Source organism: Oxalobacteraceae bacterium OTU3CINTB1, from assembly GCA_024123955.1.
GTDB lineage: Bacteria > Pseudomonadota > Gammaproteobacteria > Burkholderiales > Burkholderiaceae_D > Rugamonas.
On the sequence record CP099652.1, the window covers coordinates 6674168 to 6788409 of the forward strand.

Below are 114242 nucleotides of genomic sequence, written 5' to 3' on the forward strand. Positions count from 1 at the left end.
GAGGTCGAACGTGATCTTTCGCATACCATCCCGATTTATCGAATTTTTGGTCAAAATATTCCTGATTTTCAGTACTAATTTAATCTTGTATCTTGAAGCTGTCAATCAACAAACGGAGGACATCATGCCCATGATCCGCAACCGGAGGGATGTAATGGTGGTCATCACCACCACGCTCGGCGACGAGTGGTCGTTCGGCGGCGGAGCGCCGGCGGCGCCGCTGCTGCGGGGAGTCGCATCATGATCGCGATGCAGTACAGCTTCGCGCTGCCGGCCGATTACGATATGGCGATCGTACGCACGCGCATCGCCACCAAGGGGCCGCTGCTGGACGATTTGCCGGGCCTGGTCTTCAAAGCCTATCTGTACGCGGAGCACGGCGAATCGGCAGAGAACCTGTATGCGCCGTTCTATCTGTGGCGCGATGAAGAATCGATGCACGGCTTTCTCAACGGTCCGGGATTCGCCGGCGTGGCGCGGGCCTTCGGTTGGCCCTCGGTGCGCACCTGGACGCCGTGGCACGCCGATGTGGACGCCGACGTGCGCGCGGCGCGGCATGCGACCCGCAGCGTGCATCAAATCGCACTCTACAGCGACCTGGCGACGCTGCGCAAACAGGAGGAGCAATGGGCACGCGATGCGCGCGAGCGCGGCGCGCTGGCGGTGGTGATCGGTTTCGAACCGGCGGCGTGGACCATCGTGCGGTTTTGCCTGTGGCGCGATGCGCAACCAACCGACGTCACGCCGGCGGCGCAGCATTACCGGGTTGGCCACATGTCGGCGCCCCGGCGCTGATCTATACGCCGCAGCAGGCCTTGTACTTTTTCCCGCTACCGCAAGAGCAAGGCTCGTTGCGGCCGACCTTGTCATTGGCGATGCGTTGTTTGACGGCCGCCGGCTCGGCTGGACGCACCGCGCTTGTTTCCGCCTTGGCGTTGTTGCCTTCGATGCGAGACAACGATATGGCGTTCGTGACGAAATCGCGCATACGCGTTTCACGGTTCGGACACGGCCGTCCCTGTTCGTCGAACAACAGGCGCGTCAACGCAAAACTTTCAAGCTGCGCGGCGGACATCTTGCCGCGGGACGCCATCAGTCTGTTGATCAACGCAGGCGCCATCCGAAGCGCTTGATTGGCCGTCGCTTGGTCCTGGTCGCCCACCGCGATTTCGAAAGCCCGTTGTACCAGCGCGAGCGCTTCGATCCATTTCCCCGGTTCTTCCTGCGCCAGATACAGGTCGGCAAGGTCCAGGTGGGCCTGATTGACCTTGGGCATGGCGCGCTGCAGGAGCTCTTCCGCCTTGGAGAATCCTCCCGGCAATGAGCCATTGCGGATGAGGACGCCGACCGCGCGCTGGGCGATGTGGAGGCCCGCATCGCTCGCCAGCTGCAGCCAGGCGAGCGCTGCCGGCTCGTTCGCCGCCACCCCTTCACCGTGATACAACGCCTGGCCGGCTTGATATTGGCCGATGGGGTAGCCGGCTTCCGCAGCGCGCAAGGTCAAATCAAACGCGGTCTTGGCGTTGGCCGCCACGCCCAGCCCTTCGCGATAGATGTTTGACAGCAGAACCAGCGCAAGTGGATGGTCTTCGGCGGCCGCGCGCTCCAAATAATCCCTGGCCCGGGCATGATCGACCGCCTCCTCATGCAGGCCCAACAGCGCCGAGCGGCCGCACCATGCAAGCGCGTCGATGTCGCCGTCCTGGCAGGCCATCGCGATGAGATGGACGCCTCGCCCGATATGCTCTATGCCGTTTTTTCCCTCTGCCAAAGCGAGCCCGAACTGGTAGCGCGCCGGGGTGTAGCCGGCGTCGCTGGCGTAGCGCAGCAGGTCCAGCGCCCGTTCCGTCATCGAGAAGTCGGACGTCGACCGCTTCAGCAACAGCATCGCGGCCCGGTACTGGTCCGTGGGGCGGCTTTCAAATAGCGCCCGGTAGCACACCGCACTCAGTTCGTCCGGGCTTTCATCGACGATATGGTAGTCGGGTACCGCAGCTCCATGGTTTTTCTGACGAAATACCACTTCAATCAGCGCCATGACGTCGATGAGCGCCTGTTTGGCCAGGGCTTGCAGCTGTGCTTCGCTGCGCAGGCTTTCCTCCGGATGCGCCGCGGAGTTGCCCCACCGCCGTAACTTATGCAGCAGTTCTTGAATGTCCGGGTTGATCAGGTGCGACTTGACGAGCACATTGATCTTTCCCTCCAGGCCCAGCTTCCACTCGCTGTCGTAAGGATAGAGGATGTCGCAGCATAAACTGGCGAGCGCGCGCGTCTGAATGAGCGCGTGGGCGGGGAATTGATGCTGGCTGCGTTTGGCGACACCGTAGAGCGATGCGATGCGGGCGGAGGCTAGCTCGGCAAATTCTAGGTCGTTCATGGTCCTGATGATCAAAGTCCTGGCCGCCGCGCGCCAACATTCAGGCCAATATAGCACAGCCACCTGGCGTGCCCTGCAACCATTTCCATGCGAATTTACGCGAGGTGGGGCGCCTGCAGCCGCCGGCGCGCCTGCGCCAGCTGTTCGCCGTCCATGCGCGACGCAGCCGTTTTCAAATACCGCTCGGCGGCGCCGAAACCGCCGCGTTCCGCCATCGCCAGCCATAACCACGCCTGCGCGACGTCGGCCCGCACGCCCTGCCCAACCAGATACATCAGGCCGAGATTGAACTGCGCGCGCAAATGTCCCTGGCCGGCCGCCTGCGCATACCAGTGGTGGGCCTGCGCGTAATCCTGCGGCATGCCCTGGCCATTGTCGTAGCGCAGGCCGAGCGCGAACTGCGCCAGGGTATGCCCCTGCGCCGCCGCCTTCGCATACCAGCCGTTGGCCTGCGCGCAATCCGGCTGCGGCCCCTCGTCGTTGTCGAACAAGAGCGCGAGGTTGTACTGCGCCGCCGCGTAATCCTGTTCGGCCGCGCGCCGGTACCACAGCATCGCCTTGCGCAGGTCCTGCGGCACGCCGCGTCCCGTTTCGTAGCGCAGGCCCAGATCGAACTGCGCCCGCAGGTGGCCCTGGTCGGCCGCCTTGCGATACCAGAAAATCGCTTCCTGATGGTCCATCGGCACGCCGTGGCCGGCGTCGTACAACAGGCCCAGATGATACTGCGCGCCGGGATAACCCTGCTCGGCCGCCTTGCGGTACCAGGCCTGCGCCTGGTCGTAATCCTGCGGCACGCCCTGGCCGTGATCGTAGCGCAGCCCCAGATTGTTCTGCGCCCCGGCGTGGCCCTGCTCGGCCGCCTTGCGGTACCAGTCCAGCGCCTTCTGCTCGTCGCGCGGCACGCCCTGGCCGTTGTCGTAGATCAGACCCAGATTGAACTGCGAGCTGGCGTGGTCCTGTTCCGCCGCGCGACGGTACCACAGGATCGCCTTCTGGCTGTCCTGCGCGATGCCGTCGCCCTTGTCGAAGCGCAGCGCCAGATTGAATTGCGCCGGCGCGTAACCCTGGTCGGCCGCCTTGCGGTACCACGACATCGCCTGGCCGACATCCTGCGCCACGCCCTGGCCGTTGTCGTAGCGCAGACCAAGGTTGAACTGAGCGCGCGCATAGCCCTGCTCCGCCGCCTTGCGGTACCAGGCGATGGCCTGCCTGAAATCCTGCGGCACGCCCTTGCCGGTGTCGTACATCATGCCCAGATTGTTTTGCGCGCCGGCGTCGCCCTGCTCGGCGGCCTTGCTGAACCAGTGCATGGCTTGCTGCGTGTCCGCCTCCAGGCCCTGGCCCTTGGCGTACAGCCAACCCAGGTTGTACTGGGCGGCGGCGTAGCCCTGCTCGGCCGCCAGCTTGTACCACGCCGCCGCTTCCTCGTAATTCTGCTCGACGCCCTGGCCCTTCTGGAACATCACGCCCAGGTTGTACTGCGCGTGCTCCAGTCCCTGCATCGCCGCCTGGCGATACCAGACCACCGCCAGCTCGAAGCTTTGCGCCACGCCCTGGCCGTTGAAGTACATAAAGCCCAGGCTATGCTGGGCGTTGGCGATACCACGTTCGGCTTGCTGCTTCACGCGCAGGAATTCGGCTGTGTGGGTGCCGCCTTGATTGGCATCGGGTCCGTCAGGCGTGTATTTCGTCATACTGCTTCACTGATTGTTCAAGCCTGGATTGCGACCATGGCCGGTTGGGTGTCTGTGTTCGGCGCCTTGTTGGCGTTGGTGGCGCTGGACGGCAGCGAGGAAGCGGCCGACAAGCGGTTCTGGTCTTGCAGCACGTCGATGAAACTGAGCAGCGAGATCGGGCGATGGTAGAAATAGCCCTGCATCGTGGTGCAGCCGTTGGCCTGCAGGTAGCGCGATTGCACGTCGGTCTCCACGCCTTCGGCCACCAGGTGCAGGCCCAGGCCGCGCGCGATCGAGATGATCGCCAGGATCACCGGATAGTGGCCGTTCTCGTCGTGGATCTCCTTGACGAACGACTGGTCGATCTTGATGGTGTGGATCGGGAAGCGGTGCAGGTACGACAGCGACGAATAGCCGGTGCCGAAATCGTCGATCGCCACCGACACGCCCAGTTGGCAAAGCTTGTTCAACTGTTCGATCGCGTACTGCGGATTGCGGATGCAGATGTTCTCGGTGATCTCCACTTCGATCTGCGCCGGCGAAATGCCGTAGCGCGTCAGCGCGCCGCGCATCTTCTCGAAGAAGTCGCCCCGGTCCAGGTATTGCGGCGACAGGTTCAGCGACAAGCGGATCGACTCGCCGCCGGCGGCGTTCCACTGCAGCAGATCGCGGCACAAGGCGCCCAGCATCCAGTCGGAGATCGGCAGCATCAAGCCGTTTTCCTCGGCGAACGGCAGGAACTCGCCGGCCGACAGCAGCCCGCGCTGCGGATGATTCCAGCGCATCAAGCCCTCGGCGCCGATGATGCGGCCGGTGGCGACGTCGAGCTGCGGCTGGTAGTACATTTCCAGCTCGTTGAGCTCCAGCGCCTTGCGCAGGCTTTGCTCGAGCGCGATCTTCTGGTGCGACACGTCGAGCATCGAGTCGTGATAGAAGCTGTGGCCATTCTTGCCCAGCGCCTTGACCTGGTACATGGCGATGTCGGCATGGCGCAGCAGCTCGTCGATGGTCTCGCCGTCGTTCGGATAAATGGCGATGCCGATCGAGGCGGAGATGTGCACCTGGTGCCCATCGAGGTCGAACGGCTCGTGCAGGCTCTCAAGGAACTTGTCGGCGATGGCCTTGGCGTCCTGGCGGTCGCGCAGCTCCGGCAGCACGATGGTGAATTCGTCGCCGCCCTGGCGCGCCAGCGTGTCACCCCGGCGCAGGCAGGTTTTCAGGCGCTGCGACACCTGCTGCAGCAGCTCGTCGCCCTTGACGTGGCCCAGCGTATCGTTGACCAGCTTGAAGCGGTCAAGGTCGATGAACATCACCGCCAGCTCGGTCAGCTTACGTTTGGCCTGGATCACGGCGAGGCCCAGGCGGTCCTTGAACAGCATGCGGTTAGGCAGGTCGGTCAGGATGTCGTGGTAGGCCTGGTAGGAGATCACTTCCTCCGCGCGCTTGCGGTCCGTGATGTCGCGCGCGACGCCGTAGGTGCCGAAGAATTCGTGCTTCTTCACGCTGTGATCGGGGACATGCATGCCGATCGCGTTGAGCGAAATCGTCATCAAGGTGTTGTTGAAGGTGCGCTCGATGCCGCCGCCGGTATTGCACTTGAGGCGCAGTTCGACGTTGCGCGAGGCCCGCTCGTCGACGCGGCGCTCGTTGAAGGCGTAGCGGGCGCGCTCCTGGTCCTCGTCGTGCACCAGGATCGAGTAGTGCTTGCCGATCAGTTCTTCGCGGGTGAAGCCGAGCAGCTGCTGCACACGGTCGTTGATGAAGGTGAACTTGCCTTCGTGGTTCAGCGTATAGATGATGTCCGGCGAGCTGTCGACCAGGTAGCGGTACATCTTCTCCGAGTTTTCCAGCTTGGAGGCGATGCGCTCGTTGTCGACCGCCAGGCGGCGCTTTTGCAGCGCATTCTCCACGGTCTTGAGCAGCTCCTCGCGGCTATAGGGCTTGCGCAGGTAGTCGTAGGCGCCGCGTTTAAGCGCGCCGATGGCGGCGTCGATGCCGACCTCCCCGCTCATGACAATGACGTCGCCGTCGATGCCCTTGGCGTTGATGAAGTCCATGATCTCGTGGCCGCTCATGTCGGGCAGGCGCAGGTCGAGCAGGATCAGGTCGAATTTCAGTTTGGTCAGCTGGGCCAGCGCCTCGCTGCCGCAGGTCGCGGTCACCAGATGGTAGTCGCGGTCGCGCAGCAGCTCGTACAACGACGACAGCAGGCGCGGTTCGTCGTCCACCAGCAGGATGCGGGGCCAATTATCGGCGGCGTGGACGACGGGGGTGGGGTCGTCCGAACTCGTTTCTAGGGCGGCGTAGCCGGCGGGAGTCAGGTTCATCATGGCCTTAAACTGAATCCATCAACCGCGTTTGCACGCCGCCGACGGGACTGGAACTGCTACGCGCGGGCAGCAAAATTTCGAAAGTGGTTCCCGCTTTGCCGGAACGGCAGGTGATCAGACCCTGCATCTTCTTCACCAGGCCGTGGACGATGGACAGGCCCAGGCCATGGTGCGGGCCTTCCTTGGTGCTGCGCACCTGGGAGAACAGGTTGGCCAGCACGTCGGCCGACAGCCCCGGGCCGGTGTCGCCGATGACCAGCTCCAGATACAGCTTGCGCTCGCGGTTGACGTGGCCGCGGTTGGCGATTTCGATCTTGCCCCCGTCGGGCATGGCCTCGACCGCGTTTTTGATCAGGTTCACCAGGATCTGCTTGAGCAGGTCGGCGTCGCCCTCGATGTCGGCCGGCTCCTCCTGCATGCGCACGACGATCTGCACCGACGCCGGCACGAAGTCGGTGGCGCGGAACAGGCGCAGCACGTCGTCGACCACGCGCGCGACATCGGTGGCGTGGCTGGTTTCGGTCGGCTGCAGATCGGCCAGGCCGTTGATCAACTGTCCGACGCGGTCGATCTCCTCGTTCAGGATCGACATCTCGCCGACCACCGGCTCGCGCCTGGCCAGTTTACTGTCCAGGACCGACAGGTAGTTCTTGATGATCGACAGCGGGTTGTTCACCTCATGCACCACGCGGCGCGACGCTTCGCGGTACTCTTCGGCGACGTGGGCGATCTGACGCTTGGCGTGACCGCGCTCGCTGATGGCCGTCTCCAGTGCGGCAGCGGCCTGGGTGCCGAACGACTGCAGGAAGCGCGCGCGCTTCTGGTAACTGGCCATCTGCCAGGCCGGCGCGCCGCCGATCAGCACACCGAGACAGCGCTGGTTGGCCACCAGCGGCAGACATACCATGCTTTCGGTGCCGAGGATGCGGAACAACTGGTCCTCGGCCACGCTCAATGGCGGTTGCAACTGGCCGTCGCGGCTGATGATGGCCAGCTTGCGTTCCAGCGCGCACGCCGCCACCACGCCGCCCTTGTTGAGCGGGATGATGAATTCGGAAAAACGCTGCTGCTGGTCGCCGGTGGCGGTGCCGTGCAGCGCGTGGCCGGTCGGGTTCTCCAGCAGCACCAGCGCGTTCTCGAAATCGAACAGGATGCGCGCCGAACGCGTCATCGATTCGAGCAGTCCCGCCTCGCCGTTCTGGCGCGCGAAGGACTGGCCCATCTCGGACACCAGCACCATGTTGCGCACTTCCTCGGACAGTCGCTGCTGCACCGGATCGACCACCGGCGGCGCGTAGGCGGCCGGCACCGGCACGTCGTCGACGCCGGCCAGGTCGATGCCCAGGTAATCGGCCGACTTTTCCACCTGGCGGGCGGCGTTGTTGACGATCTGCTCGAGCAGTTCGCCATCGAGTCCGCACAGATAGGCGCCGTTTTCGATCGCCTCGTGCTGGTCGTCGTGGCAGCACAGCAGGTGCGCCAGGCGCACGATGCGGATCAGCGGATGCGACGACTCCAGGCGCGCCAGCGGCTCGTGGTGATACAGCACGCTGTCGGCCAGGAAGGAGTCCAGCTGCCAGCGCTCGATCAGCCAGGCGCCCGCTTCCGAGTGCGTGATCTGCAAGGTGCGCTGCTCGACGGCGCACAGGTCCTCGTCGTCGCGCGCCATGAAGTTAAAGCCGTATTCCTTGGGCGCTGCCGCCAGCAGCGCCAGGCGGCCGACGTTGTGCAGCAGGCCGGCCAGGTAGGCTTCCTCAACGTGCGGGTATTCCATCTTGCGGGCGATGTCGCGCGCGATGACGGCGGTCGTCAGCGAGCCTTTCCAGAAGCCGCGCAAATCGGTGCTGCCGGAATGGGGGAAGCTGTTAAAGGTCTGGAACACCGATTCGCTGATCACCAGGGTCTTGATCATGTCGGTGCCGAGCGACACCAGCGACTGCTCCAGGCCCACCGTGCGGGCGTTGCGGTGGAAGGCCGAGCTGTTGGCGACGGTGAGGATCTTGCTGGTCATCGCCGCGTCCTTGGCGATCAATGCGGCGAGCTCCGGCATGCCGGCGTCATCCGCCTGCAAGTGCTCGATCAACTTAATGAGTATCTGCGGCATGGCCGGCAGACGGGCAATCAGCAATCGATTGCGAATGTCATGGTCAGGTTGATGCATCGTATCCAGCTTTGCCGCCAGTGGTCGTCGAATAAGGAGAAGGTACTCAACGGCTCAGTACCGCAAAATAGTTATTTTTTCATCAGTATTTCAGGCAGGTTCGACGCTTGAAATTACGTTTGGAAAAGTTATATTAGCATAAAGTATCATGATAACTTGGCAGCTATCAAGCAGATATCGATCTTTCACTTTAAACTAATTCAATTTCCTACCGTAAACAAGTGTTAACCTGGATGGCGTAGAAGCATGCGCCGGTAATGGCGCGACGTCAACCATAAAACGAGAGCAGAGGCACTAAAAGCCAGCTGTCCTGCGGCTAACCACAGCACCGAGTGTGCTAGAAACGGCGCGATGACGCCCGCCACCAGCGCCCCGAGCATGGTCAGCGCGAACGATTGGCACGAGGCCACCGTGCCCCGGATGTGCGGGAACAGGTCCATCGCCAGCAGGGTGGCGGCGGGCGCCACGACCGACATGCCGAAGTTGTAAAAAAGCAGCGGAGCGACCGACCAGGGCAGCGCCGGCGGGAAAAAGAGGTGGTACAAAACGTTCAGCACCGGGGCCGCGATCAGGAAACAGAAGCCGATGCCGATCTGTCGCGAAAATGTCATTTTCCCGGCCATGCGGTTGGCCGCCAGCGCGCCCAGGAAGATCCCGGACACCGCCGGAATGAACAGCCAGCCGAATTGCGACGGCCCCAGGCCGAGGTGCTGGGGCAGGAATTCCGGCGCCGCCGCGATATACACAAACAGGCCGGCGAAGTTGAGCGCCACCACGCCGGACTTCATGAGGAACAGCGGCGAGCGCAGGATGTCGCCGTAATTGCGCGCCAGGTAGCGCGGGTTGAACGGCTGGCGCTTGTGCGGCGGCAGCGTCTCCGGCAGGCGCCGGTAGCAGTAGATGAACAGCAGGATGGTGTAGGCCAGCAGCGACAGGAAGATCGCCCGCCAGTCGAACAGGGTGACGATCCAGCCGCCGAGGATGGGCGCGACGGCCGGCGCGATCGAGAAGATCATCGTCACCAGCGACAGCAGGCGCGCGGCGGCGGCATCGTCATACAGGTCGCGGATGATGGCGCGCCCCACCACCACCCCGGCGCCGGCCGACACGCCCTGCATGACGCGGAACACCCACAGGTAATGCACCGTGTGCGCGGAGGCGCAGCCCAGCGTGCCGATGGCGAACATCACCAGCGACACCAGCACCACGTTGCGGCGCCCGAAGGCGTCCGCCAGCGCACCGTGCCACAGCACCATGGCGGCGAAGGCCAGCATGTAGAACGTCAGGCTTTGCTGCACTTCGAGCGGGGTGGCGCCCAGCGAGGCCTGGATGTTGGGGAAGGCCGGCAGGTAGGCGTCGATCGAGAAGGGTCCCAGCATCGACATCGCGGCCAGCATGGTCGCCAGTCCCGCCGCGCTGAGCACTTTCATGTGCGACGGCGGCGGCGGGGGGATGTCCTCGACAGGATCGGGCGGGAGATTGGCGGGAGGTGTCGGGAACATCGTTGGGGCCTTTTCTAGACTTTTTAGACTTCTTTGGGCTTTGCCGCTTCGCGGCGGTTGAAGCCCGCCACCATATCGAAGCGGAACAGGCGACATTCGAGCGCACCGTTGAAGAACGGCGTCTTGCGCGATTCCTTCAGGCGCAGCATCTTCGGCAGCCCCAGGTCGGCAGTGAACAGGAACACGGTCCAGCCGGCGAAACGCTGCTTGAGCGTGGTGCTTAGCGCCGAATAGAAACCGCTGGCCAGTTCGTCTTCCGGCAGCGAACTGTCGCCGCGCACGCCGATACGCTCGCCGTACGGAGGATTGGTCAGCAGGATGCCCGGGTGCTCGGTCGGCGCCTTCACTTCCTGCGCCTCGATCTGCTTGAGCGGCACGTCGAACATGATGCCGGCGCACTTCAGGTTATGGCGGGTCATGGCCACCATGTCGCCCGAAATGTCGGAGCCGAAGATGGTCGGCGATGCCGGCAGCGGATTGGCCTTGATGGAATTCTTCATGTCGTTCCACGGCGCCGGATCGAAGTCGTTGAAGGCCTCGAAGGCGAAACGGCGGCGCGCGCCCGGCGGAATGCCCTGCACCATCTGCGCCGCTTCGCACAGGATGGTGCCGGAGCCGCACATCGGGTCGAACAGCGGCATGCCCGGCTTCCAGCCCGACACGCGCAGCAGGCCGGCGGCCAGGTTCTCGCGCAGCGGCGCGTCGCCGGTTTCCTCGCGCCAGCCGCGCTTGAACAGCGCCTCGCCCGAGGTGTCCAGGTAGATGATGAACTGGCGCGCGTCGAGGAAGCCGACGATGCGCATGTCCGGTTCCTTGGTGTCGACCGAAGGACGTTTGTCGAACTGGTCGCGGAAGCGGTCGCAGATCGCGTCCTTGATCTTCAGGGTGGTGAACTCCAGGCTTTTCAGCGGCGATTTGACGGCGGTGACATCGACGCGGATCGTATGGTCGTAGGTGAACCAGTCTTCCCACTGCTGCGCCAGCACCAGGTCGTAGATGTCGTTTTCGTTCTGGTAGCCGGTGACGGCCATGCGCATCAGCACGCGCGAAGCGATGCGCGAGTGCAGGTTGATGCGGTAGGAGTCCAGCAGGTCGCCGGAGCAGTGCACGCCGCCCGGGACCTGATTGTGCACCTTCATGGTGGTGCTCAGGAGGGCGATTTCGCCCAGTTCTTCGGCCAGTGCCGCTTCCATGCCGCGCGGGCATGGGCAAAAATAGGATGCCATAGGTGTACCTTTTGTCCGTTGAAAAACCAAAAACCGGTGCTACTTTACTTCGTTACTGCTTTACTTCTGCATTGCCCGCTCGAGGAAGTCCAGGCGGTCCTGGCCCCAGAAGCTTTCTCCATCGAGCACATACCACGGCGAGCCGAATACATTGGCTGCGGTGGCGTCCTCGGTGTTGCGGTCGTACTCGGCCTGCACGCTGGCCGTCTCCGACGATTTGATCAGCGCGCGGCCATCGAGGTCGCAGCCGCCGGCGATCTGCGCCAAGGTGTCCTCGTCGCCGATGTTTTTCTCTTCGGCCCACAGTCCGCGCATGATGGCGCCGGCCAGTTCCAGCGCGACGTCGACGCCGTGCGTCAGGCGCGCGGCGATCACCATGCGGTTGGCCAGGTCGGGCGACACCGGGAAGAACTTCGGCTGCACGTTCATCGGCACGCCGAGGAACGCCGACCAGCGGGTCAGCTCGACCAGGCGGTAGGCCTGGCGCTGCGGCGCGCGCTTGGCCAGCGGCAGGCCGCCGGAGACGCCGAACACCTTACCCAGGTCGAAGGGGCGCACCTCGATCTGCACCGCGTGCTGGCGCGCCAGCGCGACAAAGCGCTCATGCCCCAGATAGGTCCACGGCGAATGAATGGCGAAAAAATACTGACAGACTTTGCTCATGACGCTCCAATCAGAACGGTTTGACGACAACCAGGATGACGATGGCCAACAACATGAACACCGGTACTTCATTAAACACGCGGAACCACTTGTGGCTGCGCGTGTTGACGCCTTTTTCGAACTTCTTCAGGATCGAACCGCAGGCGTGGTGATAGCCGACCACCAGCACCACCAGCAGCAGCTTGGCGTGCATCCAGCCCGGCATTTTTGCGCCGTACTGCATGTAGACCAGGATCGCGCCGAACACCACCGCGAACACCGACAACCACATCGAAAAACGGTACAACTTGCGCGCCATGAGCGTCAGGCGCTCGGTGGTGGCGGCGTTGGTCTCCATCGCCAGGTTGACGAAGATGCGCGGCAGGTAGAACACGCCGGCCATCCAGCAGATGACGAAGAAAATGTGCAGCGCCTTAATCCAGAGCATAACTATCCTTTATTGACGAACTTCACCGTGACCGAATACCACGTATTTCAACGACGTTAAACCTTCCAGCCCGACCGGGCCGCGCGCGTGCAGCTTGTCGTTCGAGATGCCGATTTCGGCGCCCAGGCCGTATTCGAAGCCGTCCGCAAAGCGCGTCGAGGCGTTGATCATCACCGACGCCGAATCGACTTCGCGCAGGAAGCGCATGGCGTCGCTGTGGTCCTCGGTGACGATCGATTCGGTGTGCTTGGACGAGTACTGGTTGATGTGCTCCATCGCCTGGTCGATGCCGTCGACGATTTTCACCGACAGGATCGCTGCAAGGTACTCGGTCGACCAGTCCTCCTCGGTGGCGGCCACCAGGTGCGGATAGCCGGCCGCAGACAGGATCGCCAGCGCTTCGGGATCGGCGCGCAGTTCGACTTCCCTGGTGGCGTACAGCGCCGCCAGTTGCGGCAGCACCGTCGGCGCGATCGCGCGCGCGACCAGCAGGGTTTCCATCGTGTTGCAGGTGCCGTAGCGGTGGCACTTGGCGTTGAAGCCGATGTCCACCGCCTTCTTCAAGTCGGCCTTGGCGTCGATGTAGACGTGGCAGATGCCGTCCAGGTGTTTGATCATCGGCACGGTCGCCTCTTCCATCAGGCGCGCGATCAGGCCCTTGCCGCCGCGCGGCACGATCACGTCCACATACTGCGGCATGGTGATCAGCGCGCCAACGGCGGCGCGGTCGGTGGTGTCGACCACCTGCACGCCGTCCTCGGGCAGGCCGGCGCCGGCCAGGCCTTCCTTGACCAGCTTTGCCAGCGCGCGGTTGCAGTGGATCGCTTCCGAGCCGCCGCGCAGGATGGTGGCGTTGCCGCTCTTGATGCACAGCCCCGCCGCGTCGACGGTGACGTTGGGCCGCGATTCGTAGATGATGCCGATCACGCCCAGCGGCACGCGCATCTGGCCGACCTGGATGCCCGACGGACGGAATTTCAAACCGGAGATCTCGCCGATCGGATCGGGCAACGCGACGATCTGGCGCAGGCCTTCGACCATCGTGGCGATGGCCTTGTCCGACAGCGCCAGGCGGTCCAGCATAGCCGGCGCCAGGCCGTTGGCGGCCGCCGCGTCCATATCCAGCTGATTGGCCGCGCGCAGCTGGTCGGCGTCGCGTTCGATGGCGTCGGCGATCAGCGTCAGCGCGCGGTTGCGCGTGGCGCTGTCGGCACGGGCCATCGCGCGCGATGCCTTGCGCGCCTGCTGGCCCAGTTGCTCCATGTAGTGCTTGATATCCATGTTCATCCCACGATGTTCACTGCGTTCTTAAACTTCAGCCGCGCGCCACTTTCAATGCCAGCTGCAGCATGGCGTCCCAGGCGTCGCCATTGTGCGCCTTGGCGCGCAAGCCCTTGATCATCTTGTCCACCTGCGCCGCGTCCTTCATCGCCGCCTCCAGCGTCGGCAGCGAAATGCGGCGCAGCGCCGGGTCCATCATGCGCTCTTTCGGCCCCCAGATGCGGTATTCCTTGAGCAGCGCGCCGAGCGGCCTGCCCTGCGCCATGCCCGACTTCAGTTTCAATAGCGTGCGGATCTCCTCCGACACCGCCCACAGCACCAGCGGCAGCGCCTCGCCCTCCCCTTTCAGCCCTTCGAGCATGCGCACCAGCCGCGCTGGGTCACCCGACAACATCGCCTCACTGAGCTTGAAGACGTCGTAGCGCGCCACGTTGAGCACCGCGTCGTGCACCTGCTCGTAGGTCAGCTTGCCCGGCTCGTGCAACAGGGCCAGCTTCTGGATCTCCTGGTGCGCCGCCAGCAGGTTGCCCTCGACGCGGTCGGCGATGAAGTCGACGCTTTGCCGGTCCGCGCTTTGCCCTTGCGCGGCGAGGCGCTGGCCGATCCAGTTGGGCAAATGCGCCCGTTCGATCTGCGCGATGTCGATATACACCGCCGCCTGCTGCAGCGCGGCCACCCAGGCCGCCTTCTGCGTCTGCCAATCCAGCTTGGGCAGGGTGATCAGGGTCAGGTTGTCCGGACTCAGATCCTTGACATAGTTCTGCAGCGCCGCGCCGCCATCCTTGCCGGGTTTTCCGGTCGGGATGCGCAGCTCGATCAGCTTCTTATCGCCGAACAGCGACAGCGCCTGATTGGCCGCCAGCAGCTCGCCCCACTTGAAGCTGCGCTCGACGGTCAGCACGTCGCGCTCCGAATAGCCCTGCGCGCGCGCTGCGCGGCGGATCTTGTCGGCCGCCTCCAGCGCCAGCAGATGCTCGTCGCTGGTGATGACGTACAGCTGGGACAACGACTTCGTCAAATGGCCGTCCAGCGCTTCCAACCGCAATTGCATAGAAGCGCCCTTACAGGATCGGCACGGCCGGTGCCGACTGGGTCGGCGCCGGGTTTGGCGTCGATGCGGGCACCGACATGCGCGTCGTTTTGATGGCGGCGATACGGCGCATCATCTGCTGCACCAGGTCGGTCTGCATGTCCTTGTACAGCAGGGCCTCTTCCTGCTCCTTGGCCAGCAACTGGGTTTCGTTGAAGTCGATCGGGCGGCTCAGCGCGATCGACGTCGGCGGCAGCAGCACGGCGCCCTGCTTGTCCAGCACGCGGAATACGATACTGTACTGAAGCAGGTACTGGCGCACGCGGCCATTGTTGTTCAGCGACAGGATGGTCTTGGTCTTGGTGTGCTCCGGATTGGAGAGCACCTCGACGATGCCGTCGGCCTCTTTCGCCGTCTTGACGACGATGGTGCTGCCGTTGGCGTTGATGTTGCGCTTCAAATCGACCGCCAGCGGCGACGACTCGGGCAGTCCCACATACATCGTCGGGAACGGCAGCGTGTAATGGCCGCCGTCGCCGCGCAGGTGGAAGCCGCACGCCGACACCGTCATCGACACCGCCAGCACTAGCCCACACAGGCGCGCGCGCTGGAACAACCGGGACCTGCTTGCCATGTTAGTCATCCGAGATCCGTCCGCTAATCTATTAAACAACGATGTTGATCAATTTGCCCGGCACGACGATGATCTTCTTCGGCGTGCCCTCGATGAACTTCTGTACCGCTTCGCTGGCCAGCGCCGCCGCCTCGATGCTGGCCTTGTCGGCGCCCTTGGCGACGACCACGCTGCCGCGCAGCTTGCCGTTCACCTGGATCATCATCTCGATCTCGGCCTGCTCCAGCGCGGCCGGGTCGACCTGCGGCCACTGCGCGTTAAGGATGTCGCCGTGCGCCTTGGCGTAGCCCAGTTCCTCCCACAGCACGTGGGTGATGTGCGGTGCGACGGGGTTCAGCAAGCGCAGGAAGATCGAGAAGCCCTCGGCCACCAGCGCGTTCGATTCGGCGCTGTCGTCCAGCTTTGCCGATTCGATCGTGTTGAGCATCTTCATGCACGCCGAAACGACGGTGTTGTACTGGATGCGCTTGAGGTCATAGTCGGCCTGCTGCAGGATCTTGTGCAGTTCGCGGCGCAGGGTTTTCTGCGGCTCGGTGGCCACCGGCGCCGGCGCGGCGTTCAATGCCGACTCAATGCGCGCGGCCTGCGCGTAGCCGAACGCCCACACGCGGCGCAGGAAGCGGTTGGCGCCTTCGACGCCGCTGCCCGACCATTCCAGCGTCTGTTCCGGCGGCGAGGCGAACATCGTGAACAGGCGCGCGGTGTCGGCGCCGTACTGGCCGATCTGCGCGGCCGGATCGATGCCGTTGTTCTTCGATTTCGACATCTTCTCGGTGCCGCCGATCTGCACCGGCTGGCCGTCGTCCTTCGACACGGCGCCTTGCGGACGACCCTTGTCGTCCAGCGTCACTTCGACGTCGCCCGGATTGAACCAGGTCTTCTTGCCCGCGTCGTCTTCGCGGAAGTAGGTCTCGTTCAGCACCATGCCCTGCGTGAGCAGGTTGGTGAACGGCTCGTCGAACTTGACGATGCCGAAGTCGCGCATCACCTTGGTCCAGAAGCGCGCATACAGCAAGTGCAGCACGGCGTGCTCGATGCCGCCGATGTACTGGTCCATCGGCATCCAGTAATCGTTGCGCTCATCGACCATGGATTCGTTCGCGCCCGGCGACGTATAGCGCATGTAGTACCACGACGAATCGACGAAGGTGTCCATCGTATCGGTCTCGCGGCGCGCGGGCTTGCCGCACTGCGGGCAGTCGCACTTGAGGAAGGCTTCGTATTTGTTCAGCGGATTGCCGCTGCCGTCCGGTACGCAGTCTTCCGGCAGCACCACCGGCAGGTCTTTTTCCGGCACCGGCACCGAGCCGCAATCGGCGCAGTTGATCATCGGGATCGGCGTGCCCCAGTAGCGCTGGCGCGAGATGCCCCAGTCGCGCAGGCGGAAGGTGATCTTCTTCTCGCCCAGGCCCTTGGCGGCCATGTCGGCGGCCACCGCCTCGACCGCGTCGGCGTAGGTCAGGCCGTCGTACTTGCCCGAGTTGGTGACCACGGAGACGGCCTTGTCGCCATACCATTCCTGCCACGCGTCGGTGGAGAACTCCTGGCCCTCGACCTGGATCACCTGCTTGATCGGCAGGTTGTATTTTTTGGCGAAGGCGAAATCGCGCTCGTCGTGCGCCGGCACGCCCATGACGGCGCCGTCGCCGTAGGTGATCAAGACGTAGTTGCCGACCCAGACCTCGACCTGCTCGCCGGTCAGCGGATGGGTGACGAACAGGCCGGTCGGCATGCCCTTCTTCTCCATCGTCGCCATGTCGGCCTCGATCACCGAGCCCAGTTTGCACTCGGCGTTGAACGCGGCCAGTTCAGGGTTGGTCTGCGCGGCGTGGATCGCCAGCGGATGCTCGGCCGCCACGGCGCAGAAGGTCACGCCCATGATGGTGTCCGGACGGGTGGTGAAGACGTACATCTTGCCGTCGCCGATCAGCGCGCCCGAGGCGTCCTTGATCTCGTGCGGGAAGGCGAAGCGCACGCCGGTCGATTTGCCGATCCAGTTGGCCTGCATGGTGCGCACGCGCTCCGGCCAGCCCGGCAGCTTGCTGTCGACGTGTTCGAGCAGCTCGTCGGCGTAGTCGGTGATGCGGGCGTAGTACATCGGGATCTCGCGCTTTTCGATCAGCGCGCCCGAACGCCAGCCGCGGCCGTCGATGACCTGCTCGTTGGCCAGCACGGTCTGGTCGATCGGGTCCCAGTTCACGGTGCCGGTCTTTTTGTAGATGATGCCTTTTTCGAGCATCTTCAGGAACATCCACTGGTTCCACTTGTAGTATTCCGGTTTGCAGGCGGTCATTTCGCGCGACCAGTCGATCGCCAGGCCCATGGACTCCATCTGCTCGCGCATGTGGGCGATATTCGAATAGGTCCATTGCGCCGGCGGCACGTTGTTGGCCATCGCCGCGTTCTCCGCCGGCATGCCGAACGCGTCCCAGCCCATCGGCATGAGCACGTTGTAGCCGTTCATGCGCAGGTAGCGGTACATCACGTCGTTGATCGTATAGTTGCGGACGTGGCCCATGTGCAGCTTGCCCGACGGGTAAGGCAGCATCGAGCAGGCGTAGTACTTCCCTTTCGGGAAACGCGGGTCGTGCTCGACGGCTTTATAGGCGTCGATGGCCTTCCAGTGGGATTGCGCGGCTGATTCTACGTCGGCGGGACTATATTTATCTTGCATGATGGTGTGCGGCCAAAAAGGAATATGAACCGGACATTATACTGGCTCAACCGCCTCCAGCGCACGAGAGTGGCCCCCGCGAGGCCCATTGAGAGGGTTTCGCTGACACTGCCGATGTGTCAATATGATGTTTTCGTCATCTTAGGGAGACTAGTACCATGATCAAAGGACTGCGCACGTTGGTTTATCCGGTGGCCGATCTGGCGGCCGCCAAGGATTGGTACGCGAAGGTGTTCGACACCGCGCCCTACTTCGACCAGCCCTTTTATGTCGGCTTTAGCGTCGGCGGCTTTGAATTGGGCCTGATCCCGAGCGACAAGTTCACCGCCGCCAAGGCCGGCGGCATGGTGTACTGGGGCGTCGACGACATCCAGGCGGAAGCCGACCGGATCGTGGCGCTGGGCGCGACCGTCGAAGGCGCCATTGAAGATGTCGGCGAAAACATCAAAACGGTCGAGTTGGCCGACCCGTTCGGCAATTTGTTGTGCCTGATTTACAACCCGCATTTCGACCTGAAAGAGGTACGCTAACCCATCGGGTTGGCGGTTTGTGGCAAACTACGCCCCTTCAAAAAGAAAGAGGTAGTCCATGTCCCGCCGTAACGCCAATATGATCAAGTCGCCCGAACAAATCGTCATGGCGCGCGTCGCCGCCCAGCTGGCGGCCGACGTGCTGACGATGATCGGCCCGCACATCAAGCCGGGCGTGACGACGGCCTACCTCGACCAGCTGTGCAACGACTACATCGTCAATGTGCAGAAGGTGATCCCGGCCAACGTCGGCTACGGCGGCTTCCCGGCCACCGTGTGTAGCTCGATCAACCACGTGGTCTGCCACGGCATCCCTTCGCCCGAGGAAGTGCTGAAGGACGGCGACATCATCAATATCGACGTCGCCGTCATCAAGGATGGCTGGCACGGCGACACCAGCCGCATGTACTACGTCGGCGAGCCGTCGAAGGCGGCGCGCAAGCTGGTCGAGACCACCTACGCGGCGATGTGGGCCGGCATCCGCGCCGTCAAGCCGCGCGCGACCTTGGGCGATGTCGGTTTCGCGATCCAGACGGTGGCCGAGAAGGCCGGCTTCAGCGTGGTGCTCGATTATTGCGGCCACGGTATCGGCCAGGTCTACCACGAGGAACCGCAGGTGACCCATTACGGCCGTCCGGGCCAGGGCGTGGTCCTTAAGCCGGGCATGCTGTTTACGATCGAACCGATGATCAACGCCGGCCGCGCGGCCACGAAGGAACTGGACGACGGCTGGACCGTCGAGACGCGCGACAAATCGCTGTCGGCGCAATGGGAGCATATGGTGCTGGTGACCGAGACCGGGTTCGAGGTGTTGACCCTGGCGCCCGGCGAGACCGGCGCCAAGGCGCAGATCCCGATCGCGGGTTGAGTTTTAACCCCGGGCCACACCGGGGTCGGACCCGTTGGGTCCGACCCCATACCCGCGACTGCGGCGCCGTTCGCGCCTGGCGGTGCGGGTTTACTTCAACGTCAGCTTCAAGGCCGGCTTCTCGCCGTAATCTTCATACCGCTCGTTGATGCCGGCCACGCAGTACGTCACCTCTTCCAGGATATCCGGCGCGGCGGTTTTCAGCGCCCCGGCGTCCTTGACGACGATCTCCAGCACCTCGTTCGGCTTGAGGCGGAATTTGCTCATGCCGTCTTCATCGCGCAAATAGCTCAGGCAATCGACCCAAGCATCCATCGTCGCGCCATACGTGTCGGGAAAGCCCATCGCCGCCTTGCAGGCCGCGTGGAAGCTCGCCATGTCGGTGATCGCCGCGCCGTTCAATTCTGCGGTTGCCATTATTTCTTCTCTACTTTCTTCGGATCCGTGACGAACCCCAGTTTCGTTAATCCGTTGGTCTGCGCCGCCGCCATCACCTGCGCCACCACTTCGTAGCGGGTGTCCTTGTCGGCGCGCAGTTGCAGCTCCGGCTGCGGGTCCTGCCTGGCCGCTTCGACCAGGCGCGCCTCCAGCGCCTCCCGTTCGAGCGGCTCGTTGTTCCAGAAGATCTTGCCCTTGCCGTCGATGGCCAAAGTGACGGTGGCCGCCTCGGCCTGCTGCTGGCTGGTGGGCGCCTGCGCCTTCGGCAGGTCGAGCTTGACCGCGCTGGTGAACATCGGCGCGCCCAGGATGAAAATCACCAGCAGCACCAGCATCACGTCGACCATCGGCGTGACGTTGATGTCGGCCATCGGTCCCGGCTGGCGGTGGTGGTTGAAGGCGCCAAAGCTCATGCTTGCTCCCGGCTCAAATACAACGTGTAGGTTACCGGCCGGCGCGCGCGCCGGTGGTCAGATAGGCGTGCAGGTCGTGCGCGAACGCGTCCAGCTCCGCCAGGGTCAGGCGGTTGACGCGGTTGAACGCGTTAAACGCCAGCACCGCCGGAATCGCCACCGTCAGGCCGATCGCGGTCATGACCAGCGCCTCGCCCACCGGGCCGGCCACTTTGTCGATCTGCACGGTGCCGTTGGCCGAGACATTGGCCAGCGCGTGGTAGATGCCCCAGACGGTGCCCAGCAGGCCGACGAACGGCGCGGTCGCGCCGATCGACGCCAGCACGGTCAGGCCGCCTTCGAGGCGGTTGGTCGAGCGCTGGATCGCCACCCGCAGCACGCGCGTCACTTGCGCGGCGCGGTCCATCTCGCCGCCCAGCGACCGCCGCTCGGCCACTTTGATCTGCGCGGCGCCCTGCTGCGCCAGCGGCAGGTAGATTTTTTCCGGGTCGGCCAGCTCCAGCGTGGCCACGCCGTCCTGCATCGTCGGCGCGTCCCAGAAGGCTTGCACGGCAGGGGAGCTGCGGCGCACGCGCCAGGCCGCGAAGGCCTTCGACAGGATGAAGAACCAGCTCACCAGCGACATCGCCAGCAGCACGAACGCCACCGCGTGGCTGATGCCGTCGCCCTGCTCCCAGTAATGGGCCAGGGTGAACTGGTTGGCGACGGCGGGCGTCATCCGTTCAGCGACAGCACGTCATACATGTCGAACAAGCCGGTCGGCTTGTCGGCCAGGAAGCGGCAGGCGCGCAGCGCGCCTTGCGCGTAGGTCGCGCGGCTGCTCGATTTGTGGCTGATTTCGATGCGCTCGCCGATGCCGGCGAACAGCACGGTGTGGTCGCCGACGATGTCGCCGCCACGGATGGTGGCAAAGCCGATCGACGATGGATCGCGCTCGCCGGTGACGCCTTCGCGCGCGTAGACGGCGCACTCCTTCAGGTCGCGGCCCATGGCGCCGGCAATCACTTCGCCCATCTTCAGCGCGGTGCCGGACGGGGCATCGACCTTGAAGCGGTGGTGCGCCTCGATCACTTCGATGTCGTAGCCGGTCGACAGCGCCTTGGCGGCCTGCTCGAGCAGCTTCATGGTGACGTTGACGCCGACGCTGAAGTTGGGCGAAAACACGATCGCGGTTTTTTTGGCCGCCTCGGCGATGGCGGCCTTGCCGGCGTCGTCGAACCCGGTGGTGCCGATGATGACTTTGATGCCGTGCTCGGCGCAGTAGGCCAGGTGCTCCAGCGTGCCTTCAGGACGCGTGAAGTCGATCAGGTACTGGGCGCCGGCCAGGCCTTGCGCCAAGTCCGACTGCACCAGCACGCCGCCCGGCTTGCCGAGGAAGGCGGCGGCATCGCCGCCGACGCCGGCCGAACCGGCGCGGCCAAGGGCGCCGGCCAGGCGCGCGTCCGGCGCGTTCTCGACGGCTTCGATCAGGATGCGGCCCATGCGGCCACTGACGCCGGCGATGGCGATATTCATTGCGGTCATGCGTGCTTCCTTATTTGTTCTGGTTGCCCACCGTCACACCAACCGGCGCGGGCGCGGCGTTGTCGCTGCCCGAGTTGGTCGGCGGCGGCACGCTCGACGCCGGCTTGTTGTCGGGCGCGTCCGGATTTTTCTTGATTTTCGGCGCCGGGCCGGCGATGCGGGCGATGTATTCTTTTTCGGTCGGCAGGTTGCCGCCTTCCCAGCGCGCCACCTTGCCGTCGTTGTCGAAGAAGACGATGACGCGGCTGGTGGTCACTTCGCCGTTGCCCTTGGCCATGCGGAACGCGTAGTCCCAGCGGTTGGCGTGGAACGGATCGGTCAGCAGCGCGGTGCCGAAGATGAAGCGGACCTGTTCGCGCGTCATGCCGACTTTCAACTGCGCCAACATTTCCTCGGATACAAAGTTGCCTTGCTGGATATCAGGACGGTATGGAGAAAAGAACCACATGAACTTTTGCAGCGGCGTGATGGTGGTCGTTTGCGCGCCCTTGCTGGCGTCCAGGGTGATCCCGGTTTCCTTGACCTGGTTCGATTTCTCGCCCAGGGTGGTGTTGGAAGCACAGCCGCCGGCGGCCAGCGCGACGCAGACGGCGCCTGCGAGCAACGGAGCACGGCGGGTAAAACGGTGCGACAAAGACTGCAGTAAAGCCGGGGTGACGCGCATAAATGTCCTCAATCTGGTCGAGCGGAAATGCCGAAAAACGCTATATCATAAAGCACATGCCGAGCACATGGTGCGAGATGGGGCCGCGCGGGCGCGCGAAGTGACAGCATTATCCTGTAAAACCGGGGATATGTCCTTGTTTTGCAAGGCGCAAGTGTAAATGTTTGCAAACGCCGGCCGGGCCGCGATGTCCCAATAAGATGGCAGCAATGAGTGCGGTGGCGGGCGGAGTGCGTTAAACTGTCGGCTAGCTATCGCCAACCAGAATAAGAGTGTCCAACATGGGTAACAATCCAACCGATCTGAAGGCCAGCGGCCTCAAAGCCACCCTGCCTCGCCTTAAAATCCTGGACATCTTCCAGAACAGCGACGTGCGCCACCTGACGGCAGAGGATGTCTACAAGATCCTGCTGGCCGACAATATGGACGTCGGCCTGGCCACCGTCTACCGGGTGCTGACCCAGTTCGAGCAGGCCGGCCTGCTGAACCGCAACCACTTTGAAACCGGCAAGGCCATCTTCGAGCTCAACGAGGGTTCCCACCACGACCACCTGGTGTGCCTGGACTGCGGCCGGGTCGAGGAATTCTTCGACGAAGCGATCGAAACGCGCCAGCAGATGGTCGCCCAGGAGCGCGGTTTCAAGATCGCCGAGCACGCGCTGGCGATTTATGGCAATTGCATCAAGACGGCCTGCCCGCACCGGCCTTGAATGTATGCGCCCCGGCGGCGCATACACTCAACCCGGTACGGCGGGGCCGTACCCCGCACGGGGTACGACCCCAAGCTGCACGCCGTGCGGGTTAAAACTAATTGTGGCTTAACGCATTCGATAACAGCTTGGCCGTGATATCGACGATCGGTATCACGCGCTCATAGGCCATGCGGGTCGGGCCGATCACCCCCAGGGTGCCGACAATCTTGCCGTTGGCCATGTACGGCGCGGTCACCACGCTCATCTCGTCCATCGGCACCAGGCTCGATTCTCCACCGATATAAATCTGCACGCCGCTGGCCTTGCTCGACACGTCGAGCAGCTGCATCAAGCCGGTCTTTTGCTCGAACATATCGAACATCTGCCGCAAGGACGTCATGTTCGACGACAAATCGCTCACCGACAGCAGGTTGCGCTCGCCGGCGATGACCATGTCGTCCGAGTTGTCCGCCATCGCCTCGCTGCCCGCCTCCACCGCCGCCTGCATCAGCCGGCCCATGTCGTCGCGCAACTGGCGCACCTCCGTCTGCAAGCGCGTATGCACCTCGTCGAAGGCCAGGCCGCCATAGTTCTGGTTGATGTAGTTGGCCGATTGGATCAGCTGCGTGGGGCTGTAGTCGACGTCGGTGAGCAGCAGGCGGTTTTGCACGTCGCCGGTGGGGCCGACGATCACCAGCAGGATGCGCTTTTCGCCCAGCCGCAGGAATTCGATCTGCTGGAACACCGATTCGCGGCGCGGGCTGAGCACCACGCCGGCGAACTGCGACAGCGACGACAGCATCTGCGCCGCGTTGGAAATCATTTTCTGCGGCTGCGGCGCCTGCAGGCGCATGCGGCCCTCGACCGATTGCTCGTCGAGATGTTGCACCGTCAGCAAGGTGTCGACAAAGATGCGGTAGCCGCGCGGCGTCGGCACCCGGCCGGCCGAGGTGTGCGGGCTGGCGACATAGCCGAGCTCCTCGAGGTCGGCCATGATGTTGCGGATCGTCGCCGGCGACAGGTCCAGCCCGGAAATCTTGGAAAGCGCGCGCGAGCCGACCGGCTGGCCGTCCGCGATATAGCGTTCCACCAGGGCTTTGAGCAGGGTTTGAGCGCGTGTGTCGAGTTGCATACTGTATATCTTATTTGCCGAGAGTTGCCGTGTTTATCTATTATGCACGCTCCGCGCCGGCCGGGGGCTGTCGTGTGACATCAATGCCCCAGTTGTTGCCTCACCCAGGCCAGCAGCGCGTGGAAATCGGCGCAAATCGCGTCAGGCACGATGCCGGCGTCGAGGTGGGCGGTGCTGCCGGTGCGGTTCATCCACACCGCCCGCATGCCCACCGACTGCGCGCCGCGCACGTCCAGGCGCAGGTCGTCGCCGACGTAGACGGCGTCGGCCGGCGCCACGCCCATCGCCTCGCAGGCGGCCATGAAGATGGACGGGTCGGGCTTGGCGCGGCCGAAGCGGGCCGAGGCCAGCGCCACCTCGAAATGGTGGTGCAGGCCGATGACTTCAAGGTCGGCGTTGCCGTTGGTGATCACGCCCAGCCGCAGCATGCCGCCCAGCTCGGCAAGCACGGGGGCGACGTCGTCGAACAGGGTGACGGCGTTGCGCAACACGTTGAAGTGTTCCATCGCGCCGTCGATGTGGGACGCGTCCTCGCCGGTCTCGGCAAATACGGCCTCGAGCGCGAGGCGGCGCAGGCGGTACAGGTCGGCCGTCAGCTCCGGCTGTTGTTCCAGCAGCGCCAGGCGCAGCGCGCGCAGCGCCTCGACCGAATACTTGCTCGTGACGGCCGGCGCGCGCTCGGCCAGCCACGCGTGCCAGCCGGTTTCGGCGGCCGCGATGACCGGGCCGATCGGCCACAGGGTATCGTCCAGATCGAACAGCAGGGCTTGCGGTGGGCGTCGTGTCATGGGCGGCGAAAAATGGAGTGGATTCCGGACTATTGTCGCACCGATCGCGCTCCGACCACACTCCGGTCGCGCGTCGCCTGGCGCCGCGCCCTAACAAGCTGTTACATCCATTGGGGTCACTGGTGTTACCAAATGCACTAAAATACGGGGCAAATCCGTGTAAGATGCTGCACCCGTGCGTGCTGCCGGCCCTATTCGTTTTGGAGAAGATTTTATGAAAAGTATGTATCCGCGTGCGGGCCTGGCCCTGCTGTGTGCCGCTGTCCTGAGCGCCTGCGGCGGCAATGGCAGTGGCAGCATGCTGCTGCAGGGCAGTATCAGCGGCTTGAACAAGTCCGGTTTGGTGCTGATCAACCGCCCGACCGGCGAAAAGATCACCATCGCGCCCAACGCCACCTCGTTCCAGTTCACCCGCCTGATCGCGGTCGACGAATCGTTCGACATTCAAATCGACACTCCGCCAAGCGGCGCGACGTGCAAACTGACCGATAACACCAACAAGGCCAACTCCTTCACCTCGTATCGGACGGTGGTCAGCTGCACCACCAATCCATGGGTGCTGAAGGGCAAAGTGCAGGGCCTGGCCGACGACGGCGTGGCCAGTACCAACGATGGCGTGACCCTGGCCAATGGCCCGGACACCGTGTACATCGCAGCGCCCGCGCCTGCGGCAGCCGGCGCCGAAGTACGGTTTTCCTTCGCCAACACGGTCGGCGAGGGTTCGCCTTATGGCGTGACCGTGCTGGCGCAGCCGTCCAACCGCACCTGCTCGGTCATCGCGCCCGTCACCGGCTCCGTGCCAGGCGCCGGCGTCATGCCGGCCGGCGATGACGACCGGCTGGTCGTCAACTGCGTCGCAAAATAAACACGCTGGCTCAATCTTTGGAGAATCACATGAAATTATCGTATCTGGGCGCCATCGTGGCGCTGAGCGCGGCGGCCCTGCTGGCCGGCTGCGGCGGCAAGGCACAATACACGGTGCAGGGCACGATCAACGGCCTGGCCACGCCCGGCCTGCAACTGAGCAACGGCGGCGAAACCATTTCCATCCCGGCAGGCGCCACCACTTTCGCGTTCCCGCGCCAGATCGGCTACGGCACCAGCTACGCCGTATCGTTCACCCAGCAGCCGGAACACATGGCCTGCCAGTTTGATACCATCAACACCGGTTCGGCCGGCCAGACGGTGGCGATTTCTGTGGCGATTTCGTGCGTGCGCAGGGCGTATTCGCTGGGCGGCCAGTTCAAGGGCCTGGTCCCGGTCCCGGCCGTTGGCACCACGGCCGCCGTACCGCGCACCGTAACCCTGCTGAACGGCTCGGCCGGCGGCCAGGTGACCCTGACCAGCCCGACCGACGGCAGCGGAACCGGCGATTTCGCCTTCCCGGTCGCCGTGGCGGACGGCCAGTCTTATGGCGTGACCATCCACCCGGACACCACCCTGAGCTCGGCCGACATCACCTGCACGGTGAAAAACGGCGTCGGCGTTATGGGCGAAGCGGCCGTCACCAATCTGCTGGTTGAGTGCAAGCCTAAATAAAAGCGGGAGCGGGAGACTTGAGATATTCACAGACCTGATGTTTGATATGTGAAAAATAAAGTGGCGTGATATACCGCGACGCACCATACTGTACTTGTCTCCTCCACTTCTTGCAAAGGAATTGGATTTAGCCCGCTTTAACCAGCGGGCTTTTTTTTGCCTGTAATTTTTAAACCAGCGGGGGTCAAGTCTGACATTCAGACACGGGCTTTACCGTACTGCCGACTTCAAGGACGAGGTCGTGTCCGAATGTCAGACTTGACCCCGGAGGATGGATTATTTGAGGAGGTTGGCGAGGGCGACGTACTGGGCCAAGCCGACCATTTCCGGACGGTGGGTCGGGTCGATGCCCGCTTCGACGATCTGCGCTTCGGTAAACATGCCGGCCAGGCAGTTGCGGATCACCTTGCGGCGCTGCGAAAACGCCTTCAGCACCACCGCCTCCAGGGTCGGGCCGTCGCACGGCAGCTGTTCGGCCACCGGGATCATGCGCACGATCGCCGATTCGACCTTCGGCGGCGGATCGAACGCTTCCGGCGGCACCACGAACAACAATGACATGTCATAGCGCCATTGCAACATCACCGACAGGCGGCCGTAGGTCTTGCTGCCCGGCTCGGCCACCATGCGCTCGACCACCTCTTTTTGCAGCATGAAGTGCTGGTCCTTGACCAGCGGCGCGAACGTGGCCAGGTGGAACAGCAACGGGCTGGAAATGTTGTACGGCAGGTTGCCGACAATGCGCAACTTCTCCCCCGCCGGCACCGGGATGGTGCTGTAGTCGAACTTGAGCGCGTCGCCGGCGTGGATGGTCAGCTTGGCCGGGTTGTAAGTCTTTTCCAGGCGGGCGACCAGATCGCGGTCGAGTTCGACCACGTGCATCATCTTGAGCGTGCGCATCAGCTGCTCGGTCATCGCGCCCAGGCCGGGGCCGATCTCGACCATGGCGTCGTCCGGCGCCGGCGCGATCGCCTCGGTGATGCTCGACAGGACGTATTTGTCGTGCAGGAAATTCTGGCCAAAGCGTTTGCGGGCTACGTGTTTCATGGTTGTTCTTCTAATCAGTGAGTGTTCAAAGGCCGGCAACGGCGTCGGCCATCGCCAGCGCGGTGGCGATGGCCGCCTCCATGCTGCCGCAGTCGGCCAGGCCGAGGCCTTGCGCGGCCAGGTCGAGCGCCGTGCCGTGGTCGACCGAGGTGCGGATCAGCGGCAGGCCGAGCGTGATGTTGACGCCCTGTCCGAACGTGGCGTACTTGAGCACCGGCAGGCCCTGGTCGTGGTACATGGCCAGCACGCAGTCGGCGTCCTTCAGGTATTTGTGCTGGAACAGGGTGTCGGCCGGGTACGGGCCGCGGGCGTCGATGCCGCGCGCCTGCGCCGCCGCGATGGCCGGCGCGATGACGTCGATGTCCTCGCGCCCCAGGTAGCCGCCCTCGCCCGCGTGCGGGTTCAGGCCGCACAGCAGGATGCGCGGGGCGGCGATGCCGAATTTGGTCTTGAGGTCGTGGTCGAGGATGTCGAGGATGCGCGCCAGGCCTTCTTGCGTGAGGGCGGCGGCGACTTCCTTGAGCGCCAGGTGGGTGGTGGCCAGCGCCACCCGCAGCGGCGCCGGCATGGTGCCGCCGGCGGGAGCGGGCGGCTGGCCGGCCAGCATCATCACCACTTGCGCGGTGCCGGTCTGGTCGGCGAAGTATTCGGTGTGGCCGGAGAATTTGACGCCGGCGTCGTTGATGGTGCTTTTTTGCAGGGGCGCGGTGACGACCGCCTCGAACCAGCCGGCGCGCACGCCTTCGATGGCGGCGTCCAGGGTGGCCAGCACGGCGCGGCCGTTGTTCTTGTCGAGTTTGCCCGGCACGACGTGGGCGTCGAGCGGCACGTCGATCACGCTGATGCGTTCGGGGCCGAAGTGCGGCAGGCCGCCGTTGCGCACCGCCTGCAACGACAGCGCCGACAGCCGGATGACAGGGTCGATGTCGGCGGCGATCATGGAGAGGAAGGCGGCGTCGCCCAGCAGCACGCAATTGACTTCGTGCCGCCGCGCCCAGGCGGCGCGGATCGAGATTTCCGGGCCGATGCCGGCCGGCTCGCCGACGGTGACGGCCAGCACAGGCCGCCCCCGGCGACGGGCGGGAACCATGGGGGCCGCATCTGCGCGCCCGGTGGATAAAGTGGCGCTCATGTGCTCCCCTGTCGCGGCGTGGTTACTGTTTCGCGGCCGCCGCGGCGGCGGCGCCCTCTTCGGTGCGGAACTCGACGTAGGCGCGGTCGCGCACTTCACGCTGCCAGCTGTCGGTTGCCTCTTCCATCTTGCGTTCGCGGATGGCCTGGCGCGCGTTGTTGCGCTCGCGCTCCTTGGAGACGTCGTCGCTCTTGCGCTCCATCACCTCGATCAGGTGCACGCCGAAGCTGGTCTCGACCGGCTGCGACACTTCGCCGATTTTCAGGTTGTTCATCGCGGCCTCGAACTCGGGCATCGTATCGCCCGGGTACAGCCAGCCCAAATCGCCGCCCTTGGCGGCCGAGCCGTCGTTCGACACCAGGCGCGCCAGGTCCTCGAACTTGGCGGCGTTGTTGTCCAGGCGTTCCTTCAGTTCGGCCAGCTTGCGCTTGGCGTCGGCCGCGCTCATCGTCGGCGTGACCTTGATCAGGATGTGGCGCGCGTGGGTCTGCTGCACCGACTGGGCGGCCTGCGCCTCGGCCACGCTGCGGCGGTCCACCGCCTTCAGGATGTGGAAGGCGCCGGTGCTTTTGATGATCGGCGTGACCTGACCCGGTTTGAGTTTGACCAGCGCCTCGGCGAACACCGGCGGCAGCCGCTCCGGCAGGCGCCAGCCGACCACGCCGCCCTCCAGCGCGTCGCTGGAGTCCGAATAGGTGGCGGCCATCTTGGCGAAGTCGGCGCCGGTGCGCAGCTGGCGCATCACTTCCTCGGCGCGCGCGCGGCGCTGGGCGATCACCTCGGCGGTGGCGTTGTCCGGGATGCGCACCATGATTTGCGAAATATTGATCTCGAACTGCTCGGCGGCGGCGGCCTTCTCGGCGGCGAGGAAGCTGTCGACCTCGGCGTCGGAAATCTGGATCTTGGCGTCGACCTCGTGCTCGCGCAGGCGCTGCATGATGATTTCTTCGCGGATTTCTTCGCGGAAGGCGGCGAACGGCGTGCCGTCCTTTTCCATCTGGTTGCGCATGTCCTGCACGCTGATCTTTTGCGACTCGGCGATGCGGCCGATCGCGCGGTCGAGCTGGGTGTCGTCGACGCGCACGCCCATCTCCTTGGCCATCTGCAGCTGGGCGCGCTCGACGATCATGCGCTCGAGCAGCTGGCGTTGCAGGTCGGCGGCGGCCGGCATCTGCACCTTTTGCGCCTGCATGCGGGCGGTGACGGTCTTGATGCGGTTGGCCAGCTCGCGCTGGGTGATCACGTCGTCGTTGACGACGACGACGATGGAGTCGATGGCGGCGTTGCTCGACGAGCCGGGCGGAATGAAGCCCTTGCCGTCGGCCTTGGCTTCAGCCTTGCCATCGGTCTTGGCCGCCGCGCCGCCGGTGGCGGACGCGGCCGGGGTGGTGACGGCGGGGGCGGCCGGCGCCGGCGCCGGTTTTTTCGAGAACAGGCTGCAACCGCCCAGGGCGGTGGTGCACAACAGGACGGCGAGTAGCTTCATTTGGTACATACTGGCATTACGCATGGTAGAACGCTCATGAGTCAGGTGTAAAAAAAATCAAAAGGCGCGCGCCCCGGCCAGGGGACGGCGGCGCGCGCCCGGATGCCTTGCTTTAGCGGCCGTAGCCCTCGTTCAAACGCTGATACCCCGGAATACTGTTTTTCATCGCCTCGATCGGGCTGCCCACGCCCAGGTGCGACAGGCCGTTGAGTTCGAGCTGGAAGAAGATCGGCGTCGATGCCGTGGTCGAGGTGGTCACGAAGCGCTGCGCGCCCATGCGGAACACCCAGCAGTCGGCCTTGTATTCGAGACCGATCAGGCTCTCGAGGATTTTGCTCGCCTGCATCGAGTAGCTGACCCGGCCGACACCGTACCAGCGCTGGAAAATAGGCCACTGGCTGGAGATCTCGATGTTCTTGAAGCTGTCGCGCAGGTAGCGGTAGCCGACGTTGAGCACTTTTTTCGGCGCCGGGATCCATTGCGCCGTGTAGCTTTGCGACACCACCCGGCTCTGGCTCGGATTGTACTGCAGCGCGCTGTCGAAGCCCCAATGTTCGGAAATGCGGCCGTTGGCGGCGAGCAGGATGTCGGAGCGGGCCTCGCTCACCGGTGTGGTCGAGGCCAGCTGCACGCGCTGGTCCTCGAAGTAGAAGCGCTGGCCGAACGCCAGGCGCAGCTGCTCGGCGCCGGAGGCGTCGAGGAAGCGCGACACCAGCGCGGCGGTGAGCTGGTTGGCGTCGCCGACGCGGTCAGAGCCGACGAAGCGGTTCTCGCTGAAGATCTGGCTGAAGTTGAACGTGGCCGCGTCGGTGTCGAAGGTCGGGAACTGGCTCTGGTCGCGGTACGGCGTCTTGACGTAAAACAGCCGCGGCTCGAGCGTTTGCGTCATTTCCTTGTTCTGGAATTTGACGTCGCGCTCGAACACCAGGCCCGAGTCGAGCGAGACGGTCGGCACCACGCGCGACAGGTTGCGCGACGATTGCGCGCCGAAGCTGTCGAGCGAATACGTGGCCATATTGACCATCACCTTGGGCGTGATGAAGTAGCTCGGGCCGACGATCGGATAGCTCAGTTGCGGAATGCCCACCAGGCGGGTGCCGTTGATCATGGTCGGGTGGCTAAAGCGCGTGAGCTCGCTGTCGAAGGCCCAGTCGAAGCCGGCCACGTCGTACTGGGCGGCGTGGAAGTTGATCGCCGGCAGCCGGTCGTACGGGCGCGTGACGAACAGCGACGAGTCGGTCACCGAAGCCGGGTCCTGCAGCACCTGGTATTTTTGCACGCGCGCGGTCAGGGTCCAGATGTCGCCGTGGTAATCGGTGCGCAGCTCGCGCAGCAGCTGGCGCTCGGTCGAGCTCGAGACGGTCTTGGAGAAATCGTTCGGATAGTTGTTGTCCGACGCCGCGCGCAGATTCCACGAGAACGCCCAGTCCTCGGTGATGTCCTGCTTGTGGCTCGAGCGCACGGTCCAGCGGTCGGTCGAGCCGCCCGGCGTCTCCGGCACGAATTTTTTATCGTGCGGCATGTACTCGAGGTAGGTGTCGCCCTGGTACAGGCCGCCTTCGGTCTCGCCCAGGTAGCGCGCGTGCGCGCCGAGCTGGAAGCCGCGCCGCGTGATGACCTTGGGGAACAAGGTCAGGTCGCGGTTGGGGGCGATGTTGAAGTAATACGGCACCACCAGCTCGGGGCCGGTGCGCGAGCCGACGCCAGGCGTCGGCGAGAGCCAGCCGGAGCGGCGCGCGCCCGACAGCGAGAACGACAGCGCCGGCGTGCCCAGGATCGGCACGTCCTTGAAATACACCACCGTGTGGCTGGCGGTGCCGACGTCGCGCCCGGAGTCCAGGTTGAGCGTGCTCGAACGCAGGTACCAGTCCGGATTGGCGCCCTCGCAGGTGCTGTAGGTGCCGTTGACGACCTGCGCCTCGTCCTCGTTGATGAAGTTGATGCGCTCGGCGCTGCCCTGGGCATTGTTGGCCGCCATCCGGTAGGTCGGCTCCAGCATGTAGCCCTTGCCGCTGTCCATATTGAGCTTGAGCTCGGTGCCGGTGTAGTAGTCGCCCCAGCGCCAGATCTTGACGGCGCCCTTGGCCTCGACCTCGTTCTCGACCTGGCGGAAGCAGGCGTAGTCGGACTGCACCTTGGTCTGGTCCTTGACGACTTCGGCGTTACGTTCGAGCACCACCTCGCGCTCGGGACGCCCGCTGATGTCCTCGGCCTTGACGGTGGTGACGGCGTTCGGGTCTTCCACCCGCGGCACGCGCGGCTTGGGCGCGACGGCCTGGGCATAGGCGTACGACGGCACCGCCGAGACGGTGACGATGGCGGTCAGGGCGTACGCCCAGCGGTGCGAAGTGGGGGGGGCCAGTAGCCAGCGCATGCAGCTCATGAAAAGAAGAGGGATAACACCATGACAGGCGATTTTTTGATTTGAATCCCTTATTATATGGGAATCTTCACCTTACGCCGGTTTCCACGGTTCGCTTAATGTCTTTATTACAGAATTTAACTTCAGATACATCTGGAGCAACGCCGCCGGCCGATCCCCGCCTGGCGCAACTGACCGCCTGGCTGTCCACCCTGGACGTGGTCGATGTGGCAACGGCGCGTCCGGCCTCGGCCGACGCCAGCTTCCGCCGCTACTTCCGCGTCGACGTGCTGCCCGCGCACCGCGCCGCGCTCGGCGCCACCCTGATCGTCATGGACGCGCCGCCGGAGCGCGAAAACGTGCTGGCCTTCGTCAAGGTTGACGAAATGCTCACGCACGCCGGCGTCACGGTGCCGCGCATCGTCGCCACCGACTACGAGCGCGGCTTCATGCTGATGTCCGACCTGGGCGTGACGACCTACCTGCAGGTGCTCGACCACGACAACGCCTCGACCATGTACGCCGAGGCGCTCGAGTCGCTGGTGCGCTTCCAGGCCACCAGCGCGCCCGACGTGCTGCCCGAATACGACCGCGCCTTCCTGCTGCGCGAAATGAACCTGTTCCCCGAGTGGTACATCGGCAAGCACCTGGGCGCGACCTTGACCGACAAGCAAAGCGCCGAGCTACAGGGCGTGTTCGAGGCGATTTTGGCCAACGTCACGGCGCAGCAGCAGGTGTTCGTGCACCGCGACTTCCACTCTCGCAACCTGATGTGGATGGACGCCGGCAACCCGGGCGTGCTCGACTTCCAGGACGCGCTGTACGGCCCGGTCACCTACGACCTGGCCTCGCTGCTGCGCGACGCCTACGTGCAATGGGACGAGGAGCTGGTGCTGGACTGGGCGATCCGCTACTGGCAGCACGCCAAGTCGGCCGGCCTGCCGGTCAACAAGGACATCGACGCCTTCTACAAGGATTTCGAGTACATGGGCCTGCAGCGCCACCTGAAGATCCTGGGCCTGTTCTGCCGCCTGTACCACCGCGACGGCAAGGAGCAGTACCTGGGCGACCTGCCGACCGTGATGGACTACGTGCGCAAGACCGCCAACCGCTACAAGGACCTCAAGCCGCTGGTGCGCCTGCTCGACACGCTCGAGGACAAGCAACCGCAAGTCGGCTACACGTTCTGATGACGGGGCGCCTATGAAAGCGATGATTTTCGCGGCCGGGCGCGGCGAGCGCATGCGCCCGCTGACCGACAGCTGCCCCAAGCCGCTGCTCAAGGTGCGCGGCCGGCCGCTGATCGTCTGGCACATTCTCAACCTGGTGCGCGCCGGCATCACCGAGATCGTCATCAACACCGCCCACCTGGGCGAGGCGATCGAGCGCGAGCTGGGCGACGGCGGCAAGTACGGCGCGAAGTTGCTCTACTCGCGCGAGACGACCGCGCTGGAAACGGCCGGCGGCGTCGCCACCGCGCGCCACCTGCTGGGCGAGGAACCGTTCGTGGCCGTATCGGGCGACATCTACTGCCCCTACTTCGACTTCGAACAGGTCAAGGATGTGCTCAAGGACGAGGACATGTGGGGCAAGCCCTACCCCGCCGACCAGCGCGACGTCTGCTGGCTGTACCTGGTGCCCAATCCGGACTTCCATCCGGAGGGCGACTTCGGCCTGACGATGTATTCGCTGACCAATGACGCCGCCGATGGCGCGCCGAAGTGGACCTTCGGTAATATCGGCGTCTACCGGCCGGACATGTTCGACGGCATCGCGCCGGGCGAGCACGCCAAGCTCGGACCGCTGATCCGCTCGTTCATCGACAAAAAGCAGGTTGGCGGCGAGGTGTACGAGGGCGAGTGGCATAACCTCGGCACCGTCGAGCAGCTGGAACGGCTGAACGCGCCGCTGGCGTCGATGGCGCCCGGCGCTAAGGGCGCGCGCTGATGTCGGCCGCAGTGGCAACCGGGGTGGCAACCTGCGCTGCGCGCCGCGCCCGGGTGCTGGCGGCGATGCCGTCCGGCGCGGTGGCCGTGCTGGGCACGGCGCCGGAAGTGGCGCGCAACAGCGACAGCGACTACCCGTACCGGCACGACAGCTATTTCTATTACCTGACCGGCTTTGCCGAGCCGGAAAGCGTGGTGGTGCTGGTGGCTGCGCGCGGCGACGACGCGCCGGCGCGCTCCATCCTGTTTTGCCGCCAGAAGAACGTCGAGCGCGAGATCTGGGAAGGCTTCCGCCACGGCCCGGACGGCGCCCGCGCGGCCTTCGGCTTCGACGCGGCCTATCCGATCGAAGACCTCGACGGCGAAATCACCAAGCTGCTGGCGGACGCGCCGGCGCTGTACTGCGCCCTGGCCAGCAATCCTTCGCTCGACGCGCAGATCAAGCTTTGGCTGGGCAACGTGCGGCGCATGGCGCGCACCGGCGTCACGCCGCCGGCCAGCGCGGTCGACCTGCTGCCGCTGCTCGACGAGATGCGCCTGTTGAAGGACGACGGCGAGCAGGTCACCATGCTGCGCGCGGCCACCATCTCCAGCGCTGCGCACGCGCGGGCGATGCGCGCCTCGCGCCCCGGCATGTTCGAGTACGAGATCGAGGCGGAGCTGCTGTACGAATTCCGCCGCAACGGCGCCCAGGCGCCGGCCTACAACTCGATCGTCGCGGCAGGCGCCAACGCCTGCGTGCTGCACTACAGCGCCAACAACGCGCAAACAAAGGACGGCGATCTGGTGCTGATCGACGCCGGCTGCGAGCTCGATGGCTACGCCTCCGACATCACCCGCACCTATCCGGTCAACGGCCGTTACTCGGCGCCGCAAAAGCGCTTGTATGAACTGGTGCTGGCGGCGCAATCGGCCGCGCTCAAGGCCATCGCGCCAGGACTGCCGTATTCCGGTGCCCACGACGCGGCGCTGCGGGTGCTATCCGAGGGCATGCTCGACCTGGGACTGCTGAAGAAGGATCTCCACGGCGGCGTGGACGACGTCATCGCCAACAAACACTATATGCAGTTCTACATGCACGGCACCGGCCACTGGCTGGGCATGGACGTGCATGATGTCGGCCTGTATCGCGACGTGAACGCGGCCGGCAAACCTTCGCGGGCGCTGCAACCCGGCATGGTGCTGACGGTGGAACCGGGCATCTACGTGCGGCCGGCCGCCGGCGTGCCCGAGGAATATTGGAACACCGGCATCCGCATCGAGGACGATGTGCTGGTCAGCGCCGATGGCCACACCATCCTGAGCGCTGCCGCGCCGAAGACGGTGGCCGAGATTGAAGAAGTCATGCGGCAGCGATGATGGATATTCAAAACGATAGCGACGTCGCCATCTGCGGCGCCGGACCGGCCGGGATGGCGCTGGCCGCGCTGCTGGCCAAACGCGGCGTGCCCGCCGCGCGCATCGCGCTGGTCGACGCCAAGTCGCTGGCGCAGGCCAGCAAGGACCCACGTTCGATCGCGCTGTCCTACGGCAGCCGCCAGATACTCGAGGAAATCGGCGCCTGGCCGGTGCCGGCGACGGCGATCCACCAGATCCACGTCTCGCGCCGCGGACAATTCGGCCGCAGCCTGATCGACCGCGACGAACACAAACTACCGGCGCTCGGCTATGTCACCCGCTACGGCGATCTGGTGACGGCGTTGGGCGCCGTCTGCGAACACGCGGGCATCGCGACCTTGCGCCCCGCCCGCGTAGAAGCGCTCGACGAGCTGGCCGATTCGGTGGCGCTGACCATCATCGACACCGCGACCGGGGAAGCGAAGTCGTTAAAGGCGTCCATCGTCGTGCAGGCGGAAGGCGGTTTGTTCAACGACCAGGAAAACCGCTCGCAGCGGCGCGACTACCGGCAGACTGCGATCATCGCGCAGGTGCGCAGCAGCCGGCCGTTCGAGCACCGCGCCTTCGAACGGTTCACCGAGCAAGGCCCGCTGGCACTGCTGCCGCAAGGTGACGAGTATTCGCTGGTGTGGTGCGTGCGTCCCGAGCTGGCCGCGACGTTGCAGGCGCTGGACGATAATGCTTTTCTTGCCGCGCTGGGCGAGGCGTTCGGCGAGCGCGTTGGCCGCTTCACGCACGCGTCGCCGCGGCTGGCCTTCCCGCTTGGGTTGAATGCCGATCCGCGCGCGACGGCCCGCACGGTCGCCATCGGCAACGCCGCGCAGACCTTGCATCCGGTGGCGGGACAGGGATTGAATCTGGGCCTGCGCGACGTCACCGTGCTGGCGCGCCTGCTGGCGCAAGGCGCCACGCCGGCGATGCTGGCGCAGTTCACCGAGCTTCGCCGGCAGGACCGGACCACGACGGTGCGCCTGACCGACACGATGGCGAGGGTCTTCGCCAACGACTCGCCGGCGCAGGCGCTACTGGGAATGTCGCTGGCCGCCATCGACATGGCCGGCCCGGCGCGCGGCGTGCTGGCCGAGCTGATGATGTACGGCCGCCGCTGAGAGATCACGACAGCATGCGTAATCAGGCGTCACGTAGGGCGGATTAGCGCAGCGTAATCCGCCAATGCCTGCGTTTCGACGGCTCACGCATTGGCGGATTACGGCGTTCCGCCTAATCCGCCCTACGTGTCACTAGAGTACTCATCAAGTACGGGTGATCGACGCGCCGCCGTCGATCAGCGACGCGGTGCCGGTGACGAACGACGAGTCATCCGACGCCAGGTACAACACCGAGCGCGCCAACTCCTCCGGCTGCGCGACGCGTTTCAGCGCGTGCAGGTTGGTGATGAAGGACGTCGCCTCCGGCGTGTCGTTCATGTCGCGGTACATCTGCGTGTCGACCGCGCCGGGCAGCACCGAATTCACCCGCACGCCTTTCGGACCATATTCCGCCGCCAGCGCCTGCGTCAAACCAATCAAACCCGCCTTGCTGGCCGCATACGCCGCCACACCTGGAAACGCGAAGCTGTAGCCGACAAACGTCGAGGTGAAAATCACCGAACCGCCGCCATGTTTGATCATCTCGGGAATCTGGTGCTTGGCGCCGAGGAAGGCGCTGGTCAGGTTGGCGGCCAGCGTGTCGTTCCAGCCCTGCTCCGACACGCCGGTGGTCTCGCCCATTTCACCCAGGGTGCCGGCGTTGTTGTAGGCGATATCGAGCCGGCCATACGCCTCGACGGCGGCGGCGACCAGTTGTGCGTTGAACGATTCCGAGGTCACGTCGCCGGCCAGCGCGATGGCTTGTCCGCCATCGGCCTTGATTTCCTCGACCAAGGTGGCCAGTTCGCCCTCGCGGCGCGCCGCGACGACAACCTTGGCGCCTTCGGCGGCGAACAGTTTGGCGGTGGCGCGGCCGATGCCGGACGATGCGCCAGTGACGATTGCGACTTTGTTTTGTAAGCGGTTCATTTTGAGGCTCCTTGTGGTGGGTTAGTGAAGCCATCATAAGATTCACCAACCCAACCATCAATCGGCCAAACAGCAATTAACCATTCACAAAATATGAATTGAAGCCGCTACTCGACGGCCTTGACCATGTCCTCGATGACCTTCTTGGCATCGCCGAACACCATCATCGTATTGGCCTGGTAGAACAGCTCATTATCCAGGCCCGCATAGCCCGAAGCCATCGAGCGCTTGTTGACGATGATGCTCTTGGCCTTGTACGCCTCCAGGATCGGCATGCCGGCGATCGGCGACTTGGGATCCTTGGCGGCCGGGTTGACCACGTCGTTCGCGCCCAGAATCAGCACCACGTCGGTCTGGCCGAATTCGCCGTTGATGTCCTCCATCTCGAACACCTGGTCGTACGGCACCTCGGCCTCGGCCAGCAGCACGTTCATGTGCCCCGGCATGCGCCCGGCCACCGGATGGATCGCGTACTTCACGCTCACGCCCTTGTGCGTCAGCTTCTCGACCAGCTCCTTGAGCGAGTGCTGCGCGCGCGCCACCGCCAGGCCGTAGCCCGGTACGATGATCACGCTTTCCGCGTTGGCCATGATGAACGAGGCGTCGTCCGCCGATCCCGATTTGACCGGACGCTGCTCCTTGGCCCCTTCGCCGCCCGCCTCCGCCGGCGCGCCGCCGAAGCCGCCCAAAATCACGTTGAAGAACGAACGGTTCATCGCCTTGCACATGATGTACGACAGGATGGCGCCGGACGAACCCACCAGCGAGCCGGCGATGATCAGCATCGCGTTATTGAGCGAGAAGCCGATTCCTGCCGCCGCCCAGCCGGAGTAGGAGTTCAGCATCGACACCACCACCGGCATGTCGGCGCCGCCGATCGGAATGATGATCAACACGCCCAGCACGAAGGCGATCGCGGTCATGACCAGGAACGGCGTCCACGCCGGTTCGACACCGCCGGCGAAGCAGAACACCAGCCCGAGGCCGACCATGACGATGGCCAGAATGAGATTCAACATGTGCTGGCCGGCGAAGCTGACCGGCGCGCCCTGGAACAGGCGGAACTTGTATTTGCCCGACAGCTTGCCGAAGGCGATCACCGATCCGGAGAACGTGATGGCGCCGACGAAGGTGCCGATGAACAGTTCGATGCGGTTCCCGAACGGCAGCGGCGTGCCCACCGCCGCGATACCGAAGGCGTGCGGCTCCGATACCGCCGCCACCGCGATGCACACCGCCGCGAGGCCGATCAGCGAGTGCATCGCCGCCACCAGCTCCGGCATCTTGGTCATCTCGACTTTCTTGGCCAGCAGCGCGCCGATGCCGCCGCCGACCACCACGCCAACGAGCACCAGCGCCAGGCCCATGCCGCCGCCCGTGCCGGCGGCCACCGCCTCCGCGCGCAGCTTGAGGATCAGCGCGATCGTCGTCACCACGGCGATCGCCATGCCGGACATGCCGAAGGCGTTACCGGTGCGCGCGGTGCCCGGCGACGACAGCCCTTTGAGCGCCTGGATAAAACACACCGATGCGATGAGGTACATCATCGTCACCAGATTCATGGAGATGAAGTTCATGCGTGATCCCCCGGCTTATTCTCCAGCTTACCGGCAGCAGGTTTGGCCTTCGGCTCCTTCTTGCGGAACATCTCCAGCATGCGCTGCGTGACCAGAAAGCCGCCGAACACATTGACGGCGGCCAGCGCCACGGCCACGGTGCCGGCAACCTGCCCGATCACGCCCTCGGTGAGCGAGGCGGCCAGCATCGCGCCGACGATGATGATCGCCGAAACGGCGTTGGTCACCGCCATCAGCGGCGTGTGCAGCGCCGGCGTGACGGTCCAGACCACGTGGTAGCCGACGTAGATCGCCAGCACGAAGATGATGAGATTGATGAGGGTGTGGCTCACTTCCATGATGTCTCCTTTTATTTTCTTAACAGTTCGCCGCCGGCGCACAGCAAGGTCGCCTTGATGATTTCGTCCTCGCGGTCGATCACCAGTTTGTCTTCCTTGTCGATGATCAGCTTGAGGAAATCGAGCACGTTGCGCGCATACAGGGCCGAGGCGTCGGCCGCCACCAAAGTCGCCAGATCGGGCTCGCCGACGATGTGCACACCATGCTTGACCACCGTTTTATTCAGCTCCGACAGCGGGCAATTGCCGCCCTGCGACACGGCCAGGTCGACGATCACGGAACCGGGCTTCATCGCCTTGACCGTCTCCTCGGAGATCAGCACCGGCGCCGGTCGCCCCGGGATCAGCGCGGTGGTGATGATGATGTCGGCCAGCTTGGCACGTTCGTGCACCAGCTCCGCCTGGCGGCGCATCCAGTCGGCCGGCATCGGCCGCGCGTAGCCGCCCACGCCCTGCGCGATCTCTTTTTCCTCGTCGGTGATGAAGGGCACGTCGATGAACTTCGCGCCCAGCGATTCGACTTGCTCCTTGACCGGCGGGCGTACGTCGGACGCCTCGATCACGGCGCCAAGGCGCTTGGCCGTGGCGATGGCCTGCAGCCCGGCCACGCCCACGCCCATGATCAGCACCCGCGCCGCCTTGACGGTGCCCGCCGCCGTCATCAGCATCGGCATGAAGCGCTGGTAGGTGTTGGCCGCCACCAGCACCGCCTTGTAGCCGGCGATGTTGGCCTGCGAGGACAGCACGTCCATCGACTGCGCGCGTGTGATGCGCGGCACCGCCTCGAGCGCGAAGGCTTGAAGGCCGGCCGTGGCCATGGCCGCGTTGTTGTCGGCGTCGAAGGGATTGAGCATGCCGATCACCACGGTGCCGGATTTGATCTGTGCGCGTTCTTCCGCATTGGGGGCGCGCACCTTGAGCACCACGTCGGCGCCGTACGCCTCGGCCGCGCCGACGATGCGGGCGCCGGCCGCCACATAGGCCTCGTCGGTGACCGAGGCGGCCAGCCCGGCGCCCGATTGCACCAGCACTTCGTGTTTGGCTGCCAGCTTCTTGACTGTTTCGGGTGTGGCCGCGACCCGGGTCTCCCCCGGCCTTGTCTCGGCCGGTACGCTTATTCTCATGGTGCCTCCAATGATTAACAAACTGACTAGAATCTAACACGGAAACGCGGGCCAGCGGCCGCCCGGGGAACCCATCATACGGAATGTGTATTAATCAATACATGACGCTTTTATCACATCATTTATCACTATTTATCATGAAATGCCGTCGAAAATGCTGGTTATGGCGCAAACCACCCAGTCAATCACGGTTTATCCGACCAAACCTTGTTTTTGTTCAACACGAACTCATCTTTTAGCGCTCGGGGTTTCAAACCAAACGTCCGGAACAGGCTAAAATGTCGGCTCTTTCAAGGATGACTCATGCCGCGTATCTGGAAACCCTCTGTTACTGTTGCCGCCATCGTCGAAAAAGATGGCAAATTCCTGCTGATCGAAGAAGAGACCAGCGACGGCATCCGCATCAACCAGCCGGCCGGCCACCTCGACCCGTACGAGTCGCTCGAGCAGGCCGTGATCCGCGAGACGCTCGAAGAGACGGCCTACGACTTCACGCCGACGGCGCTGGTGGGCATGTACATGTCGCGCTACACCTCCAACCGCACCGGCGAGGAGGTGACGTATTTGCGCTTCACGTTCTGCGGCACGCCCGGCGCGCAGCACGACCGCCCGCTCGACGAGGGCATCCTGCGCACGATGTGGCTCACGCGCGACGAGCTGGCCGCCTGCGCCGACCGTCACCGCAGCCCCACGGTGCTGCAATGCGTCGACGAATACCTGGCCGGGCGCCGCGCCCCGCTGGAACTGATACAAACACACGCCTCCGTGTTCAAGGAGGCGGTGAGCACCGCTAATGGATAGAAGGCTGGAAAAGTAATGAGCAAGAAAAAAGTCGTGATCGGCATGTCGGGTGGGGTCGATTCCTCGGTCGCGGCCTGGATGCTCAAGGAGCAGGGCTACGACGTGGTCGGCCTGTTCATGAAGAACTGGGAAGACGACGACGACTCCGAATACTGCTCGACGCGCCAGGACTGGATCGACGCGGCCAGCGTGGCCGACGTCATCGGCGTCGACATCGAGGCGGTCAACTTCGCCAGCGAATACAAGGACCGCGTGTTCGCCGACTTCCTGCGTGAATACCAGGCCGGCCGCACGCCGAATCCGGATGTGCTGTGCAACGCCGAGATCAAATTCAAGGCTTTCCTCGACCACGCGATGCACCTGGGCGCGGACTTGATCGCCACCGGCCACTACGCGCGCGTGCGCCAGAACGGCGACAAGTTCGAGCTGCTCAAAGCCGTCGACCACACCAAGGACCAGAGCTACTTCCTGCACCGCCTGAACCAGGCGCAGTTGTCGAAGACCCTGTTCCCGCTGGGCGAAATCCCGAAGACCGAAGTACGCCAGATCGCCGAGAAACTCAAGCTGCCCAACGCCGCCAAGAAGGATTCGACCGGCATCTGCTTCATCGGCGAGCGCCCGTTCCGCGAATTTTTAAACCGCTACCTGTCGTACAAACCAGGCCCGATGAAGACCGACGACGGCAAGACCGTCGGCGAGCATGTCGGCCTGTCGTTCTACACGCTGGGCCAGCGCAAGGGCATCGGCGTGGGCGGCATGAAGGCGTACAAGAACCCGGACGGCAGCAGCGACGCCTGGTACGTGGCGCGCAAGGACGTGGCCAACAACACCTTGTACATCGTGCAGGGCCACGAGCATCCGTGGCTGCTGTCGTCGGACCTGCGCGCCGACCAGGCCAGCTGGATCGCCGGCGAAGCGCCGTCGCCACGCGCGATGGCCGCCAAGACGCGCTACCGCCAGGCCGACGTGGCGTGCGAGATCGCGCCCGAGGGCGACTCGGACTTCGCGTTGAAATTCATGGATGCCCAATGGGCGGTCACGCCGGGCCAGTCGGCCGTGCTGTACGACGGCGACGTGTGCCTGGGCGGGGGCATCATCGACAGCTCGACCTTCGCCGGGGGTCAAGTCTGACATTCGGACACGGCTTCAGCCGTATCGGTTTGCTACGGCCGGCCTCGTGTCCGAATGACAGACTTGACCCCGTTATCAGGCTTCGTCGCCGGCTTCGGGTGGGGCGTCCTTCTCGGCCATCGCCGCGCGCTGGCGCTTGACCATCGCGATGACGACGTTGCGGATCGTGTTGAGCACCGTGTCGGCCTTGAACGGCTTGACGATGAAGCCACTCACGCCCATCGCGTGCGCGGCCTGGATAGTGGCGGCGTCGAATTCGCTCGAGACCATGAAGATCAGGGTCTTGGGCCACTTGGCCTTGATCTCCTGCACCACGTCCTCGCCGCTTTCCATCTGCTCGCGGGCGATGCAGACGATGTGCGGGTTGAACTTGATCAGGAGTGCCAGGCCGGCGGCGCAGGTGTGGCTCTGGCCCACCACGTCGTAGCCGCCGTCGAGCAGCACCGTGTTGAGCAGGCCGCGCGCGACCGCGCTGGAATCGATAATGACCGCTTTTAACATCTTGCAAACCTTGTATTATTGAGTGCGCGCGCCACCGGTTATTGCCGGTCCCAGGCCAGCATATTCCAGGTCACGCCGACCCGCACATCTGTTTTCAATTGCACCAATTGTCTCGAAAGATACAGCATTTCGCGCTCTTTTCGTAGAGTTTCGCCCAGCGTGTCCTTCAGAATGCCGGCCCCGGCCATGATGGCGTCCAGATTGCCGTAAGTACGCAACAGTCGGGCCGCCGTCTTGACGCCCACCTTGGACACGCCGGGAATCGAGTCGGTGACGTCGCCCATCAGCGCCAGCAGGTCCGGCAATTGGTCGGCCGGCACGCCCCACTTCTGCTCGACCCAGGCGTGGTCGTGCCATTCGCTCTTGAAATGGTCCCACACGCGCGCGCCGTGGGCGATCAGGCCGTGCAGGTCCTTGTCGGTGGTGGCGATGGTGGCCTCGCCGCGGCCGTCGGCCAGCCAGCGCAGCACCACGGTGCCGATGACGTCGTCGGCCTCGACCTCGGGCAGCGAGACCACGTGCATGCCGAAGCCGGCGAGCTTGTCGTAGAACGCCGGCAGCGCCTCGCGCAGCGGCGACGGCATCGGCGCGCGGCCCTCGCGGTAGCCGGCGTATAAATCGTGGCGCCAGGTGCGCCCGCCGAAGTCGAAAGCCGGCAGCACGTGGGTCGGTTCGTGGTCGTGCAGCAGCGTGCGGAACGACGACAGCGCGTGGCGCAGCGCGATGTCGGCCTTTTCGGCGCTATCGGGTTCGGGGCTGGCTTCGTAGACGCGGCGCACGATATTGAGGCCGTCGATGGCAAGGAGTCGACCCATGTTCAAATTCATCCGGGCTTGATCAAGCCGCCATTTTACCCGACGTGGCTTGACCTTACTTCAACAACTCATACGGCCCGCCGCGCTCGATGGCGCGCTGGAAGGCCGGGCGGGCGTGGATGCGCTTGAGGAAATCGGTCAGTTTGGGACGGTTGGCGTCAAGCCCGCCACGGGCGGCGGCAGCCTCCAATGGAAAACTCATCTGGATATCGGCCGCGCTGAACTCGGCGCCGGCGAACCATGGCGCGGCGGCCAGCTCGTTTTCCAGGTATGTCAGCTGGGCCTCGATCTGCGGCAGGATATAGCTGCCCTTGACCTTGCGCGCGATGGCCTTGGCGATCGGCTTGACGAAGAACGGCGCCGGACTGGTCTCGACCCGGTCGAACACCAGCTTCATCAGCAGCGGCGCCATCGCCGAGCCTTCGGCGAAGTGCAGGAAATAGGTCCAGCGGCGGCGCTCGGCGGTGCCGGCCGGCGGCGCCAGGCGCCCGTTGCCATAGGTCTCGACCAGGTACTCGACGATCGCGCCCGACTCGGCCACGACCACGCCGTTGTCGGTGATCACCGGCGACTTGCCCAGCGGGTGCACCGCCCGCAGCTCGGGCGGCGCCAGCATCGTCTGCGGATCGCGCTGGTAGCGCACGATCTCGTACTCCAGCCCCAGTTCCTCGAGCAGCCAGAGCACGCGCTGCGAGCGCGAATTGTTGAGGTGGTGGACAACGATCATGGTGGTTTCCCGAAAAAGAACGGCCGTGCGCCGCGACCGTGCTAGCTTAGCATTACTGGCCGCCGCGCGTCGCTGACCGATGGGTAATGGATTCCTGAAAGAAACAGCAGTACACTGATCGCTCCAGCCGCCGCCATCCGGACCGTCCATGAATCTGTTTTCCCCGCGCTATATCGCCTTCGTCGCCGCCGTCGTCACCCTGCTCGCGTCGCTGGCGCTGGGCGCGCCGTGGTGGATCCCGCTGACCGCCGCCGCGCTCACCGTCGTCGGCGTCACCGACCTGCTGCAAACCAAGCGCGCGCTGCGCCGCAACTACCCGATCCTGGCGCACTTCCGCTTCTTCTTCGAAGCGATCCGACCCGAGATCCGCCAATACCTGCTGGAGGACGACACGGTGGCCGCGCCGTTCTCGCGCAACCAGCGCAGCATCGTGTACCAGCGCGCCAAGATGGACACCGACAAGCGCCCGTTCGGCACCCAGCTCGACGTCTACGCGCCCGGCTACGAATGGATCAACCACGCCATCGTGCCGGCGCAGGAACAGGGCCACGACTTCCGCATCGAGATCGGCAACCACCCGGACTGCCCGCGCGCGCAACCGTATTCGGCCAGCGTGTTCAACATCTCGGCGATGAGCTTTGGCGCGCTGTCGGCCAACGCCATCCTGGCGCTCAACGGCGGCGCCAAGGCCGGCGGCTTCATGCACGACACCGGCGAAGGCAGCATCAGCCCCTACCACCGCCAGAACGGCGGCGACCTGGTATGGGAGATCGGCTCCGGCTACTTCGGCTGCCGCGACGCCGACGGCCGCTTCTCCGAGGCGAACTTCGTCGCCAACGCCACCTCGCCGCAAGTGAAGATGATCGAGTTGAAGCTGTCGCAGGGGGCCAAGCCGGGCCACGGCGGCGTGCTGCCGGGCGCCAAGGTGACGATCGAAATCGCCACCACGCGCGGCGTCGCCCTCGGCGTGGATTGCGTCTCGCCGTCGAGCCACTCCGCGTTTGGCACCCCGCTCGAAATGCTGGCGTTTATTGATAAGCTGCGCAATCTGTCGGGCGGCAAGCCGACCGGCTTCAAGCTCGCCATCGGCCACCCTTGGGAATTCTTCGGCATCGTCAAGGCGATGCTGGCGACCGGCATCACGCCGGACTTCATCGTCGTCGACGGCGGCGAGGGCGACACCGGCGCCGCGCCGCTCGAATTCACCGACCATGTCGGCACGCCGCTGCAGGAGGCGCTGCTGCTGGTGCATAACACGCTGGTTGGCGCCAATTTGCGCGACAAGATCAAGATCGGCGCGTCGGGCAAGATCATCACCGCGTTCGACGTCGCCCGCATCATCGCCATGGGCGCTGACTGGTGCAACTCGGCGCGCGGCTTCATGTTTGCGCTCGGGTGCATCCAGTCGCAAAGCTGCCACACCGACAAATGCCCGACCGGCGTCGCCACGCAAGACCCGAACCGGCAACGCGCGCTGGTGGTGCCCGACAAGATGCTGCGCGTGACACACTTCCATCAGAACACCATGGCCGCACTGGCGCAGCTGATCGCCGCCGCCGGCCTGACGCACCCGTCGCAGCTCAAGCCGCGCCACCTGGTGCGGCGCATCTCGCCCAACCAGGTCAAGCTGGTGTCGCAGTTGCTGCCGTATCTGGAAGCCGGACAGTTGCTCGACCCGAGCCAGCTGGCGCGCCTGCCGCCGGTGTTCGGGTTATATTGGCCGATGGCGCAGGCGGAATCGTTCAATCCGCTGTGCTAGGCGCCCCTCCACAATAGGAGATGGGAAGGCGCGCGGCACTCCACTACACTCGGCTCTCAGATAATTTTTTAACATTTATCCGGGAGGTCGGAATATGAGCGCTACCGCTGCGGACTACATGGCACACACCTTGGCACGGGCTGGCGTCAAGCGCGTGTTCGGCGTGGTCGGGGATTCGTTGAACGGCTTCACCGACGCGCTGCGGCGCGAACAGGCCATCGAATGGGTGCACATGCGCCACGAGGAAGGCGCCGCCTTCGCCGCCGGCGCCGAGGCCCACTTGACGGGCGAACTGGCGGTGTGCGCCGGCAGCTGCGGCCCGGGCAATCTGCACCTGATCAACGGCCTGTTCGACTGCCAGCGCAGCGGCGTGCCGGTGCTGGCGATCGCCGCCCACATTCCGAGCACCGAGATCGGTATCGACTACTTCCAGGCCACGCATCCCGAAAGCCTGTTCAAGGATTGCAGCCACTACGTCGAGCTGGTGTCGAATCCGGCGCTGCTGCCGCAAATCCTGCATCGCGCCATGCGCATCGCGGTGGCGCGGCGTGGGGTCGCCGTCGTGGTCATTCCGGGCGATGTCGCGCTGCAGCCTTTACACGCGGCGGCGCCGGCGTGGCTACTGCCGAATCCTCCGGCGCTCATGCCGAACCCGCGCGATATCGATGAACTGGCGGCGCTGCTCAACGGCGCGGAACGTGTCGCGCTGTTCTGCGGCGCCGGTTGCGCCGGCGCGCACGCCGAAGTCATGGAGTTGGCGCGTACGCTGCAGGCACCCATCGTGCACACCCTGCGCGGCAAGGAACACATCGAGTACGACAACCCGTACGACGTCGGCATGACAGGTTTGGTGGGCTTCGCGTCCGGCTACAAGGCGATGAAGGGTTGCGACACCTTGCTGGTGCTGGGCGCCGACTTCCCGTATCGCCAGTTCTTCCCCGAGCAGGCCAAAATCGCGCAGATCGATGTGCGTCCAGAGGCCTTGGGGAACCGCTGCCCGCTGGCGCTGGGCGTGCTGGGCGGCGTGAAGGAGACGCTGGGCGCCTTGCTGCCCAAGCTGGCGGAGAAATCCGATGGCGGCTTCCTGGCAAACGCACGTGCCGATTACGCCGAGGCGCGCAAAGACCTCGATAGTTTAGCCGTCATCGACGCCGGCACCCGCGCCATCCATCCGCAGGCCATTACGCGCCTGGTCAGCGAACTGGCGGACGACGACGCCATCTTCACCTGCGACGTCGGCACGCCGATCGCCTGGGCGGCGCGCTACCTCAAGGTCAATGGCAAGCGGCGACTGGTAGGCTCGTTCAACCATGGCTCGATGGCCAACGCCATGCTGCACGCGATCGGCGCGCAGGCGTCGCATCCGGACCGGCAGGTGATTTCGCTGTCGGGCGACGGCGGCTTCGCGATGATGATGGGCGAGTTCCTCACGCTGCTGCAGCTGGATCTACCGGTGAAGATCATCGTGCTCAACAACGGCACCCTGGGTTTCGTCGAGCTGGAGATGAAGGCGAACGGCTTCCTCGACACCGGTTGCGATTTGAAGAATCCGAATTTCGCCGCCATGGCCGAGGCGATGGGCATCAAGGGCATGCGGGTGGAAGACCCGCAGGCGCTGGAGGGCGCGCTGCGCGAGGCGCTGGCCCACGACGGGCCGGTGCTGGTCGATGTGGTGAGCGCGCGCCAGGAGTTGATCATGCCGCCGCACGCGACTTTGGACGAGGCGCACAAATTCGGCCTGTTCATGATCAAGGCGGTGCTCGATGGCCGCGCGGGTGAGCTGATCGATCTGGCGAAGGTCAATCTGCTGCGCTAGCCGACGCTTGTGACGCTAGTCAGGGAACGGTAGATAGCCGCGTCGCATCGCCCACTCGCGCAATACGGCGTTCATGCCGGCTTCCCAACCGTCGCCGGTACGTTTGAAGACTTCGATCAGGTCAGCGTCGTAATCTATCCTTAATGACACTTTCGGGGAGCCCGGCGGGGGCAGCAGGCGCAAGCGCCACGGCCGCAGCTGCGCAAGTTGTTCCTCCGTCAGGGGCAATGCATCGGGGTCGGAAAGCGCTGCAGCGGTGATTGCCGCGTCTTCCTCATCTGTTGGTGGAATAATTTCACGTTCGATATGTCGCATAACGTCTTACCTCCGCTTTGTTCGCCTTGCGCAAACTGATAATGCGCTCATTATTGCCTTGCTGAACGAATACAATAAAATACAAGTTCTTGCCGATTAGACCCAGGCCGCATTCGCGTAGTTCGTTGTAGTGAAAGCGCTGGTCAGTCCAGATCACGGCCGTCTCCCATTCGAACGCAGCGGCAGCAGCCAGCGAAATGCCGTGCTTACGGAGATTGAGTGCATCTTTGTTGGGATCAAACGTGATCGCCATGGCTAATCTTAGTCCCAAAGGTTGAAAAATCAAACGATTGGGAAAAGACTAATGAGAGAGGTAGCTGGCGACCTTGCGCAGTCACAGGTGAACATCAACTAGCGCCCGGGTTATGCGCGCACTGTGGCAAACGCTCTCTTTTTACTTCTGCTTTTCTCTATTTTCTTCTCTTTTCTTCGCTTTTTATGGCGGAATCCAAAAAGAGAAAAAAGGCGAGAAAAATAGAAGAAAAGAGAAGACGAAAGAGAGGGTTTACCACAGGATTCCGTGTGCCCCAACCCTCCCCATGCAGCCTGTCAGCGCTGGACGTGCAGCTTGATGACGCGCTTGTGCGGCGTCGAGGAATCCGGGGACGATGAAGTGGATGATGCCGCCGGCGCCGACGTCTCGCACGACCCGCAGCTGCCGCAACCATCGCCGCAGTTGGCCTGCGTCTTGAACAGCTTGGCCATCTTGTTCTGGTCGAACCCGCGCCGCGTCAGGAAATACACAATCTGCTGGCGCCACGCCGCCGGCAGGTACTTGGTGCAAGCGTGCAGCACCGCCGCCGCGACAATCAATCCAACGATAATCTGCTGCCACATATCAGCCTCCTGTCAACCTATCAGCGCCATCGAGATACGGTACGTCAGGAACGACGCCACGTACGCCAGCGCGAACATATAACCCGCCATCAGCAAGGGATAGCGGATGCTGTTGGTTTCGCGGCGCACCACGCTCAACGTCGACAAGCACTGCGGCGCGAACACATACCACGCCAGCAGCGACAACGCCGTCGGCAGCGCCCACGACGCGGCGATGATCGGCGTCAGCGACTGCGCCAGGTCGTCGCCGCTCTGCGACAACGCGTACACGGTGCCCAGCGCGCCAACGGCCACTTCACGCGCGGCCATGCCCGGCACCAGCGCGATGCAGATCTGCCAGTTGAAGCCGATCGGCGCGAACACGAATTCCAAAGCGCGGCCGATCATGCCGGCGACGCTGTAATAGATAGGCGGATGCGTGGCGCCTTCCGGCGCGCCCGGGAAGGTGCTGAGGAACCAGACCAGAATCATCAGCGTCAGAATCACGGTACCGACGCGCGTCAGGAAGATGCGCGCGCGCTCCCACAGGCCCAGGGCCAGGTTGCGCATGTGCGGCCAGTGATAGGCCGGCAGCTCCAGCATCAGCGGCTGCTTGTGCGTCGAGCCCATGGCGCGCTTCATGAAGTAGGCCACCGCCATCGCCGAGATGATGCCGGCGAAGTACAGGATGAACAGCACCAGCCCCTGAAGGCTCATGAAGCCGCCCACTTCGCGCTCAGGAATGAAGGCGGCGATCACCAGCGCGTAGACCGGCAGGCGCGCGGAACACGTCATCAGCGGCGCGATCATGATCGTCACCAGGCGGTCGCGCTTATTCTGAATGGTGCGCGCGGCCATCACGCCCGGGATCGCGCACGCAAAACTGGACAGCAGCGGGATGAAGGCGCGGCCCGACAAACCCACGCCGCCCATCAGGCGGTCCAGCAGGAAGGCCGCGCGCGGCAGGTAGCCGCAGTCCTCCAGCATCAGGATGAAGAAGAACAGGATCAGAATCTGCGGCAGGAACACCAGCACGCTGCCGACGCCGCCCATGATGCCTTCCACCAGAAGGCTGCGCAGCATGCCGTCGGGCAAGTAGGCGCCCAGCACCTTGCCCAGGCTTTCGACGCCACCGGAGATCATCTCCATCGGCACCGCCGCCCACGTGAACACGGCCTGGAACACCAGGAACATCAGCAGCGCCAGGATGATCGGGCCGACCACCGGGTGCATCACCACGTTGTCGATTTTTTCGGTCAGGTTGCCGGTGTCGTGGACGTCGTTGCTGACGGCGGCCAGGATGCGGCGCACCTCGCGCTGCGTGTCCTCGACCGAGACGGCGTCGATCGCCGACAGCGGCTGCGGTTTCGCCGCCGGCAGCGGCAGCATCAGTTCTAGCGCGCGCACCAGCGACTTCTCGCCGCCGGCCTGCACCGCCACCGTCTCCACCACCGGCATGCCCAATTCATCGGCCAGCAGGTCGGCGTCGATCTCGATGCCGCGCTTCTTGGCCACGTCGACCATGTTCAGCGCCAGCACCATCGGCAGGCCGAGTCGTTTGATCTCCAGCACCAGGCGCAGGTTCAGGCGCAGGTTGGTGGCGTTGACCACGCAGACCACGACGTCCGGCGCGGCCTCGCCGGCGCGCAGGCCGGCGACGACGTCGCGCGTGATTTCCTCGTCCGGCGTGTGGGCCGACAAACTATAGGCACCCGGCAGGTCGAGCACGCGGAAGCCGTGGCCGTTGGGGGAGCTGAACGAGCCTTCCTTGCGCTCGATGGTCACGCCGGCGTAGTTGGCGACCTTCTGGCGCGAGCCGGTCAGACGGTTGAACAAGGCGGTCTTGCCGCAATTCGGATTGCCCAGCAGGGCCACGATGGGCGTCCGGGACGGGGAAGTCGTGGGCGCCTGCGGCACCGCGTTTTCTACAGCACCCATTGTTTATTGGTCCGGTTGAATCGAAATGAGCGCGGCTTCGAAGCGGCGCAACGCAAAAGTGGAGTTGCCGACCTTGATGGCCAGCGGCTCGCCGCCGGGCATGCCGCGCTTGAGCAGGCGGACCTTCTCGCCGGGGACGAAGCCCAGTTCCATCAGGCGCCGCGCCAGGCCGGCGCCGTCGTCGGCGGCGTCGCCGGGCGACACGTGCACCACGGTGGCGGCGGCGCCGGTCGTCAGCGCGTCCAGGGTGATCAGGGGAACAGCAGGCGTCATGAGCTAAGTCCGGTCAGGATGCGGCGCCGGTGGACGGCGACGCGCCCGGCGGTTCGCAAGAGCGCGTTCTCGCCGGAAATAAGATACTAGCATTATAAACGGTAATGCGAATTACTACTATTTACGCTTGCATCGGCCGCCAAGTTGAGGCAGTATACGATTAATGATAATGATTCGCATTAAGTTACCTGCAATCATGTCTTTATTGCTCTTGTTCGGGTTGAACCAACCCATTTTTAGCAGCTAGCCAGAAGGTGCGTAATGATTGTATGTGTCTGCAACAACATATCTGATCGTGAAATCCGTCAAGCCGTCGAGCTGGGCGTGGCCTCGATCGAAGAACTGCGCCGCGACCTGGGCGTGTCGACCTGCTGCGGCCAATGCTTCGATTGCGCCGAACAAATCCTCAACGAGCATCTGGCAACGATCCAGGCCACCGCAGAGATCAAAGAAACCGTGCTGAAGCGTCCCGTCTTCACCAACTAATTATGAACACCATGACTTATAGCCGGACGGCGCCCTCGCTGTCCGTGAACGACGCTGGACTGCGCCAAATGAAAGCGCGCGGACGCAGGTTCGCGCCGCTGGCGGCGATCGTCGTGGGTCATGCGTTGATGTTTTATGCGATCAATTCGGGGATGATGAGCAAGATCGCCGTCGCCGTCATGCCGAAGGTGGTCACGGTGACCTTCGTCGCCTCGCCCGAGCCGCTCAAGGCGGCTCCGCCGGAGCCGAAGACGGTGCCGGTCGTGAAGCTGACGCCGACCTATATCCCGCCGATGCCGCAACTGGCCACGCCGCAGGTCGAGCCGACGATCACCGTCGCGCCGCCGACACCGCGCACCAACCAGCCGTCGACGCCTGCCGTGGCCGGACCTGTCGCACCGCCGACGCCAGCGCCGGCAGCGCCGTCGGCGCCGAAAACCATCACAGGGGTGGAATATATCCGCGCGCCGCAGCCGGTGTACCCGAGCATGGCCCGCCGCATGGGCGAGAGCGGCATCGTGATGCTGCGCGTGCTGATTGGAGAGAAAGGCCAGGCGGAGCAAGTGACGATCCAAAAATCGTCGGGTTCCGAGAAGCTCGATGAAGCCGGCCGCCAGGCCGTGCTGCGCGCGCTGTACAAACCGTATATCGAAGATGGCAAGGCCATACCGGTGTACGCGCTGGTGCCGATCAACTTCCAGCTGGGTTGAACCATGCGCCGCTCCTGCGGCGCATGTCATTTACATCATCACAGATCCAGACGACCCTCGATCGAATCGTCCAGCGTCTTGCCGATCACGGCGCCAATCAGCATCTTCACGCCAGCCACCGCGCGGCCATGCTTGGTGTCCCAATAATAACCGTAAGTCGGCGCAAACTTGATCAGCGTGATGCGCGGATCGTCCTCGCCCTCCGTGAACCAGGTCTTCATGGTAAAGCTCCACAGCTCCTTGAGCTTCGCGCGGTCGCGCAGCACGGTGGCCACGCCCTCGATGTGCAGGAACTCCGAGTGTGCCGAACCCTGGAAGTACAAGGTCGCCGACGGATCTGCCGCCAGCTCCTGGTTCTTCAAACTGTCGCTGGCACTGATGAACCAGATGTTACCCAGGTCGTCGACCTGCTGCGCCATCATCGGCCGCGCATCGCCCGGACCGCCGTCGCCATCGTTGGTGCAGAAAAAGCAGCCGGGCGTGCTATCGACGAAGTCCTTGATCTTCTTGACGGCGTCTTCGCCGATCAGATCTTGATGGTTTTGTTCCGGCTGGTTGGCATTGATCGAATCCATGGCGCGCTCCTGGTAAGTACGAATAAATAGAGCACCCATGTTAGCTCTGGCGGCGCCAGCACTCGGTGGGTTGCCTCACACTGGCGCCACGTGATGGTGCGAATGTTAATTGTTTTCATTAACACCAACAATCTCACTCCGGGGATATTGATACAGTTTTACGCCGCCGGGCACGATTTACGGCCGTGCCGCTACGCCTCGCCAGCCCGTTCGTGGCAGAATGCGGGTATTCGACACCATTTTAGAAAGCAAGCCATGAAGGGCGATCCAGAAGTCATCCGTTTGTTGAACGCACAGCTGACCAACGAACTCACCGCCATCAACCAGTACTTCCTCCACGCGCGCATGTACAAGCACTGGGGCCTGGAAAAGATCGCGAAGAAAGAATACGAAGAATCGATCGGCGAGATGAAGCACGCCGACAAGCTGATCGACCGCATCCTGATGCTCGACGGCCTGCCGAACCTGCAAGCGATGCACAAGATCATGATCGGCGAGCACACCGAAGAAATGATCGGCTGCGACCTGGCGCTGGAAAAAGGCGCCCAGCTGACCGTCAAGGAAGGCATCGCCACCGCCGAAAAGGCCGGCGACTACGTCTCGCGCGACCTGCTGCTGATGATTTTGGAAGACACCGAAGAGCACATCGACTGGCTTGAAACGCAGCTGGACCTGATCGGCAAGATCGGCATCCAGAACTACCTGCAAAGCCAGATCATCGAAGAGTAAATGCCTGCTTGACGATCGGTGGCGTCACGCGGCGCCGGTCGCCTCGTTATCCTTAAGCCGCAGGCCCTCCGCCTGCGGCTTTTTTAATTTCACGAACAGCACGGCCACCGCGCCGCACAACATCAGGCCACCGGCAAGCCGGATCACGTTCTCCGGATTCCCGCCCAGCAGGCTGCGGTAGTACAAAGGCAGCGTGAAGATCTGGATGATCATCGGGATCACGATGAACATATTGAAGATGCCCATATAAACCCCGGTGCGCTCCGGCGGAATGCAACCGGCCAGCATCACATACGGATTGCCCATGATGGACGCCCACGCCAGGCCGATGCCGACCATCGGCACGAACAGCAGCGCCGGCGAGTGGATCATCGGAATACTCAGCATCGCGAAACCGGCCAGCATCAGGCACACGCTGTGCGTCAGCTTCGGACCATACTTGCGCGTGAACGGTACCAGCGCCAGCGCGCCGATGAACGCGATGAAGTTATAGAAGGCCCCCACCTGCCCGGTCAGCAAACCGGCGTCGCGGAAGCCCTGCGACGCGGGGTCGGTGGTGCCGTACAAGGTGGTCGACAGCGACAGCATGATGTACTGCCAGTAGCAGAACATCGCATACCACTGGAACAGCTTGACCCACGCCAGCTGCTTCATCGTCGCCGGCATCTCGCGCACGGCGCTGACGATGTCGCCCAAGGTATGACGCCAGCCGGCCGGCCGCGAACGGATCTCCGCCAACTCCTGCGCGGTCAGCGGATGCTCGGGCGTCGTCTTCAAGGTCCATAGCACGGAGCTGATCGAGAACACCGCGCCGATCAAAAAGGCCACGATGACGATATGAGGAATATGGCTGCTGTTGACGGCGTCCTTGTTCATGCCCAGCCAGACCAGCAACGACGGCGTCAGGTAGGCCAGCGTTTGCCCCAGACCGGTGAAGGCGCTCTGCGTCAGGAATCCCAGCGAATGCTGCTTCGGCGCCAGCTTGTCGCTGACGAAGGCGCGGTACGGCTCCATCGTCACGTTGTTGGCCGCGTCCAGTATCCACAGCAGGCTGGCCGCCATCCACAAGGTGGGGCTGAACGGCATCGCCAGCAGGCCAAGGCTGCACAGGATTGCGCCGATCAGGAAGTACGGCGTGCGCCGCCCCCAGCGCGTGACGGTGCGGTCGCTCATGGCGCCGATCAGCGGCTGCACCAGCAGCCCGGTCATCGGGCCGGCCAGCCACAGATACGGCAGGCTCGCCTCGTCGGCGCCCAGGTACTTGTAGATGGGGCTCATGCTGCTTTGCTGCAGGCCAAAGCTGAACTGGATGCCGAAGAAGCCAATGTTCATATTGACGATCTGCCACCACGACAGATGCGGTTTCATGCCGGTGCCGCTCATACCACCGCCCCGGCTTTCGACGGCAGCACGCCGCCACTGCGCCAGCAGGCGATCCACGGCTGATAGAAGGCGATATCGGCCGGCACCGCGCCGGAAATGCCGCAAATGGCGCCGGCGAAGGCGTTGGCGCGCGCCAGTGTGAGCGCCAGCGACCAGCCCCGCGACTGGCCGAACAGGAACACGGCCGAGAAGGCGTCGCCCGCGCCGACCGTGTCGACGATGCGCGCCGGCGCGTGGCACTCCTGGTTGGCGGTGACGGCGCCGTCGGCGCCGAAGTGCAGGGCGCCGCGCTCACCGAGCGTGACGATCAGCCCCTTGAGCGAGAAGATCCGCATCAGCGCCTGACAGGCCTCCACCATCTCGGGGCTGTCGATCGCCTTCGTTCCCGGCTTGGTGTGCGTGTACCAGCTGAATAAATCCTTGAGCTCTTCCTCGTTGACCTTGACGATGTCGGCCAGGTGCAAAGACTCGAAGGCGCAGCGTTCCGTCACCTGCCCGTCCCGCACGTTCAGGTCCAGATAGCGCGTGGCGTCCGAATGGCGCAGCATCTCGCGCACCGTCTTGCGCGAACACTCGTGGCGCTGCGCCATCGTGCCGAAGTAGATGACGCCTGGCTTGGCCTCGGCCAGCGCCGCCAGCGCGGGAGACGTCTCCACATAGTCGTACGCCTGGTCTGGCAGGATGATGAAGCGGTGGCCTTGCTCGTTGCGCTCGACCACCACGCGGCCGGTGGCCTCTTTGGAATCGATCTGCAAGCCGGCCTGGCTCATGCCGAAACGCTCGAATTCCGCGCGCATCAAGGCGCCGTTCTTGTCGCCGCCGATGCGCGTGACCATCAGCGTGGCGACGCCGAACGCCGCCAGATTGCGCGCCACGTTGAACGGCGCACCGCCGACAACCTGCTCGGTGATGAAATCGTCTACCAGCGCTTCGCCGAATACGGCGATCGTTCTTGGGGTTATAGCTGCATTCATGCATGTCTCCACGCCCTCTCGGGCGATTTTATATTATTCGCGTGCCAGCCAGTGCATCGCGTAAGGCGCCAGGGTGATCGTTCCTTCGACAGGGCCCGGCGCCGCGCAGTCGCTCCAGGCGCCTCGCAAGGTGTAGTCCTGCGGCTGGCCGGTAAAGTTCATCAACGTCAGGAAGCTGTCGCCGCGCGCCAGCGCCAGCACGCCTTCCGGCGCTTCTCCCAGCAGGGTACGCGGCGCGTTGGCGGCCAGTGCATCCTGCTTGCGGCGCACGCGTATCAGATTGGCCAAGCCCTGGAACATCAGGCCCGGCGCGCTGCTTTTATCGTAGCGGTGCTTCCAGCGCTGCTCGTCGAACACGGGGCGCTGCAACCAGCGGCTGTCCATCGCATGCTGCGGACGGTCCAGATAACTATAGTCGTTTTCCATCGCCAGCTCGTCGCCCATGTACAGCACCGGCAGCGCGCCAAAGCTCAGCGCCAGGCCATGCAGCAACTGCATGCGGCGCAGTGCCAGCGAACGTTCCCCCTCGTTGCTCGCGGTCTGCAAACCGGTCAGCGACGCGGCCATGCCGTTGCTGCCGTGGGCAGCGTTCGGATCGGTGCTCTGGAAGGCGGCGCCGCTGGCATAACTGCCTTCGACGCCGCTGAAGAAGCGCGCGGCGCCGGCTAGCCGCGCCGCGCTGCCGGCGGTGGAACCTGCTTCGGCTTCCGCGCGCAGCACGTTCCACCCGATGTCGTCGTGGCAGCGCACATAACTGAGCCAGGTGGCGGCCGACGGCAAGGCCGGCGTATTGCGGATCACCTCGCGCAGCACGCCGGTGTTTTGCTCCGCCAGCGCCACCCAGCCGGCCGCCATCAGGCTGCTGTGATAGGCGATATGGCATTCCGGCGCGGTGGCGCTGCCCAGATAGGCCGGCAGCTCGCGTGTCGGCACGATGGCCTCGGCCTTCAGCAGAACGCCCGGTGCGACGATATCGACGATGGCGCGCAGCGCTTGCAGGATCTGGTGCGCCTCCGGTTGGTTCATGCTGTTGGTGCCTTCGCGCTTCCACAGGAAGGCTGTGGAATCGAGGCGGAACACTTCGATGCCGCGATTGGCCAGGCGCAGCATGGCCGCCGCCATTTCGGCGAAGACGTCCGGATTGGACCAGTTCATGTCCCACTGATAGGGGTAGAAGGTGGTCCACACCCAGCCGCCCATCGCTTCGACATAGGTGAAGTTACCCGGCGCGACTTGTGGGAACACCTGGCCCAAGGTGCGCTCGTGGCGGTCCGGCAGGTCGCGGTCGGGGAAGACGTGGAACATCGCGCGCGCCCTGGCGTCGCCGGCTTTCGCGGCCAGCGCCCATTGGTTGTCGTCGGCGACGTGGTTCAGGATGAAGTCGGAGCACAGGCTGATGCCAGCCATGCGCAGGCGCGTGGTCAGCGCGTGCAGGTCGGCGTTGGTGCCCAGCGCCGGATCGACTTCGTCGAAGCTGGTGACGGCGAAGCCGCCGTCGTTTTCGCCTTCGCGCGGACGCAGGAAAGGCAGCAGGTGCAGGTAGCTGACGCCCAGTTCCTCGAGATAGGGGATGCGGTCGGCGACGCCGTTCAAATTGCCGCCGAAGTTTTGTACGTAGGCGCAGTAGCCAAGCATGCGCTGGTTGAGGAACCAGTCGGGGTGCGCGACGCGCTGGAGGTCGAGCGCGCGCAGTTCGGGGGCGCGTTCGGCGTACAGCTTGCCCAGGGATGCCATCAGATCGCCGAGCCAGGCGTCGAAGCCGACGTGGTCGCCGTACAGGCCGGCCAGCAGGCGGCGCAGCACCGGTTCGGCCGTTGTCAGGCGTTCAGCCGCCTGTGGCCGCAGATCTTCGGGAAGGACCGCGAGCAGGCGGTCCGAGGTTACTTGAGAGGGCATAGTCGAAAGGCTTGGTGATGGGTTTTCGTAGGGGGGATTAGGCGGAACGCCGTAATCCACCATGCATGCGCCGCCGGCGACGCATGCATTGGCGGATTACGCTGCGCTAATCCGCCCTACGTGTTTCAGATTGAAGCTTGGTCCTGCTTAGAAGGCGTACGACAAGGTGACCTTCGCGGCGCGGCCGGTGATCGAGCGTGCCGCATGCCCATCGCCTTCGACTTCGGTGTAGCCGATCTTGTTGAACAGGTTATTGGCGCTCAGCGACACGGTGGCCTTCTCAGTCACGCGGTAGTTGACGAAGGCGTTGACCACAGCATACGCCGGCATCTCGATGGTGTGCGCATCGTCGCCCCACGATTTGCCGGTGCCGATCACGCTGGCGCCGACCGTCGCGTCGCCGATGGTGTAGGTCGGCGCGACCTGATAGATCCACTTGGCCTGGCGGCGTGGCGAATTACCGATATTGGCCACATCTGCGGCGGCCGTGCCGGTGATCTTGGCATGCGTATAAGTCGCGCCGCCGCTGATGCGGAAGTCGCCGATCGAATACGCGCCTTCCAGCTCCACGCCCTTGGCGTCGTACTTGTTGGAGGTGCTGCGCTGCGTGGTCGCCTCGTAGTTGCTCTCGTCGGTCTTGGCCTGGAACAGCGTCACGAAGGTGCTCAAACCGCCGCTGCGCCATTTCACGCCGCCTTCCAGCTGCTTGACGGTGTTGATGTTGATCGGCGCCGAACCATCCAGCGGCGTCCCGAACAGAATACGGTCCGCATTGAACGCCACGCCATCGCTGACACGCGCGAACGCCGCCAGGTTATTGGTGATCCGGTAGTTACCGCCCACCGAATACGACGTGTGGTTGATCTTGTAGTTGACCATCTGCTCGGTGGCCGGATCGTAGCGCAGGCCGCCGGTGGCGATATTAGCGCTGCCGTTGGCTTCCTGGCGGTCCTGGCGCACGCTCGCGTCCAGGTTCAGCGGACCGGCCTCGTAACCCACGTTCAGGTAAGGCGACGTCAGTTTGTATTCCATATCGACCGCGCGCATGCAGCAGCCGCCGAAGGCCGGACCGACCAGGCCTGGCGTGGTGCTGGCCGTTTGCAGCAGCGCCGGTTTGTCGCCGCTCAGCTGCATCAGGTACTCGTTGAAGTTCCACGTCAACGCCAGCTTCTGGTTCGACAGATACAGGCCGGCGGTGGTGGTCAACTTCGAGCCATCGGCCAGCTTGAAGGTCTTCGACAGCTTGGTGTCATTGAGCGTATTGCCGGCGTCGTCGATCGAGGTGTTGAACACCACCGCCGAGAAGGCGAGGCCGTTGTAGGCCTGGCCGCGATTCGGGCCGGTGGCGAAGGTGTAATTGCCGTTCACGCCATTGTTACCGGCGAAGACGCCGGTGAAGCGGCCGCTGTTGTCGGAGGCGCGGAACTTGTTACTGAGGTTCCAGCCGTCGCCCAGGTCGAACGAGCCTTCCAGGCCGATCGAATCGCTCTTCACATGCAGGCCGTCGTTGACGTCGGTCGACACCGGCGTGTTGTTCTTGCCCAAGGTGACATCGCGCACCCAGTTCGGCGAATAGAAGCTCACCGTGCGCGGATCGATGCCCGGGATCTCGGTGATCTTTTGGTTCACCACGCGCACCGGCACCGGCAGCGCGGTCGGCGATTTGTCGTCGACGTGCTTGAACGACAGGCGGATGAAACCATTGTCCAGGTCATGCGTGAGATTGCCGCGGATCTGGCCGCCGCTGGCGGTGCTCATGCCGCTATCGCGCACGCCTTCTCCGGTGCGGTAGCTGCCGCCGATGAAGAAGCGGGTCTTGTCCGAGATCGGCGCGCCATAGTCGAAATCGTAGCGGGTCTCGTCGTAACCGAGGCCGCGGCTGATGCCTATATGGCCGCCCTTCTCCTCGCCGGTCTTGGTGATGAAGTTGATGATGCCGCCCGGCGCGTTGGTCGCCAGGGTGGAGGCCGAGCCGCCGCGCACCACTTCCAGGTGGTCGAGCGTGCCGTCGATCTTGACGTAGCTGTCCGGCGTGATGAAGTTGAAGTCGCCCGACTGCAGCACCGGCAGGCCGTCTTCCTGGATCTGCACATAACGCGCGCCGCCGGCCGATACCGGCACGCCGCGCACGGTGATGTTGGCATTGCCCTCGCCGCCCGACGATTCGGCGCGCACGCCCGGCACGGCGCGCAGCACTTCGGCCGCGCTCAGGGCCGCCGAATTCTTGATGACGTCACCCTCGATGGTGCTGATCGAAACGCTGGTCTTCATCTTCGACGAACCGGTGGTGGTGCCGGTGACCACCACGCGTTCCATGTTCAAACCGTCGGCGGGTGCGGCGGTGGCCGAAGCGGCGGCGGGAGCGGCTTCCTGCGCGGCGGCGACGCCCATGTGCAGGACGGCGGCGGCGACGGCGGCCGTCATGGCGGCCAGTTTGATGGTGCGGTGTTTCATGGTGGTCTCCAGATATTGTCGTTTTGCTCTGCTGTTTTGTTGAGCAGGTACGCCATTATTCCTTGAACACGGATTTAATGCAATCGATTGCATAGATGCGCCGCAATATGTTCTAGCGGCAATTCCACTAGAGGGAAATAATGTGGAAAACGCGAGTAGAGTCGTTGTATGACACGATTAATGGTGCATCGCACCATTAAATTTATGCAATCGGTTGCGAAAATCGGACAGTCGTCAGACTGCGCAGCTGCTCGAGCGCACCACCAGCTTGGTCGGCAACTGCAGCGACGGCGACGGCCGGCCCTCGACCAGCTCCAGCAGCGACGCCACCAGCGCGCGGCCGGCCTCGCGGATCGGCTGCTGTACGGTGCTCAAGGGAGGATGGAAATAGGTCGACAACTCGATATCGTCATAGCCGACGACGGCCACCTGTCCCGGCACGAACAGGCCATGCTCGCGCATCGTATTAATGGCGGTCATGGCCAGCAAATCGCTGCCGGCGAAGATGGCGTCGAACGGCACGCGCCGCGCCAGCAGCTCCCGCACCGCCTCGCGTCCACCCTCGGGCAGGAACGACACCGACACCTGCAAGGCCGGATCGACCTCGATGCCGGCCTTGCGCAGCGCGGCACAATAGCCTTCGTAACGCTGCCCGACTTCCGGCAGGTTGATATCGCCGAAGAAGGCGATGCGCTTGCGGCCCTCCTCCAGCAAATGGGTGACGGCCAACTCGCCGCCGGTCACGTTGTCGCCGCCAACGGTGCAGTACAGCTGCTGCGGCAACTGGGCGCCCCACACCACGATCGGCACATGGCGCGCCGCAAGCTGGTTCAATTGTTCATGATGGCGCCACTGGCCGATCAACACGATGCCGATCACGCGGCCGGTGTCGAACGGCCCGGCCGCCGCGTCCAGCTCCTCGGCGTTGACGCGCGAGACCAGCATGTCGAAACCCTGCTCGGTCAGCGCGTCGGCCAGGCTGCCCAGCATCCCCAGGAAAAACGGATCGGACAAATGCTGGCGCGTGGCCGGGTCGTACGGGATCACCACGCCGACGGTGCGGTTCTGCTTCATGCGCAGGTTTTGCGCGCCGATGTTGATGGTGTATTTGAGCGAGCGCGCCAGCTCCATGATGCGCACGCGCGTTTCCTCGCTGACCAATTTGCTGCCGGCCAGCGCGCGCGACACGGTCGAGGTGGACACGCCGGCCAGCCGCGCGATATCGGCCATCTGCAACCGGCGCTGCTGCGCGGAGGCGCTGTCCGCCTCGGGCGGCATCGTCTTAGGCATGGTTACTTCAGGCGGATGGCACGGTGTCTTTGAACGACTGGCGCTCCGACAGCTTGTCGAACAACTTGGCGAGGTTGGCGTGGTCGTCGCGCCATGTGATCTCGGGGAAGCGGAACGACAGCCAGCCCAGGGTGCAGCCGACCGCCACGTCGGCCAGCGAATAGTTCTTGCCTGCGCAGTAAGCCTGGTCGCCCAGCTTTTCCGACAGCGCCGCCAGGCCCAGATGCACCTTGCGCATCTGGCGCGCGATCCAGTCCTCGCTTTGCAGCTCGATCGGACGCTGGGTGCGCTCCAGGCGCACGATGATGGCGGCGTCCAGCATGCCGTCGGCCAGCGCCTCCCAGCACTTGACGTCGGCGCGATCGCGGCCGTTCGGCGGCAGCAGCTTGCACACCGGCGTCAGGGTATCCAGATACTCGACCATCACGCGCGAATCGACCATCACACTGCCGTCCTCCATGACCAGGGCCGGCACCTTGCCCAGCGGGTTCAGGGTGCTGATGGCCGTATCGGGCGCCCACACGTTTTCTAGCTCGAACTGGCAATCGAGCTTTTTTTCGGCCAGGACGACCCGAACTTTGCGGACATAAGGACTGGCGAGGGAACCGATAAGTTTCATGGATGCACGGAGTAGAAGGTTAGCGGACAGTATAACATCGGCGGGGTCGCCCTCCGCCAATGGTAAAATCACGTTTTGCCTTCTTCAACTTCCCCTCCTCGATCATGACCACACCTGCTTACTCCACGTTGTCGGCGCTGTCGCCGCTGGACGGCCGCTACGCCGGCAAAACCGACCTGCTGCGTCCCATCCTGTCCGAATCGGGCTTCATGCACCACCGCGTCAAAGTGGAAATCTCCTGGCTGCAAGCGCTGTCGCTGGCCGGTTTCGCCGAGATCAAGCCGTTTTCGGCCGCCGGCACCGCGCTGCTGGACAAGATCGCCAACGAGTTCAAGGAAAGCGACGCGGCCCGCATCAAGGAGATCGAAGCGGTCACCAACCACGACGTCAAGGCCGTGGAATACTGGCTCAAGGAACAAGTCAAGGACGTGCCGGAACTGGTCGCCGCGTCGGAGTTCATCCACTTCGCCTGCACCTCGGAAGACATCAACAACACCTCGCACGGCATGATGCTCAAGGCCGCCCGCGACGGCGTCATGCTGCCATCGCTGCGCAACGTCATCGCCAGGCTGACCGACATCGCCATCGCCAACGCCGACGTGCCGATGCTGTCGCGCACCCACGGCCAGACCGCCAGCCCGACCACCCTGGGCAAGGAGATGGCCAACGTCGTCGCCCGCCTGCAGCGCGCCATCAAGCGCATCGAGCAGGTCGAGATCCTCGGCAAAATGAACGGCGCGGTCGGCAACTACAACGCCCACCTGTCGGCGTATCCATCGTTCGACTGGGCGGCGTTCTCCAAGGACGTCATCGAGCAGCGTCTGGGCCTGGTGTTCAACCCGTACACCATCCAGATCGAACCGCACGACTACATGGCCGAACTGTTCGACGCCTTCGCCCGCGTCAACACCATCCTGCTGGATTTGAACCGCGACATCTGGAGCTACGTCTCGCTCGGCTACTTCAAGCAGAAGACCAAGGCCGGCGAAATCGGCTCGTCGACCATGCCGCACAAGGTCAACCCGATCGACTTCGAAAACTCCGAGGGCAACCTGGGCCTGGCCAACGCGGTACTCAAGCACCTGTCGGAAAAGCTGCCGGTCTCGCGCATGCAGCGCGACCTGACCGACTCGACCGTGCTGCGCAACATCGGCGTCGGCTTCGGCTACACCCTGCTGGCCTACGACAGCTGCCTGCGCGGCCTCAACAAGCTGGAAGTGAACCACGCCCGCCTCGCCGCCGACCTCGACGCCAACTGGGAAGTGCTGGCCGAGCCGGTGCAAACGGTGATGCGCCGCTACGGCATCGAGAACCCGTACGAGCAGTTGAAGGAACTGACGCGCGGCAAGGGCATCTCCAAGGATGCGCTGCGCGAGTTCATCCTCGGCCTGGCCATTCCGCAGGACGCCAAGGACCTGCTGCTGGACATGACGCCGGCCAACTACATCGGCATCGCCCCGGCTCTGGCAAAAGCCATCTGATGTAAATAAGCAATCTGTCATACACTAGCCTCCGCGACGCACGTCCCGGGGGCTTTTTTATTGCCCGCCAGCACACGCCGCGTTTCTTTGGTATATTAGCCGCAACAGTTAGTCCTAACACGTACTATTTTCCGGAGCACTACCCATGCAACGTTATACCAAGACGGCCATGCTGCTGCACTGGCTGATCGCGCTGATGATCGTCGCGGCCTTCTTCCTCGGCCTGACGATGGTCGCGATTCCCGGCTTCACGCCGACCAAGCTCAAATACTTCTCCTGGCACAAATGGCTGGGCGTGACGGTGCTCGCGCTGGCCGCACTCCGCCTGCTGTGGCGGTTGGCGAACACGCCGCCGGCGCCGCTGGTGAGCATCCCGCCATGGCAGCACAAGGTCGCCGACGGCGTGCACTACCTGCTGTACTTCCTGATGTTCGCCGCGCCGATCTCCGGCTATCTGTATGGCAGCGCGGCCGGCGTGCCGGTGGTCTACCTCAAGCTGGTCACCCTGCCGGCGCTGATCGGACCGGACCCTGAACTTAAGGCAATTTTAAAAACTGTTCATTATGTTTTGGTCATGACGATGGCGGGTGTTGTTGTCGCCCACGCTCTGGCCGCACTCAAGCATCATTTTATCGACCGCGACATCACGCTCAAGCGGATGCTGCCGTAACCCCTACCGGAGCCACTATGAAAACCATGAAGAAAATCGCCCTCGTCTCCCTGATGGGTGTCGCCCTGGCCGCCAGCGCCGCCGTCTTGAAAACCGATCCAGCCAAGAGCTCGGTTTCGGCCACGTTCAAGCAAATGAACGTGCCGATCGAATCGAAATTCAAGAAATACACGGTCGCCATCGATTACGACGCCGCCAAGCCGGACGCCTCCAAGGCCACGGTCGAAGTCGAAACGGCCAGCCTGGACATGGGCGATCCGGAGTACAACAAGGAAGTGGCCAAGAAGGAGTGGTTCAACTCGGCCCAGTTCCCGAAAGCGACCTTCGTCTCGAGCGCCATCAAAAGCGCCGGCCCGGGCAAGCTCACCGTCACCGGCAAGCTGACCATCAAAGGCAAAGCCACCGACATCACCTTCCCGCTGACGGTCAAGACCGAGGGCGGCAAGCAAGTGTTCGACGGCGCGCTGCCGATCAAACGCCTGGCCTACAACATCGGCGAAGGCGAATGGAAGGACACCAGCATGGTGGCCGACGACGTCACGATCAAGTTTCACGTAGTAGCCGGCCAATAAGTCCGGTCAATAAACCACTCGCCATCCACTCAGGGAGACACACCGCATGAAATTACAGATCCTGGTCGCCACCTTGCTGGCCGCCTCGGCCACGTCCGCCATCGCCGCCACCTACAACATCGACCCGACGCACACCTTCCCGAGCTTCGAGGCCGACCACATGGGCCTGTCGGTATGGCGCGGCAAGTTCAACAAGACCAGCGGCACCGTCACCCTGGACGCCAAGACCAAGACCGGCTCGCTGGACATCGCCATCGACCCGGCCTCGATCAACTTCGGTTTCGACAAGATGGACAGCCACGCGCGCGGTCCGGACATGTTCAACGTCGAGAAATTCCCGACCATCACCTACAAGAGCAAATCGTTCAAGTTCGACGGTGACAAGCTGATCGGCGTCGACGGCGAACTGACGATGCTGGGCGTGACCAAGCCGGTCATGCTCAAGGTCGACAAGTTCAAGTGCATCATGCACCCGCGCTACAAGAAGGAAGTCTGCGGCGCCGACGCCACGGCCGAGTTCAAGCGCACCGATTTCGGCCTGAACTACGGCACCCCGGCGTTCGCCCCGGAAGTCAAACTGGCGATCCAGATCGAAGCCATCAAAGCCGACTAAACAGTCGGGGTCAAGTCTGTCATTCAGACACGGCCCCAACCGTAAGCCCCCACCCCGGGGGTCAGTGCCGACATTCGGACACGAGCTCGTGTCCGAATGTCGGCACTGACCCCCGGGGTTGCTTTTTGATATCGTCAAAATGTGGTTGACGTATACGGCAATGCTGCGGATACTCTCAGCGCTGTCCCACGTCACCACTTTGGAAACGATATAAATGCATAAGACTCTGATCGCGCTCGCCATCCTGAGCACCGCCGCCCATGCCGACGAAGGCATGTGGATGCCGCAACAGCTGCCACAAGTGGCGAAGGAACTGAAAGCCGCCGGCCTCGAGCTGGATCCGGCCAACCTGACCAAGCTGACCGAGTTCCCGGCCGGCGCCATCGTCAGCCTCGGCGGTTGCTCGGCGTCGTTCGTGTCGCCACAAGGCCTCGTTGCGACCAACCACCATTGCGTCTACGGCAGCGTCGCACATAATTCGACGCCGGAACGTAATCTGCTGGCCAACGGTTTCCTGGCCAAGAACTTCGGCGAGGAATTGCCGGCTGCGCCGGGCAGCCGCATCTTCGTGACCAAGGCCGTCACCGACGTGACCAAGCAGGTCGTCACGCCAGCCGTCGCCAAACTGAGCGGCAAGAAGCGCAGCGATGCGATCGAGAAAAACAGCAAGGCCATCACCGCCGAGTGCGAAAAAGACGCGGGTCACCGCTGCACCGTGTCGTCGTTCTACGGAGGCCTGGAATTTTATCTGAGCAAACAACTCGAGATCCGCGACGTGCGCCTGGTGCACGCGCCGCCGGAAGGCGTCGGCAAGTTCGGCGGCGATACCGATAACTGGATGTGGCCGCGCCACACCGGCGATTATGGCTTTTACCGCGCCTACGTCAGCAAGGACGGCAAGGCCGCCGACTACAGCAAGGACAACGTTCCCTACGTGCCGCAGCACTATCTGAAACTGGCCAGGGAAGGCGTCAAGGAAGGCGATTTCATCATGGTGCTGGGCTACCCCGGCCGCACCAACCGCCACCGCCTGCCGTCGGAAGTGGCCTTCACTTTCGACTGGAGCTATCCGAACTTCGTCAAGACGTCGGCCGAGAACCTGGCGACCATCGCCGCCATGACCAAGGATGACAAGGACACCGCGCTGAAGTACGCGTCGCAGGTGGCCAGCATCAACAATTACTACAAGAACCGCCAGGGCATGCTGAACTCGTACGCCAACAGCGATATGCTGGCCCGCAAAACGGCCGAGCACGAGGCGCTGAAGACATGGATCAACGCCGACGCCGCCCGCAAGAAGGAATACGCGTCCGACATCGAACTGGTCGAGAAGCTGATCGCCCAGCGCGACGCCGAAACCAAGCGCGACTACTATCTGTCGACCTCGAAACCGCGCCTGCTTAACACCGCGCGCGTGCTGTACCGCCTGGCCAACGAGAACGCCAAACCCGACGTCGAGCGCAAGTCCGGCTACCAGGTGCGCGACGTGCCGCGCATCAAGTCCAGCGTCGCCGCGCTGCTGCGCAATTACGACGAAAAGGTCGACAAGGCGCTGGTCATGAACAGCCTGACCAAGTACGCGGCCCAGCCGGCCGCCCAGCGCAGCGCCGCCTTCGATACGGTCGTCGGCATCAAGGACGGCATGAGCCGCGCCGACCTGCAGGCGGCGCTCGACAAGCTCTACGCCGGCAGCAAGCTGGGCGACGCGGCCACCCGCACCGCCTGGCTGGACAAGAAGCCGCAGGACTTCAAGGCCAGCGACGACGCCTTCGTCAAGGCGGCCGTGGCGCTGTACGACAACGACCTGAAGGAAGAAGCGGCCGAGGAAGAACTGGGCGGCAAGCTGCAGCAAGCCTACGGCAACTACATGAAGGCCAAGATCGCCTACATGAACAGCCAGGGCCGCGCTGTTTATCCCGATGCCAACAGCACCTTGCGCGTGACCTTCGGCAAGATCGCCGGCCGCGATCCGGGCGCCGACGGTTCGAGCTGGAAAGCCTTCACCACCGTGGCCGGCGTCGCCGCCAAGGCCACCGGCGAAGGCGAGTTTAACGCGCCCAAGGCGCAGCTGGACGCGATCAAGGCCAAGGACTTCGGCAAGTATGTCGATCCGGTGCTCAAATCGGTGCCGGTCGCCTACCTGGCGACCCTGGACATCACCGGCGGCAACTCCGGCTCGGCCGCGCTGAACAGCAAAGGCGAATGGATCGGCCTGGCCTTCGACGGCACGCTCGATTCGATCATCTCCGATTGGGACTTCAACAAGGCGATGACGCGCGATATCCAGGTCGATCTGCGCTACATCCTGTGGAACATGAAGCACGTCGACCACGCCGACAATCTGCTGAAGGAAATGAACGCCGAGTAATTCCCTGCCGCTCAACGAAACCACGCCCCGGCAACGCGGCGTGGTTTTTTTTGCGCCTGCGGTACAGTAACGCTTCCATTCCACCAATCAAGACCAGGAGAAGTCATGCCCGCCAAAAAAGTCGCCGTAGTGATCGGCAGTCTGCGCAAGGAGTCGATCAACCGCAAGTTCGCCCACGAACTGATCGCGCTGGCGCCGCCTTCGCTGGAGTTCAACATCGTTGAAATCGGCGAGATGGCCCTGTACAACGAGGATTTGGAAGGGAAAGATGTCACGCCGCCGCAGGCGTGGACCCATTTCCGCCAGCGCATCAAGGAGGCCGACGCCGTGCTGTTCGTTACGCCGGAGTACAACCGCTCGGTGCCGGCGCCGCTGAAGAACGCCATCGATATCGGCTCGCGTCCCTACGGCGACAGCGCCTGGAGCGGCAAGCCGGCCGGCGTGGTCACCGTTTCGCCCGGCGCGGTGGGCGGTTTCGGCGCCAACCATCATCTGCGCCAGTCGCTGGTGTTCCTCGACATGCCGGTGCTGCAACAGCCGGAAGCTTACATCGGCGGCGCCGGCAGCCTGCTGGGCGACGACGGCAAGATCAACAACGACCGCACCAGGGAATTCCTGAAGAAATTCGCCGACGCCTTCGCGGCCTGGGTGGAAACCAACGCCAAGAAATAATCAGCGCCGGATTGCCCGGAACGCGTAGCCGGCCACCGTCAGCGCGGCCGGCTTGGCGACCAAGCCGGCATCGCCCACCGGTCCGCCGGCGGCCTGCGTCGCCCGGCGCAGCGGCACCAACTGCGGCCCATCGCGCCCCGGCAACAGCGCCAGGTCGACACCGGGCAGGCGCAGCGGCAGGCCTTCGATCTCGTCGGCGGCCAGCGCCTCGCAGCTGACATATAACCGATACGAGGTGCGGCCGTTGCCCAGCTCCAGCACAAAACCCGCCACAGGCGCCGTTCCCGGCCGACCGGGCATGGCCGTCACGCGCAGCCACGCTTTATCGTTGTTCTTCCCCGTGCCCTTACGCAGATGCAATGCGTCCCAGGTCTGCATCGGATAGTAGTGCGGGCCGTCGCCCCCACCGCCCGGCGCCGACGATGGCGGCGGCATAGGAGGCACCGCCGCGCCGGCGGACGGCTCCACCAGGATCACCGGCAGCCTGCGCAGCGCGGCCAGCGGCGCCAGCCCGCCGTAGCGTCCGGCGCTGGCCGGCGTCACCAGCACCAGGTCGACCGCCGGCCACTCGCGCACCGACTCGGCGCTGTAGGCGTCGGCGTCGGCCCCCACGGTCAGCAGGCGCAGCCCCTGGAAGCGGATCAGCGCCAGGCCTTTGCCGACCAGCTGCACGCTGCCTTGCGCCGCGCCGACGATGGCGACGCCGCCGGCCGCTTTCACGTCGATCACATAGCGCGGCCCGATCTGCGCCAGCCCCACCTTGCACACCAGCGCCAGCAGAAAAGCGACCAGCACCGCACCAAGCCCACTCCCGTTCCACATCGCTGGCTCCTGGTTCATGACGAGAATTCCAGTAGACCACCGCGTGGATTTATTTCCTTGAAACAACTCGAGTACTTGGCGCGAGCGGCCTGCCGCCGCTCAAAAAGCGGGCACGAATGATACAATCGCGCCCTCGACAGCACGCCGAAGCGCCCACAAGGCTTGGCGCGCCATTTCACATTGTTCCTCTGAGATCCAGACTGCCATGCACCCAGATATGCCGACGCCTTATGAAAAAGGCAATCAAAATCAAACCACCCTGTGGACCGAATGCATCGCGTTCTACGAGGAGCTGGCCGCGCGCTTCCCGCAGGTGCTGCGTTTTGAACAGATCGGCGTGTCCGACGGCGGCATCCCGGTGCATGCCGGCATCGTCAGCCCGGACGGCGTGTTCGACCGCTCGCAGATCAAGGCCGAGGGCCGCACCGTCTTCTTCAACAACAACGGCATCCACCCCGGCGAACCCGAGGGCGTGGACGCCTGCATGGCCATCGTGCGCGACCTGTGCTACGAGCCGGCCCGCCTGGCGGCGCTGGGCGACACCGTGCTGCTGTTCGTACCGCTCTACAACGTCGACGGCGCGCTGAACCGGGCCAACACCTCGCGCGTCAACCAGGACGGCCCCGAGCAATTCGGCTTCCGCGGCAACAGCCGCCACCTGGACCTGAACCGCGACTTCATCAAGTGCGACACGCTCAACGCCCGCCTGTTCAACCAGCTGGTGACCAGCTGGGACCCGGACGTCATGGTCGACACCCATACGTCCAACGGCGCCGACTATCCGTACACGATGACCCTGATCCACACCCAGGCGGACAAGCTGGGCTACGGCCTCGGCCCCTTCCTGCGCGAGACCATGCTGCCGCACATCTACGCCCAGATGGAAGCGAAGGGCTGGCCCACCTGCCCCTACGTCAACCCAATCAAGGACAGCCCGGACGACGGCCTCGCCGAATTCCTGGAAGTGCCGCGCTTCTCGACCGGCTTCGCGGCCCTGCACCACGTCATCGGCTTCATGCCGGAGACGCACATGCTCAAGCCTTTCAAGGACCGCTACGAATCGATGCGCGCGCTGCTGGACGTGACGATGGCCTTCACCGCCGCCCACGGCGCGCAAATCCGCGCCCTGCGCGCCGACGCCAAAGAGCAGGCGGCCAACGCCAGCGAGTGGACCGTCGCCTGGCAAATGGATGACACCAATCCGTCGACCGTCCGCTTCAAGGGCTACGCGGCCAAGCGCAGCGCCAGCGTGCTGGGGAACTATCAGCGCCTCTCGTACGATCGCAGCCAGCCGTGGGAAAAGGACATCGCCTACTACAACAACTTCGTGCCGGCGGCCACCGTGCGCGCGCCGAAAGGCTATATCGTGCCGCAAGCCTGGCGCGAAGCCATCGAGCGCCTGCAGTGGAACGGCGTCGAGATGGCCGCGTTCGACGAAGCGTCGACCATCGAGGCGCAGTACTATCACATCGCCTCGGTGACCTCGCGCCCGCACGCGTATGAAGGCCATATGTACCACGACGCCGTGGAACTGGAAGCGCGCACCGGCAGCTTCACCGTGCGGCCGGGCGACTGGTTCATTCCGCTCAAGCAGGCCAACGCCCGCTACGCCGTCGAAACGCTGGAACCGCAAGGCCACGACTCATTCTTCCGCTGGGGCTTCTTCAACAGCGTGCTGGAAAAGAAGGAAGCGTTCTCCGACTACGTGTTCGAAGACCTGGCGCTGGAAATGCTCGAAGCGGAACCGGAACTGAAGGCCAAGTTCGAAGCGTGGAAGGCCGCCAATCCGGCGCTGCTGTCGGATCAGGAAAAAGTATTGGGCTTCATCTTCGAAAACGGCAAGCGCCACGCCGAACCCGAATGGCGCCGCTACCCGGTGCTGTCGGTCTTCTGACGACAGCCCGACACCGTAGTTTCGCGTTCCCCGTGTGCGCGGCGGCGATCCCGCCGTGCACACATTAGCACCCGCTGCCCACAAGGTCACAGCCATGCACTACGCACTCAATCTGCGCACTTTCTTCTACAGCCACTATTTTTATCTTGGGCTGCGCTTCGCCGCGGGCCTGGTCGGCGTCACCGTGATCACCCTGCAGTTCGCCGACATGGCCACCGCCATGACGGTCTGCATCGGCGCCCTGTGCACCGCGCTGATGGACATGCCCAGCCCCCTGCGCCACAAATTCAACGAGATGAGCGCCTCGGTGCTGCTGTGCAGCGCCGTCACCTTGCTCATCAGCCTGTGCGCGCCGCTGCATTGGCTGCTGCTGACGATGCTGGTGATAATCAGCTTCCTCGCCTGCATGATGGTCGTCTACGGCAAAAAGTCGATGCCGCTGCAACTGGCCACGCTGTTCATCATGACCATGTCGATGGAACACTCGATGACGGTCAAGCAGTCGTTTATCCACACCGGCTTGTTTACGCTTGGCGCGGTGGCCTACCTGGCGTACGCGATGGGCATCTCGTGGATACTGCGCCACCGCATCAAGCAGCAGGTGCTGGCCGAGGCGCTGTTCGAGCTGGCCGCCTACATCGATATCAAGGCCGACTTCTACGACACCCGCTACAACCTCAATGAGCAGTTCAATAAGCTGGTGCGCCATCAAAGCGTGCTGGCCGACCGCCAGCAGGCGTCGCGAGACCTGATCCTGCGCGCGCACCAGAACAGCAAGGACGCCATCGTGGTGCAGGTCCACGTCTGCATGCTGGACCTGTATGAGCTGATCCTGTCGACCCACACCGATTACGCGCAACTGCGCATGCACCTGGCCGATTCGCCGGTGCTCAAAACGCTGCACGACCTGGCCTACAAGGCCGCGCGCGATATCGAATCGGTGGCCTACGACGTCACCCGCAAAAAGGCCTCGTACGCGGAGATCAGCTACACGCCGGAGCTGGACGCCGTGGAAGCGGAACTGGCCGCGATCCAGCGCCGCATCGACGACGGTAAGCCGCAGCAGGAAGCCTTGGCGGTGCTGCGCGCCCAGCGCAACAAGATCCGCGCCATCATCAAGATGATCGGCGAACTGCATCAGGCCAGCCAGAAGGTCTCCGACACCACGCCGTTCTGGGTCGACGCCGACATGGGGCCCTTCCTGTCGCAGCAAAAGTACGAGCTGCGCATGATCCTGTCGCACCTGCGCATGGATTCGCCGATCTTCCGCTTCTCGCTGCGGGTGGCGATGGCGATCTCGGTCGGCCTGGCGGTGGCCGCGTGGCTGCCTTACGCGGCGCACAGCTACTGGATCGTGCTGACCATCGTGATCATCCTCAAACCCAGCTTCAGCATGACCAAGCAGCGGCGCAGCGACCGCATCATCGGCACCGTCATCGGCTGCGTGATCACCGCGCTGGTGATCCGCTACCTGAACCACCCCGCGTTCATGCTCGGCATCCTGGTGGTGGCGACGGTGGCCACGCCCACTTTCATCTACCTGCGCTACCGCTACGCCGCCATCGCGGTCAGCATCATGATCCTGCTGCAGATGCACCTGATCGCGCCGGGGAACAATGACCTGATCATGGAGCGCCTGATCGATACCTTCATCGGCGCGGCGGTGGCGACGGCCTTCAGCTTCGTGCTGGCCAACTGGGAATACCAAACCCTCCCGCGCCTGATCCGCGAAGTGCTGGACGTGAACCTGCGCTACATGCAGGCCAGCTTCGATCTGCTGCAAGGCAAAGGCAAGGACGATTTCGCCTACCGCATCGAGCGCAAACGGTTGATGGACAGCCTGGCATCGCTCAGCTCCGCGCTGGTGCGCATGCTCGACGAGCCATCGAGCAAGCAGCGCGCAGTGGAGGACATCAACCTGTTCATCGTGCAAAACTACCTGCTGGTAGCGCACGTGGCGGCCTTGCGCTCGATCCTGCGCCGCCACGTGACGGAGTTGCCGAAGGAGCCGGTCAACGCCATGCTGGACGAGAGCCACGCCCAGGTGGTCGGCATCCTGTCGCAGGCGCTCGACCGCCACGTGCATAAGACGCCGGCGCCGCTCGCTGCGCTGGCGCCGAACAAGCCGGTCGACAGCGCAGCCGGCACCGCCGCCGTGCCGTGGTCGGGCTGGCCCTTGGTGCAGCGCCGCATCCGTCTGTTGCAAGCCGATGCCGCAAAAATCATCGTCCATAGTGAAGCCATCGTCCGCAACGTGGCCTGATACTGCTAACATGGGGCGATGAGTTCATCATCCGCCCCTTTCACCACCCGCGACCTCCTTTCCGCCCTGGCCGTGGTCCTGATCTGGGGCACCAACTTCGTCGCGATGAAGATCGGCCTCAAGGACTTGACGCCGTTCCAGATGGGCGCCGCCCGCTATGTGTTCGCGGTGCTGCCGCTGATCCTCGTCGTGCGTCCGCCCAAGCTCCCCGTCAAATGGATCGTCGCCTATGGGCTGTGCCAGGGCGTCGGCCAGTTCGGACTGCTGTTCCTGTCGCTCAAGGTCGGCATGTCCGCCTCGCTGGCGTCGGTCATCCTGCAAACGCAGGTCTTCTTCACCGCCCTGTTCGGCTTCGTGCTGCTGCGCGAGCGCGCCAGCCGCGCGCTGAAAGGCGGCCTGCTGCTGGCGGCCGTGGGGCTGGTCTGCTTCGGCATGAACTACGTGGAACCGGGCCACGCCGGCGGCACCACCGCCGGCGGCTTCTTGCTGACCTTGATGGCGGCGGCGATGTGGGCCGCCTCCAATATCGTCGTGCGCCGCGCCCAGCAGGCGACGCCGGAATTCGACGTGGTCAGCTTCATGGTCTGGTGCAGCCTGGTGCCGATCCTGCCGTTCATCGGCCTATCGCTGGCGTTCGACGATCCGGCCACCCGCTGGCACTGGACCGGCGCGCCGTGGACCACCTGGGCGGCGGTCGCCTATCTGGGCTGGATGGCCACCATTCTCGGCTACGCGATGTGGACCCGGCTTCTCAAGCGCCATCCGGTCAACCGCGTGGCGCCGTTCAGCCTGGGCGTGCCGGTGGTCGGCATCAGCGCCGGCATGGTGCTGCTGGGCGACGTCGTCACCGGCTGGCAATGGGCCGGCATCGCGCTGATCGTGCTGTCGCTGATGTGCACGATGTTTGGCGGCCGCTGGCTCGACCGCCGGGGTTAACTTCCTGTCATTGATTTTCCAAATAAAATCGATATCCGCTATCACGTTCGTGAATAGCTTTGCCAGCCTGTCGCACGGTTAGCCGCCATTATTGCCATTCGGACATCCAAGATTACCGGATGCAGCATCCCAAGCAAAAAAATCCAACATAATTTGTTGCCCTTCGGAACCGATGTTTCATAGGGAAAACATCAAGTTATACTGAAAACTAATGGCTCCTATCACAAATCAAAATTTTTTTTATTTCTGAAAACGGCGCATACTGCACTGCATCAAACGGACATTTAACAGGAGCTTCTCATGAACTCGACTACTTTCAACACTCACACCACCGCCAACTACGCAGGCAATGTCGCCAACGCCGTACGTCAACTGTTCGCTGCGCTGTTTGCACGGAAGCCAGCCGCTGTTGCAGAAGCGACCACCGAGCGCGCCGATGAAACCATCTGGTGGCTGAGCAGCACCGCTAAAGACGTGGAAGCCCACTCCCCTAACCTGGCTGCGGAACTGCGCTACATCGCAGCCCGTTTCGGTTAATAGCAGTTCACTCAACTCACCCACTTACTGGAGAACCACCATGCTGACCATCATCGAAAACCTGCCTGCCGCCATCGCCGTATCCGGTATCGTTCTGCGCCTGTACCTGGGCTCGAAGCCAACCAAAGACGTAGAATAAGCCGTGCGCGCCACAGCAAAAAGCCCCGGCCGCTAACGCGGTGCCGGGGCTTTTTAGTTTGTAGCGGTTTAAATAAGTTACTTCAGCAGATTCAATTTGGAGTTGCGCATCCCGTACAGGAAATACGTCACGACCGCGGCCGACATCCAGATGATAAAGATCGTGTAAGTCGTCAACGACAGGCCGAACATCAGATACAGGCAGGCGCTGATACTCAGGCCCGGCACCACATACGGACCGAACGGCACACGGAAGCCCTTCACGCCCTTACCGTTTTCCTTCTTGCGCATCACCGGCACCGCCAGCGACACCACGATAAACGCCGTCAGCGTGCCCATGCTGACCATGTCCCACAGGAAGGTCGCATCCACGAAACCGGCCACCAGACCTACGACGATGCAGACGATCAACGTGTTCTGCACCGGCGACGCCGTCTTCGCGCTCACCTTCTGGAACGACTTCGAGATCAGCCCGTCCTTGGAGATCGCGTACAGAATCCGCGTCTGGCCGTAAATCGTCACCAGGGTCACGCTAAACACGGAGATCACCGCGCCCGCCGCCAGCACCAGCGCCGGCCAGGTCTTGCCGGTGACGTTTTGCAGGATCACAGCCAGCCCGGCTTCCTGGCCGGCGAATTTCGACGCCGGCTGCGCCCCCATCGCCGCCACCGCCACCAGCATATAAAACACCGTCACGATCGCCAGCGCCGACAGGATGCCGATCGGTACGTTGCGTTTGGGATTGCGTACCTCTTCGCCGGCCGTGGCGACCGTGTCGAGGCCGATGAACGAGAAGAACACCGTCGCCGCCGCCGCCGTCACCCCGGCCATGCCGGTATAGTGCACGCCGTTGTCGGGACTGAAGAACGGATGGAAGTTATTGATGTCAAACCCGGAAAACGCGATCACGATGAAGAAGATCAGGATCGCCAGCTTGATCAGCACCATGATGGCGTTGGTGGTGGCCGATTCCTTGGTGCCGCGTATCAGCAGCAGGCCGCACAAGATCACCAACAGGATAGGCGGCAGGTTGATATGCCCCGCGCGCCACTCGATACCGTGCGCGGTGGAGACGATCATGGGCGAGCGCAGCATGTCCGGGATGTGCCAGCCGAAGGCGTTGGTGAGGAAATTGTTCAGGTAGTCGGACCAGCCGATGGCGGTCGCGCTCGCCGCCAGCCCGTATTCGAGCAACAGGCAGGCGGCCATGATGAAGGCGGCGAATTCGCCGACGGTCGCATACGCGAACGAGTACGACGAGCCCGAGGCCGGAATCCGGAACGACAGTTCGGCATAGCACAGCGCCGTCAGGCCGGCGGTGATGGCGGCGATCAGGAAGGACAGGACGACGGAGGGGCCTGCCTTGGGCACGGCTTCCATCATTGTGAAGAAAATACCGGTGCCGATGGTGGCGCCGACACCGATCATCGTCAGCGGGAACAGGCCGATCGAACGGTGCAGGCCATTGCTGGTTGGGGCGTGCTCAGCTGGTAAGTGTGCAACTGTAGTATCGACCGGCTTGGTACGGGTCAGTTTCTGGACCAGCGATTGGTTCACAGGCTATCCTTGTGGGAGATGTGTGGGCGAAAATGGGGGCAAAAAAACTAAGCGATTATAGGGCTTTCCAGCCTCATCGCCACAAAGTAATTTGTGCCACAAATACAACTTTATTCGCACTCGCCACCAAGGCTTGGTTACAGTTGCTTACTTTTGATACAGGCCGACGTATAGATTGGGAACAAGACGCACGCTAATCTTAGTCAACATTACAGTCTGACAAGAAGGAGCATTCATGCCGGTTCAAAAAATCCCTACAGTCTCGCGCCGTTTTCATCCGATGGTCGGCGCGGCGGTCGCCGTGCTCGGCGTCGCCGCGACGATCCTTGCGGTGCTCATCGCCCGTAATTAAAGCCTGAACCGAATATACACGTAGGGCGGATTAGGCGGAACGCCGTAATCCGCCATGGTTGAGCCGTCGGCGACGCCACCATGGCGGATTACGCTTCGCTAATCCGCCCTACGTCTTATGTAGGTGTATTTGAGGCCCTGGCCGTCAGGCGATTTCGTTGATATTGCCGCCGATTTTGCCGGGGTCCGAAGCGCCCTCTGACGGATGCGAGATGCTGTAGACCAGCTGCTCCTGCTGCGACACCGTGCCGTCTTCATTGGTGTCGGCCGCCTCGTAGGTCTTGGTCGCGCTGCTTGCGGCGCCGGCCCCACCTGCTCCGCCACCGCCACCCGCGCCTTGCGGCTTGCCGCCTCCCTGCGCGGCGGGCGCGCCGCCTTCGGTGGGCTTGGGCGGCGCAAAGTCGCCGCTTTTGATCGCCGTCTCCAGATCCGATTTCGTGATCGAACCGGTCTTCTGCTGATCGATCGCGTCGAACTGCTTGGCCGCGTCGTCGGCCGAAACGCCTTTCGACGCCAAGCCGGAAACGAATTCCTCCTTCTTTACCTTGCCATCCTTGTCGGCGTCCATCTCGCCGAACACCTTGTTGGCGATACGTGCCGCGCCCTTGGCAGGGTCGAATGCCGGCGCGCTGGCGCTTCCCGAAATACCGCTGATTGCTGTCGTCATAGTGCTTACTCCATAGTTAAGGACAATGCTGTACCTGTTAACGTACTTAATCGTCCAACTATGAGTGCGCGGAATGTAAAGGGAGGTAAAGCGGTGTTAAGACGGAAGGGTCAGTCGATCCGCACCACCATCAGACCGGCGCGCAGGCCGACCCGCACGTCCGGATTGGGGAACACGACTAGCTCCTCCGGATGCTGGACGGTGTAGACGGTGTCGCCGTCGCGGGCGATCTCCTCGCCCTGCTTCAGCGCCGTAAAGTTATGCGTGTCCTTCCCGAACGCCATCTGGAACTTGTCGCTCAACTTGATGATCTGGCGCGCCGTGTTGAATACGTGCGGCGCCTGCTTCGCTTCGCGCTTGGGCGCGCCGCGCAGCAGATCGTCCAGCGCCAGCGAGGCGTCGGCGAATTGCGCCAGGTCGTTCTGGCCCAGGGCGCCGATGCGCCCCAGCTCCACGGTGGTGCCGGCGGCGCCATGATGCTCCGCCGAGTAGTAACTGTACGTGCCGACCGAAGCCGGATTCATGATCACCGCGCCGATGCCGGCAAGCCCCAGCCACTCGATCAGCGCGCGCCGCGTATGCTCGGCGATGATCTCCGGGACGATGGCGAAGGTCGGATACACCGACGGCCGGATGGCCGTGTGCAGATCCAGATGCCAGCGCACCGGTCCCGCGTCGCTGAAGAAGGCCGTGGTGGCGGCGATCATCACGTCGGCGCGCGCGGCTTCGGCGGTGCCGGCCAGGGTGCCGCGTTCGGCGCGGAACATGCGGTTCAAGTCCGCATCGATGAAGCGCTTGCCGGCGCGGATGGCGCCGATGTTACCGACGCAGAGCATCAGATTGACGGCCAGCGCCTGCGGTTGCCGCGACAAGGCGTCGAGCAGGTAGGCCACCATCTCGATCGGCCCCGTCTCGTCGCCATGCACGCCAACGGAGATCAGCATCGCGGGACGGTCGCCCCCCCCCTTGATGGTCAGGATGCCGTCGGCCGGCTGCGTAACAGCGAAACCGGCCGCCGAAAAGCGCTGTGCGACGGCGCTGAAATCCGCTTCGGCGAGCGCACGCACCGCCTCCGGTAACGCTGTCGGCAAGGTGTCGATACGCTCGCTCATGCGCTTACACCGCCAAGGTGGTGTTGCCGGAGTTGGTCGCCTCGGACAGCGCCCACACATCCAGCATCGCCTGTTCCAGATCGGTCGCCACCGCATAGCCGGTCAGGCCCAGCGTGTTGGCGACCAGTTCGACCGCCTCCACGCCTGAATGGCTGCCGGTGGCGTGCAGCAGCACCTGCGACAGCAGGCGTTGCTGCGTGCGGCGCAACGCGTTCTGCGCGTAGCTGCGCAGCTGTTCCTGCGAACGGCTGGAGGCCGGCAGCTTCAGGCCGCGTTCCAAGGTGTCGATGCCGACTTGCGCGCGCAGCGCCAGGCCGACTTGCAGGAAAGCCGGCAAATCCATGCCCAGCGGACGGGTGACCGACAGCGCCGCGAACACAAACGCCGCCACCGATTCGATCGCGTCGACAGCCTTCCAGGCGGCGACGAATTCCGGACGCAGGCCGGCGGTCAGTTCGGCGTCGGACTGGCCGTCGTCGGAACTCAGGTGGGCCAAGGTCTCGGGCTTGGCGAACAGGCGGGTCAACTCGGCCACGCCGTCCTTCAACTGGTCGGCGGGCACGGTCAGCGCGCCTTCGATAACGGCTTTTTGCAGCACGCGGGTGCGGCCATCGACCTTGATCGAGACGGCGCGCGGCACTTTCAATGCGTCGGCGTCCAGGGTCGAGAAGATCGGCGCCAGGTTCAGCGCCGACCATGCCTGGCCCCATGCCAGGATCACGTCCGCTTCATCGACGCCATGTTCGCCGGCCAGTTGGCGCAGCATCAGCGGGCCGCAACGGTTGACCGATTCATTGGCCAGCACGGTCGCCAGGATGGCGTTGGCCAGCGGGTGCGCCAGCGCCGGACGGGTCGCCACCAGCAGGTCCGGGAAGTACGGTTTGAGCACCGACTCGGCCCAGCTGTTTTCCGTCAGCGGCAGCGCCGACAGAATGCGTTTGTAGCGGTTCTTGACGTTGGCGATGACGACCGCCAGTTCCGGCGTCGTCAAGCCACGGCCATCGGATTTGCGGCGCGCCAGTTCGGCCACCGTCGGCAGCTGCTCCAGATCGCGCGACAGCGCGCCCTCTTCTTCCAGGAAGGCGATCAGCGATGCGTAACCGTCTTGCACGGCGGCGTCGGTCTGCGCCTGCGCTTCACGCACCAGCAACTGGGTTTGCAGCGTGTTGTCGCGCAGGACCAGGCGCTCGATGTCGGCGGTCATCTCGTTCAGGGTGCGGTTGCGGTCAGCCTCGGTCAGCAGGCCGGCGTTCATTTCGACGTCCAGCCACATCTTGGCGTTCACTTCATGGTCGGAGCAATCCACGCCGGCCGAGTTGTCGATCGCATCGGTGAAGATGCGGCCGCCGGCCAGCGCGAATTCGATACGGCCCGCTTGCGTGGCCCCCAGGTTGCCGCCCTCGGCGACGACCTTGCAGCGCAGCTGGTTACCGTCGACGCGGATGTTGTCGTTGGCGCGGTCCTTGACCTGCGCGTGGGACTCGGTCGACGCCTTGATGTAGGTGCCGATACCGCCGTTGTAGAACAGATCGACCGGAGCCTTCAGGATGCGGTGCATCAGTTCTTCCGGCGGCAGCGAGGTTTCCTCGATGTCCAGCGCGGCGCGGATCTGCGGCGACAGTTCGATCGTGCGCGAGGTGCGTGGATAGACGCCGCCGCCGGCCGAGATCAATTCCTTGTTGTAATCGTCCCACGAGGAGCGCGGCAGCGCGAACATGCGCTCACGTTCGACGAAGGATTTTTCCATGTCCGGCGTCGGGTCGAGGAAGATATGGCGGTGGTCGAACGCGGCGATGATCTGCAGTTTGCGCGACAGCAGCGCGCCGTTGCCGAACACGTCGCCCGACATGTCGCCCACGCCGACCATCGTCACCGGGGTGGCGTGGATGTCGTGGTCCATTTCGTAGAAGTGGCGTTTGACGGCTTCGAACGCGCCCTTGGCAGTGATGCCCATCTTTTTGTGGTCGTAGCCGTTCGAGCCGCCCGACGCGAAGGCGTCGCCCAGCCAGAAGCCGCGTTGCACAGCGATGCCGTTGGCGATGTCGGAGAAGGTCGCCGTGCCTTTATCCGCAGCCACCACCAGGTAAGGATCGTCGCTGTCGTAGCAGACGGTATCCGCTGGCGGGACGATTTTACCCAGCACACGGTTGTCGGTCATTTCCAGCAGGCTGGCGATGAACAGGCGGTAGACTGCTTCGCCTTCGGCCGCGATGGTTTCGCGCACGGCGTCCTTCGGCATCTGCTTGCATACGAAGCCGCCCTTGGCGCCGGCCGGCACGATGACGGCGTTCTTCACCATCTGCGCCTTCACCAGGCCCAGGACTTCGGTGCGGTAATCTTCCATGCGGTCCGACCAGCGCAAGCCGCCACGGGCGACCGGGCCGCCGCGCAGGTGCACGCCTTCGAAGCGGCGCGAGAACACGAAGATCTCGCGGAACGGGCGTGGTTCCGGCACCAGCGACAGGTTGCTGGTGTCGAACTTGAAGATGATCTTGTCGCCCTTCTGATTGTTCTGGAAGTAGTTGGTGCGCAGCGTCGCGGTCATCAGATCGGTCAGGGCGCCCAGCACTTCTTCGCTGTCGGCGTGGTTGATCGACGGCAGGCGGCCTTTGATGGCGGCCAGCGATTCCAGCGCGGCGTCGCGGGTGGCTTGATCGAGCGCTGGATTGAAGCGCTGCAGGAAGGCGTCCACCAGCTGCTTGACGATGGCCGGCTGCTTGCGCAGCGTCTCGGCGATGTAGCGCACCGAGAACTGGGTGCCGGTCTGGCGCCAGTAGCTCATGTAGGCGCGCACCAGTTGCACCTGGCGCAGGCTCAAACCGCCTTCGATGACCAGGCCATTCAGGCGGCCGTCTTCGGCTTCGTTGTTGAACAGGGACGCGAACAGCTCCTGCGCTACCGGAATCACTTCCGGCTTGGCCAGGCTGGCGGCGCTGGCTTCATCAACCGACAGGCTGGTGACGAAGTGGCGCTTGCCGTCCATGCGGATCGAGTGCGCCTGTTCGCGGTCGATGGCCACGCCGGCGTTGTGCAGCGCCGGCAGGATGGTCGACAGCGACGGCACGCGGTCCACCGAGTACAGCCGGATGGTGGTGGCGTCGGCCGCCGCGTCCACGCGCACGTCGACGCGCGACGGATCGGTGTTTTGCAAAATGGTTTGCAGGTCGTAGAAGGCGGCGACCGGCGGGGTCGAACCGACATAGTCGGTCGGCAGGGTCGCGCACATCTTGCGCAGGTGAGCGCGCATCGGCACGTTCGAGACGGCGTCCGCCAGCTTCGAGAAGCTGTCATGCCAGCCGTCCAGCACCGCCGTCAGCGGCTGCTGGATGTCGGTCTCCAGATCCAGCGGATAGCGCGCGCCGTGGGCGATCAGGTACACGCGGGCCAGCGGGCCGTCGGCCACCAAGGTCTGCGAGCTGACGTGATGGGCACCGGAGCTGGCTTGCAGCGCCTTGGCCAAGGCGGAAGCGACGCTTGCGCTGTAACGCTCGCGCGGCAGGTACACCAGCACGTTCAGGTGGCGCGCATAGACGTCGCGGCGCGCGAACACTTTGGTGCGCGGTTGCTTGTACAGCGAGACGACGGCGCCGCAGACTTCTGCCAGCCATTCCGGCTCCGCTTCCAGCGCTTCGGTGCGCGGCAGCGATTCGAGTATCTCGATGAATTTCTCGGCGCGGAAGCCTTCCTGGCGCACGCCGGCGATGCTCAACACCTTGGCAATGCGGCCGCGCGCGAACGGCAGGCGGTTCAGCGGCGTGGCGGTGGCCGCGCGGGTGAACAGGCCGACAAAGCAGTATTCGCCGAGGATAGCGCCTTGCGGATCGGTGTGGCGGATGCCAATGAAATCCAGCGCCTGGTCGCGGTGCAAAGTGCCTTCGACGTCGGCCTTGACGATCGACAGCGTGTGCGCGCGCTTCGACAGCGTGTCGAAGTCGCCCGGGATGTTCGCAAGGCAGGTGCCATAGACCGGATGCGTGGTGTCCTGCAGCACGCCGATGCGGCTCGGGATGTCGCGTTCCAGCTCGCGCACGCCCGGCTTGACTTGATAGTAGGCGTAGCCGAACGGCTCGAAGCCTTCGGTGCGCGCCCATTCCAGGAAGGCGGCGACTTCCTGGCCCTCTTCGCCATTGGCGGATGCTTCCTTGGCGATGCGGCTGAAGTGTTCCTGCATCGCGGCCTTGTCGCGGCGGACCACGGCGGCGTCGCGCGAGACCATCTCGACGCGGTCGACCAGCACGCCCAGTTCCGCTTCCGACAGGTCGTCGGCCAGCAGGCACAGCACGTAGGATTCGAGTTTATCGCCACTCTGGCCGACGGCGGTGACCACGCCTTCCGCGTTGCGGGCGACCGGCAGCACCGAGTTCAATACGCCGTTGGCGACGATGCGCAGCTTGCGCATGGCCATGACGATCGAGTCGACCAGGTACGGCATGTCGTCGTTGAGGATCAACAGCGCGGTGGCCATGCCGCCACGTCCATCGTCATAGCGCAGCTTGGCGATTTGCGCGCCGTTGCCGGTGCGCTTGGAGGCTTGCGTGAAACCGTCCCACAAAACCGGCGCCAGACTACCGGGCACGGTGCCGGTCAGGTCTTCGTCGTCCAGTGATCCGAGCCAGGCGCTGATCAACGCCGGAACCTGGCTTGTTTCGCTGGCAGGCTTGCTGGCGTTGATCAAATCCAGCGTCTGGGCGCGCAGGTCTTGTGGCATTTGTTTCATCTTTGCTTCTCCAATACGTTATGAGTATTTTATGTTGCAGGACGCCGCGCCGGCTTGTGGCTACGCGGCGAAGGGTCGGGAATCCGGACACTATTAAACCAGATGGGGACGAAATAGTGCATTACAAATCGAATCAATGGAGCACGATTATTCGAGCATCTCAATTTTAAAAATCGTAGAGGTTCGGCATTCCAAGAATCCGGCTTAAATCCTCCAGCGCGGTGTGCACTTCGATCGCCAATGAAGGATCGGCGAGGTCGGACGGATCGAGCCGGTCGCGGTAATGCTTCTCCACCCACGCCACCAGCGTGTGATACAGCGCCTCGGTCATCACGACGCCTTGATGCATGGCCGCCGCCTCGGCGTCCGTCAGCGCCACGCGCAGGCGCAGGCACGCCGGTCCGCCACCGTTGCGCATCGACTGGCGCAGATCGAAATGAATCAACTCGTCGACCGCGTTGCCGCTGGCGACCAGCCCTTGCAGATAGGCGGCGACGGCGGCGTTCTCCTCGCACTCCTGCGGGATCACCAGCGCCATCTTGCCGTTGTCCTTGGAAAGCAGCTGGCTGTTAAACAGATAGCTGGCCACCGCATCGGCCACCGACACCGCCCCGGTATCGACGCGAATCGCGTTCAACTCCGCGCCGACGCCGTCCATCGCGCGGCGCAGCGTATCAAGGCTGCCCGCTTCGTCGGCGAAGGCCTGGTCGTGATAGAACAGCACATTGCCGTTACCGACGGCGATGACGTCGTTGTGGAACACGCCCTGGTCGATCACGTCCGGGTTCTGCTGGATGTAGACGGTGCGATCGGCCGACAGGCCGTGCAAACGCGCGACGGCCTGCGAAGCTTCCAGCGTCTGGCGCGCCGGGTACTTCTTCGGCGCCGACGCCGACGCGTCGAACTCGGTACGGCCATACACAAACATCTCGACCGCCGCGCTGCCATGGTCCTTGCACAGGCGCGTGTGGTTGGCCGCGCCTTCGTCGCCGAAAGCCGGCGTGCCAGGCAGCGCATCGTGCACCGCGAAGTGATTGATGTCGTGGAAGATCGCGCGCAGGCTGCGCGCCGACTGCTCATGCTCGAAGGCGCGATGCAGCTTGTTGTTCAAATTGGCGGCCGTGAAATGCGTGCGGCCGTCGGCGCTATCGGCGGACGGGCTGACCGTCGCCGCGTTGGCGGTCCACATCGGCGAGGCCGAATACGCGCACGCAAGGATCACCGGTGCTTCCCTGGCCGCTTTCGCCAGCACGTCGGCATCGCTGCCGGTGAAGCCGATGCTGCGCAGCAGCCGGAAGTTGGGCCGGTCCTGCGGCGGCAGCAAGGCCTGGCCGAGGCCACGAGCGGCCAGCGCCCGCATCTTGGCCAGACCCTGCAACGCCGCCAGCTTCGGGTTCGACGCGCTCTTGACGTTGCTGAACGACGCCACGTTGCCGAACGACAGACCGGCGTAGTTGTGCGATGGACCTACCAGGCCGTCGAAGTTGAATTCGCGTGCGCGCATGTCCGATCCTTAGAAGTGCATGCCCGGCGACAGTTTCGCAGGCATTTCGAGTACATTGTTTTCGATCGACGCCACCGGATAGGCGCAGTAATCCGCCGCGTAGTAGGCGCTCGGACGATGGTTGCCCGACTGGCCCACGCCGCCGAACGGCGCGGTGCTGGCGGCGCCGGTGGTCGGACGGTTCCAGTTGACGATGCCGGCGCGTGCGCGCACCTGGAAAATCTTCCAAAGGTTCTCGTCGTTGGAGATCAGCGCTGACGCCAGGCCGAACGCGGTGGCGTTGGCGGCGTTGATGGCGCTGTCGAAATCGGCCACGCGGATCACCTGCAGCAAAGGACCGAACCACTCTTCATCCGGAATGTCCCGGGCGTCGGTGACATCGACGATACCGGCCGAGACGAAGCCGCTGGCGGCGTCCAGATGGCGCATCTCCAGCAGCAGCTTGCCGCCCTTGGACACCATGTCCTCCTGCGCCTGCACCAGGCGTTTGGCCACCACCGACGAGACGACAGGCCCCATGAACGGCGCCGGTTCGGCGTTCGAGGCGCCGATGGTCAGGCGGCTCGCGACATCGACCAGACGCGCAACGATCGCGTCACCCGCAGCGCCGGTCGGCAGGATCAAACGGCGCGCGCAGGTGCAGCGCTGCCCGGCCGAAATAAAGGCCGAGGAAATCGCCATGAAGACGGCGGCGTCGATGTCTATGTTGTTACCCTGGTCCCAGATCACCAGCGGATTGTTACCGCCCATTTCCAGCGCCAGCATCTTGCCCGGCTGGCCGCCGAACTGCTTATGCAGCGCGGAGCCGGTCTGGCAGCTGCCGGTGAACAGCACGCCGTCGAGCAGCGGGTTCTGACCCAGCGCGATGCCGGTATCGCGGCCGCCGTTGACCAGGTTGATCACGCCTTTCGGCACGCCGGCTTGCTCCCACAGCTGCACGGTCTTGATGGCGGTGCGCGGCGCGTATTCGCTCGGCTTGAACACCACCGTATTACCGGCGATCAGCGCCGGCACGATATGCCCGTTCGGCAGGTGGCCGGGGAAGTTATACGGACCGAAAACGCCGAACACGCCGTGCGGACGGTGGCGCAGCACCGCCTCGCCGTCGGCGACCTTGTTGTGCGACTCGCCGGTGCGCGCGGCGTGCGCCTGCACCGAGATATCGATCTTGTTGGCCATCGTCGCCACTTCGGTGCGGGCTTCCCACAGCGGCTTGCCGACTTCCTCGGAGATCAGCAGCGCCAGCGCCTCGGCGTCCTGTTTGAGCAGGTCGCGGAAGCGGGTGCAGACGGCGATGCGCTCGTCCAGCGGCGTCAGGGCCCAGGCTTCGAAGGCCTCGCGCGCGGCGGCACAGGCGTGCGCCACGTCTTGCGGCATCGATTCATTGCTGGCCCATGTCTGCTGGCCGTTCGATGGATCGATGGTCGAAATTTCCGGGCCGCTGCCCGGCAGCCATTCGCCGTTGATGAAGTTACTGAGTGCGGTGTTCGATGCGTTGGGCGATGCGTTAAACATGGGGATTCTTCCTCAAATTGAGAGTCAGGGTGCGGACGGTGTCGCCGGCCTTGCAGCACAGGGCGTCCTGCTCCGCGGCGGGCAGTTCCAGGGCGCCGTTCACCGGCACCGACTGCGACAGGATCATGCGGAAATCGCTCAGCGTGGTGTTCGACACCAGCATCGGCTCGTCCACGGGCGCTTCCGGAGCGCAGGCAGAGGCCAGATCGGAGACCTTGCCGATTTCGGCCAGCGTGCTGTCGCGCATGGCGCGCAGTTCCGACACGCGCGCCTGCAGCACCGGACCGGCGTCGAAAATGTCGACATAACCTTCGAAGTACAGGCCTTCCTGCTCCAGCAGGCGGCGCGCCGGCGCGGTCGAAGTGTGGACCTTGCCGATCACCTGCTGCGCGTCCTCGGGCAGATAGGCCACGTACAGCGGCTGGCGCGGCATCAACTCGGCGATGAAGGATTTTTTACCGACGGCGGTCAGATCGTCGACGTGGTCGAAATCCATCTTGAAGAAGTGGCGGCCCAACCCTTCATAGAACGGCGAGCGGCCGCCCTCCTCCTGGTAGCCGCGCATTTCGGCGATCAGCTTTTCGGTGAACAGATGCGGGAACTGCGCGATGAACAGGAAACGGCTCTTCGACAGCAGCTTGCCGTTGTTGCCGGTGCGGTAGTCCGGATGCAGGAACAGCGAACACAGTTCGGTGCTGCCGGTCAGGTCGTTCGACAGGTACAGCGTTTCCATGCGGGTGAACACATCGAGCTCGCGGCTCGAATGCACCAGCGTGCCGATGCGGTAGTTATAAAACGGCTCGTTCAGCCCGACCGCACCCTTGATCGCGCACACGCCGGCCAGGCGGCCCGTGTCGGTGTCCTCCATCACGAACATGTAGTCGCGCTTTTCGGGCGGGATGGTTTCGGCGAACGAGGCGACGGCGATCGCCAGGCGGTCGCCCATCATCTTCATGTCCGGCTTGAGGGTGGTCATGCCGCTGCCGACCTGCGTGGCCATCACGTACAGGGCGTCGAGGTCGTCGGCTTTGATTGCGCGTACTACTAGCATAGGTTGTCCACTCTTAGATTCTGACGCAGATGACGGTGTCGCCGTCGGCGACTTGCAGCGCTTCCAGCACATCGGCCGGCAGCGCGACGGTGACTTGCGATTCCAGCGCGGCGCAATGGGTGATCACGGCGCGGAAATTATGTTCGGCGCCCGACGACACGGCGTAGCGCAGCTGCGGTTCGCGGCCACGATCGCGCGCCTCGGCGGCGACGGTCACGCGGCGCTGCAAGGCGCCGCTGAAGGTGCGCAGCGAATTCTTGTGCGCCTGCAGGATCGGGCCGCCGTCGAAGATGTCGATGTAGTCGTCCGCTTCGAAGCCTTCGGCCGTCAGCAGGTTGAACGCCAGCTCGCCCGACGGATGGATCTGGCCCATGGCCGCCTGCGCGTCGCCCGGCAGCAGCGGCACGTAGACCGGATAGTGCGGCATCAATTCGACGATCAGGGTGCGGTTGCGGGCGCCGCCGATCACGCGTTCGGCGTCGAGGAAATCCATCTGGAAGAACTTGCGGCCCAGCGCATCCCAGAACGGCGAACCGCCGGCGTCGTCGGTCACGCCGGCCAGCGGCACGAAGAAGCGGTCCGAGAAGCGGTGCGGCGCCAGCACGGCGAACATCAGGCGCGCGCGCGACAGCAGCGCCGCTTCCGGCGTGCCGTATTCGCGTTCGCCGACATAAAAACTGGACAGCTGCGAGTACCCTGTCAGCTCCGAACAAAGCGTCAGCGCGTGCACGCTGTGGCTGATATTCAGGTCGCGCGACACCTGCTGGATCACGTCGTTGCGGAACGAGAAGTAGGTGCCGTTGGAACCGGCGGCGGCGAAGATCGCGGCGGTGCCGACGATGGCTTTATCGCCCAACGACTCGAGCACCAGCAGATACGCCTCTTCGCTGGGGATATCCACGTGCGCGGCGAACGACGCGATCGAACGCTCGATCATGGCGAGGATTTTCTCGCGCGTCTTCGGCAGGGTATGCACTCCCGGCATGGGTACCGCCGCCAGTGCTTCGAGGGCAGCGATATCCGCAAGTTCGACCGGACGGACTACATACATGGGAACTCCTTCGGTAATTCAACTCAAGCGTCAACGCAAGCGACCCGGCGCGTCGGAACACGCCGGGTCACAAATGAAAAGCGGCGGAACCAGGTCCGCCGCGAGTACTTCTTAGGCTGCGGCGATCATGCCATCCAGCGACAGGCGCAGGATGCGGTCGACTTCAGCGATCTGCGCGTCCGAGACGATCAGCGCCGGCGCCAGACGCACCACGTCCATGCCCGCGATCAGCACCATCAGGCCATTGCCTTCGGCGGCCTTCTGGATGTCCTTCGCGCGGCCTTTCCAGGCGTCGCTGACGACCATGCCGAGCAGCAGGCCGGCGCCGCGCACCTGCGCGAACACCTGCGGGTAGTCGGCGATCAGCTTTTCCATCGTGCTGCGCAGCTTGGCGCCGGCTTCCTTCACGCGCGCCAGGAAGGCCGGCTGGTTGATCGTCTCGAGCACCGTCAGCGCCACGGTCGCGGCCAGCGGGTTGCCGCCGTAGGTGGTGCCGTGCGAGCCGACGCCCAGCGTCGCGGCCAGTTCGTGGGTGGTCAGCATGGCGCCGATCGGATAGCCATTGCCCAGCGCCTTGGCCGACGTCAGCACGTCCGGCGTGATCCCGTAGGTCATGTAGTGGAACAGGTCACCGGTACGGCCCATGCCGCACTGGACTTCGTCGAAGATCAGCAGCGCGCCGGTCTTGGTGCACAGGTCGCGCAGCTCCTGCAGGTAGGCCTTGTCGGCCGGGACCACGCCGCCTTCGCCTTGCAGCGGTTCGACGATCACCGCGCAGACGTCGTCGCCGATGGCGGCGCGCGCCGCCGCGATATCGTTATAGACGATATGGTCGATCGACGGCGGCAGCGGCTCGAAGCCTTCGGTGTACTTCGACTGGCCGCCGACGGACACGGTGAACAGCGTGCGGCCGTGGAACGACTGGTAGCACGAGATGATGCGCGATTTGTGCGCGCCGAATTTGCTGTGCGCGTATTTGCGCGCCAGCTTCAGGGCCGCCTCGTTGGCTTCCGCGCCGGAGTTGCAGAAGAAGGCGCGATCGGCGAAGGTGGCTTCGGTCAGCGCGGTGCCCAGGCGCAGCACCGGCTCGTTGGTGTAGCCGTTACCGAGGTGCCACAAGGTGTTGGCCTGGCGGGTCAGCGCCTGGACCACGACCGGGTTGCAGTGGCCCAGCGAAGCCACGGCGATGCCGGACGTGAAGTCCAGATAGTGTTTGCCATTCTGGTCCCACAGGTCCAGGCCAGCGCCTCGGACCGGAACCATCGCTGCGGGTGCGTAGGTAGGCACCAGGACTTCATCAAAAGTCTGACGAGTCACAGGACGGGTCGTTACGGTCGTATCTAGCTTGGCGTTCATGGCATTCCCTATCAATGTTTAGTGGGGCGACCAGCAGAAATCCGCTGACGTTGCGCCATTATAGGCATCACCGCAAAACCCATCTTTCGGATACGCGACAGGCATTTTCAAATTCGTCACGCCGCCACCGCTGCGCCATAGGGAAGGCGGCCATATTTGTTGACATCGCGACACTCTGCATGTTATTTTTCTTTTAACAATAATGGGAGCGCTTCCATTCCGGCGGGCGGCCCAAGGCGTGCGGACGCCAACCACCACGGAAGACATCTTCATGTTTCAAAACAAGAAATTCACATTTGGCGCGTTTGCCATCGCGGCGGCGCTGATGGCGGCGCAAGCCCAGGCCAGCGAGGCCACGCTCAAGGACGGCAAGCTGGCGATCGACACGCTGCCGTTCACCCTCGAATCGCAGCTCGACCTGGGCGCGGCCAGCGTCAAGGACAAGACGCTGGTGTTACAGGCCAAAAAGGGCACCGACTTGTACGCCAACACGGACGGCACCGAGATCGCCGACAGAACGCCGCGCGTGCTGTTCCAGCCGGTGGGCGACTTCATCTTCTCGGCCAAGGTCACCGCCGGTGTCAACCATGCGTTCAACGGCGGCGCGCTGATCGTCTACAACGACAAGGCCAACTGGGCCAAGCTGCTGTTCGAATTCGCCAAGACCGGCGCGGCGGGCATCTCCTCCACCGTGGCCAAGGGCGTCGGCGACGACGCGCACCATGGCGTGCGCACTGGCGACGCGGTCTACCTGAAGGTGCTGCGGCGCAAGGACATGTTTGTGTTCTACACCTCGCCGGACGGGCGCGACTGGAGCATGGTGCGCAGCTTTAGCCTGCCGGGGGCGGCCACCGCGAAGGTCGGCTTCTCGTCGCAATCGCCGGCCGGCGACGGCTTCAGCGCGCAGTTTTCCGATATCAAGTTCCGGAACGCCACCTTCAAAGATTTTTGGCAAGGGGAGTAAGGACGAGCCGCTCAGCCCGGCCGGTTGGCAAGCTTGCGCTGGCGCTCCTCGCGTGGCGTGTTGCCGAACAGCGCCCCAAAGGCGGTCGAAAAATGCGAGCCGGACGAGAAGCCGCACATCAGCCCGACCTGGACGATCGAGTGGTTGGTCTCAAGTAGCAGTTGCCGCGCGCGTTGCAGCCTGAGCTCCAGGTAGTAGCGCGACGGCAGGCTGTTCAGGTATTGCTTGAACAGGCGCTCCAACTGGCGGCGCGACAGCCCGACCAGGTTGGCGATGTCGTCGGTCGACAGCGGCTCCTCGATATTCGTTTCCATCAACGTCACCGCCTCGGACAGGCGCGGCTGCAGCGCGCCGAAGCGGGCCTGCAACGCCACCCGCTGGCGCTCCTCGTGGCCACGCACGCGCTCGATGCACAGCGCCTCCTTGATGGCCGCCTGCACCGTCGCGCCGAACAGGCTTTCGATCAGGGTCAGCGAGAAATCGATGCTGGCGGCGCCGCCGCAACAACTCAGGTGGCGCCCGTCGAGCTCGAACAAGTGCGGGGTCAGGATCGCGCGGTCGTTGATGTGCTCGGTATCGGCGTACAAGGCCCACGGCAGCGCCACGCGCACGCCCGCCATCACGCCCGCCTCGGCCAGCCACAGCACGCCGGCGCCGACGCCGCCCCAGTAGTCGGCCGCGCGGCAGCGCTCGATCACGGCGCGGCTCAGCTCTGGCGCCATCGGCGCCTGGTTCTCGTCGGCCACCAGCAGCGCCAGGTGGTGTTGGCCGGGCTGGGCCGGCACCAGCTGCGCCGGTGTCAGGGTTTCCAGATGCAAGGCGTCCTTGCCGAGGATGGTCGCGGCCAGCCGCAGCGGCTGCACCAGCCCGGCCCAGGTGATGGCGTCGGCCTCGCCCGCGTTCACCAGCAGCATGCGCAGCGGCCGTTGCTGGGCGAGCGGAGTAAGGTTAGCGAAGGACATCGGGCATCGTCATGGTCGGGTGGCTATTCGGGCGCCAGCGCGGCGGCCGGACGCTCGGTGCTCCACTGGCTGACGATCATACCGGAGATCAACAGCACCGCGCCGAGCAGGCCGTTCCACGCCAGCGTCTCGCCCAGCCAGAAATAGGCGAAGATCGCCGCGCAGCCGGGCTCGAAGGCGTAGATCACGGCCGCCTCGTTGGCGCTGCTGTGGCGCTGGCCCCAGGTTTGCAGCGAGATGATCGCTGCCGTGGCCACCACGCCCAGGTAGACGATGTTGACGGCGTACGTCTCCAGACCGGTGCGGATGTAGCTCAGGTAGTTGGGCAGGTCCTCGGCCCGCTCGGCCGCGCCCAGCGGCACCTCGCGCAGCAGCAGCCATATGGCCGAGCACACCGCGACCGTGACGATTTGCGACGCCGTCAGCACCATCAGCTTCTCGACCTTGCGCGTGGTCGACGCCATCAGCACCACATAAATGCCGAAAAACACCGCGCACAGCATCGCCAGCGTGTCGCCGCGACCCCAGACGAAACCTCCCTCCCAGCACAACGCGAACAGGCCGGCCAGCGCCAGCACCAGCGCGATGACAATGCGGCGCTCCAGCATTTTCCCCATCAGCACGCCGATCAGCGGCGGCACCAGGACGTTCAGGCCGGTGACGAAGGCGTTGCGGTTGGAGGTGGTCAGCGCCAGGCCTTCGATTTGAAAGACGTAGCACAGAAACAACACGGCGCCGGCCAGCACGCCCCAGCGCACATCGTTCCATTTGGCGCGCCACAGGAAGGGCAGCAGCAACAGGCTGGCGATGGCGAAGCGGCTCAGCACGATCCAGCTGGCGGACAGATAGCCGGTCATGTCCTTCATCGCCGGAAAAGTGGTGCCCCAGACCAGGGTCACGATGAGCAACGCGGCGACGCCGCGCAAGTGGTGTGGCATGGTTTTTATTATCAACTATGTTAGAAATTACTGTGGCGCATAGTGTACCCGGCCAAGCCGCAAATTGCGAACCAGCTATAATCACGGTCTATGGGTGAACGATATCTGAAAAGTATCCGGTTGCTGGCCGAGTGCATGCAGGGCTTTGAACGGCTCTCGAGCGAACGGGCACGCCAGAGCGGTCTGACGCATCCGCAGTTCGACATTATCGCCACGCTGGGCAACACGCCCGGCATGTCGTATAAGGAACTGGGCGAGAAAACGCTGATCACCAAGGGCACGCTGACCGGCGTGATCGAACGGCTGGAACAGAAAGGGCTGGTGGAGCGTCAGCGCAACGACTGCGACAAGCGTTCTTTCTTTGTCCGCCTGACGGCCGACGGCGAGGCGACGTTCAACGCCGCCTTTCCCAAGATGATGGAGATGGGCAGGAATCTGTTCACGGACTACCGCGAGGAAGATCTCGCGGCCCTTGAAAAACACCTGTCCAAGCTCAAAACTGTGATCATGGCCGGCCATCCCGGATGCCCGTCCACCCCCGACCCAACCAAGGAAAACATTTGAAAACGACTCTGCTCGAAGGCAAAAAGCCAGCCAAATTCGACAAACACATCATCGGCAACCTGCTGCTCAACGTCGACACCCCGGACGAGGTGCGCAAGGAAAAGCTGCTGATCGGCGTGCGCAACGAAGACGGCGAGATCTACCGCCTGATCGGCGCCACCAAGCACAATAGCTTCATGAATGCCGTCGAGGAGCTGTTCGACCTCGGCCTGACCGACGAACTGCAGGATTCCGACGACATCGTCGAGGGCTGCGACGCCATCTTCAGCGAACAGCAGTAATCCCGCAGCCGCCCTGGCGGCGGCGCGGTGTCGGCGGGTGTGGCGCGGCAGGAAAGTATTTTTCGGATAAGTGCTCCAAGGCAATATTCGGGAGTATAATTTTTGTGATGGACAGACTCGACGCCTTCAAAGCTATCGCCGCTCAAGCGAGCCGGGGAGAACTGACGTTCCCGGCCAATGTCAACGCCTCGCTGCGGCTGCAGCAGGCGCTGAGCGACCCGGACTGCCACGTCGAAGCGGCGGCCAAACTCATCCAGGCAGACCCGTTGCTGGCCGCGCGCAGCGTCGCCATCGCCAACTCGGTCGCCTACAACCGTTCCGGTACCGAAATCTCCAGCGTGCGCGCGGCCGTCCAGCGGCTCGGCGTGCGCACCTTGCAATCGCTGGTGGCGGCGTTGATCGTGCGCCAGATCGGCAGCCAGGTCACCGAGCCGGTGCTCCAGGCCAAAATCAACCAATTGTGGGAACACACGGCGCACGTGGCCGCGCTGTCGCAGGTGATCGCGCGGCGTGTCACGCATGTCGATCCCGATACGGCGCTGTTCGCCGGCATCGTGCACGAGGTGGCGGGTTTTTACATGTTGTCGTGTGCGGCCGAGTATCCGGAAGTAATGGAAGGCGAGCCCGAGGATTGGGTCGAGCATGGCGAGGTCGCCATCGGCCGTGGCGTGCTGACCAAGCTGGGCGTGCCGGACGGCGTGTATAAATCGATCGAGGCGATGTGGCTGGGCTTGCGCGCCTTGCCGCCGGAAACGTTGGGCGACACGCTGCTGCTGGCCAACGATTTGTCGCCGGTGCAGTCGCCGCTGTATCAGCGGCCGGGCGCGACCACGTTGCCGGGCGCGCGCACCATCGACTTCATCGTCGGTGAAGGCACCTTGCATGCGATCATGGTCGAATCGGCGCACGAGGTGCGGTCCCTTTATGCGGTGCTGATGCTGTGACGCGTGTCTAGCGTCGAGTTCGTGTAGAAATGGTGGACCTGACCCCGGAGTTGCCGGAATTGCGGGCAAAAAAAAGCCCGCTTGGTAGCGGGCAAAGTCCAAAACTAGGGATCTCCTCCAGAGGAGACAGTTCAAGAATACCCGCCCCCGCCTCCCCGCTCTGTGCGCCATTTCACATAGCGGACATATTGATCACCAGACCGGCTCGGTGTGTTTCCAGACCTCGAGCTGGCGCACGCGCTCGTACCACGCCATGATGTGGGGATAGTGCTTGACCGGCAGCCGGGCTTGCTCGGTGTACATCAGCGGCGGCGCGAGCGCGAAATCAGCCAGGCTCAGCTTATCGCCGACCAGCCATGCGCGGCCCGCCAGATGGGCGTCCAGCACCGCCGCGAACCTCGCCAGCTCGCTTTCGGCGCGGGCGACGACGTCGGCGTCCGGGCCGCCCTGGCCGATCAGGCCCTTCCAGATCCGCTCGAACGTCAGGTAGCCGATCGCCGGCGACCAGTGCTGGCATGCCCACAGCATCCAGCGGTTGACGTCGGCCCGCACCAGGATGTTGTCGGGATACAGCGTCTGGCCCAGCGTGCGGTCGGCCAGGTATTGCATGATGGCGCACGATTCCCACAAGGTGAAGTCGCCGTCCTGCAACACCGGCAGCTTGCAGTTGGGATTGAGCTCGGTCAGCCGGCGCCGGTCGTCCGGATTCATCAAGCTGACCTCCGTCAGGTCCAGCGGCGTGCCCATGTATTCGGCGGCCAGCATCACGCGGCGCGAGTTGGAGGAAATCGAGTGGTGGTAGAGTCGCATGGCTTGCTCCGATGAGTGGGTGAGGACTGCATCGTACGGGCATCCCGCGACAGTTTTTGTCAGGAGTCTTCGGGGATCGCGTGCTCCTTGCGCCACGTGCGCAACAGGTCGTGGCGGCGCGCGGGATAGCGTTCGCCCGTCGTGTGCACCGCGGCGATGCGGTCGATGCGGAAGTGGCGGAACGCCATGCGCAGCTCGCACCAAGCGGCGAGCATGCGGCTGCCTTCGAAGAACGCCAGCGCGAACGGCCACACCATGCGCTCCGACGGCGCGCCCTTTTCGTCGCGGTAGCCCAGCCGCAGCCGGTGCTGGTAGCGGATCGCTTCGCGCACCGGCCGCACATGGACGTCGCTGGCGTCGGGCGCGGTTTTTCCCATCGGTACCCACAGGCTGGTTTCGGCCATGTCGTCGCGCAGGTCCTTGGGCGTGGCGGTGGCGATCTTGGCCAGCGCGCTGGTGGCGGCCGCCGCCAGGCCCTCGTCGCCCTGGCGGCGCACCCAGCGCGCGCCCAGCACCAGCGCCTCCAGTTCGTCCGGGCCGAACATCAGCGGCGGCAGGAAGCTGCCGGCTTTCAGCATGTAGCCGACGCCGGCTTCGCCCTGCAGCGGCGCGCCCAGGCTCGACAGGGTTTGGATGTCGCGGTAGATCGTGCGTTCGGAGACGCCCAGCTGTTCGGCCAGGCGGGCGGCGGTGACGGGACGGCGGTAGCCGCGCATCGCGTCCATCAGCAGGAAAAGTCGGCCGGATCGGCTCATGTTTTAGTCGTGGTCGAGCAGGAAGTTGCGCGGTGGCGCGTCCAGTGCGTGGTTGTCGGTGGCCGTTTCATCCTTGAGCGCGACGCCGGACAATTGCCGTTTGCGCGCTTCGGACAACAGATAGTGAAGCTTGAACGCTGCGTCGTCGTAGGTCAAGCCCGCCGGGCGCACATTCGAGATGCAATTGCGGCTGGCGTCGGTCAAGCCGGTCTTCGGCGCCCACGTCAGGTACAGGCCCATGCTGTCCGGCGAGCTCAGGCCGGGCCGCTCGCCGATCAGCACGACCACCGCGCGCGCGCCAAGCAGCTCGCCCACCTCGTCGCCGACCGCCACCCGGCCCTGGCCGACGATGGCCGGCGGCGCCAGCGACCAGCCGTCATCGGCCAGCCGCGCCGTCAGGATCTTGATGAAGGGGACGGCGTTTTGCTCGATGGCCAGGGCGGACAGGCCGTCGGCGATGACGAGCGCCAGGTCATAGGCGCCGGGTTCGGCGGCGCGTCGCTGCAACAAGGCCCCGCGCGAGGCGTCGTCGAGGCGGCGGCCAAGGTCCGGGCGTTGCAGATAGATGTCGCGGCTGGCCGCCGCGCTGTGTAGCGGCAGGCAGCGCAGGCCGCAGGCGGCCAGCAGCGCCTCGCCCAGCGCAGCCTGGTCCAGCGCCAGGTGGACCGCGTCGCGGGCGCGCGCGTGCGCCAGCTGGAACGCCAGCTGCGGCGCCGTCGGCTGGCTCACGCCACTGCGGCCCAGCGCGATGCGCGCGGCCGTGAAGCGCCGCAGCGACTGCCAGGGGTTGGCGGTCACCACGCCGTTGCCGTAGTCTTCCGCAGCCGGCTGGCCGACAATGATGTTGCTCTCGGCATCGTCCATAAAATTCCTCTGCTTTACGTCAAACTCGCCAACGCGCGCTGGAACGCCACCGGCATGCCGTTGCCCAATGTGGCGCGCTCGTCGTCGGTGAAGATGTGCATCGCCTTCAGCCACGCCTCGAATTCCGGCGCGGTCTTCAGCCCCAGCGCGCGGCGCGCGTACAAGGCGTCGTGGAAGGACGTGGTTTGATAGTTGAGCATGATATCGTCCGAGCCCGGTATGCCCATGACGAAGGTGCAGCCGGCCGCGCCAAGCAGGGTCAGCAGCATGTCCATGTCGTCCTGGTCGGCTTCGGCGTGGTTGGTGTAGCAGACGTCGCAACCCATCGGCAGGCCCAGCAGCTTGGCGCAGAAGTGGTCCTCCAGCCCGGCGCGGATGATCTGCTTGCCGTCGTACAGATACTCGGGGCCGATGAAGCCGACCACCGAGTTCACCAGCAGCGGCTGGAACTTGCGCGCGACCGCGTAGGCGCGCGTTTCGCAGGTTTGCTGGTCGACGCCGTGGTGGGCGTTGGCCGACAGCGCGCTGCCCTGCCCCGTTTCAAAATACATGACGTTGTTGCCGACTGTGCCCCGTTGCAGCGACAGCGCGGCGTGGCGCGCCTCGTCGAGCAGCGCGAGGTTGATGCCGAAGCTGGCGTTGGCCGCCTCGGTGCCGGCGATCGACTGGAACACCAGGTCGACCGGGGCGCCGCGCTCGATGGCGGCGATGGTGTTGGTGACGTGGGTGAGCACGCACGATTGGGTCGGGATGCCGTAGCGGGCGATGATTTCGTCTAGCATGGTGACGATCTTGATCACCTGCGGCACGTTGTCGGTGGCGGGGTTGATGCCGATGACGGCGTCGCCGCTGCCGTACAACAGGCCGTCGAGCATGCTGGCGGCGATGCCGGTGGCGTCGTCGGTCGGGTGATTGGGTTGCAGGCGCGTCGCCATGCGCCCTGCCAGGCCGATGGTGTTGCGGAAGCGGGTGACGACGCGGCATTTTTTCGCGACCAGGATCAGGTCCTGGACGCGCATGATCTTGGAGACGGCGGCGGCCATCTCGGGGGTGATGCCGGGGGAGACGGCGGTGAGCGTGGCTTCGTCGGCGGCGTCGCCGAGCAACCAGTTGCGGAAGTCGCCGACGGTCAGGTGGGCGATGCGGGTGAAGGCGGCTTGGTCGTGGTCGTCGATGATCAGGCGCGTGACTTCGTCCTGTTCGTAGGGGATGACGAGTTCGTTCAGGAAGAGCGTCAGCGGCAGCCCGGCCAGCGCCATTTGAGCGGCGACGCGCTCTTCGGCGCTGGCGGCCGCCAGCCCGGCGAGGTAGTCGCCGGAGCGGGCCGGCGTGGCCTTCGCCATCAGGTCCTTGAGATCGCGGAACTGGTAGGTTTTGATGCCCACCGTGTGCGAGAAGCTGCTCATGTCGTCTCCGATGCGAAAGCCAATGCCTATATATTAGAACGTGCGCGTGGCGGTGACCAGCAACCGCTTTTGCACCACGTTCTTGCTGCTGCCGTCGGCGTTGAAGAAGGTCCACAGCGGCGTGCCGTTCTTGCTGGCGTCGCCGCTGTTGTAGACCGCCGCCGCCGAGAACGCCCACTTGTCCATCGTCTTCGTCACGCCCGCCTTGACGTCATAAAAATTGAACTCGCTCATGTGGCGCACGTTCTGCTTGCCCGCGTGCAGGTTCAATACCAGGCCCGGCGCCAGTTCCGGGTTCCAGTTCACTTCGCCGTACAAGGTGCCGCGCGTGTCGACCAGCTCGCCGGTGGTGGGCTGGACCGTGAAGCCGAACCAGCGCTTGTTCAAGGACACCCAGCCGTAGGCGTTGAAGGCGCCGATGTTCACGCCCAGCTTGGCCTCCTGCGTATGGTACTTGATGTCCTTGCCGCCCGTCGCGTAATGCGCGCCGGGGAACCAGTACGTGACCAGACCCGCGTCGATGACGGTGTCGGCGTTCAGGCTGTGGCGGTAGCCGCCGTAGACGTCGATCTCGGTGCCGGCGCCGTTGTTGTACGCCGCGTGCGAGACGCCGGAGCCGAACAGGCCAAGATAAAAGCCGCTCGCGTGCGTGAAGTCCAGGGTGGCCTGGATAGTGGGCTTGGCCTGCGTTTGCGAAATGCCGCGGAACAGGTAGTCGGAGACGATGGTGACGTTGCCGCTATCGGTCCAGTCGGGAGCGGGGGCAGCCGGCGCGGGGTCGGCGGCCAGCGCGGCGCCGGAGAACAAGGCCGCGCACGCCAGCATGAGGATAGTTTTTGTCATTCAATATACTCCAGTGGTTAGATAGGGTCCAACGCGGCGTGCTGCTGGCGGCTGTCCTTGGTCAACAGGAAGAACACATAACCGGCGACCAGGAAGGCGACGAACAGCGCGAAGATCAGCGGGTTGTAATAGATCATCGTCCCCATGCAGACCACGGCGCCAGCCAGCGCGATGGCCGGGAACAGCGGATAGAACGGCGCGCGGAACGGGCGCACCATATGCGGCTCGGCGCGACGCAGCTTGAACAGGCTCAGCATGCTGATGATGTACATCGTGATGGCGCCGAACACCGACATGGTGACGATGTTGGCCGTCAGCGTCAGCCCGCCGATCTTGATCAGCTCATCGCTGTAGATGGCGGCGATGCCGACCACCCCGCCGGCCAGCACGGCGCGGTGCGGCGTCTTGAAGCGCGGGTGGATCTTGGCGAAGTAATGCGGCAGGTAGGCTTCCCGCGCCAGCGCGTAGATCTGGCGCGAGTAGCCGAGGATGATGCCGTGGAAGGAGGCGATCAGGCCGAACAGCCCGAGCCACACCAGCATGTGCAGCCAGCCGCTGTTCTCGCCGACGATCAGCTTCATCGCCTGCGGCAGCGGGTCGTTGATGTTGGCCAGCTTGGTCCAGTCGCCCGCGCCGCCGGCGAACACCATCACGCCGATGGCCAGCAGCACCAGGGTGATGATGCCGGTGATGTAGGCGATCGGAATCGAGCGCTTGGGGTCCTTGGCTTCCTCGGCCGCCATCGCCACGCCTTCGATCGCCAGGAAGAACCAGATGGCGAACGGGATCGCGGCGAACATGCCGGGCACCGAGGCCAGGCTGAAGCTGTCCGAGCCGGACCAGCCGCCCTTGGTGAAGTTGGCCATCGAGAAGCCCGGCGCGACCACGCCCATGAACACCAGCAGTTCAAAAATCGCCAGCAAGGCCATCAGCAGCTCGAAGGTGGCGGCCACCTGCACGCCGACGATGTTGAGCGTCATGAACACCAGGTAGGCGCCGACGGCGGCCAGCTTGGGGTCGATCTGCGGGAACTGCACATTGAGGTAGGCGCCGATCGCCAGCGCGATGGCCGGCGGGGCGAACACGAACTCGATCAGGGTGGCGGCGCCGGCCAGGTAACCGCCGGTCGGCCCGAAAGCGCGCTTGCTGTAGGCGAACGGTCCGCCGGCGTGCGGGATCGACGTGGTCAGCTCGGTGAAGCTGAAGATGAAGGTGGTGTACATGGCCGCGACAAACAGCGCGGTGATGGTGAAGCCCAGGGTGCCGGCCGAGGCCCAGCCATAGCTCCAGCCGAAGTATTCGCCGGAGATGACCAGCCCGACGGCGATGCCCCATAGCTGGAAGGTGCTTAGCGTCTGCTGCAGCGCGGGCTTGCCGGCCGCTGTTTTTGCGTTCATATTTTTCCCCTAATTTAGCCGCGTCTGAGCCCGGATGGACGCCTGGTCCGGGCGGGTATGGAAGTTGCTGCGAATTTCAGTATAGAAGCGGGACAAAGCCGGCCGTTATCGAAAATCGGCAAACTTGCGGCCACTCTACGGGCGCTATCGGAAAATACAACAGCGGGAGAATGGATATGCACCAGACTGCAACACAGTTGTTGCACCATGCGCGCGATGTGCGCACGGTGCTGGCGCACGACGCCGACGCGCTCGCTTGCGAGCTGACCAACTGGCAGCAGCGCTACGACCAGATCAGCTCTGGCCTGTTTCGCGGTGCGCTGACGGAACGTCAGTTACCGCAGCTGCAAGTATTCCGCGAACGCCTGAGCCAGTCGGTGCGGCAGTCGTGCCGCGTGTGGCCGGACGCCATCTGGTTCGGCCTGCCCGACCACGCGGCGGCCACGCGCATCAACGGCCGCCAGACCGAGGCCGATTCGATCATGGTGCAGCCGGGCAATGTTGAGTTCGAGTTGGTCACGCCGAGTGACTACAGTATCTACGGCATCGTCGCCAGCAGGCAGTTGCTGACCGATACCGCGCGGGCGCATGGCTGCGAGATCGACTGGCAGCGCGTGCAGTCGGCCGACCTGCTGCAGGTCGACGCCGGCGAGCGCGCGGCCTTCCTGCGCACCTTGGCGCGGTTGCTGCCGGACGAAACGCAGCCGGCCGGCGGCGCGGTGGAGCCGCAGTGGCAGCAAGGCGTTTTATTGGCGCTGCTGGATATGCTGGACCACCGCTGCGTGGAGCCGGAGCTGGCGGCGAGCCTGCAACGGCGGCGGCGCGTGGTGGCGCTGGCGCGCGAGTATATTCATGCGCATCGCAGCGAGGCGATCACCGTGCCGGAGCTGTGCGAGCAGGTGCACGTGAGCCGCCGCACCTTGCAGTACTGTTTCGAGGATGTGCTGGGCATGAGTCCCATGCTGTATCTGCGCATGATGCGGCTCAATGGCGTGCGCCGGCAGTTGAACGATGGCGCGCCGGGCGAGGTGGCCATCGGCGATGTCGCCGATGCCTGGGGGCTGAGTAACTTCAGTCAGTTCTCCAGCGACTACCGCAAGCTGTTCGGTTTGTGTCCGTCAGCGACACTCAAGGCGCGCGCGCTTATCTGAATCACGTAGGGCGGATTAGCGCAGCGTAATCCGCCACGCGCCGTCGGCGGCTCATGGCGGATTACGGCGTGCCGCCTAATCCGCCCTACGAAATCCAAATAACTTCCCGCTCTGGTCAGATGATTTGTAGCGCGCCGGCGGCGGCGCCCAGCGCGATCAGCACCACCGGATTGAGTTTGGTGCGCAGCAGGATCAGCGCCGACAACAAGGTGACGACATCGGCGCGCCAGTCGGTGTTCGATATGCCGGTGAACAGCCACGCGGTGGCGGCCATCATCCCGATCGACATCGGGCCGAACGCCTCGCCCAGCGCGCGCGACAACCTGCCGCCGGCGCGGCCGGCGTGCCAGCGGACGGCGGTCAAGGTCAACAAGGTGGACGGCACGATGACGGCGATGGTGGTCATGACGGCGCCGGACCAGCCGCCGATCAGCCATCCCACCAGGGAGATGAACAGCAGGTTGGGACCAGGCGCCGCTTGGGCGATGGCGTAGGCGGCGGAGAACTGTTCGTTGGTCAGCCAGTGCTGGCCTTCGACCACGTACTGTCCCACCTGCGGCGCCAGCAACACCACGCCGCCGCCCACCGCCATCATCGACATCAGCGCGATATGCAGCGACAGTTCGCCAACGGGCGATGGCTCATTCATGTTTTTCTCCCAGCAGATAAGCGGCGGCGGTGCCCAGCGGCGCCAGCACGCAGAACACCAGCGCCAGCTGCCACTTCAACAGCCCGAGCGCGATAAAGGCCAGCACCATCATCACCAGCTTCAGTTGATCGTGCTTGCGCCGCCAGTGGGCCTTGGCGAACATCGCCAGCGCAATCTTGGCAGCCGTGGCCAGGATCAGCCCCGCCGCGACGGCCGCCATGCCGCCGATCGCGCGCCGTATGATCGGCAGGTCGCCGAACTGCTGGTACACCATGCCCAGCCCAATCACGACGAAGAACGGGCCCAGGATCAAGCCGCACACCGCCGCCAGCGCGCCGGCGATGCCGGCATAGCGGTTGCCGACCATCAGGCCGACGTTGCAGACGGTCGGTCCGGGCAGCATCTGGCTCATCGCCATGCATCTGGCGAACTCCTCGGCCGTCAGCCATTTGTGCTGCTCGACCAGGGCGCGGTACGCGAACGGCATCACGCCGCCAAAGCCCGTCAACGCCATCCTGGAGAAGACAAAGAAAATCGTCGACGGCGATGGTTGGTCTGCGCGCTCGGTCAGCGCGCCTGTCTGGCTGTGCATGATGTGTACTCCTGGACTCGATGGCGGAATTTTCCTCCCTCACCAAATATAAGTACAATGAATTTATTTTTACGATTCATTCATTTTACTGATGAAAGCTTTTGATGAAGATTGATATTCTCGGCGTGCAGGCGTTTGTCGCGATCGCGGACTTCGGCGGCTTTCAGAAAGCGGCGGACACGCTGCACGTGACGCAGACGGCGGTGACGCAGCGGCTGCGCAATCTGGAGGACTTTCTCGGCGTGATGCTGGTCGAGCGCACCACGCGCACCATCGCGCTGACCAGCATCGGCAAGGACTTCCTGCCGCAGGCGCGCAGGCTGCTGCTGGAGCTGTCGTCGACGCTGACCGACATCCGCGAGACCGGCAAGGCGCAGCGCGGCGACATCACGATGGCCAGCGTGCCGACCGCCGGCATTCAATTCCTGCCCGAGATCATCCGTGCATACTCGGCGCGCTTTCCGGGCAACCGCGTCAAGATACTCGACCACGCGTCCGCCCGCGTGATGGAGGCGGTCCTGAGCCGCGAAGCGGAATTCGGCATCAACCTGTCCGGCAGCACGCACCCTGACCTGGTGTCGGTGCCGGTGGTGCAGGACGAATTCGTGCTGCTGTGCCGCGACGACCACGCGCTGGCGAAACGGCGCTCGCTGACGTGGCTGCAGATCCAGCCCTACCCGCTGATCTTCTCCGGCGACGTTAACGGCAACCGCGCGCTGCTCGACAGCTACCTGGGCGACAAGAGCATGAATCTGAGCCTGCAGTTCCAGTACGAGGTGCAGCGCAGTTCCACCGCCATCGGGCTGGTGGCGGCGGGCGTGGCGGCGGCCATCGTGCCGAACCTGGCGATCGAGAAAGGCACGTATCCACGCCTGCGCGTGATCAAGCTGAAAGAGCCGACCATCTCGCGCCAACTGGCCCTGATCACCCGCAAGGCGGGACACCTGTCGCCGGCCGCGCGGGCGCTGTACGACATGATCAAATCCGCATGACCAGCAGGTGGGAGTAGAGAGCTGGCGCGGTCGTGTGGTAAACCTTCTATTCCCGCCTCTCTTTTCTTCTCTTTTCTTCTATTTCGATCGCTAATCTAAAAAATCGGAGAAACGAGATAAAAATAGAAGAAAAGAGAAGTCGAAAGAGAGGGTTTACCACAGGGAGCGGAATACGCTCACCGCCCTCACCGCCCTCCGATTTTCCGACAGGGCGTAAAAAAACCCTCCCGGCGCGAACGCGGGGAGGGTTTTGACGGAGCGGCGGCGATTACACGACCGCGCCATCCGTTTCGTCTTTTTCCTTGACCGGCTTGATCAGGTCTTCACGCTTGACGCCCAGCCACATGGCGATGGCGGCGGCCACGAACACCGACGAGTAGATACCGAAGCAGATACCGATGGTCAGCGCCATGGCGAAGTAGTGCAGGGTCGGACCGCCGAAGAACAGCATCGCCAGCACCATCATCTGCGTGCTGCCGTGCGTGATGATGGTACGCGAGATGGTCGACGTGATCGCGCTGTCGATCACTTCATGCACGCTGGCCTTGCGCTGCTTGCGGAAGTTCTCGCGGATCCGGTCGAAAATCACCACCGACTCGTTGACCGAGTAGCCCAGCACCGCCAGCACGCCGGCCAGCACCGTCAGCGAGAATTCCCACTGGAAGAAGGCGAAGAAGCCGAGGATGATCACCACGTCGTGCAAGTTGGCGATGATCGCCGACACGGCGTATTTCCACTCGAAGCGGATGGCCAGGTAGATCATCACGCCGATGACCACCATCACCAGCGCGTTCAGGCCGTTCTGGGTCAGCTCGTCGCCCACCTGAGGGCCGACGAACTCCACCTTGCGCAGCTCGACCTGCTCGACGTTGTTGGGCCCCATGCACGCCTGCTTGACGACGTGCTCGCCCTTGGCGTTGACGTTGTCGACCTGGGTCAGCGCGCCCTTCTCGGCCTTGCATAAGGTCTCGTAGACCTGTTGCGAGGCGTCCTTGGCGGTGATGTTCTTCACCACGGGCAAACGCAGTAGCACGTCGTGCGCGGTGCCGAAGCCGGCCGCTTCCGGATGCTCGTAGCCGATGCCCCGCAGCGAGGCCCGTATGGCCTCGAGATTGGCCGGCTGCGCGTACCGCAGCTCCATGACGGTGCCGCCGGTGAACTCGACCGACAGGTTCAGGCCGCGATGGAACAGGAAGAACACGGCCGCGACAAAGGTCAGCGCCGAAACGACGTTGAACACCAATGCATGCCGCATGAACGGTATGTCTTTTTTAATGCGGAAAAATTCCATGTGATATGCCTCGAATTATTTGGTGTCGGGACGCTTGGCGACCTTGCCGCCGACCGTCGCGTCGACCGCGTTGTCCGGCCGCCAGATGGTGCCGATGGCGATCGATTGCAGCTTCTTCTTGCGGCCGTACCAGAGGTTGACCACGCCACGCATGATGAACACGGCGGAGAACATCGAGGTCAGGATGCCGAGCGTGTGCACCACGGCGAAACCGCGGATCGGACCGGAACCGAACACCAGCAACGCCAGGCCGACGATCAGGGTGGTGACGTTGGAGTCGATAATCGTCGCCCACGCGTGGTCGAAGCCGGCCGAGATGGCCGACTGCGGCGAGGCGCCGGCGCGCAGTTCTTCCCGCACCCGCTCGTTGATCAGCACGTTCGAGTCGATCGCCATACCGAGCGCGAGCGCGATAGCGGCCATGCCCGGCAGGGTCAAGGTCACACCCAGCAGCGACAACAAGGCTACCAGCAGCAACAGGTTGCACGCCAGCGCGAACACGCTGAACAGGCCGAACATCATGTAGTAGACGATCATGAACACGGCCACGGCGGCAAAGCCGTACATCGTCGAATGGCGGCCCTTGTCCACGTTCTCGGCGCCCAGTTGCGGCCCGATGGTGCGTTCCTCGATCACTTCCATCGGCGCGGCCAGCGCGCCCGAGCGCAGCAGCAGCGCCAGCTCGGCCGAGTTCTCCAGCGTGCCCATGCCGGTGATCTGGAAGCTGCTGCCCAGTTCGGCCTGGATGGTGGCGACCGACAATACTTCCGGCTTGCCTTTTTCAAACAGCACGATCGACATCTTCTTGCCGATGCGGTCGCGCGTGGCGTCGCGCATGCGGCGTCCGCCGTCGCCGTTCAGATCGATGCTGACGGCAGGCTGGCCGTTCTGGTCCTGGCGCGCGGTGGCGCTGGAGATGTAGTCGCCGGTCAGGATCACGTCCTTGCTCAGCACGACCGGCACGCCTTTGCCGACGGTGAACAGTTCCGAGTTCAGCGGAATCGACGACGTCAGTTCCGTGCCCGGGGTGATCGATTCGTCGACCAGGCGGATTTCCAGGGTGGCGGTGCGGCCGATGACGGCGCGCGCGCGCGCCACGTCCTGCACGCCGGGCAATTGGACGATGATGCGGTCCGGGCCCTGCTGCTGGATCAGCGGCTCGGCCACGCCCAGCTCGTTGACGCGCTTGGACAGCGTCGCGATGTTTTGCTTGACGCCTTCATCCGTGGTGCGCTTGATGGCCGCCGGCTTCATGCTCATGACGGTCTTCAGGTCGGTGTCGGCGCCGGTGTCGACAAACGCCACGTCGGCCAGCTGGTCGCCCAGCACGGCCTTGGCCTTCTGGCGGGTGGCGTCGTCGCGGAAGTTGATGACGACGGTGTCGCCGACGCGCTCGATGCCGGCGTGGCGCACGTTCTTGTCGCGCAGCAGGCTGCGGGCCGACGCCTGCATGCCTTGCACACGCTTGGCCAGCACGGCCTTGGTGTCGACCTGCATCAGGAAGTGCACGCCGCCGCGCAAGTCCAGGCCCAGGTGCATCGGCGCCGCGCGCAGCGCCTGCATCCATTTCGGCGTGTCCGGCTGCAGGTTCAGCGCGACCAAATACGCCGGATCGGCCGGGTCGGCGTTCAAGCCTTTTTCCAGCAGGGCCTTGGCGCGGAACTGGGTGTCCGGATCGGGGAAGCGCACGCGCACGGAAGCGTAGGTGCCGGTGCCGTCGAAGGTCAGCTCGCTGTGCGGGATTTTTTCCCGGGTCAGCACGTCATCGACCTTGGCGATCATGTCCGACGTCAGCTTGAGCGTCGATTTGCCGCTCGTCACCTGCACCGCCGGCGATTCGCCGAAGTAGTTGGGCGCGGCGTACAGCGCACCCAGCAGGATGGCGACGGCAATGAGGATGTATTTCCAGACGGGATAGCGATTCATATTGTTCAACGATCAGGGTTAGGCGTCGGATGCAATACGGCCCGCTTATCCTGGGACAAGCGGGCCGGGGCCGGGGCCGGTTACAGCGCCTTGAGCGTGCCTTTCGGCAGGACCATGGTCACGGAATTCTTTTGCACCACCAGTTCGGCGCCGCTGGAGATTTCCAGCGTGATGTACAGGTCGGAAATCTTCGAGATGCGACCAAGGACGCCGCCGGCGGTGACCACTTCGTCACCCTTGGCCAGTGCTTCCATCATGGCCTTTTGTTCCTTGGCGCGCTTCTGCTGGGGACGAATCATCAGGAAGTACATCGCCACGAACATCAGAATCAGAAAACCGTACTGGCCCAGGAAGCCGCCGGTCGCGCCGAGGGCGTCGAGTGGATTTTGGGCATACGCATTGGATATAAACACAGGTGACTCCGATAATAGTTTGAAAAAACAGCGCTGTATTCTAGCATTGGCCGGAAGCCGAAAGGACTTCCGGGTATATGGGTGGTTGAATTCTTTTTACAAGACTTGCAACAGTTGTTGAAACAATTAGATGCCGCGCGCCCGTTCCGCGTGGAATTGCAGGGTCCAGGCGTGGAAACGGTCGTCATCCAGCGCCTCGCGCATCTGGCGCATGATGTCCAGATAGTAGTGCAGGTTGTGGATGGTGTTCAGGCGCGCGCCGAGGATTTCCTGGGTGCGGTTCAGGTGGTGCAGGTAGGCGCGCGAGAAGTTGCGGCAGGCGTAGCAAGAGCAGGTGCTGTCGAGCGGCTCCTTGTCATCCTTGTACCGGGCGTTCTTGATCTTGATGTCGCCAAAGCGGGTGAACAGCCAGCCGTTGCGGGCATTGCGAGTAGGCATCACGCAATCGAACATGTCGACGCCGTTCGACACGCCCGCCACCAGGTCCTCCGGCGTGCCGACGCCCATCAGGTAGTGCGGCTTGTTGGCCGGCAGCCTGGGGCCGACGTGCGCCAGGATGCGCATCATGTCCTCCTTCGGCTCGCCGACCGACAGGCCGCCGATGGCCAGACCCGGGAAATCGATCTCTTCGAGGCCGGCCAGCGACTCGTCGCGCAGGTTCTCGAACATGCCGCCCTGGACGATGCCGAACAGCGCATTCGGGTTCTCGCCGCGATGGAACTCGTCATTCGACCGTTGCGCCCAGCGCAAGGACATGCGCATCGACTTTGCCGCTTCGTCAAGGGTGGCCGGGCGGTTGTCGATTTCATACGGGGTGCATTCGTCGAACTGCATGACGATGTCGGAATTGAGCACGCGCTGGACCTGCATCGACACTTCCGGCGACAGGAACAGCTTGTCGCCGTTGATCGGCGAGTTGAAATGGACGCCCTCTTCCGTGATCTTGCGCATCGCGCCGAGCGAAAACACCTGGAAACCGCCGGAATCGGTCAGGATCGGCTTGTCCCACGCCATGAAGTCGTGCAGGCCGCCGAACTTGGAGATGACATCGTTGCCCGGGCGCAGCCACAGGTGGAAGGTATTGCCCAGGATGATCTGGGCGTCGATTTCCTTCAACTCCAGCGGCGACATCGCCTTGACCGAGCCGTAGGTGCCGACCGGCATGAAGATCGGGGTCTGCACCACGCCGTGGTTCAGTTTCACTTCGCCGCGGCGGGCCTTGGTCAGGCCGCTGCTATCGGTCTTGTGTAGCGTAAATTCCAACATTGAAGATTCCTTATTATGCTCGGGCTTGCGTCGTCAGCAGCATGGCGTCGCCATAGCTGAAGAAGCGGTATTCATTGGCAATCGCGTGGGCGTAGGCCGCGCGGATCGGTTCAAAACCGGCGAAGGCCGACACCAGCATCAGCAGCGTCGACTTGGGCAGGTGGAAATTGGTGATCAGGCGCGTGACCGTCTTGAACTGGTAGCCCGGCGTGATGAACAGCGCGGTGTCGGCGCTGCCGGCCTCCAGCTGGCCGCCCTGCGAGGCCGACTCCAGCGCGCGCAGGCTGGTGGTGCCGACGGCCACCACGTCGCGGCCGGCGGCGCGGGTCGCGCGCACCGCGTCCACGGTTTCCTGCGGCATGGTGTACCACTCGGTGTGCATCTTGTGCTCGGAAAGCACCTCGGCGCGCACCGGCTGGAAGGTGCCGGCGCCCACGTGCAGGGTCACATAGGCGAAGTTGACGCCCTTGGCTTTCAGCTCGGCCAGCAGCTTTTCGTCGAAATGCAGGCCGGCGGTCGGCGCGGCGACGGCCCCCGGCACCTTGTTGAACACGGTCTGGTAGCGCGTCTCGTCGAAGGAGTCGGCGTCGTGCTCGATGTACGGCGGCAGCGGCAGGCGGCCGTGCGCCTCGATCAGCTCGAACACGTCGGCGTCGAAATGCAAGGTGAAGAATTCGCCGGCGCGCTCGCCGACGGTGACATCGAAGGCGTCGGCCAGGCGGATCTTGACGCCGGGGCCGGGCGACTTGGAAGCGCGCACCTGGGCCAGCACGGTGCGGTTGTCGAGCACGCGCTCGACCAGCGCCTCGATCTTGCCGCCGCTCTCCTTGACGCCGAAGAAACGCGCCTTCAGCACGCGGGTATCGTTCATCACCAGCAGGTCGCCGGCCTGCAGCAGGCCGACGATATCGGCGAACTGACGGTCGACGATGGTCTCGCCGTCCAGGTGCAGCAGGCGGGAGGCACTGCGGTCCGGCAGCGGGAATTGCGCAATACGCTCTTGCGGCAGGTTAAAATCGAAATCGGAAAGCGAGTACATTTTGCGGACTTCTGGAAACTGTTGAAGAAAATCGGCTACGCCACATCATGTGGGTAGCCTTACAATACCGGCGTCATTGCCATTGATTTGTCACGGGCAACCCTCTATTTTACGCTAGTGCCCGAAAAACGCCCGAATATGCCTGTGATTCCATCAAAGCCCGCGTCAAAGCCCGCGTCAAAACCTGCCAGGAAGACCGTCAGCCCCGAAGCCAAGCTGGCCAAGCTCGGCCTGCACACGGACATGGATCTGGTGCTGCACCTGCCGATGCGCTACGAGGACGAAACCCAGGTCATCACCATCGAAGAAGCGCGCCTGCACGGCGGCGACACCTCGCAGGTCGAGGGCGTGGTGGTCAAGAACGAAATCAGCTACAAGCCGCGCAAGCAGCTGCTGGTGCATATCGCCGACGAAACGGGCGACCTGCAACTGCGCTTCATGAACTTCTACGGCAGCCAGGTCAAGCAGCTGGCCGAAGGCACGCGGGTGCGCGCGCGCGGTGAACTCAAGCACGGCTTCTTCGGCGCCGAGATGGTGCACCCGGCCTATAAGGTTATCAACGAAGGCGCCCCGCTGCCGACCTCCCTGACGCCGGTGTATCCATCCGGCGAAGGCCTGTCGCAGCCGATCCTGCGGCGCGCCATCGGCGACGCCATGAAACGGGTCGACTGGACCGACACTCTGCCGGCCGAACTGCGCGCCGAGATGCAGCTGTCGGACTTCGAACCGGCGGTCCGGCTGCTGCACTATCCGCCGCAACAGGTGGACGAGCACGCGCTCGCGGATCGCTCACATCCCGCGTGGACCCGCGTAAAGTTCGACGAACTGCTGGCGCAGCAGCTGTCGCTGAAACGCGCACAACGCGCGCGCCGCTCCAAGGGCGCCGCCGCGCTGAAGGTGGTCGGCGCGCTGTCGGAGCGCTTCCAGGCCGCGCTGCCGTTCAAGCTGACCGGCGCGCAGCAGCGCGTGCTGAACGAAATCCGCGCCGACCTGCGCCACCCGTATCCGATGCAGCGGCTGTTGCAGGGCGACGTCGGCAGCGGCAAGACGGTGGTGTCCGCGCTGGCGGCCGCGCAAGCGATCGATAGCGGCTTCCAGGCCGCGCTGATGGCGCCGACCGAAATCCTCGCCGACCAGCACTTCCGCAAGATCGCCGCGTGGATGGAGCCACTGGGCGTCAAGGTCGCGTGGCTGACGGGCAGCCTGAAGAAAAAGGACAAGCTGGCCGCGTATGAACTGATCGAATCGGGCGAAGCGCAACTGGTGATCGGCACGCACGCGCTGATCCAGGAAGCGGTGATCTTCGCCAATCTGGGGCTGGTGATCGTCGACGAGCAGCACCGCTTCGGCGTCGGCCAGCGGCTCACCTTGCGCAACAAGGGCAACGAAGGCGCCATCCCGCACCAGCTGATGATGTCGGCCACGCCGATCCCGCGCACGTTGGCAATGACCTATTACGCCGACCTGGAAGTATCGGTCATCGACGAGCTGCCGCCGGGGCGCAGCCCGATCGTCACGCGCGCGATCGATCAGAACCGGCGCGACGAAGTGATCGAACGTGTGCACGCGGCGGCGCTGGAAGGCCGGCAGATTTACTGGGTCTGCCCGCTGATCGAAGAATCGGAAGCGCTGCAACTGCAAACGGCGACCGACACGCACGCGCTGCTGGCCGAAGCATTGCCGGATCTGAGCGTGGGCCTGGTGCACGGGCGCCTGAAGCCGGCGGAAAAGCAGGCGGTGATGGAATCGTTCATCGCCAACGACATGCAAGTGCTGGTGGCGACGACCGTGATCGAAGTGGGCGTCGACGTGCCGAATGCGTCGCTGATGGTGATCGAGCATGCGGAACGATTCGGGCTGTCGCAGCTGCACCAGCTGCGCGGGCGCGTGGGGCGGGGTTCGGCGGCCAGCGTGTGTCTGCTGCTGTATCAAAGCCCGCTGGGCGGCGTCGCCAAGCAGCGGCTGATGACGATGCGAGAAACGACCGACGGCTTCGAGATCGCCCGGCGCGACCTGGAGATACGCGGCCCGGGCGAATTCCTCGGCGCGCGGCAATCGGGGCAAGCGATGCTGCGCTTCGCGGATCTGGAGACGGACGGCTGGCTGGTGGATCAGGCGCGCGACGTCGCGCACGACCTGCTGCACGCCGACAGCGCCGAAAAAGCCGCCACGGTGGAAGCGCACCTGGCCCGCTGGCTGGGCGGCCGCGAAGAGTTTCTCAAAGTCTAATCCGGGGTCAGGTCCACCATTTCTACACGGACTCGACCTTCACACGTCAAAAGCACATGTAAAAGCGGTTCGCCAGGTCGACCACGAACTCGGGCTGCAGATACGCCATGAACACCAGCGCCACCACCACAACACCCGCCGCCCGAAGCGCCCACGTTTTCATCGCTACGCCGCCTTCAACACGCTGCGCACCACCGGCCGCTCGTTGATCGGCAGGTTGATCAGCCCCGCCATCACGCCCAGCGCGATCGATATTCCCCAGACGATGTCATAACTACCCTGCTTGGCGAACAGGAACCCGCCCATCCACACGCCCAGGAAGCTGCCCACCTGGTGCGAGAAGAACACCACGCCGGCCAGCATCGACATATGCTTGACGCCGAAAATCCCCGCGATGATCCCGTTCGTCAGCGGCACCGTCGACAGCCAGATCAACCCCATCGCCGCCGCGAACACGTACACCGAAAACGGCGTCAAAGGCGCCAGCAGGAACAGCGAGATCACGACCGACCGCGTGAAGTAAATCGACGACAGCAAATACCGCTTCGGTAGCCGTCCACCCAATTTACCCGCGTAGTAGGAGCCGACAATATTGAACAAGCCAATCAGCGCCAGCGCCATCACCGCCACGCTCGGATCACCAATCCCCTTGTCCTTCAAATAGGCCGGCAGGTGCACGCCGATGAACACCACCTGGAAGCCGCAAACAAAATAGCCGGCCACCAGGAACAGGAAGGAACGGTTGCGAAGCGCCTCGCCCATCGCCTCGCGGATGCTTTGCTGCGGACCGTCGCCATGGTCGGCCGCCGGCTCGCGCAGATAAAAGGTCATCGGTATCATCAACAGCAGCACCAGCGCGGCCAGCACATAGAAGGCGTTTTGCCAGCCGATCGCGGAGATCAGCTGCTGCTCGACCGGCATCATCAGGAACTGGCCGAACGAACTGGCGGCGCCGGAGATGCCGAAGGCCCACGAGCGCTTTTCGGCCGGCGCCACGCGGCCGATGATGCCGCTGACGGCGCCGAACGCGGTGCAGGACAGTCCAAGGCCGATCAGCACCCCGGTACCGATGACGAACATCGTCGGATCGGTCACCACCGCCATCCAGACCAGG

The 114242-nt window shown here is 64.0% G+C and carries 104 protein-coding genes (2 of these 104 running past the window's edge); 35 read left to right on the top strand and 69 right to left on the bottom strand.

Translation table 11 applies throughout. The annotated features are described in order from the left end of the window. A protein-coding gene (locus tag NHH73_29120) for a LysR substrate-binding domain-containing protein (GenBank protein USX26566.1) crosses the window boundary here: on the bottom strand, positions 1 to 24 show its 5' end (the start). Its footprint begins 852 nt before the window's first position; only the first 24 of its 876 coding nucleotides appear in the window; it begins with the start codon at positions 22 to 24; its stop codon lies beyond the left edge, outside the window. Between NHH73_29120 and NHH73_29125 the strand changes: the two genes are divergently transcribed. Together NHH73_29125 and NHH73_29130 are read left to right on the top strand one after the other, a co-directional pair. Then, a complete protein-coding gene (locus tag NHH73_29125; protein USX26567.1) occupies positions 11 to 244 on the top strand; it encodes a hypothetical protein in 234 nt (77 codons plus the stop codon). The two genes, NHH73_29120 and NHH73_29125, sit on opposite strands and share 14 nt — an antisense overlap. After that, a complete protein-coding gene (locus NHH73_29130) occupies positions 241 to 795 on the top strand; it encodes a DUF4865 family protein (protein USX26568.1) in 555 nt (184 codons plus the stop codon). The genes NHH73_29125 and NHH73_29130 overlap by 4 nt, the downstream gene beginning before the upstream one ends. A 1-nt stretch (position 796) precedes the next feature. Here NHH73_29130 and NHH73_29135 read toward each other — a convergent pair whose 3' ends face one another. The 12 genes from NHH73_29135 to leuS all read right to left on the bottom strand — a co-directional run bounded on the left by NHH73_29135 (position 797) and on the right by leuS (position 17981). Next, positions 797 to 2377, bottom strand: a complete 1581-nt coding sequence (locus tag NHH73_29135) for an SEC-C metal-binding domain-containing protein (GenBank protein USX26569.1) — start codon at positions 2375 to 2377, stop codon at positions 797 to 799. 95 nt (positions 2378 to 2472) lie between these two features. Further along, positions 2473 to 4071, bottom strand: a complete 1599-nt coding sequence (locus tag NHH73_29140; GenBank protein USX26570.1) for an SEL1-like repeat protein — start codon at positions 4069 to 4071, stop codon at positions 2473 to 2475. 17 nt (positions 4072 to 4088) lie between these two features. Further along, positions 4089 to 6380: an EAL domain-containing protein gene (locus NHH73_29145; GenBank protein ID USX29744.1), complete on the bottom strand. Its 2292-nt coding sequence runs from the start codon at positions 6378 to 6380 to the stop codon at positions 4089 to 4091. A 7-nt stretch (positions 6381 to 6387) separates the two neighbouring features. Further along, entirely contained in the window at positions 6388 to 8544 is a 2157-nt protein-coding gene (locus tag NHH73_29150) for an HDOD domain-containing protein (protein USX26571.1), read from the bottom strand. A gap of 224 nt (positions 8545 to 8768) precedes the next feature. Continuing rightward, positions 8769 to 10046, bottom strand: coding sequence for a multidrug effflux MFS transporter (locus NHH73_29155; GenBank protein USX26572.1), 1278 nt, complete (start codon positions 10044 to 10046; stop codon positions 8769 to 8771). Positions 10047 to 10069: 23 nt separating this feature from the next. Further along, the gene (locus tag NHH73_29160; protein USX29745.1) at positions 10070 to 11239 is read right to left on the bottom strand and encodes a class I SAM-dependent RNA methyltransferase; all 1170 of its coding nucleotides are present in this window, start codon (positions 11237 to 11239) and stop codon (positions 10070 to 10072) included. Positions 11240 to 11332: 93 nt separating this feature from the next. Beyond that, positions 11333 to 11935: a 2-hydroxychromene-2-carboxylate isomerase gene (locus NHH73_29165; GenBank protein USX26573.1), complete on the bottom strand. Its 603-nt coding sequence runs from the start codon at positions 11933 to 11935 to the stop codon at positions 11333 to 11335. A 10-nt stretch (positions 11936 to 11945) separates the two neighbouring features. Continuing rightward, positions 11946 to 12362, bottom strand: a complete 417-nt coding sequence (locus NHH73_29170) for a CopD family protein (GenBank protein USX26574.1) — start codon at positions 12360 to 12362, stop codon at positions 11946 to 11948. Between the two features lie 9 nt (positions 12363 to 12371). Further along, the gene (locus tag NHH73_29175) at positions 12372 to 13643 is read right to left on the bottom strand and encodes a glutamate-5-semialdehyde dehydrogenase (GenBank protein ID USX26575.1); all 1272 of its coding nucleotides are present in this window, start codon (positions 13641 to 13643) and stop codon (positions 12372 to 12374) included. A 34-nt stretch (positions 13644 to 13677) separates the two neighbouring features. Beyond that, complete coding sequence (gene holA / locus NHH73_29180) at positions 13678 to 14694, bottom strand: DNA polymerase III subunit delta (protein ID USX26576.1); 1017 nt, start codon at positions 14692 to 14694, stop codon at positions 13678 to 13680. A gap of 10 nt (positions 14695 to 14704) precedes the next feature. Then, entirely contained in the window at positions 14705 to 15307 is a 603-nt protein-coding gene (gene lptE, locus NHH73_29185) for an LPS assembly lipoprotein LptE (GenBank protein USX26577.1), read from the bottom strand. A gap of 31 nt (positions 15308 to 15338) precedes the next feature. Beyond that, positions 15339 to 17981 (bottom strand): leucine--tRNA ligase, encoded by a 2643-nt coding sequence (gene leuS / locus NHH73_29190; GenBank protein ID USX26578.1) that lies wholly within the window; start codon positions 17979 to 17981, stop codon positions 15339 to 15341. A gap of 158 nt (positions 17982 to 18139) precedes the next feature. Between leuS and NHH73_29195 the strand changes: the two genes are divergently transcribed. Together NHH73_29195 and map are read left to right on the top strand one after the other, a co-directional pair. Beyond that, positions 18140 to 18511 (top strand): VOC family protein, encoded by a 372-nt coding sequence (locus NHH73_29195; GenBank protein USX26579.1) that lies wholly within the window; start codon positions 18140 to 18142, stop codon positions 18509 to 18511. 58 nt (positions 18512 to 18569) lie between these two features. Then, entirely contained in the window at positions 18570 to 19379 is an 810-nt protein-coding gene (gene map / locus NHH73_29200) for a type I methionyl aminopeptidase (protein ID USX26580.1), read from the top strand. 90 nt (positions 19380 to 19469) lie between these two features. Here map and NHH73_29205 read toward each other — a convergent pair whose 3' ends face one another. From NHH73_29205 to NHH73_29225, 5 genes are read right to left on the bottom strand one after another with little or no spacing between them, the layout of a single operon-like run. Next, on the bottom strand, positions 19470 to 19796 hold the full coding sequence (locus NHH73_29205; protein ID USX26581.1) for a barstar family protein: 327 nt from the start codon (positions 19794 to 19796) through the stop codon (positions 19470 to 19472). Next, positions 19796 to 20230 carry a biopolymer transporter ExbD gene (locus tag NHH73_29210; protein ID USX26582.1) on the bottom strand — a complete coding sequence of 145 codons (435 nt, stop codon included), beginning with the start codon at positions 20228 to 20230 and terminating at the stop codon, positions 19796 to 19798. Before NHH73_29210 ends, NHH73_29205 begins: the two co-directional genes overlap by 1 nt. 31 nt (positions 20231 to 20261) lie before the next feature. Next, the gene (locus NHH73_29215) at positions 20262 to 20948 is read right to left on the bottom strand and encodes a MotA/TolQ/ExbB proton channel family protein (protein USX26583.1); all 687 of its coding nucleotides are present in this window, start codon (positions 20946 to 20948) and stop codon (positions 20262 to 20264) included. After that, positions 20945 to 21754: a 4-hydroxy-tetrahydrodipicolinate reductase gene (gene dapB, locus NHH73_29220; protein USX26584.1), complete on the bottom strand. Its 810-nt coding sequence runs from the start codon at positions 21752 to 21754 to the stop codon at positions 20945 to 20947. Before dapB ends, NHH73_29215 begins: the two co-directional genes overlap by 4 nt. A 10-nt stretch (positions 21755 to 21764) precedes the next feature. Then, positions 21765 to 22418: an outer membrane protein assembly factor BamE gene (locus NHH73_29225; protein USX26585.1), complete on the bottom strand. Its 654-nt coding sequence runs from the start codon at positions 22416 to 22418 to the stop codon at positions 21765 to 21767. Positions 22419 to 22699: 281 nt separating this feature from the next. Here NHH73_29225 and fur point away from each other — a divergent pair, with 281 nt between their 5' ends. Then, entirely contained in the window at positions 22700 to 23128 is a 429-nt protein-coding gene (gene fur, locus NHH73_29230; GenBank protein ID USX26586.1) for a ferric iron uptake transcriptional regulator, read from the top strand. 97 nt (positions 23129 to 23225) lie between these two features. Here the strand turns inward: fur and hrcA are convergent, their stop codons facing one another. Both hrcA and NHH73_29240 read right to left on the bottom strand, forming a co-directional pair. Then, on the bottom strand, positions 23226 to 24242 hold the full coding sequence (gene hrcA / locus NHH73_29235) for a heat-inducible transcriptional repressor HrcA (protein USX26587.1): 1017 nt from the start codon (positions 24240 to 24242) through the stop codon (positions 23226 to 23228). 80 nt (positions 24243 to 24322) lie between these two features. Further along, entirely contained in the window at positions 24323 to 25030 is a 708-nt protein-coding gene (locus tag NHH73_29240) for an HAD family hydrolase (GenBank protein ID USX26588.1), read from the bottom strand. 214 nt (positions 25031 to 25244) lie between these two features. Between NHH73_29240 and NHH73_29245 the strand changes: the two genes are divergently transcribed. Together NHH73_29245 and NHH73_29250 are read left to right on the top strand one after the other, a co-directional pair. Next, entirely contained in the window at positions 25245 to 25895 is a 651-nt protein-coding gene (locus tag NHH73_29245) for a hypothetical protein (GenBank protein USX26589.1), read from the top strand. Between the two features lie 29 nt (positions 25896 to 25924). Continuing rightward, the gene (locus NHH73_29250) at positions 25925 to 26569 is read left to right on the top strand and encodes a hypothetical protein (GenBank protein USX26590.1); all 645 of its coding nucleotides are present in this window, start codon (positions 25925 to 25927) and stop codon (positions 26567 to 26569) included. A 276-nt stretch (positions 26570 to 26845) separates the two neighbouring features. On the opposite strand, the gene rsmA is transcribed toward NHH73_29250, so the two are convergent. The 4 genes from rsmA to NHH73_29270 form a co-directional block, all read right to left on the bottom strand. Next, the gene (rsmA, locus tag NHH73_29255) at positions 26846 to 27616 is read right to left on the bottom strand and encodes a 16S rRNA (adenine(1518)-N(6)/adenine(1519)-N(6))-dimethyltransferase RsmA (GenBank protein USX26591.1); all 771 of its coding nucleotides are present in this window, start codon (positions 27614 to 27616) and stop codon (positions 26846 to 26848) included. A 25-nt stretch (positions 27617 to 27641) separates the two neighbouring features. Then, entirely contained in the window at positions 27642 to 28706 is a 1065-nt protein-coding gene (gene pdxA / locus NHH73_29260; protein ID USX29746.1) for a 4-hydroxythreonine-4-phosphate dehydrogenase PdxA, read from the bottom strand. Between the two features lie 64 nt (positions 28707 to 28770). Next, positions 28771 to 30234 carry a peptidylprolyl isomerase gene (locus NHH73_29265; GenBank protein USX26592.1) on the bottom strand — a complete coding sequence of 488 codons (1464 nt, stop codon included), beginning with the start codon at positions 30232 to 30234 and terminating at the stop codon, positions 28771 to 28773. Between the two features lie 112 nt (positions 30235 to 30346). Then, positions 30347 to 32608 carry an LPS-assembly protein LptD gene (locus NHH73_29270; GenBank protein ID USX26593.1) on the bottom strand — a complete coding sequence of 754 codons (2262 nt, stop codon included), beginning with the start codon at positions 32606 to 32608 and terminating at the stop codon, positions 30347 to 30349. A 107-nt stretch (positions 32609 to 32715) separates the two neighbouring features. On the opposite strand from NHH73_29270, the gene NHH73_29275 reads away from it, so the two are divergent. From NHH73_29275 to NHH73_29290, 4 genes are read left to right on the top strand one after another with little or no spacing between them, the layout of a single operon-like run. Beyond that, entirely contained in the window at positions 32716 to 33786 is a 1071-nt protein-coding gene (locus NHH73_29275; protein ID USX26594.1) for a phosphotransferase, read from the top strand. Between the two features lie 13 nt (positions 33787 to 33799). Beyond that, complete coding sequence (locus NHH73_29280; GenBank protein USX26595.1) at positions 33800 to 34543, top strand: nucleotidyltransferase family protein; 744 nt, start codon at positions 33800 to 33802, stop codon at positions 34541 to 34543. 23 nt (positions 34544 to 34566) lie between these two features. After that, a complete protein-coding gene (locus NHH73_29285; protein ID USX26596.1) occupies positions 34567 to 35901 on the top strand; it encodes an aminopeptidase P N-terminal domain-containing protein in 1335 nt (444 codons plus the stop codon). Further along, the gene (locus NHH73_29290) at positions 35901 to 37049 is read left to right on the top strand and encodes a UbiH/UbiF/VisC/COQ6 family ubiquinone biosynthesis hydroxylase (protein USX29747.1); all 1149 of its coding nucleotides are present in this window, start codon (positions 35901 to 35903) and stop codon (positions 37047 to 37049) included. The genes NHH73_29285 and NHH73_29290 overlap by 1 nt, the downstream gene beginning before the upstream one ends. Positions 37050 to 37193: 144 nt before the next feature. On the opposite strand, the gene NHH73_29295 is transcribed toward NHH73_29290, so the two are convergent. The 4 genes from NHH73_29295 to NHH73_29310 form a co-directional block, all read right to left on the bottom strand. Further along, entirely contained in the window at positions 37194 to 37958 is a 765-nt protein-coding gene (locus NHH73_29295) for an SDR family oxidoreductase (protein ID USX26597.1), read from the bottom strand. A gap of 107 nt (positions 37959 to 38065) precedes the next feature. Further along, a complete protein-coding gene (locus NHH73_29300; protein USX26598.1) occupies positions 38066 to 39535 on the bottom strand; it encodes an NAD(P)(+) transhydrogenase (Re/Si-specific) subunit beta in 1470 nt (489 codons plus the stop codon). Then, complete coding sequence (locus tag NHH73_29305) at positions 39532 to 39873, bottom strand: NAD(P) transhydrogenase subunit alpha (GenBank protein ID USX26599.1); 342 nt, start codon at positions 39871 to 39873, stop codon at positions 39532 to 39534. Before NHH73_29305 ends, NHH73_29300 begins: the two co-directional genes overlap by 4 nt. Positions 39874 to 39884: 11 nt before the next feature. Then, positions 39885 to 40997, bottom strand: coding sequence for a Re/Si-specific NAD(P)(+) transhydrogenase subunit alpha (locus tag NHH73_29310; protein ID USX26600.1), 1113 nt, complete (start codon positions 40995 to 40997; stop codon positions 39885 to 39887). A gap of 303 nt (positions 40998 to 41300) precedes the next feature. Here NHH73_29310 and NHH73_29315 point away from each other — a divergent pair, with 303 nt between their 5' ends. Together NHH73_29315 and mnmA are read left to right on the top strand one after the other, a co-directional pair. Continuing rightward, positions 41301 to 41798: an NUDIX hydrolase gene (locus NHH73_29315; GenBank protein USX26601.1), complete on the top strand. Its 498-nt coding sequence runs from the start codon at positions 41301 to 41303 to the stop codon at positions 41796 to 41798. Positions 41799 to 41813: 15 nt separating this feature from the next. Further along, positions 41814 to 42929, top strand: coding sequence for a tRNA 2-thiouridine(34) synthase MnmA (gene mnmA, locus NHH73_29320; GenBank protein ID USX26602.1), 1116 nt, complete (start codon positions 41814 to 41816; stop codon positions 42927 to 42929). A gap of 75 nt (positions 42930 to 43004) precedes the next feature. Here the strand turns inward: mnmA and NHH73_29325 are convergent, their stop codons facing one another. From NHH73_29325 to NHH73_29335, 3 genes are read right to left on the bottom strand one after another with little or no spacing between them, the layout of a single operon-like run. After that, entirely contained in the window at positions 43005 to 43430 is a 426-nt protein-coding gene (locus NHH73_29325) for a response regulator (protein USX26603.1), read from the bottom strand. A 38-nt stretch (positions 43431 to 43468) separates the two neighbouring features. Next, positions 43469 to 44245, bottom strand: a complete 777-nt coding sequence (locus NHH73_29330) for a 5'-3' exonuclease (GenBank protein ID USX26604.1) — start codon at positions 44243 to 44245, stop codon at positions 43469 to 43471. Between the two features lie 55 nt (positions 44246 to 44300). Further along, positions 44301 to 44972: a glutathione S-transferase gene (locus NHH73_29335; GenBank protein USX26605.1), complete on the bottom strand. Its 672-nt coding sequence runs from the start codon at positions 44970 to 44972 to the stop codon at positions 44301 to 44303. Positions 44973 to 45120: 148 nt separating this feature from the next. On the opposite strand from NHH73_29335, the gene NHH73_29340 reads away from it, so the two are divergent. Together NHH73_29340 and poxB are read left to right on the top strand one after the other, a co-directional pair. Beyond that, complete coding sequence (locus tag NHH73_29340; protein ID USX26606.1) at positions 45121 to 46731, top strand: FMN-binding glutamate synthase family protein; 1611 nt, start codon at positions 45121 to 45123, stop codon at positions 46729 to 46731. 94 nt (positions 46732 to 46825) lie between these two features. Next, positions 46826 to 48547, top strand: coding sequence for a ubiquinone-dependent pyruvate dehydrogenase (gene poxB, locus NHH73_29345; GenBank protein USX26607.1), 1722 nt, complete (start codon positions 46826 to 46828; stop codon positions 48545 to 48547). A 15-nt stretch (positions 48548 to 48562) separates the two neighbouring features. Here the strand turns inward: poxB and NHH73_29350 are convergent, their stop codons facing one another. The 5 genes from NHH73_29350 to NHH73_29370 form a co-directional block, all read right to left on the bottom strand. Further along, positions 48563 to 48862, bottom strand: a complete 300-nt coding sequence (locus tag NHH73_29350; GenBank protein USX26608.1) for a BrnA antitoxin family protein — start codon at positions 48860 to 48862, stop codon at positions 48563 to 48565. Continuing rightward, positions 48843 to 49115: a BrnT family toxin gene (locus tag NHH73_29355; GenBank protein ID USX26609.1), complete on the bottom strand. Its 273-nt coding sequence runs from the start codon at positions 49113 to 49115 to the stop codon at positions 48843 to 48845. The genes NHH73_29350 and NHH73_29355 overlap by 20 nt, the downstream gene beginning before the upstream one ends. 296 nt (positions 49116 to 49411) lie before the next feature. After that, complete coding sequence (locus tag NHH73_29360; GenBank protein USX26610.1) at positions 49412 to 49699, bottom strand: hypothetical protein; 288 nt, start codon at positions 49697 to 49699, stop codon at positions 49412 to 49414. A gap of 12 nt (positions 49700 to 49711) precedes the next feature. Then, positions 49712 to 51616 (bottom strand): ferrous iron transporter B, encoded by a 1905-nt coding sequence (locus NHH73_29365; GenBank protein ID USX26611.1) that lies wholly within the window; start codon positions 51614 to 51616, stop codon positions 49712 to 49714. 3 nt (positions 51617 to 51619) lie between these two features. Continuing rightward, positions 51620 to 51889, bottom strand: coding sequence for a ferrous iron transport protein A (locus NHH73_29370; protein USX26612.1), 270 nt, complete (start codon positions 51887 to 51889; stop codon positions 51620 to 51622). Positions 51890 to 52150: 261 nt separating this feature from the next. On the opposite strand from NHH73_29370, the gene NHH73_29375 reads away from it, so the two are divergent. Continuing rightward, positions 52151 to 52375 carry a (2Fe-2S)-binding protein gene (locus tag NHH73_29375; protein USX26613.1) on the top strand — a complete coding sequence of 75 codons (225 nt, stop codon included), beginning with the start codon at positions 52151 to 52153 and terminating at the stop codon, positions 52373 to 52375. A 2-nt stretch (positions 52376 to 52377) separates the two neighbouring features. Continuing rightward, on the top strand, positions 52378 to 53085 hold the full coding sequence (locus NHH73_29380) for a TonB family protein (protein USX26614.1): 708 nt from the start codon (positions 52378 to 52380) through the stop codon (positions 53083 to 53085). Positions 53086 to 53123: 38 nt separating this feature from the next. Here the strand turns inward: NHH73_29380 and NHH73_29385 are convergent, their stop codons facing one another. Beyond that, on the bottom strand, positions 53124 to 53660 hold the full coding sequence (locus NHH73_29385) for a pyridoxamine 5'-phosphate oxidase family protein (protein ID USX26615.1): 537 nt from the start codon (positions 53658 to 53660) through the stop codon (positions 53124 to 53126). 255 nt (positions 53661 to 53915) lie between these two features. Here NHH73_29385 and bfr point away from each other — a divergent pair, with 255 nt between their 5' ends. Next, positions 53916 to 54389 (top strand): bacterioferritin, encoded by a 474-nt coding sequence (gene bfr / locus NHH73_29390; protein ID USX26616.1) that lies wholly within the window; start codon positions 53916 to 53918, stop codon positions 54387 to 54389. 24 nt (positions 54390 to 54413) lie between these two features. Here the strand turns inward: bfr and NHH73_29395 are convergent, their stop codons facing one another. From NHH73_29395 to NHH73_29420, 6 genes are all read right to left on the bottom strand, one after another. Continuing rightward, positions 54414 to 55757, bottom strand: coding sequence for an MFS transporter (locus NHH73_29395; GenBank protein ID USX26617.1), 1344 nt, complete (start codon positions 55755 to 55757; stop codon positions 54414 to 54416). A gap of 11 nt (positions 55758 to 55768) precedes the next feature. Then, a complete protein-coding gene (locus NHH73_29400; protein ID USX26618.1) occupies positions 55769 to 56746 on the bottom strand; it encodes a PfkB family carbohydrate kinase in 978 nt (325 codons plus the stop codon). 33 nt (positions 56747 to 56779) lie between these two features. Further along, positions 56780 to 58642 carry an alpha-amylase family protein gene (locus NHH73_29405; protein USX26619.1) on the bottom strand — a complete coding sequence of 621 codons (1863 nt, stop codon included), beginning with the start codon at positions 58640 to 58642 and terminating at the stop codon, positions 56780 to 56782. Positions 58643 to 58789: 147 nt separating this feature from the next. Then, positions 58790 to 61096 (bottom strand): TonB-dependent receptor, encoded by a 2307-nt coding sequence (locus NHH73_29410; GenBank protein USX26620.1) that lies wholly within the window; start codon positions 61094 to 61096, stop codon positions 58790 to 58792. A 234-nt stretch (positions 61097 to 61330) separates the two neighbouring features. Continuing rightward, positions 61331 to 62386 (bottom strand): LacI family DNA-binding transcriptional regulator, encoded by a 1056-nt coding sequence (locus tag NHH73_29415; GenBank protein ID USX26621.1) that lies wholly within the window; start codon positions 62384 to 62386, stop codon positions 61331 to 61333. A gap of 7 nt (positions 62387 to 62393) precedes the next feature. Further along, positions 62394 to 63005 carry a glutathione S-transferase N-terminal domain-containing protein gene (locus tag NHH73_29420; GenBank protein USX26622.1) on the bottom strand — a complete coding sequence of 204 codons (612 nt, stop codon included), beginning with the start codon at positions 63003 to 63005 and terminating at the stop codon, positions 62394 to 62396. A 104-nt stretch (positions 63006 to 63109) separates the two neighbouring features. On the opposite strand from NHH73_29420, the gene purB reads away from it, so the two are divergent. The 6 genes from purB (at position 63110) to NHH73_29450 (ending at position 69381) form a co-directional block, all read left to right on the top strand. Further along, positions 63110 to 64486: an adenylosuccinate lyase gene (gene purB, locus NHH73_29425; protein ID USX29748.1), complete on the top strand. Its 1377-nt coding sequence runs from the start codon at positions 63110 to 63112 to the stop codon at positions 64484 to 64486. Positions 64487 to 64631: 145 nt separating this feature from the next. After that, positions 64632 to 65156 carry a cytochrome b gene (locus NHH73_29430; protein ID USX26623.1) on the top strand — a complete coding sequence of 175 codons (525 nt, stop codon included), beginning with the start codon at positions 64632 to 64634 and terminating at the stop codon, positions 65154 to 65156. A 17-nt stretch (positions 65157 to 65173) separates the two neighbouring features. Continuing rightward, on the top strand, positions 65174 to 65728 hold the full coding sequence (locus NHH73_29435) for a YceI family protein (protein ID USX26624.1): 555 nt from the start codon (positions 65174 to 65176) through the stop codon (positions 65726 to 65728). Between the two features lie 46 nt (positions 65729 to 65774). Then, positions 65775 to 66341, top strand: coding sequence for a YceI family protein (locus NHH73_29440; protein ID USX26625.1), 567 nt, complete (start codon positions 65775 to 65777; stop codon positions 66339 to 66341). Between the two features lie 214 nt (positions 66342 to 66555). Then, entirely contained in the window at positions 66556 to 68709 is a 2154-nt protein-coding gene (locus NHH73_29445) for a S46 family peptidase (protein ID USX26626.1), read from the top strand. A gap of 105 nt (positions 68710 to 68814) precedes the next feature. Continuing rightward, positions 68815 to 69381 carry an NAD(P)H-dependent oxidoreductase gene (locus tag NHH73_29450; protein ID USX26627.1) on the top strand — a complete coding sequence of 189 codons (567 nt, stop codon included), beginning with the start codon at positions 68815 to 68817 and terminating at the stop codon, positions 69379 to 69381. Here NHH73_29450 and NHH73_29455 read toward each other — a convergent pair whose 3' ends face one another. Further along, positions 69382 to 70221: a hypothetical protein gene (locus NHH73_29455; protein USX26628.1), complete on the bottom strand. Its 840-nt coding sequence runs from the start codon at positions 70219 to 70221 to the stop codon at positions 69382 to 69384. 187 nt (positions 70222 to 70408) lie between these two features. Here NHH73_29455 and NHH73_29460 point away from each other — a divergent pair, with 187 nt between their 5' ends. The 4 genes from NHH73_29460 (at position 70409) to NHH73_29475 (ending at position 75833) form a co-directional block, all read left to right on the top strand. Continuing rightward, the gene (locus tag NHH73_29460) at positions 70409 to 72097 is read left to right on the top strand and encodes a peptidase M14 (protein USX26629.1); all 1689 of its coding nucleotides are present in this window, start codon (positions 70409 to 70411) and stop codon (positions 72095 to 72097) included. Between the two features lie 94 nt (positions 72098 to 72191). Beyond that, positions 72192 to 74360, top strand: a complete 2169-nt coding sequence (locus tag NHH73_29465) for an FUSC family protein (protein ID USX26630.1) — start codon at positions 72192 to 72194, stop codon at positions 74358 to 74360. Positions 74361 to 74378: 18 nt separating this feature from the next. Further along, positions 74379 to 75296 (top strand): EamA family transporter, encoded by a 918-nt coding sequence (locus NHH73_29470; GenBank protein ID USX26631.1) that lies wholly within the window; start codon positions 74379 to 74381, stop codon positions 75294 to 75296. Between the two features lie 300 nt (positions 75297 to 75596). Beyond that, on the top strand, positions 75597 to 75833 hold the full coding sequence (locus NHH73_29475; protein USX26632.1) for a hypothetical protein: 237 nt from the start codon (positions 75597 to 75599) through the stop codon (positions 75831 to 75833). A 216-nt stretch (positions 75834 to 76049) separates the two neighbouring features. Here NHH73_29475 and NHH73_29480 read toward each other — a convergent pair whose 3' ends face one another. The 9 genes from NHH73_29480 to NHH73_29520 form a co-directional block, all read right to left on the bottom strand. Beyond that, the gene (locus NHH73_29480) at positions 76050 to 77528 is read right to left on the bottom strand and encodes an amino acid permease (protein ID USX26633.1); all 1479 of its coding nucleotides are present in this window, start codon (positions 77526 to 77528) and stop codon (positions 76050 to 76052) included. A gap of 496 nt (positions 77529 to 78024) precedes the next feature. Further along, positions 78025 to 78546: an EF-hand domain-containing protein gene (locus NHH73_29485; protein ID USX26634.1), complete on the bottom strand. Its 522-nt coding sequence runs from the start codon at positions 78544 to 78546 to the stop codon at positions 78025 to 78027. A gap of 110 nt (positions 78547 to 78656) precedes the next feature. Beyond that, entirely contained in the window at positions 78657 to 79658 is a 1002-nt protein-coding gene (locus NHH73_29490) for a succinylglutamate desuccinylase (GenBank protein ID USX26635.1), read from the bottom strand. A 4-nt stretch (positions 79659 to 79662) separates the two neighbouring features. Beyond that, positions 79663 to 84375, bottom strand: a complete 4713-nt coding sequence (locus NHH73_29495; protein USX26636.1) for an NAD-glutamate dehydrogenase — start codon at positions 84373 to 84375, stop codon at positions 79663 to 79665. A gap of 166 nt (positions 84376 to 84541) precedes the next feature. After that, positions 84542 to 85879: an N-succinylarginine dihydrolase gene (gene astB / locus NHH73_29500; GenBank protein USX26637.1), complete on the bottom strand. Its 1338-nt coding sequence runs from the start codon at positions 85877 to 85879 to the stop codon at positions 84542 to 84544. A gap of 9 nt (positions 85880 to 85888) precedes the next feature. Then, positions 85889 to 87394: a succinylglutamate-semialdehyde dehydrogenase gene (gene astD / locus NHH73_29505; protein ID USX26638.1), complete on the bottom strand. Its 1506-nt coding sequence runs from the start codon at positions 87392 to 87394 to the stop codon at positions 85889 to 85891. Continuing rightward, positions 87387 to 88445, bottom strand: a complete 1059-nt coding sequence (gene astA, locus NHH73_29510) for an arginine N-succinyltransferase (GenBank protein USX26639.1) — start codon at positions 88443 to 88445, stop codon at positions 87387 to 87389. Before astA ends, astD begins: the two co-directional genes overlap by 8 nt. 13 nt (positions 88446 to 88458) lie before the next feature. Then, positions 88459 to 89496: an arginine N-succinyltransferase gene (locus NHH73_29515; protein USX26640.1), complete on the bottom strand. Its 1038-nt coding sequence runs from the start codon at positions 89494 to 89496 to the stop codon at positions 88459 to 88461. Positions 89497 to 89607: 111 nt separating this feature from the next. Then, on the bottom strand, positions 89608 to 90852 hold the full coding sequence (locus tag NHH73_29520) for an acetylornithine/succinyldiaminopimelate transaminase (GenBank protein USX26641.1): 1245 nt from the start codon (positions 90850 to 90852) through the stop codon (positions 89608 to 89610). A 271-nt stretch (positions 90853 to 91123) separates the two neighbouring features. Here NHH73_29520 and NHH73_29525 point away from each other — a divergent pair, with 271 nt between their 5' ends. Then, positions 91124 to 91816: a DUF1349 domain-containing protein gene (locus NHH73_29525; GenBank protein ID USX26642.1), complete on the top strand. Its 693-nt coding sequence runs from the start codon at positions 91124 to 91126 to the stop codon at positions 91814 to 91816. Between the two features lie 11 nt (positions 91817 to 91827). Here the strand turns inward: NHH73_29525 and NHH73_29530 are convergent, their stop codons facing one another. Both NHH73_29530 and NHH73_29535 read right to left on the bottom strand, forming a co-directional pair. Further along, positions 91828 to 92778 carry a helix-turn-helix domain-containing protein gene (locus NHH73_29530; protein ID USX26643.1) on the bottom strand — a complete coding sequence of 317 codons (951 nt, stop codon included), beginning with the start codon at positions 92776 to 92778 and terminating at the stop codon, positions 91828 to 91830. A gap of 23 nt (positions 92779 to 92801) precedes the next feature. Continuing rightward, positions 92802 to 93716: a DMT family transporter gene (locus NHH73_29535; GenBank protein USX26644.1), complete on the bottom strand. Its 915-nt coding sequence runs from the start codon at positions 93714 to 93716 to the stop codon at positions 92802 to 92804. A gap of 135 nt (positions 93717 to 93851) precedes the next feature. Here NHH73_29535 and NHH73_29540 point away from each other — a divergent pair, with 135 nt between their 5' ends. The 3 genes from NHH73_29540 to NHH73_29550 all read left to right on the top strand — a co-directional run bounded on the left by NHH73_29540 (position 93852) and on the right by NHH73_29550 (position 95505). After that, on the top strand, positions 93852 to 94280 hold the full coding sequence (locus NHH73_29540) for a MarR family transcriptional regulator (protein USX26645.1): 429 nt from the start codon (positions 93852 to 93854) through the stop codon (positions 94278 to 94280). After that, on the top strand, positions 94277 to 94561 hold the full coding sequence (locus NHH73_29545; protein USX26646.1) for a hypothetical protein: 285 nt from the start codon (positions 94277 to 94279) through the stop codon (positions 94559 to 94561). The genes NHH73_29540 and NHH73_29545 overlap by 4 nt, the downstream gene beginning before the upstream one ends. A gap of 107 nt (positions 94562 to 94668) precedes the next feature. Continuing rightward, positions 94669 to 95505 (top strand): HDOD domain-containing protein, encoded by an 837-nt coding sequence (locus NHH73_29550; protein USX26647.1) that lies wholly within the window; start codon positions 94669 to 94671, stop codon positions 95503 to 95505. A gap of 192 nt (positions 95506 to 95697) precedes the next feature. Here the strand turns inward: NHH73_29550 and NHH73_29555 are convergent, their stop codons facing one another. The 6 genes from NHH73_29555 to eat are packed head-to-tail and all read right to left on the bottom strand — an operon-like array spanning position 95698 to position 101580. After that, positions 95698 to 96315, bottom strand: a complete 618-nt coding sequence (locus NHH73_29555) for a glutathione S-transferase family protein (protein USX26648.1) — start codon at positions 96313 to 96315, stop codon at positions 95698 to 95700. 59 nt (positions 96316 to 96374) lie between these two features. Then, positions 96375 to 97070: a YafY family transcriptional regulator gene (locus NHH73_29560; GenBank protein USX26649.1), complete on the bottom strand. Its 696-nt coding sequence runs from the start codon at positions 97068 to 97070 to the stop codon at positions 96375 to 96377. 3 nt (positions 97071 to 97073) lie between these two features. Then, a complete protein-coding gene (eutC, locus tag NHH73_29565; GenBank protein USX26650.1) occupies positions 97074 to 97934 on the bottom strand; it encodes an ethanolamine ammonia-lyase subunit EutC in 861 nt (286 codons plus the stop codon). Positions 97935 to 97948: 14 nt separating this feature from the next. Then, positions 97949 to 99340 carry an ethanolamine ammonia-lyase subunit EutB gene (locus NHH73_29570; GenBank protein USX26651.1) on the bottom strand — a complete coding sequence of 464 codons (1392 nt, stop codon included), beginning with the start codon at positions 99338 to 99340 and terminating at the stop codon, positions 97949 to 97951. 33 nt (positions 99341 to 99373) lie between these two features. Beyond that, positions 99374 to 100183: a TorF family putative porin gene (locus tag NHH73_29575; protein USX26652.1), complete on the bottom strand. Its 810-nt coding sequence runs from the start codon at positions 100181 to 100183 to the stop codon at positions 99374 to 99376. A gap of 17 nt (positions 100184 to 100200) precedes the next feature. Continuing rightward, positions 100201 to 101580 (bottom strand): ethanolamine permease, encoded by a 1380-nt coding sequence (gene eat, locus NHH73_29580; protein USX26653.1) that lies wholly within the window; start codon positions 101578 to 101580, stop codon positions 100201 to 100203. A gap of 176 nt (positions 101581 to 101756) precedes the next feature. Here eat and NHH73_29585 point away from each other — a divergent pair, with 176 nt between their 5' ends. Then, the gene (locus tag NHH73_29585) at positions 101757 to 102731 is read left to right on the top strand and encodes a helix-turn-helix domain-containing protein (protein ID USX26654.1); all 975 of its coding nucleotides are present in this window, start codon (positions 101757 to 101759) and stop codon (positions 102729 to 102731) included. Positions 102732 to 102846: 115 nt separating this feature from the next. Here NHH73_29585 and NHH73_29590 read toward each other — a convergent pair whose 3' ends face one another. Next, entirely contained in the window at positions 102847 to 103380 is a 534-nt protein-coding gene (locus NHH73_29590; GenBank protein ID USX26655.1) for a chromate transporter, read from the bottom strand. Continuing rightward, positions 103373 to 103972: a chromate transporter gene (locus NHH73_29595; protein USX26656.1), complete on the bottom strand. Its 600-nt coding sequence runs from the start codon at positions 103970 to 103972 to the stop codon at positions 103373 to 103375. Before NHH73_29595 ends, NHH73_29590 begins: the two co-directional genes overlap by 8 nt. A gap of 104 nt (positions 103973 to 104076) precedes the next feature. On the opposite strand from NHH73_29595, the gene NHH73_29600 reads away from it, so the two are divergent. Continuing rightward, a complete protein-coding gene (locus tag NHH73_29600; protein USX26657.1) occupies positions 104077 to 104964 on the top strand; it encodes a LysR family transcriptional regulator in 888 nt (295 codons plus the stop codon). A 268-nt stretch (positions 104965 to 105232) separates the two neighbouring features. Here NHH73_29600 and secF read toward each other — a convergent pair whose 3' ends face one another. The 5 genes from secF to queA form a co-directional block, all read right to left on the bottom strand. Next, complete coding sequence (gene secF, locus NHH73_29605; GenBank protein ID USX26658.1) at positions 105233 to 106255, bottom strand: protein translocase subunit SecF; 1023 nt, start codon at positions 106253 to 106255, stop codon at positions 105233 to 105235. Positions 106256 to 106270: 15 nt separating this feature from the next. Further along, positions 106271 to 108181 carry a protein translocase subunit SecD gene (gene secD / locus NHH73_29610; protein USX26659.1) on the bottom strand — a complete coding sequence of 637 codons (1911 nt, stop codon included), beginning with the start codon at positions 108179 to 108181 and terminating at the stop codon, positions 106271 to 106273. A gap of 80 nt (positions 108182 to 108261) precedes the next feature. Further along, positions 108262 to 108594: a preprotein translocase subunit YajC gene (gene yajC, locus NHH73_29615; protein ID USX26660.1), complete on the bottom strand. Its 333-nt coding sequence runs from the start codon at positions 108592 to 108594 to the stop codon at positions 108262 to 108264. Positions 108595 to 108720: 126 nt separating this feature from the next. Next, on the bottom strand, positions 108721 to 109860 hold the full coding sequence (gene tgt, locus NHH73_29620; protein ID USX26661.1) for a tRNA guanosine(34) transglycosylase Tgt: 1140 nt from the start codon (positions 109858 to 109860) through the stop codon (positions 108721 to 108723). Between the two features lie 13 nt (positions 109861 to 109873). Next, positions 109874 to 110899 (bottom strand): tRNA preQ1(34) S-adenosylmethionine ribosyltransferase-isomerase QueA, encoded by a 1026-nt coding sequence (gene queA, locus NHH73_29625; GenBank protein USX26662.1) that lies wholly within the window; start codon positions 110897 to 110899, stop codon positions 109874 to 109876. Between the two features lie 138 nt (positions 110900 to 111037). Here queA and recG point away from each other — a divergent pair, with 138 nt between their 5' ends. Then, positions 111038 to 113128, top strand: a complete 2091-nt coding sequence (gene recG / locus NHH73_29630; protein ID USX26663.1) for an ATP-dependent DNA helicase RecG — start codon at positions 111038 to 111040, stop codon at positions 113126 to 113128. 165 nt (positions 113129 to 113293) lie between these two features. Here recG and NHH73_29635 read toward each other — a convergent pair whose 3' ends face one another. Continuing rightward, positions 113294 to 114242, bottom strand: partial view of an MFS transporter gene (locus tag NHH73_29635; GenBank protein ID USX26664.1) — the 3' portion only. 269 nt of this gene lie beyond the right edge of the window; the window shows 949 of its 1218 coding nt (coding positions 270-1218); the start codon falls outside the window, past its right edge; the stop codon is at positions 113294 to 113296.

What these genes read in the sequence shown, in the direction of transcription:
- NHH73_29130 (USX26568.1), top strand. Translation starts at nt 241, where the DNA reads ATGATCGCGATGCAGTACAGCTTCGCGCTGCCGGCCGATTACGATATG.
- NHH73_29135 (USX26569.1), bottom strand. Translation starts at nt 2,377, where the DNA reads ATGAACGACCTAGAATTTGCCGAGCTAGCCTCCGCCCGCATCGCATCG.
- NHH73_29140 (USX26570.1), bottom strand. Translation starts at nt 4,071, where the DNA reads ATGACGAAATACACGCCTGACGGACCCGATGCCAATCAAGGCGGCACC.
- NHH73_29145 (USX29744.1), bottom strand. Translation starts at nt 6,380, where the DNA reads ATGAACCTGACTCCCGCCGGCTACGCCGCCCTAGAAACGAGTTCGGAC.
- NHH73_29150 (USX26571.1), bottom strand. Translation starts at nt 8,544, where the DNA reads ATGCATCAACCTGACCATGACATTCGCAATCGATTGCTGATTGCCCGT.
- NHH73_29155 (USX26572.1), bottom strand. Translation starts at nt 10,046, where the DNA reads ATGTTCCCGACACCTCCCGCCAATCTCCCGCCCGATCCTGTCGAGGAC.
- NHH73_29160 (USX29745.1), bottom strand. Translation starts at nt 11,239, where the DNA reads ATGGAAGCGGCACTGGCCGAAGAACTGGGCGAAATCGCCCTCCTGAGC.
- NHH73_29165 (USX26573.1), bottom strand. Translation starts at nt 11,935, where the DNA reads ATGAGCAAAGTCTGTCAGTATTTTTTCGCCATTCATTCGCCGTGGACC.
- NHH73_29170 (USX26574.1), bottom strand. Translation starts at nt 12,362, where the DNA reads ATGCTCTGGATTAAGGCGCTGCACATTTTCTTCGTCATCTGCTGGATG.
- NHH73_29175 (USX26575.1), bottom strand. Translation starts at nt 13,643, where the DNA reads ATGGATATCAAGCACTACATGGAGCAACTGGGCCAGCAGGCGCGCAAG.
- holA (USX26576.1), bottom strand. Translation starts at nt 14,694, where the DNA reads ATGCAATTGCGGTTGGAAGCGCTGGACGGCCATTTGACGAAGTCGTTG.
- lptE (USX26577.1), bottom strand. Translation starts at nt 15,307, where the DNA reads ATGGCAAGCAGGTCCCGGTTGTTCCAGCGCGCGCGCCTGTGTGGGCTA.
- leuS (USX26578.1), bottom strand. Translation starts at nt 17,981, where the DNA reads ATGCAAGATAAATATAGTCCCGCCGACGTAGAATCAGCCGCGCAATCC.
- NHH73_29195 (USX26579.1), top strand. Translation starts at nt 18,140, where the DNA reads ATGATCAAAGGACTGCGCACGTTGGTTTATCCGGTGGCCGATCTGGCG.
- map (USX26580.1), top strand. Translation starts at nt 18,570, where the DNA reads ATGTCCCGCCGTAACGCCAATATGATCAAGTCGCCCGAACAAATCGTC.
- NHH73_29205 (USX26581.1), bottom strand. Translation starts at nt 19,796, where the DNA reads ATGGCAACCGCAGAATTGAACGGCGCGGCGATCACCGACATGGCGAGC.
- NHH73_29210 (USX26582.1), bottom strand. Translation starts at nt 20,230, where the DNA reads ATGAGCTTTGGCGCCTTCAACCACCACCGCCAGCCGGGACCGATGGCC.
- NHH73_29215 (USX26583.1), bottom strand. Translation starts at nt 20,948, where the DNA reads ATGACGCCCGCCGTCGCCAACCAGTTCACCCTGGCCCATTACTGGGAG.
- dapB (USX26584.1), bottom strand. Translation starts at nt 21,754, where the DNA reads ATGACCGCAATGAATATCGCCATCGCCGGCGTCAGTGGCCGCATGGGC.
- NHH73_29225 (USX26585.1), bottom strand. Translation starts at nt 22,418, where the DNA reads ATGCGCGTCACCCCGGCTTTACTGCAGTCTTTGTCGCACCGTTTTACC.
- fur (USX26586.1), top strand. Translation starts at nt 22,700, where the DNA reads ATGGGTAACAATCCAACCGATCTGAAGGCCAGCGGCCTCAAAGCCACC.
- hrcA (USX26587.1), bottom strand. Translation starts at nt 24,242, where the DNA reads ATGCAACTCGACACACGCGCTCAAACCCTGCTCAAAGCCCTGGTGGAA.
- NHH73_29240 (USX26588.1), bottom strand. Translation starts at nt 25,030, where the DNA reads ATGACACGACGCCCACCGCAAGCCCTGCTGTTCGATCTGGACGATACC.
- NHH73_29245 (USX26589.1), top strand. Translation starts at nt 25,245, where the DNA reads ATGAAAAGTATGTATCCGCGTGCGGGCCTGGCCCTGCTGTGTGCCGCT.
- NHH73_29250 (USX26590.1), top strand. Translation starts at nt 25,925, where the DNA reads ATGAAATTATCGTATCTGGGCGCCATCGTGGCGCTGAGCGCGGCGGCC.
- rsmA (USX26591.1), bottom strand. Translation starts at nt 27,616, where the DNA reads ATGAAACACGTAGCCCGCAAACGCTTTGGCCAGAATTTCCTGCACGAC.
- pdxA (USX29746.1), bottom strand. Translation starts at nt 28,706, where the DNA reads ATGGTTCCCGCCCGTCGCCGGGGGCGGCCTGTGCTGGCCGTCACCGTC.
- NHH73_29265 (USX26592.1), bottom strand. Translation starts at nt 30,234, where the DNA reads ATGAAGCTACTCGCCGTCCTGTTGTGCACCACCGCCCTGGGCGGTTGC.
- NHH73_29270 (USX26593.1), bottom strand. Translation starts at nt 32,608, where the DNA reads ATGCGCTGGCTACTGGCCCCCCCCACTTCGCACCGCTGGGCGTACGCC.
- NHH73_29275 (USX26594.1), top strand. Translation starts at nt 32,716, where the DNA reads ATGTCTTTATTACAGAATTTAACTTCAGATACATCTGGAGCAACGCCG.
- NHH73_29280 (USX26595.1), top strand. Translation starts at nt 33,800, where the DNA reads ATGAAAGCGATGATTTTCGCGGCCGGGCGCGGCGAGCGCATGCGCCCG.
- NHH73_29290 (USX29747.1), top strand. Translation starts at nt 35,901, where the DNA reads ATGGATATTCAAAACGATAGCGACGTCGCCATCTGCGGCGCCGGACCG.
- NHH73_29295 (USX26597.1), bottom strand. Translation starts at nt 37,958, where the DNA reads ATGAACCGCTTACAAAACAAAGTCGCAATCGTCACTGGCGCATCGTCC.
- NHH73_29300 (USX26598.1), bottom strand. Translation starts at nt 39,535, where the DNA reads ATGAACTTCATCTCCATGAATCTGGTGACGATGATGTACCTCATCGCA.
- NHH73_29305 (USX26599.1), bottom strand. Translation starts at nt 39,873, where the DNA reads ATGGAAGTGAGCCACACCCTCATCAATCTCATCATCTTCGTGCTGGCG.
- NHH73_29310 (USX26600.1), bottom strand. Translation starts at nt 40,997, where the DNA reads ATGAGAATAAGCGTACCGGCCGAGACAAGGCCGGGGGAGACCCGGGTC.
- NHH73_29315 (USX26601.1), top strand. Translation starts at nt 41,301, where the DNA reads ATGCCGCGTATCTGGAAACCCTCTGTTACTGTTGCCGCCATCGTCGAA.
- mnmA (USX26602.1), top strand. Translation starts at nt 41,814, where the DNA reads ATGAGCAAGAAAAAAGTCGTGATCGGCATGTCGGGTGGGGTCGATTCC.
- NHH73_29325 (USX26603.1), bottom strand. Translation starts at nt 43,430, where the DNA reads ATGTTAAAAGCGGTCATTATCGATTCCAGCGCGGTCGCGCGCGGCCTG.
- NHH73_29330 (USX26604.1), bottom strand. Translation starts at nt 44,245, where the DNA reads ATGGGTCGACTCCTTGCCATCGACGGCCTCAATATCGTGCGCCGCGTC.
- NHH73_29335 (USX26605.1), bottom strand. Translation starts at nt 44,972, where the DNA reads ATGATCGTTGTCCACCACCTCAACAATTCGCGCTCGCAGCGCGTGCTC.
- NHH73_29340 (USX26606.1), top strand. Translation starts at nt 45,121, where the DNA reads ATGAATCTGTTTTCCCCGCGCTATATCGCCTTCGTCGCCGCCGTCGTC.
- poxB (USX26607.1), top strand. Translation starts at nt 46,826, where the DNA reads ATGAGCGCTACCGCTGCGGACTACATGGCACACACCTTGGCACGGGCT.
- NHH73_29350 (USX26608.1), bottom strand. Translation starts at nt 48,862, where the DNA reads ATGCGACATATCGAACGTGAAATTATTCCACCAACAGATGAGGAAGAC.
- NHH73_29355 (USX26609.1), bottom strand. Translation starts at nt 49,115, where the DNA reads ATGGCGATCACGTTTGATCCCAACAAAGATGCACTCAATCTCCGTAAG.
- NHH73_29360 (USX26610.1), bottom strand. Translation starts at nt 49,699, where the DNA reads ATGTGGCAGCAGATTATCGTTGGATTGATTGTCGCGGCGGCGGTGCTG.
- NHH73_29365 (USX26611.1), bottom strand. Translation starts at nt 51,616, where the DNA reads ATGGGTGCTGTAGAAAACGCGGTGCCGCAGGCGCCCACGACTTCCCCG.
- NHH73_29370 (USX26612.1), bottom strand. Translation starts at nt 51,889, where the DNA reads ATGACGCCTGCTGTTCCCCTGATCACCCTGGACGCGCTGACGACCGGC.
- NHH73_29375 (USX26613.1), top strand. Translation starts at nt 52,151, where the DNA reads ATGATTGTATGTGTCTGCAACAACATATCTGATCGTGAAATCCGTCAA.
- NHH73_29380 (USX26614.1), top strand. Translation starts at nt 52,378, where the DNA reads ATGAACACCATGACTTATAGCCGGACGGCGCCCTCGCTGTCCGTGAAC.
- NHH73_29385 (USX26615.1), bottom strand. Translation starts at nt 53,660, where the DNA reads ATGGATTCGATCAATGCCAACCAGCCGGAACAAAACCATCAAGATCTG.
- bfr (USX26616.1), top strand. Translation starts at nt 53,916, where the DNA reads ATGAAGGGCGATCCAGAAGTCATCCGTTTGTTGAACGCACAGCTGACC.
- NHH73_29395 (USX26617.1), bottom strand. Translation starts at nt 55,757, where the DNA reads ATGAAACCGCATCTGTCGTGGTGGCAGATCGTCAATATGAACATTGGC.
- NHH73_29400 (USX26618.1), bottom strand. Translation starts at nt 56,746, where the DNA reads ATGAATGCAGCTATAACCCCAAGAACGATCGCCGTATTCGGCGAAGCG.
- NHH73_29405 (USX26619.1), bottom strand. Translation starts at nt 58,642, where the DNA reads ATGCCCTCTCAAGTAACCTCGGACCGCCTGCTCGCGGTCCTTCCCGAA.
- NHH73_29410 (USX26620.1), bottom strand. Translation starts at nt 61,096, where the DNA reads ATGAAACACCGCACCATCAAACTGGCCGCCATGACGGCCGCCGTCGCC.
- NHH73_29415 (USX26621.1), bottom strand. Translation starts at nt 62,386, where the DNA reads ATGCCTAAGACGATGCCGCCCGAGGCGGACAGCGCCTCCGCGCAGCAG.
- NHH73_29420 (USX26622.1), bottom strand. Translation starts at nt 63,005, where the DNA reads ATGAAACTTATCGGTTCCCTCGCCAGTCCTTATGTCCGCAAAGTTCGG.
- purB (USX29748.1), top strand. Translation starts at nt 63,110, where the DNA reads ATGACCACACCTGCTTACTCCACGTTGTCGGCGCTGTCGCCGCTGGAC.
- NHH73_29430 (USX26623.1), top strand. Translation starts at nt 64,632, where the DNA reads ATGCAACGTTATACCAAGACGGCCATGCTGCTGCACTGGCTGATCGCG.
- NHH73_29435 (USX26624.1), top strand. Translation starts at nt 65,174, where the DNA reads ATGAAAACCATGAAGAAAATCGCCCTCGTCTCCCTGATGGGTGTCGCC.
- NHH73_29440 (USX26625.1), top strand. Translation starts at nt 65,775, where the DNA reads ATGAAATTACAGATCCTGGTCGCCACCTTGCTGGCCGCCTCGGCCACG.
- NHH73_29445 (USX26626.1), top strand. Translation starts at nt 66,556, where the DNA reads ATGCATAAGACTCTGATCGCGCTCGCCATCCTGAGCACCGCCGCCCAT.
- NHH73_29450 (USX26627.1), top strand. Translation starts at nt 68,815, where the DNA reads ATGCCCGCCAAAAAAGTCGCCGTAGTGATCGGCAGTCTGCGCAAGGAG.
- NHH73_29455 (USX26628.1), bottom strand. Translation starts at nt 70,221, where the DNA reads ATGAACCAGGAGCCAGCGATGTGGAACGGGAGTGGGCTTGGTGCGGTG.
- NHH73_29460 (USX26629.1), top strand. Translation starts at nt 70,409, where the DNA reads ATGCACCCAGATATGCCGACGCCTTATGAAAAAGGCAATCAAAATCAA.
- NHH73_29465 (USX26630.1), top strand. Translation starts at nt 72,192, where the DNA reads ATGCACTACGCACTCAATCTGCGCACTTTCTTCTACAGCCACTATTTT.
- NHH73_29470 (USX26631.1), top strand. Translation starts at nt 74,379, where the DNA reads ATGAGTTCATCATCCGCCCCTTTCACCACCCGCGACCTCCTTTCCGCC.
- NHH73_29475 (USX26632.1), top strand. Translation starts at nt 75,597, where the DNA reads ATGAACTCGACTACTTTCAACACTCACACCACCGCCAACTACGCAGGC.
- NHH73_29485 (USX26634.1), bottom strand. Translation starts at nt 78,546, where the DNA reads ATGACGACAGCAATCAGCGGTATTTCGGGAAGCGCCAGCGCGCCGGCA.
- NHH73_29490 (USX26635.1), bottom strand. Translation starts at nt 79,658, where the DNA reads ATGAGCGAGCGTATCGACACCTTGCCGACAGCGTTACCGGAGGCGGTG.
- NHH73_29495 (USX26636.1), bottom strand. Translation starts at nt 84,375, where the DNA reads ATGAAACAAATGCCACAAGACCTGCGCGCCCAGACGCTGGATTTGATC.
- astB (USX26637.1), bottom strand. Translation starts at nt 85,879, where the DNA reads ATGCGCGCACGCGAATTCAACTTCGACGGCCTGGTAGGTCCATCGCAC.
- astD (USX26638.1), bottom strand. Translation starts at nt 87,394, where the DNA reads ATGTTTAACGCATCGCCCAACGCATCGAACACCGCACTCAGTAACTTC.
- astA (USX26639.1), bottom strand. Translation starts at nt 88,445, where the DNA reads ATGCTAGTAGTACGCGCAATCAAAGCCGACGACCTCGACGCCCTGTAC.
- NHH73_29515 (USX26640.1), bottom strand. Translation starts at nt 89,496, where the DNA reads ATGTATGTAGTCCGTCCGGTCGAACTTGCGGATATCGCTGCCCTCGAA.
- NHH73_29520 (USX26641.1), bottom strand. Translation starts at nt 90,852, where the DNA reads ATGAACGCCAAGCTAGATACGACCGTAACGACCCGTCCTGTGACTCGT.
- NHH73_29525 (USX26642.1), top strand. Translation starts at nt 91,124, where the DNA reads ATGTTTCAAAACAAGAAATTCACATTTGGCGCGTTTGCCATCGCGGCG.
- NHH73_29530 (USX26643.1), bottom strand. Translation starts at nt 92,778, where the DNA reads ATGTCCTTCGCTAACCTTACTCCGCTCGCCCAGCAACGGCCGCTGCGC.
- NHH73_29535 (USX26644.1), bottom strand. Translation starts at nt 93,716, where the DNA reads ATGCCACACCACTTGCGCGGCGTCGCCGCGTTGCTCATCGTGACCCTG.
- NHH73_29540 (USX26645.1), top strand. Translation starts at nt 93,852, where the DNA reads ATGCAGGGCTTTGAACGGCTCTCGAGCGAACGGGCACGCCAGAGCGGT.
- NHH73_29550 (USX26647.1), top strand. Translation starts at nt 94,669, where the DNA reads ATGGACAGACTCGACGCCTTCAAAGCTATCGCCGCTCAAGCGAGCCGG.
- NHH73_29555 (USX26648.1), bottom strand. Translation starts at nt 96,315, where the DNA reads ATGCGACTCTACCACCACTCGATTTCCTCCAACTCGCGCCGCGTGATG.
- NHH73_29560 (USX26649.1), bottom strand. Translation starts at nt 97,070, where the DNA reads ATGAGCCGATCCGGCCGACTTTTCCTGCTGATGGACGCGATGCGCGGC.
- eutC (USX26650.1), bottom strand. Translation starts at nt 97,934, where the DNA reads ATGGACGATGCCGAGAGCAACATCATTGTCGGCCAGCCGGCTGCGGAA.
- NHH73_29570 (USX26651.1), bottom strand. Translation starts at nt 99,340, where the DNA reads ATGAGCAGCTTCTCGCACACGGTGGGCATCAAAACCTACCAGTTCCGC.
- NHH73_29575 (USX26652.1), bottom strand. Translation starts at nt 100,183, where the DNA reads ATGACAAAAACTATCCTCATGCTGGCGTGCGCGGCCTTGTTCTCCGGC.
- eat (USX26653.1), bottom strand. Translation starts at nt 101,580, where the DNA reads ATGAACGCAAAAACAGCGGCCGGCAAGCCCGCGCTGCAGCAGACGCTA.
- NHH73_29585 (USX26654.1), top strand. Translation starts at nt 101,757, where the DNA reads ATGCACCAGACTGCAACACAGTTGTTGCACCATGCGCGCGATGTGCGC.
- NHH73_29590 (USX26655.1), bottom strand. Translation starts at nt 103,380, where the DNA reads ATGAATGAGCCATCGCCCGTTGGCGAACTGTCGCTGCATATCGCGCTG.
- NHH73_29595 (USX26656.1), bottom strand. Translation starts at nt 103,972, where the DNA reads ATGCACAGCCAGACAGGCGCGCTGACCGAGCGCGCAGACCAACCATCG.
- NHH73_29600 (USX26657.1), top strand. Translation starts at nt 104,077, where the DNA reads ATGAAGATTGATATTCTCGGCGTGCAGGCGTTTGTCGCGATCGCGGAC.
- secF (USX26658.1), bottom strand. Translation starts at nt 106,255, where the DNA reads ATGGAATTTTTCCGCATTAAAAAAGACATACCGTTCATGCGGCATGCA.
- secD (USX26659.1), bottom strand. Translation starts at nt 108,181, where the DNA reads ATGAATCGCTATCCCGTCTGGAAATACATCCTCATTGCCGTCGCCATC.
- tgt (USX26661.1), bottom strand. Translation starts at nt 109,860, where the DNA reads ATGTTGGAATTTACGCTACACAAGACCGATAGCAGCGGCCTGACCAAG.
- queA (USX26662.1), bottom strand. Translation starts at nt 110,899, where the DNA reads ATGTACTCGCTTTCCGATTTCGATTTTAACCTGCCGCAAGAGCGTATT.
- recG (USX26663.1), top strand. Translation starts at nt 111,038, where the DNA reads ATGCCTGTGATTCCATCAAAGCCCGCGTCAAAGCCCGCGTCAAAACCT.